General features: G+C 68.7%; 92 protein-coding genes (1 of these 92 running past the window's edge). 30 read left to right on the forward strand and 62 right to left on the reverse strand.

Annotation, left to right across the window (positions count from 1 at the left end; translation table 11 throughout):
• Positions 1-194: 194 nt before the first annotated feature.
• The 5 genes from GGR71_RS16090 to GGR71_RS16110 form a co-directional block, all read right to left on the reverse strand.
• The gene (locus tag GGR71_RS16090) at positions 195-1,622 is read right to left on the reverse strand and encodes an FAD/NAD(P)-binding protein (RefSeq protein WP_160960568.1); all 1,428 of its coding nucleotides are present in this window, start codon (positions 1,620-1,622) and stop codon (positions 195-197) included.
• 111 nt (positions 1,623-1,733) lie between these two features.
• The gene (gene cls / locus GGR71_RS16095; protein WP_160960566.1) at positions 1,734-3,152 is read right to left on the reverse strand and encodes a cardiolipin synthase; all 1,419 of its coding nucleotides are present in this window, start codon (positions 3,150-3,152) and stop codon (positions 1,734-1,736) included.
• A gap of 159 nt (positions 3,153-3,311) precedes the next feature.
• On the reverse strand, positions 3,312-3,479 hold the full coding sequence (rpmG, locus tag GGR71_RS16100) for a 50S ribosomal protein L33 (RefSeq protein ID WP_169411268.1): 168 nt from the start codon (positions 3,477-3,479) through the stop codon (positions 3,312-3,314).
• 10 nt (positions 3,480-3,489) lie between these two features.
• Complete coding sequence (gene rpmB / locus GGR71_RS16105; RefSeq protein ID WP_010342733.1) at positions 3,490-3,726, reverse strand: 50S ribosomal protein L28; 237 nt, start codon at positions 3,724-3,726, stop codon at positions 3,490-3,492.
• A gap of 282 nt (positions 3,727-4,008) precedes the next feature.
• The gene (locus tag GGR71_RS16110; RefSeq protein WP_160960563.1) at positions 4,009-4,914 is read right to left on the reverse strand and encodes a LysR family transcriptional regulator; all 906 of its coding nucleotides are present in this window, start codon (positions 4,912-4,914) and stop codon (positions 4,009-4,011) included.
• Between the two features lie 130 nt (positions 4,915-5,044).
• On the opposite strand from GGR71_RS16110, the gene GGR71_RS16115 reads away from it, so the two are divergent.
• The 5 genes from GGR71_RS16115 (at position 5,045) to GGR71_RS16135 (ending at position 11,563) form a co-directional block, all read left to right on the forward strand.
• Positions 5,045-5,434: a RidA family protein gene (locus GGR71_RS16115; RefSeq protein WP_160960561.1), complete on the forward strand. Its 390-nt coding sequence runs from the start codon at positions 5,045-5,047 to the stop codon at positions 5,432-5,434.
• Between the two features lie 67 nt (positions 5,435-5,501).
• Positions 5,502-5,840: a hypothetical protein gene (locus GGR71_RS16120; protein ID WP_160960559.1), complete on the forward strand. Its 339-nt coding sequence runs from the start codon at positions 5,502-5,504 to the stop codon at positions 5,838-5,840.
• A 56-nt stretch (positions 5,841-5,896) separates the two neighbouring features.
• Positions 5,897-7,150: a TolC family protein gene (locus GGR71_RS16125; RefSeq protein WP_160960557.1), complete on the forward strand. Its 1,254-nt coding sequence runs from the start codon at positions 5,897-5,899 to the stop codon at positions 7,148-7,150.
• Positions 7,147-8,343, forward strand: coding sequence for an efflux RND transporter periplasmic adaptor subunit (locus GGR71_RS16130; RefSeq protein WP_160960555.1), 1,197 nt, complete (start codon positions 7,147-7,149; stop codon positions 8,341-8,343). Before GGR71_RS16125 ends, GGR71_RS16130 begins: the two co-directional genes overlap by 4 nt.
• A 10-nt stretch (positions 8,344-8,353) precedes the next feature.
• The gene (locus GGR71_RS16135) at positions 8,354-11,563 is read left to right on the forward strand and encodes an efflux RND transporter permease subunit (RefSeq protein WP_160960553.1); all 3,210 of its coding nucleotides are present in this window, start codon (positions 8,354-8,356) and stop codon (positions 11,561-11,563) included.
• 57 nt (positions 11,564-11,620) lie between these two features.
• On the opposite strand, the gene GGR71_RS16140 is transcribed toward GGR71_RS16135, so the two are convergent.
• The 11 genes from GGR71_RS16140 to GGR71_RS16190 form a co-directional block, all read right to left on the reverse strand.
• Positions 11,621-13,435: a DUF885 domain-containing protein gene (locus GGR71_RS16140; RefSeq protein WP_184452137.1), complete on the reverse strand. Its 1,815-nt coding sequence runs from the start codon at positions 13,433-13,435 to the stop codon at positions 11,621-11,623.
• Positions 13,436-13,793: 358 nt separating this feature from the next.
• A complete protein-coding gene (locus tag GGR71_RS16145) occupies positions 13,794-14,354 on the reverse strand; it encodes an REP-associated tyrosine transposase (RefSeq protein ID WP_237474388.1) in 561 nt (186 codons plus the stop codon).
• A gap of 211 nt (positions 14,355-14,565) precedes the next feature.
• Positions 14,566-14,907: a lipid-A-disaccharide synthase N-terminal domain-containing protein gene (locus GGR71_RS16150; protein ID WP_048491144.1), complete on the reverse strand. Its 342-nt coding sequence runs from the start codon at positions 14,905-14,907 to the stop codon at positions 14,566-14,568.
• A gap of 1 nt (position 14,908) precedes the next feature.
• Entirely contained in the window at positions 14,909-15,631 is a 723-nt protein-coding gene (locus GGR71_RS16155) for a glycosyltransferase family 2 protein (RefSeq protein ID WP_048491145.1), read from the reverse strand.
• 84 nt (positions 15,632-15,715) lie between these two features.
• Positions 15,716-16,681, reverse strand: a complete 966-nt coding sequence (locus GGR71_RS16160; protein WP_160960551.1) for an NAD-dependent epimerase/dehydratase family protein — start codon at positions 16,679-16,681, stop codon at positions 15,716-15,718.
• 203 nt (positions 16,682-16,884) lie between these two features.
• Positions 16,885-17,193, reverse strand: coding sequence for a helix-hairpin-helix domain-containing protein (locus GGR71_RS16165; protein WP_017908743.1), 309 nt, complete (start codon positions 17,191-17,193; stop codon positions 16,885-16,887).
• A 36-nt stretch (positions 17,194-17,229) separates the two neighbouring features.
• Entirely contained in the window at positions 17,230-18,150 is a 921-nt protein-coding gene (locus tag GGR71_RS16170) for a ParB/RepB/Spo0J family partition protein (RefSeq protein WP_017908742.1), read from the reverse strand.
• Positions 18,150-18,947 (reverse strand): ParA family protein, encoded by a 798-nt coding sequence (locus GGR71_RS16175; protein WP_017908741.1) that lies wholly within the window; start codon positions 18,945-18,947, stop codon positions 18,150-18,152. The genes GGR71_RS16170 and GGR71_RS16175 overlap by 1 nt, the downstream gene beginning before the upstream one ends.
• An 88-nt stretch (positions 18,948-19,035) precedes the next feature.
• A complete protein-coding gene (rsmG, locus tag GGR71_RS16180; protein WP_160960549.1) occupies positions 19,036-19,677 on the reverse strand; it encodes a 16S rRNA (guanine(527)-N(7))-methyltransferase RsmG in 642 nt (213 codons plus the stop codon).
• A gap of 91 nt (positions 19,678-19,768) precedes the next feature.
• On the reverse strand, positions 19,769-21,097 hold the full coding sequence (locus GGR71_RS16185) for a Fic family protein (RefSeq protein ID WP_237474387.1): 1,329 nt from the start codon (positions 21,095-21,097) through the stop codon (positions 19,769-19,771).
• 121 nt (positions 21,098-21,218) lie between these two features.
• Positions 21,219-21,845 (reverse strand): 4'-phosphopantetheinyl transferase superfamily protein, encoded by a 627-nt coding sequence (locus tag GGR71_RS16190; RefSeq protein WP_160960546.1) that lies wholly within the window; start codon positions 21,843-21,845, stop codon positions 21,219-21,221.
• A 129-nt stretch (positions 21,846-21,974) separates the two neighbouring features.
• Between GGR71_RS16190 and GGR71_RS16195 the strand changes: the two genes are divergently transcribed.
• The gene (locus GGR71_RS16195; RefSeq protein WP_017908994.1) at positions 21,975-22,226 is read left to right on the forward strand and encodes a GlsB/YeaQ/YmgE family stress response membrane protein; all 252 of its coding nucleotides are present in this window, start codon (positions 21,975-21,977) and stop codon (positions 22,224-22,226) included.
• Positions 22,227-22,290: 64 nt separating this feature from the next.
• Here the strand turns inward: GGR71_RS16195 and GGR71_RS16200 are convergent, their stop codons facing one another.
• The 10 genes from GGR71_RS16200 to GGR71_RS16245 all read right to left on the reverse strand — a co-directional run bounded on the left by GGR71_RS16200 (position 22,291) and on the right by GGR71_RS16245 (position 33,160).
• A complete protein-coding gene (locus GGR71_RS16200) occupies positions 22,291-22,722 on the reverse strand; it encodes a GFA family protein (RefSeq protein ID WP_160960544.1) in 432 nt (143 codons plus the stop codon).
• Positions 22,719-23,495, reverse strand: a complete 777-nt coding sequence (gene xth, locus GGR71_RS16205; protein ID WP_048491153.1) for an exodeoxyribonuclease III — start codon at positions 23,493-23,495, stop codon at positions 22,719-22,721. Before xth ends, GGR71_RS16200 begins: the two co-directional genes overlap by 4 nt.
• A 78-nt stretch (positions 23,496-23,573) precedes the next feature.
• Positions 23,574-24,407: a hypothetical protein gene (locus tag GGR71_RS16210; protein WP_184452139.1), complete on the reverse strand. Its 834-nt coding sequence runs from the start codon at positions 24,405-24,407 to the stop codon at positions 23,574-23,576.
• 11 nt (positions 24,408-24,418) lie between these two features.
• Complete coding sequence (locus GGR71_RS16215) at positions 24,419-25,303, reverse strand: peptidylprolyl isomerase (RefSeq protein ID WP_160960540.1); 885 nt, start codon at positions 25,301-25,303, stop codon at positions 24,419-24,421.
• 95 nt (positions 25,304-25,398) lie between these two features.
• Complete coding sequence (locus GGR71_RS16220) at positions 25,399-26,502, reverse strand: glycerophosphodiester phosphodiesterase family protein (RefSeq protein WP_160960537.1); 1,104 nt, start codon at positions 26,500-26,502, stop codon at positions 25,399-25,401.
• A gap of 528 nt (positions 26,503-27,030) precedes the next feature.
• The gene (locus tag GGR71_RS16225; protein ID WP_160960534.1) at positions 27,031-28,467 is read right to left on the reverse strand and encodes a coniferyl aldehyde dehydrogenase; all 1,437 of its coding nucleotides are present in this window, start codon (positions 28,465-28,467) and stop codon (positions 27,031-27,033) included.
• Positions 28,468-28,869: 402 nt separating this feature from the next.
• Positions 28,870-29,553: a pyrimidine 5'-nucleotidase gene (gene yjjG, locus GGR71_RS16230; RefSeq protein ID WP_160960531.1), complete on the reverse strand. Its 684-nt coding sequence runs from the start codon at positions 29,551-29,553 to the stop codon at positions 28,870-28,872.
• Positions 29,554-29,670: 117 nt separating this feature from the next.
• On the reverse strand, positions 29,671-31,401 hold the full coding sequence (locus tag GGR71_RS16235; protein WP_160960529.1) for a cation acetate symporter: 1,731 nt from the start codon (positions 31,399-31,401) through the stop codon (positions 29,671-29,673).
• Positions 31,398-31,715, reverse strand: a complete 318-nt coding sequence (locus GGR71_RS16240) for a DUF485 domain-containing protein (RefSeq protein ID WP_017908353.1) — start codon at positions 31,713-31,715, stop codon at positions 31,398-31,400. The genes GGR71_RS16235 and GGR71_RS16240 overlap by 4 nt, the downstream gene beginning before the upstream one ends.
• A 32-nt stretch (positions 31,716-31,747) precedes the next feature.
• A complete protein-coding gene (locus GGR71_RS16245; RefSeq protein WP_160960526.1) occupies positions 31,748-33,160 on the reverse strand; it encodes a DcaP family trimeric outer membrane transporter in 1,413 nt (470 codons plus the stop codon).
• A 214-nt stretch (positions 33,161-33,374) separates the two neighbouring features.
• Here GGR71_RS16245 and acs point away from each other — a divergent pair, with 214 nt between their 5' ends.
• From acs to GGR71_RS16260, 3 genes are all read left to right on the forward strand, one after another.
• Positions 33,375-35,318, forward strand: a complete 1,944-nt coding sequence (gene acs / locus GGR71_RS16250; RefSeq protein ID WP_160960523.1) for an acetate--CoA ligase — start codon at positions 33,375-33,377, stop codon at positions 35,316-35,318.
• Positions 35,319-35,458: 140 nt separating this feature from the next.
• Entirely contained in the window at positions 35,459-36,124 is a 666-nt protein-coding gene (locus tag GGR71_RS16255; RefSeq protein ID WP_010342764.1) for a response regulator transcription factor, read from the forward strand.
• Positions 36,125-36,744: 620 nt separating this feature from the next.
• The gene (locus GGR71_RS16260) at positions 36,745-37,320 is read left to right on the forward strand and encodes a manganese efflux pump MntP (RefSeq protein ID WP_160960520.1); all 576 of its coding nucleotides are present in this window, start codon (positions 36,745-36,747) and stop codon (positions 37,318-37,320) included.
• A 92-nt stretch (positions 37,321-37,412) separates the two neighbouring features.
• Here the strand turns inward: GGR71_RS16260 and GGR71_RS16265 are convergent, their stop codons facing one another.
• The 4 genes from GGR71_RS16265 to GGR71_RS16280 form a co-directional block, all read right to left on the reverse strand.
• Positions 37,413-38,000: a 2OG-Fe(II) oxygenase family protein gene (locus tag GGR71_RS16265; protein ID WP_160960517.1), complete on the reverse strand. Its 588-nt coding sequence runs from the start codon at positions 37,998-38,000 to the stop codon at positions 37,413-37,415.
• Positions 38,001-38,099: 99 nt separating this feature from the next.
• Complete coding sequence (locus GGR71_RS16270) at positions 38,100-40,811, reverse strand: TonB-dependent receptor (RefSeq protein ID WP_160960514.1); 2,712 nt, start codon at positions 40,809-40,811, stop codon at positions 38,100-38,102.
• A gap of 322 nt (positions 40,812-41,133) precedes the next feature.
• Positions 41,134-42,990 carry a sulfotransferase gene (locus GGR71_RS16275; protein WP_160960512.1) on the reverse strand — a complete coding sequence of 619 codons (1,857 nt, stop codon included), beginning with the start codon at positions 42,988-42,990 and terminating at the stop codon, positions 41,134-41,136.
• A gap of 121 nt (positions 42,991-43,111) precedes the next feature.
• On the reverse strand, positions 43,112-46,543 hold the full coding sequence (locus GGR71_RS16280) for a hybrid sensor histidine kinase/response regulator (RefSeq protein WP_160960509.1): 3,432 nt from the start codon (positions 46,541-46,543) through the stop codon (positions 43,112-43,114).
• 454 nt (positions 46,544-46,997) lie between these two features.
• Here GGR71_RS16280 and GGR71_RS16285 point away from each other — a divergent pair, with 454 nt between their 5' ends.
• Both GGR71_RS16285 and GGR71_RS16290 read left to right on the forward strand, forming a co-directional pair.
• On the forward strand, positions 46,998-49,424 hold the full coding sequence (locus tag GGR71_RS16285; RefSeq protein ID WP_160960507.1) for an AAA family ATPase: 2,427 nt from the start codon (positions 46,998-47,000) through the stop codon (positions 49,422-49,424).
• 220 nt (positions 49,425-49,644) lie between these two features.
• Positions 49,645-50,205: a gluconokinase gene (locus GGR71_RS16290; RefSeq protein ID WP_184452141.1), complete on the forward strand. Its 561-nt coding sequence runs from the start codon at positions 49,645-49,647 to the stop codon at positions 50,203-50,205.
• A 158-nt stretch (positions 50,206-50,363) separates the two neighbouring features.
• On the opposite strand, the gene GGR71_RS16295 is transcribed toward GGR71_RS16290, so the two are convergent.
• From GGR71_RS16295 to GGR71_RS16340, 10 genes are all read right to left on the reverse strand, one after another.
• Positions 50,364-50,597: a DUF378 domain-containing protein gene (locus GGR71_RS16295; protein WP_160960504.1), complete on the reverse strand. Its 234-nt coding sequence runs from the start codon at positions 50,595-50,597 to the stop codon at positions 50,364-50,366.
• 658 nt (positions 50,598-51,255) lie between these two features.
• Positions 51,256-51,870, reverse strand: a complete 615-nt coding sequence (locus GGR71_RS16300) for a DNA-3-methyladenine glycosylase (protein ID WP_160960501.1) — start codon at positions 51,868-51,870, stop codon at positions 51,256-51,258.
• A gap of 547 nt (positions 51,871-52,417) precedes the next feature.
• On the reverse strand, positions 52,418-54,565 hold the full coding sequence (locus GGR71_RS16305) for a S46 family peptidase (protein ID WP_160960498.1): 2,148 nt from the start codon (positions 54,563-54,565) through the stop codon (positions 52,418-52,420).
• Positions 54,566-54,732: 167 nt separating this feature from the next.
• Positions 54,733-55,257: a hypothetical protein gene (locus tag GGR71_RS16310; protein WP_160960495.1), complete on the reverse strand. Its 525-nt coding sequence runs from the start codon at positions 55,255-55,257 to the stop codon at positions 54,733-54,735.
• Complete coding sequence (locus GGR71_RS16315; RefSeq protein WP_160960492.1) at positions 55,248-56,240, reverse strand: RHS repeat-associated core domain-containing protein; 993 nt, start codon at positions 56,238-56,240, stop codon at positions 55,248-55,250. The genes GGR71_RS16310 and GGR71_RS16315 overlap by 10 nt, the downstream gene beginning before the upstream one ends.
• Before the next feature lie 88 nt (positions 56,241-56,328).
• On the reverse strand, positions 56,329-56,640 hold the full coding sequence (locus GGR71_RS16320) for a hypothetical protein (protein ID WP_160960489.1): 312 nt from the start codon (positions 56,638-56,640) through the stop codon (positions 56,329-56,331).
• Between the two features lie 64 nt (positions 56,641-56,704).
• Entirely contained in the window at positions 56,705-57,022 is a 318-nt protein-coding gene (locus GGR71_RS16325) for a hypothetical protein (protein WP_160960486.1), read from the reverse strand.
• 64 nt (positions 57,023-57,086) lie between these two features.
• Positions 57,087-61,292, reverse strand: coding sequence for an RHS repeat domain-containing protein (locus GGR71_RS21165; RefSeq protein ID WP_237474384.1), 4,206 nt, complete (start codon positions 61,290-61,292; stop codon positions 57,087-57,089).
• 394 nt (positions 61,293-61,686) lie between these two features.
• The gene (locus GGR71_RS16335) at positions 61,687-65,529 is read right to left on the reverse strand and encodes a translocation/assembly module TamB domain-containing protein (RefSeq protein WP_160960483.1); all 3,843 of its coding nucleotides are present in this window, start codon (positions 65,527-65,529) and stop codon (positions 61,687-61,689) included.
• A complete protein-coding gene (locus GGR71_RS16340; RefSeq protein WP_160960480.1) occupies positions 65,526-67,307 on the reverse strand; it encodes an autotransporter assembly complex protein TamA in 1,782 nt (593 codons plus the stop codon). The genes GGR71_RS16335 and GGR71_RS16340 overlap by 4 nt, the downstream gene beginning before the upstream one ends.
• 215 nt (positions 67,308-67,522) lie before the next feature.
• Here GGR71_RS16340 and GGR71_RS16345 point away from each other — a divergent pair, with 215 nt between their 5' ends.
• Positions 67,523-68,059, forward strand: coding sequence for a GNAT family N-acetyltransferase (locus GGR71_RS16345; RefSeq protein ID WP_160960477.1), 537 nt, complete (start codon positions 67,523-67,525; stop codon positions 68,057-68,059).
• A gap of 2 nt (positions 68,060-68,061) precedes the next feature.
• Positions 68,062-68,604 carry a DinB family protein gene (locus tag GGR71_RS16350; RefSeq protein WP_160960474.1) on the forward strand — a complete coding sequence of 181 codons (543 nt, stop codon included), beginning with the start codon at positions 68,062-68,064 and terminating at the stop codon, positions 68,602-68,604.
• A gap of 225 nt (positions 68,605-68,829) precedes the next feature.
• Here GGR71_RS16350 and GGR71_RS16355 read toward each other — a convergent pair whose 3' ends face one another.
• On the reverse strand, positions 68,830-69,477 hold the full coding sequence (locus tag GGR71_RS16355) for a YceH family protein (protein ID WP_160960471.1): 648 nt from the start codon (positions 69,475-69,477) through the stop codon (positions 68,830-68,832).
• Positions 69,478-69,725: 248 nt separating this feature from the next.
• Here GGR71_RS16355 and GGR71_RS16360 point away from each other — a divergent pair, with 248 nt between their 5' ends.
• Positions 69,726-70,640, forward strand: a complete 915-nt coding sequence (locus tag GGR71_RS16360; RefSeq protein ID WP_160960468.1) for a 5'-nucleotidase, lipoprotein e(P4) family — start codon at positions 69,726-69,728, stop codon at positions 70,638-70,640.
• On the forward strand, positions 70,637-71,368 hold the full coding sequence (gene pyrF, locus GGR71_RS16365; protein WP_160960466.1) for an orotidine-5'-phosphate decarboxylase: 732 nt from the start codon (positions 70,637-70,639) through the stop codon (positions 71,366-71,368). Before GGR71_RS16360 ends, pyrF begins: the two co-directional genes overlap by 4 nt.
• Positions 71,369-71,561: 193 nt before the next feature.
• Here the strand turns inward: pyrF and GGR71_RS16370 are convergent, their stop codons facing one another.
• The 4 genes from GGR71_RS16370 to GGR71_RS16385 form a co-directional block, all read right to left on the reverse strand.
• On the reverse strand, positions 71,562-73,079 hold the full coding sequence (locus GGR71_RS16370) for a tryptophan halogenase family protein (RefSeq protein WP_160960463.1): 1,518 nt from the start codon (positions 73,077-73,079) through the stop codon (positions 71,562-71,564).
• 118 nt (positions 73,080-73,197) lie between these two features.
• On the reverse strand, positions 73,198-76,257 hold the full coding sequence (locus GGR71_RS16375) for a TonB-dependent receptor (protein ID WP_160960460.1): 3,060 nt from the start codon (positions 76,255-76,257) through the stop codon (positions 73,198-73,200).
• Between the two features lie 90 nt (positions 76,258-76,347).
• A complete protein-coding gene (locus tag GGR71_RS16380) occupies positions 76,348-77,424 on the reverse strand; it encodes a substrate-binding domain-containing protein (protein WP_160960458.1) in 1,077 nt (358 codons plus the stop codon).
• Positions 77,421-80,486 (reverse strand): discoidin domain-containing protein, encoded by a 3,066-nt coding sequence (locus tag GGR71_RS16385; RefSeq protein WP_160960456.1) that lies wholly within the window; start codon positions 80,484-80,486, stop codon positions 77,421-77,423. The genes GGR71_RS16380 and GGR71_RS16385 overlap by 4 nt, the downstream gene beginning before the upstream one ends.
• Positions 80,487-80,862: 376 nt before the next feature.
• Between GGR71_RS16385 and GGR71_RS16390 the strand changes: the two genes are divergently transcribed.
• The 3 genes from GGR71_RS16390 to GGR71_RS16400 all read left to right on the forward strand — a co-directional run bounded on the left by GGR71_RS16390 (position 80,863) and on the right by GGR71_RS16400 (position 85,553).
• A complete protein-coding gene (locus GGR71_RS16390) occupies positions 80,863-81,801 on the forward strand; it encodes a hypothetical protein (RefSeq protein WP_160960454.1) in 939 nt (312 codons plus the stop codon).
• On the forward strand, positions 81,801-84,473 hold the full coding sequence (plsB, locus tag GGR71_RS16395) for a glycerol-3-phosphate 1-O-acyltransferase PlsB (protein ID WP_160960451.1): 2,673 nt from the start codon (positions 81,801-81,803) through the stop codon (positions 84,471-84,473). The genes GGR71_RS16390 and plsB overlap by 1 nt, the downstream gene beginning before the upstream one ends.
• Before the next feature lie 231 nt (positions 84,474-84,704).
• A complete protein-coding gene (locus tag GGR71_RS16400; protein ID WP_160960578.1) occupies positions 84,705-85,553 on the forward strand; it encodes a DUF2884 family protein in 849 nt (282 codons plus the stop codon).
• An 87-nt stretch (positions 85,554-85,640) separates the two neighbouring features.
• Here the strand turns inward: GGR71_RS16400 and GGR71_RS16405 are convergent, their stop codons facing one another.
• Together GGR71_RS16405 and GGR71_RS16410 are read right to left on the reverse strand one after the other, a co-directional pair.
• Positions 85,641-86,219: a DUF488 family protein gene (locus GGR71_RS16405; RefSeq protein ID WP_160960448.1), complete on the reverse strand. Its 579-nt coding sequence runs from the start codon at positions 86,217-86,219 to the stop codon at positions 85,641-85,643.
• Positions 86,216-86,419: a YdcH family protein gene (locus GGR71_RS16410; RefSeq protein ID WP_017908896.1), complete on the reverse strand. Its 204-nt coding sequence runs from the start codon at positions 86,417-86,419 to the stop codon at positions 86,216-86,218. Before GGR71_RS16410 ends, GGR71_RS16405 begins: the two co-directional genes overlap by 4 nt.
• Before the next feature lie 164 nt (positions 86,420-86,583).
• Between GGR71_RS16410 and bamE the strand changes: the two genes are divergently transcribed.
• Positions 86,584-87,162 (forward strand): outer membrane protein assembly factor BamE domain-containing protein, encoded by a 579-nt coding sequence (gene bamE, locus GGR71_RS16415; protein ID WP_160960445.1) that lies wholly within the window; start codon positions 86,584-86,586, stop codon positions 87,160-87,162.
• Positions 87,163-87,307: 145 nt separating this feature from the next.
• On the opposite strand, the gene GGR71_RS16420 is transcribed toward bamE, so the two are convergent.
• The 8 genes from GGR71_RS16420 to GGR71_RS16455 form a co-directional block, all read right to left on the reverse strand.
• The gene (locus tag GGR71_RS16420) at positions 87,308-88,690 is read right to left on the reverse strand and encodes an XVIPCD domain-containing protein (RefSeq protein ID WP_160960442.1); all 1,383 of its coding nucleotides are present in this window, start codon (positions 88,688-88,690) and stop codon (positions 87,308-87,310) included.
• A gap of 11 nt (positions 88,691-88,701) precedes the next feature.
• Positions 88,702-89,328: a hypothetical protein gene (locus GGR71_RS16425; RefSeq protein WP_237474383.1), complete on the reverse strand. Its 627-nt coding sequence runs from the start codon at positions 89,326-89,328 to the stop codon at positions 88,702-88,704.
• Positions 89,329-89,452: 124 nt separating this feature from the next.
• The gene (locus GGR71_RS16430; protein ID WP_160960436.1) at positions 89,453-90,016 is read right to left on the reverse strand and encodes a DUF6891 domain-containing protein; all 564 of its coding nucleotides are present in this window, start codon (positions 90,014-90,016) and stop codon (positions 89,453-89,455) included.
• Between the two features lie 409 nt (positions 90,017-90,425).
• Positions 90,426-92,630: a methyl-accepting chemotaxis protein gene (locus GGR71_RS16435; protein WP_160960433.1), complete on the reverse strand. Its 2,205-nt coding sequence runs from the start codon at positions 92,628-92,630 to the stop codon at positions 90,426-90,428.
• Positions 92,631-92,773: 143 nt separating this feature from the next.
• On the reverse strand, positions 92,774-93,079 hold the full coding sequence (locus GGR71_RS16440) for a hypothetical protein (protein ID WP_160960430.1): 306 nt from the start codon (positions 93,077-93,079) through the stop codon (positions 92,774-92,776).
• A gap of 124 nt (positions 93,080-93,203) precedes the next feature.
• Positions 93,204-94,796: a choice-of-anchor Q domain-containing protein gene (locus tag GGR71_RS16445; protein WP_160960427.1), complete on the reverse strand. Its 1,593-nt coding sequence runs from the start codon at positions 94,794-94,796 to the stop codon at positions 93,204-93,206.
• A 287-nt stretch (positions 94,797-95,083) separates the two neighbouring features.
• Positions 95,084-96,634: a cryptochrome/photolyase family protein gene (locus GGR71_RS16450; RefSeq protein WP_160960424.1), complete on the reverse strand. Its 1,551-nt coding sequence runs from the start codon at positions 96,632-96,634 to the stop codon at positions 95,084-95,086.
• A 49-nt stretch (positions 96,635-96,683) separates the two neighbouring features.
• Complete coding sequence (locus tag GGR71_RS16455; protein WP_160960421.1) at positions 96,684-96,842, reverse strand: DUF2256 domain-containing protein; 159 nt, start codon at positions 96,840-96,842, stop codon at positions 96,684-96,686.
• Between the two features lie 204 nt (positions 96,843-97,046).
• Between GGR71_RS16455 and GGR71_RS16460 the strand changes: the two genes are divergently transcribed.
• Entirely contained in the window at positions 97,047-97,955 is a 909-nt protein-coding gene (locus tag GGR71_RS16460; protein ID WP_237474382.1) for a DUF6624 domain-containing protein, read from the forward strand.
• A 15-nt stretch (positions 97,956-97,970) separates the two neighbouring features.
• Here GGR71_RS16460 and GGR71_RS16465 read toward each other — a convergent pair whose 3' ends face one another.
• Complete coding sequence (locus tag GGR71_RS16465; protein ID WP_160960419.1) at positions 97,971-98,333, reverse strand: VOC family protein; 363 nt, start codon at positions 98,331-98,333, stop codon at positions 97,971-97,973.
• A 323-nt stretch (positions 98,334-98,656) separates the two neighbouring features.
• Between GGR71_RS16465 and ttcA the strand changes: the two genes are divergently transcribed.
• The 3 genes from ttcA (at position 98,657) to GGR71_RS16480 (ending at position 101,400) form a co-directional block, all read left to right on the forward strand.
• Positions 98,657-99,526, forward strand: a complete 870-nt coding sequence (gene ttcA, locus GGR71_RS16470; RefSeq protein WP_160960416.1) for a tRNA 2-thiocytidine(32) synthetase TtcA — start codon at positions 98,657-98,659, stop codon at positions 99,524-99,526.
• A 112-nt stretch (positions 99,527-99,638) separates the two neighbouring features.
• Positions 99,639-100,544: a recombination-associated protein RdgC gene (locus GGR71_RS16475; RefSeq protein ID WP_048491703.1), complete on the forward strand. Its 906-nt coding sequence runs from the start codon at positions 99,639-99,641 to the stop codon at positions 100,542-100,544.
• 64 nt (positions 100,545-100,608) lie between these two features.
• Complete coding sequence (locus GGR71_RS16480; RefSeq protein ID WP_160960413.1) at positions 100,609-101,400, forward strand: M48 family metallopeptidase; 792 nt, start codon at positions 100,609-100,611, stop codon at positions 101,398-101,400.
• A gap of 726 nt (positions 101,401-102,126) precedes the next feature.
• On the opposite strand, the gene GGR71_RS16485 is transcribed toward GGR71_RS16480, so the two are convergent.
• The 3 genes from GGR71_RS16485 to hemH all read right to left on the reverse strand — a co-directional run bounded on the left by GGR71_RS16485 (position 102,127) and on the right by hemH (position 106,349).
• Complete coding sequence (locus GGR71_RS16485; protein WP_160960411.1) at positions 102,127-104,322, reverse strand: methyl-accepting chemotaxis protein; 2,196 nt, start codon at positions 104,320-104,322, stop codon at positions 102,127-102,129.
• Positions 104,323-104,550: 228 nt separating this feature from the next.
• Complete coding sequence (locus tag GGR71_RS16490; protein ID WP_160960408.1) at positions 104,551-105,393, reverse strand: alpha/beta fold hydrolase; 843 nt, start codon at positions 105,391-105,393, stop codon at positions 104,551-104,553.
• Positions 105,390-106,349: a ferrochelatase gene (gene hemH, locus GGR71_RS16495; protein WP_160960405.1), complete on the reverse strand. Its 960-nt coding sequence runs from the start codon at positions 106,347-106,349 to the stop codon at positions 105,390-105,392. Before hemH ends, GGR71_RS16490 begins: the two co-directional genes overlap by 4 nt.
• Before the next feature lie 167 nt (positions 106,350-106,516).
• Here hemH and GGR71_RS16500 point away from each other — a divergent pair, with 167 nt between their 5' ends.
• The 4 genes from GGR71_RS16500 to tatC all read left to right on the forward strand — a co-directional run bounded on the left by GGR71_RS16500 (position 106,517) and on the right by tatC (position 109,055).
• On the forward strand, positions 106,517-107,413 hold the full coding sequence (locus tag GGR71_RS16500) for a lipid-binding SYLF domain-containing protein (protein WP_160960403.1): 897 nt from the start codon (positions 106,517-106,519) through the stop codon (positions 107,411-107,413).
• Positions 107,414-107,538: 125 nt separating this feature from the next.
• Positions 107,539-107,769, forward strand: coding sequence for a Sec-independent protein translocase subunit TatA (gene tatA, locus GGR71_RS16505; RefSeq protein WP_019798768.1), 231 nt, complete (start codon positions 107,539-107,541; stop codon positions 107,767-107,769).
• Positions 107,770-107,784: 15 nt separating this feature from the next.
• Positions 107,785-108,318, forward strand: coding sequence for a Sec-independent protein translocase protein TatB (tatB, locus tag GGR71_RS16510; protein WP_160960402.1), 534 nt, complete (start codon positions 107,785-107,787; stop codon positions 108,316-108,318).
• A complete protein-coding gene (gene tatC / locus GGR71_RS16515) occupies positions 108,315-109,055 on the forward strand; it encodes a twin-arginine translocase subunit TatC (RefSeq protein WP_160960401.1) in 741 nt (246 codons plus the stop codon). The genes tatB and tatC overlap by 4 nt, the downstream gene beginning before the upstream one ends.
• Before the next feature lie 153 nt (positions 109,056-109,208).
• On the opposite strand, the gene GGR71_RS16520 is transcribed toward tatC, so the two are convergent.
• Together GGR71_RS16520 and GGR71_RS16525 are read right to left on the reverse strand one after the other, a co-directional pair.
• Positions 109,209-110,108: a BPSS1780 family membrane protein gene (locus tag GGR71_RS16520; protein WP_160960400.1), complete on the reverse strand. Its 900-nt coding sequence runs from the start codon at positions 110,106-110,108 to the stop codon at positions 109,209-109,211.
• A 47-nt stretch (positions 110,109-110,155) separates the two neighbouring features.
• A complete protein-coding gene (locus tag GGR71_RS16525) occupies positions 110,156-110,926 on the reverse strand; it encodes a glutamine amidotransferase (RefSeq protein ID WP_160960399.1) in 771 nt (256 codons plus the stop codon).
• A gap of 190 nt (positions 110,927-111,116) precedes the next feature.
• On the opposite strand from GGR71_RS16525, the gene GGR71_RS16530 reads away from it, so the two are divergent.
• A complete protein-coding gene (locus GGR71_RS16530) occupies positions 111,117-111,998 on the forward strand; it encodes a substrate-binding domain-containing protein (protein ID WP_237474381.1) in 882 nt (293 codons plus the stop codon).
• A 355-nt stretch (positions 111,999-112,353) separates the two neighbouring features.
• Here GGR71_RS16530 and GGR71_RS16535 read toward each other — a convergent pair whose 3' ends face one another.
• Entirely contained in the window at positions 112,354-114,174 is a 1,821-nt protein-coding gene (locus GGR71_RS16535) for a GspE/PulE family protein (RefSeq protein ID WP_160960398.1), read from the reverse strand.
• A 75-nt stretch (positions 114,175-114,249) separates the two neighbouring features.
• Here GGR71_RS16535 and glyQ point away from each other — a divergent pair, with 75 nt between their 5' ends.
• Positions 114,250-115,158 carry a glycine--tRNA ligase subunit alpha gene (glyQ, locus tag GGR71_RS16540; protein WP_048491716.1) on the forward strand — a complete coding sequence of 303 codons (909 nt, stop codon included), beginning with the start codon at positions 114,250-114,252 and terminating at the stop codon, positions 115,156-115,158.
• A 159-nt stretch (positions 115,159-115,317) separates the two neighbouring features.
• A protein-coding gene (gene glyS, locus GGR71_RS16545; RefSeq protein WP_160960396.1) for a glycine--tRNA ligase subunit beta crosses the window boundary here: on the forward strand, positions 115,318-115,343 show its 5' end (the start). The gene runs 2,263 nt beyond the window's last position; 26 of the gene's 2,289 nt are visible here — the first part of the coding sequence; the start codon lies at positions 115,318-115,320; its stop codon lies beyond the right edge, outside the window.

The following is a 115,343-nucleotide window of genomic DNA, read 5'->3' on the forward strand; positions in this document are numbered from 1 at the left end:
AGCTCCTGCACCTCGCCTACGGCGTCCTCAAATCGGGCACCGCGTTCGACCCGAAAAGGGCCCTTGCCTGCTAGGGGGTAAGACGGTATCTACGAGGTCACACGTCGGTCCGCTGTGGCAACGAGAGCGATGCGAGGTGTGCGGATGTCACCGCCGCGCCGACATGAATCGTGACGGTGCCTGCTCCCCGATGTTCAGTGCGTAGCGACGCGGGCCGACAAGTCCAGCGCCAGCAGCGCCTGCGCGGTCTGCTGCGCCTGCGCCCGCAGCTCGGGGATCGCCAGGCTTTCCCACAGGCTGCCGATGCGCAGGCTGCCGAGCACGCGGATGCGCGGCGTAGCGTGGCCATCGGCATCGAGCAGCGCGCCGTCGGCGGCGCTGCCCACGCCGATGCCGTGCGGCCCCGGCTGCGCATGGCCGCAGCCGAGCAACTGGTGCAGCAGCGGATGGCGCATGGTCTGCGCGCGCAGTTCGACGCCGGTGGCGTTGATCACGCAGTGGGCGTCGAGCTGCAGTGGCGCGCCGTCGGCGCCCATGCCGTTGACCTGCACGCAGGCGCCGACCGGAAACACCGTGTCCAGCCGCGCGCGGTGCAGGCGCAACTGGCCGACCCGGCGCATCGCCTGCAATTGCGCGAACACCGGCGCGGCGATGCGATGCCGGTGCACGTCCCAGTAGCGCACCACGTGGCGCAGGAAGCGGCGCTGCTCGGCGACCGACAGCGACTGCCACAGCGCCTGGCTCAGCGGCCGCACCCGGTCCATCACACTCTGCCAGGGCTGGCCCTGCGCCTGCGCCGCGGCGGCGTGGCGGCGCAACGCGCGCATCCGCTGGCGCAGCGGCATCGCCAGCAGCGCCTGCGCATCGAAGTCGGCCGGCGCGCCATGCGCGGCGTGCGGCAACGGCAGCAAGGCATGCCGCGAGACCACGTGCACCGGGCCGCGGTGCGCATTGGCCAGCAGGGTCAGCACGCTGTCGGCCATGCTCAGGCCGGAGCCGACGATGCACACCGTGGCCTCGCGCGGAATCGCCTGCAACTGCGCGTAGTCCCACGCCTCCACCCGCGCCGGCGCATCGAGACCGGGGGCGCCGCGCGCCGGCAACGGGCGCAGGCTGTTGCCCAGCGCCAGCACGGTGGCGCCGGCGTGCAGTTGGCGGCCATCGTGCAACTGCAGGCGTTGCGCGCCGGTCGGCTGCGGATGCAACGCCAGCACCCGCGCCTGGCGCCATTGCAGCCGCGCCGGCCCGGCGGCCTGCGCCTGCTGCAGGCGCGCGCGCAGGTAGGCGGCGTAATGGCGGCGTTGCACGTAGGCCTCGGCCAACGCCGCGCGCGACAGCTGCGGATACAGCGCCTGCTGCTGCAGCCAGTCGAGGAAGTCGTCGGGCGCCTGGGCGAAGGCGCTCATGCGCCCGGCCGTCACGTTCAACAGGTGCTCGGGGCAAGGCGTCGCATAGGCCACGCCCTGTGCCAGCGCCGGCTGCGACTCGATCAGTTGCACGCGCAGCGCCGCGCCGGCCTGGCGCAGCAACTGCAAGGCGACCAGCACGCCGGCCGCGCCACCGCCGACGATGGCGATGTCGCAGTCGTCGTCGACCGGGTCGCTGGGGACAAGCTCACTCATGCGGCGATTGTAAGGGAAGCCCCCACCGACCCGGCCCGTGGCTGAGAACCGTCACGCATGTGCCGGCACCGATCGCGCATGAGCGCGTCATGCGCCTGTCATCGGCATGCGTCACATCAGGGCATCGGCCAGGCGCGCGATGCCTTCGCGGCTGCGCCGCCAGGCCGGCCGTTTGCGCCAGTCCTGCAGCGTCAGCACCCGCGCATCGGCCAGGTAGTCGGCCTCCACCGCGCGCAGCCGCTGCACCACCGCGGCGCTGTAGCACAGCATGCCGACCTCGGCGTTCAACGCGAACGAGCGGATGTCCAGGTTGATCGAGCCGACCAGGGCGATGCCTTCGTCCACGCTCAGGTGCTTGGCGTGCAGGAAGCACGGCCGGTACAGCGCGATCTTGACCCCGCTGCGCAGCAGTTCGTCGTAATAGGCCTCCTGCGCCCAGGCGGTGAGCCGCTGGTTGTTGCTCTCGGACAGGATCAGTTGCACGTCCACCCCGGACAGCGCGGCGATGCGCAGCGCGCTGAGCGTGGCCTCGTCCGGCACGAAATACGGCGTGACCATGACGATGCGCCGCCGCGCCAGATGGATCAACGCGTTGACCGTGTCGCGCGCGTTCTCGAACGGGTACGCCGGCCCGCTGGGCAACAGCTGCGTGGCGACACCGCCGCCGTGGATGGCGGCGGGCGCGACCACGCTCAGGCGCTGCCCGGTCTCGATGAACCAGTCGCTGGCGAATACCGCTTCCAGATGCGCCACCACCGGCCCCTGCACCCGCGCCACCAGTTCACGGTTGGGATGGCCGGGCACGAACTGCGGCTCGGCCAGGTTCTGCGAGCCGATGTAGCCGACACGGTTGTCGATCACCGCGATCTTGCGGTGGTTGCGCAGGTCCATGCGGCCGCTGCGGCGCCAGCGCAGCCCGCCCGGCAACAGCGCCTGCACCTCGACCCCGGCCGCGTGCAGGCGCCTGCGGTAGCGGCGCAGGCCGCGGCGGCCGCCGCGCGCATCCAGCAACAGCCGGCACTGCACGCCGCGCGCAGCGGCGCGCAGCAGCGCGGCGCATACCGCATCGCCGACCGCGTCGTCGAACATCAGGTAGTACAGCAGGTGCACGCGCTCGACCGCCGCGTCGATGTCGTCGATCAGCGCCTGCAACGAAGGCGCGTAGCGGTCGAGCAGCTCGACGCTGTTGCCGTGGGTCGGCATGAAGTCGCCCTGGCGCTCGACCAGCGGCACCACCTCGGCAACCACGGTGTCGGCCGGCGGCGCCCAGCGCAGCGCGGTCAGCGGCACCTGCTGCTCGCGGATCACCTGCGAGGCCAGCGCCTGGCGGCGGATGCGCTCGCGCGACAGCCAGGGGTGGCCGAGCAACAGGTACAGCGGCAGCCCCAGCAGCGGCACGAAGCCCACCAGCAACAGCCAGCTGCGCGCCGCGCCCGGCGTGGTGCGCGTGGGAATCCACAACAGCGCCACCAGCCGGATCAGCCAGTCCAGCGCCAGCAGCCACGTGCCTTCCAACCAGACCGGCAGCATCGCGATCCTCGCAACCCAGGTCGCCCGATTCTGCGGACTGCGCCGGCAAACGCAACCATGGCCGCATCAACAGCGGGTTTTTCCATGCCCCAGACGCACGAAACCCGCCTTGCGGCGGGTTCCGTGTCCAGCGTGGGCGGCGATCCGAGGATCAGCCGATCACTTGATCTTGCCTTCCTTGTACAGGACGTGCTTGCGCACGACCGGATCGTACTTGAGGAATTCCATCTTCCCCGGGGTGTTCTTCTTGTTCTTGTCCGTGGTGTAGAAGTGGCCGGTACCGGCCGAGGAAATCATACGGACCTTATCGCGCTTGCCTGCCATGATGCTCTACTCCTCAGACCTTTTCGCCGCGCGCACGCAGCTCAGCCAGAACGGTGTCGATGCCGTTCTTGTCGATGGTGCGCAGCGCGTGCGCGGAAACCTTCAGCTTGACCCAGCGGTTCTCGCTGGCGACCCAAAAGCGGCGCTCGTGCAGGTTGGGCAGGAAACGACGGCGGGTCTTGTTGTTGGCGTGGGAGACGTTGTTACCCGTCTGCACACGCTTGCCGGACACTTGGCATACGCGGGACATTGCGCACCTCGATAGTAGTTTGGTCGCCCATAGCCTGGGAGACGGCGGCCCCGGCAGCCTTGCGGCCACCACGCGACGTGGGAAATCAAACGGTTACGCTGGAAAGGCCGGCCGGCGATCGCGCATCCGGCCGCCGGCCCCGACCTCGTCGGGCACAGCGAGCCGCGCATTATGCAGGCGATCAAGGGCTTGTGCAAGTTGTCCACAGGCAGCCCACCTTCCTCGACCAGCCGGACAGCGCGCGGCCTTGCGCGCCGCTGGCCCGGCTGGCGCGATCGCCGGCTAGGCGGGGTCGGGCCCCAGCACCTCCACCGCCCAATCGATGAACGCGCGCAGCCGCTGGCTCATGTGCCGGTTGGGCGCGAACATCAGGTGCATCGGCATCGGCGGCAATTGCCAGTCCTGTAGCAGCGGTCGCAGCGCGCCCTCGGCCACGTGCGGTGCGGCCATGTAGGACGGCAACACGACCACGCCCAACCCCGCCAGGCCGGCGGCCAAGTAGGCGTTGCCGTCGTCGAAGCCGACCTTGTAGCGGCCCTGCACCTCGCATTGCTCCTCGCCGCGCCGCGCCTGAAAACTGCGCGCGCGGCCGCTGCGTGGGCTGAGGAAACCCACCGTGTGATGCGTCGGCCCGTCCAGCGCACGCGGATGATCGGGGATGCCGTGCCGGTGCAGGTACGCCGGACTGGCGTGGAAGCCCAGCGGCAGGCTGGTCAGCGGCCGTGCCACCAGCGCCGGATCGGCCGGCACGCCGCCGCGGATCACGCAGTCGACCTGGTCGGCGATCACGTCGACCTCGCGGTCGCTCACGCCCACGTCGAGTTGGATCTGCGGGTAGCGGGCATGGAAGTCGGGCAACGCCGGCACCAGCCGCAATCGCGCATACGGGCCTGGCACGTCGATGCGCAGGCGCCCGCGCGGCGCCACCGCGGCGCGGCCCAGGCCGGCCTCGACCTCTTCCAGCTCGGCCAGCAGGCGGGCGATGCGTGGGTAGTAGGCGGCCCCGTCGGTGGTGACGCTGACCCGGCGGGTGGTGCGGTGGAGCAGGCGCAGTTGCAGGTGCGCCTCCAACTGCTGCACCAGTTGGGTCACGGTCGTGCGGCTGAGCTGCAGGGTGTGCGCGGCGCGGGTGAAGCTGCCGGTCTCGACCACGCACGCGAACGCACGCATCGCCTCGAATCGGTCCATTCGGCGTCTCGCGATTGTTTGGAATCAGCAATCAATCTAGGCAGATCATCGCGGTTTATCCAGACAACGGCGCCGGCCACGATGGCGACTCCGGCATGCGCAGCGCGCTGCCCCTGTGTGGAGTGTCCCCATGTCCCACCGCGACGTCGTCTTTCCCGCCGGCCGCCAGGCGCTGTACGCCCGCAACCGCTACTCACCGGCGATCCGCTGCAATGGCTTGCTGTTCGTCTCCGGCCAGGTCGGCAGCCGCGAGGACGGCTCGCCCGAGCCGGAGTTCGCCGCGCAGGTGCGCCGCGCCTTCGACAACCTCAACGCGGTGCTGGCGGCCGCGGGCTGCACGTTCGACGACGTGATCGACGTGACCGTGTTCCTGGTCGATCCGGAACGGAACTTCGCCACCGCCTGGGCGATCGTGCCCGAGTATTGGGGCGAGGCGCCGCACCCGACGCTGACCGGCGTTGGCGTGACCTGGCTGTACGGCTTCCAGTTCGAGATCAAGGTGATCGCGAAGCTGCCCTGAGCGCACGGCAGTACGTGGCAAGTTGATATTGTGTCCGCGCAGACGCGCTTGTTAGTCTGTCATCGTCATGCGCCGCCTGTTCCGTCCACTGCGTACCTCCCTGCTGATGCTGCTGCTGGCGGCGTTCGTGGCCGTGCCGGTGGCCGATGCACTGGCCTGCGCGCTGGAGCCGGAATCGGCCGATGCGGTGCACGTGCCCGCCGCGGCGCATGCCGATGGCGACGACAGCGACGGCAAGCACGCCGGCAGCTGCAGCCACAACCATTGCCACCACTCGAATCTGAGCCTGCCGGCGAGTGCCCTTGCCTTGCTCGGCGCGCCGCGACCGGCACGCTGGATGCAGGCCGGCGACGCGTCCCCTGCGGGCGTCGTCCAGGACGGATTGAAGCGCCCGCCCAGAGCGTGAGTTGAGCGTGTCCCGCGATCGCGGGTTTCCGTTTCCCTCATCTCTGGAATTTCCTCATGTCGACTCCGACACGTCGGCCGCCGCGCGCGGCCGGGCGGGTCGTCGCCGTGCTGCTGGGCCTGGCCCCGGCCGCGCTGGCGATGGCGCAGACCGCCCCTTCCTATGACAGCTTGCTGCAACGCCTCGACGAACTGCCCGGCACCCGCGCCGGCACGGCCCTGGCCGAGGCCGCAGACGCCCGTGCCGAACAGGCGCGGGCGCTGCCCAACCCCACCCTGTCCTGGTCCACCGAGGATGCCGCCGGCAGCGGCGCCTACGCCGGCATGGGTAAGGCGCAGACCGTCCTGACCCTGTCGCAACCGTTGGAACTGTGGGGCCAACGCGGCGCACGCATCGGTGCGGCTCGCGCCGACGCCGACGCGGCCGCCATGCGCGGCACGCAGAGCCGCAGCGATGCCGCCGGCGTGTTGGCGTCGGCCTACGCGCAGGCCGAAAGCGCGCTGCGCCGTTACGCGCTGGCCGAAGAAGCGCTGGGCCTGATCCGCGACGATGCGGCCGCCGTCGACGCGATGGTCGCGCAGGGCCGCGAGCCGCAACTGCGCGCGGTGCAGGCGCGCAGCGAAGTGGCCGACGCCAGCGCGGCACTGGACGAGGCCCTGGCGTTCCGCGACGCGGCACTGGCGCGCCTTGCAGCCATCGCCCTGCTGGAGACGCCGGTGCAGTCCCTCGACAGTGGCCTGCTCGACCGCCCGCCACCGTCGCCGCGTGCGGCCGACACAGCGGCGCTGCCGGTACGCATCGCCGCTGCGGAGGCCAAGGCCGCCGACCGCCAGGTCGAGGTGGAGCGCAAGCGCGCACTGCCCGCGCTGAGCCTGACCGCTGCGCAGACGCGTTTCCGCGAAGACCGCGCCCACGCCTACACGCTCGGCGTCAGCCTCAGCGTGCCGCTGTTCGACCGCAACCGCGGCGGCATCCGTGCCGCCGGCGCCGAACTGCGCGCAGCCGAGGCGCGCCTGGACCAGCAACGGCGCACCAGCGCCGCCGACCGTCTATCCGCGCTCGCCACGCTGAAGGCCGCCGGCAGCCGCACGCGCGCCGCCGACGCGAGCGTGGCGGCGGCGCAGGAGGCCTACCGCCTGGCCCGCATCGGCGTCGACGCCGGACGCATCACGCAACTGGAACTGCGCAGCACGCGCGCTGCGCTCATCGCCGCTCGTGGCACCGCTGTGGACGCGCGCCTGGCGCGAGTCGCTGCGGAAATCGATTTGGCCCGCCTGGAAGGGCGCGCGCCGTTCATGGAGGCACAATGAACCTGTCCCGTCCGATCTCTCTTGCCGGCAGCGTGCTGCTGGGGCTCCTGCTGGCATTCCTACTGGCCGCGTGCGCCGGCGACAAGCAGGCCGTCCCGACGGCCGACGACGCGCAAGGCAATGGCGCCGAGCGCCAGGACGCGGCGCGCACGCCGGCGGCCAAGACCGAGGCCAACGCCGATGCCGACGACGTGGTGCGGCTGACACCGCAACAGATCGCCGCCTCCGGCCTGGACGTGGTCGCGGTCGGCCGCGGCGGCGGCGCGTCGGTTCGCCTGGCCGGGCGGGTCGAACCGGCGGTGGGCGCGCGCGCCTCGGTGGCCTCCACCGTGACTGGCCGGGTCGAGCGCGTGCTGGTCGCGCCGGGCGCCGCGGTGCAGGCGCAGCAACCGCTGGCCATCGTGGTCAGCGGCGAGGCCGCGGTGTTCCGTGCCAATGCGCTGGCCGCCGCGGCAGAGGCCAAGGCGGCCGGCTTGGCGCATGCCCGCGACCGCGCCCTGGTCGAGCAGGGCGTCGTGGCCCGCCAGGAGCTGGAAACCTCGCATGCGCGGGCGCTGGCGGCGCAGGCCCAGGCCGCCGCCGCGCAGGCCCAGGCCGCCGCCAACGGCACACCCGATGCCAGCGGCCGCGTGCGCATCGTCAGCCCGGTGGCGGGCATCGTCGGCAACGTGCAGGTCACGCCCGGCAGCGTGGTCGCGGCCGGCAGCGTGGTGGCCGAGGTCGCCGATCCGGCGATGAACGAACTGGTGTTCAGCGCACCGCCAGCGCTGGCGGCGCAGGTCGCGCCGGGCATGCCGCTGGAGGTGAGCAGCGCGGGCGGCAGCTTCGCTGCCAAGGTCACGGCGGCGGCGGCCGACCTGCGCCAGCAGGGCGGTGCGGCGGTGATCCGCGCGATGCCGGTCGATGCGCCCTTGCCGCCTGCCGGTTCACCGGTCTCGGCCGTGCTGGTCACCGACGGCCAGGACAGCGCGCTCAGCGTCCCCGCCGATGCGCTGCAGAACGTCGAAGGCCGCAACGCGGTGTTCGTCGCGGTCGATGGCGGCTTCAAGGCGCAGCCGGTGCTGGCGGGACGGCGCGCCGGCGACCGCATCGAGATCCTCGGCGGGCTCCGCGGCGACGAACGCATCGTCGGTGCCAACGCCTTCCTGCTCAAGGCCGAACTGGCCAAGGGCGACGCCGAGCACGGCCACTGAGGAGGCGACCATGTTCAAGCTGATCATCGACACCGCCGTGCGCTACCGCTGGCTGGTGGTGGCCCTGGCCGCACTGCTCGCTGCCGTCGGCCTGTTCCAGTTGGGCAGGCTGCCGATCGACGCGGTACCGGACATCACCAACCGCCAGGTGCAGCTCAATACGGTGGCACCGGCACTGACCCCGGAGCAGATCGAGCGGCAGGTGACCTACCCGCTGGAAACCGCGTTGGCCGGCATCCCCGGCCTGACCGCGACCCGCTCGCTGTCGCGCAACGGCTTTTCGCAGGTCACCGCGATCTTCACCGATGCGACCGACGTCTACTTCGCGCGCCAGCAGGTGGCCGAACGCATCCGCGAGGCCGTGGACGACCTGCCCGAAGGAGCATCGCCGCAACTGTCGCCGGTCACCACCGGCCTGGGCGAGGTGCTGATGTGGACGGTGGACTTCACCCCGTTCGACCCGGCCAGGCTGGCCCGGCCTGGCGCGGCGGGCTGGCAGGCCGGCGCGGTCTACCGCACGCCGGAAGGCGAGCTGCTGCGCACGCCGGAAGAGCGCGCCACCTATCTGCGGACGGTGCAGGACTGGATCATCGCGCCGCAGATGCGCTCCAGCCCGGGACTGGCCGGCGTCGATACGGTCGGCGGCTACGTCAAGGAATACGGCGTGCATCCGGACAGTGCGCGGCTGGCCGCGCATGGCCTGGGCCTGGCCGACCTGGTCACCGCCCTGCAGCGCGCCAACGTGCAGGCCGGCGCCGGGTTCGTGCAGCGTGCCGGCGAAGGGCTGGTGGTGCGTGCCGACGGCCTGGCGCTGACCGCTGACGATCTCGCGCAGGCGCCGGTGGCCATCCGCAACGGCATCGTGGTGCGCGTGGCCGACGTGGCCGACGTCGCACCAAGCCGGGCACCGCGGCTGGGCGCGGCCAGCCGCAACGGCCACGAGGCGGTGCTGGGGACCGCGCTGATGATCGCCGGCGGCAACAGCCGCACCGTGGCGCAGGCCGCGGCCGCGCGGCTGGCGCAGGTGAACACGTCGCTGCCGCCGGACATCGTGGCGTCACCGGTGCTGGATCGCAGCGTGCTGGTCAACGCGACCATCAAGACGGTGGCCAGGAACCTCACCGAAGGGGCGCTGCTGGTGGTGGTGATCCTGTTCCTGTTGCTGGGCAACCTGCGCGCGGCCGCCATCACCGCGCTGGTGATTCCCCTGTCGTTCCTGTTCGCGGTGATCGGCATGCAGCGCTTCGGCATCAGCGGCAACCTGATGAGCCTGGGTGCGCTGGATTTCGGCATCCTGGTGGACGGGGCGGTGATCGTGATCGAAGCGACCCTACTCATGCTCGGCCAGCGCCGCGCCGCGCTGGGCCGCGGGTTGACCGCAGCCGAGCGCCTGGGCGTGGCCGCCGAGGCGGCGCGCAAGATGGCGCGGCCGGCGGCCTTCGGTCAGCTGATCATCCTGCTGGTATTCGCGCCGATCCTCGCCCTGGAAGGCGTGGAGGGCAAGACGTTCCAGCCGATGGCGGCCACCTTCATGCTGGCCCTGGTCGGCGCGTTCCTGTTGTCCTTCACCTTCGTGCCGGCGATGGCCGCGCTGCTGGTGCGCGAGCCGAAACCGCGGGACGATGCTGCGCATGCGGCCGACGGGGCACACGAAACGCGGCTGATCCGCGCACTGCGCACACGCATCGAACCGGTAATCGGCAAGGCCGTCGCGCATCCGCGCACGGTTGCCGCCGGTGCGGTGGCGATGCTGCTGGCGGGCATCGGCGCGTTCACGCTGCTGGGCCGCGAGTTCATGCCGACGCTGGACGAAGGCAACGTGGCGATGCAGGCCCTGCGCGTGCCGTCCACCTCGCTGGAACAGTCGCTGGCGATGCAATTGGCGCTGGAGAAGGCCATCGCCACGCAGCCGGAAGTGGCGACCGTGTTCTCGCGGACCGGCACCGCCGAGGCGGCGATCGACCCGATGCCGACCAACGTCTCCGACAGCGTGATCGTGCTCAAGCCGCGCAAGGACTGGCCCGATCCGGCGCTGGGCAAGGAGCAGCTGGTGGCCCGCCTGGAGAGGCTGACAGGCCAGCAGCTCGGCAACAGCTTCGAGTTCAGCCAACCGATCGAATTGCGCTTCAACGAGCTGATCTCCGGCGTGCGCACCGACCTGGCGGTGATGATCTTCGGCGACGACTTCGGCCAGTTGCAGAAGGTGGCCGAGCAGATCGCGCTGAAGCTGCGTGCGGTGGAGGGCGCGGCCGACGTGCGGGTGGAGCAGATCTCCGGCCTGCCCACGCTCAATGTGACCATCGACCACATGGCCGCGGCGCAGGTCGGGCTGAGCGCGGCGGACGTGAGCGACGCGCTGGCCACCGGCATCGGCGGCCGCGCCGCCGGCAAGCTCTTCGAGGGCGACCGCCGCTTCGACGTGGTGGTGCGGATGGACGATGCCGCGCGCAACGATCCGGACCAGTTGGCCGCGCTGCCGATCGCCACGCCGACGGGGCAGGTGATTCCGCTGTCGTCGGTGGCGCGCATCACCGTCAGCGAAGGGCCGAACCAGATCAGCCGCAACAACGGCAGCCGCCGCGTGGTGGTGCAGGCCAACGTGCGTGGCCGCGACCTGGGTGGCTTCGTCGGCGCGGCGCGGGCCGCGGTGGCCGGCGTGCAGCTGCCGCCGGGTGCCTACCTGACCTGGGGCGGCCAGTTCGAGAATCTGCAGCGTGCGGAGCAGCGGCTGGCGACCGTGGTGCCAGTGGTGTTCCTGCTGATCGGCGGCCTGCTGTTCATGGCATTGCGCAGCGTCAAGGAAGCGGTGCTGGTGTTCAGCTGCGTGCCGCTGGCGCTGGTCGGCGGCCTGCTGGCCCTGTTGCTGCGCGGCATGCCGTTCTCGGTATCGGCCGCCGTGGGCTTCATCGCCGTCTCCGGGGTGGCCACCTTGAACGGCCTGGTGCTGATGCAGGCGATCCGCGAGCGCCTGGAGGCCGGTGACCTGCCGCTGCAGGCGGCGATCGACGGCGCTGGCAGCCGCATCCGCGCGGTACTGACCACCGCGCTGGTGGCGATCGTCGGCTTCATTCCGATGGCCATCGCCAGCGGGTCCGGTGCGGAAGTGCAGAAACCGCTGGCGACGGTGGTGATCGGCGGACTGATCACCGCCACTGCACTGACCTTGCTGGTACTGCCGACCTTCGCCGCGCGCGTGGCCGGGCCGCGCCACGCCGGCTGACCCGCCACAGGCCGGTGCCCTTCCCGACGGAAGCGGCGCCGGCCTGTGCGGCGGCGGTCAGGCTTTCTTCTTGCGCGCGGCGATGTAGGCGCGGATCTGCTGCTGCAACACCGGCAGCGGCACCGAGCCCTGCTGCAGCACCGCGTCGTGGAAGGACTTGATGTCGAAGTCCGGGCCGAGTTCGCGCTCGGCCTCGGCACGCAGGTCGAGGATGGTCAGCTCGCCGAGCTTGTAGCTCAGCGCCTGGCCCGGCCAGGAGATGTAGCGGTCGACCTCGGTGGTGACCTCATGCTCGCTGAGCGCGGTGCGCTCGCGCAGATAGGCCTGCGCCTGCGCCCGGGTCCAGCCCTTGTGGTGCACGCCGGTGTCGATCACCAGGCGGCAGGCGCGCCACATCTCGTAGCTGAGCCGGCCGAAGTCCTCGTAGGGCGTGGCGTAGATGCCCATCTCCTTGCCCAGCTTCTCGGTGTACAGCGCCCAGCCCTCGCCGTAGGCGGAGATGTAGTTCTCGCGGCGGAACGCCGGCTGCGCGCCCTGCTCCTCGGCCAGCGCGCCCTGCAGCGAATGGCCCGGCGAGGATTCGTGCAGGGTCAGCGCCGGCAGGTTGTACAGCGGCCGCGACGGCAGATCGTAGGTGTTGAGCCAGTATGTGCCGACGCCGCCGCGGCCGGCGGTCCAGAACGGCGCGATGTCCGCCGGCACCGGCACGATGGTGAAGCGCCCGCGCGGCAGCGTGCCGATGAACTTGCCGACCTCCCCGTCCACGCGCTTGGCGATCCACGCGGCGCGATCGAGCAGTTCCTGCGGGGTCTTCACGTAGAACTGCGGATCGGTGCGCAGGAACTGCAGGAACGCCGGAAAGGTCTTCTGCCCCGCCGGCGCCTGGAAGCCGACTTGCTGGATGATCGCGTCCATCTCCTTCTGGATCCGCGCCACCTCGCGCAGGCCGAGCTGGTGGATCTGCTCGGGGTCCATGTCCAGCGTGGTGTATTCGCGGATCTGCTGCCGGTAGTAGGCCTTGCCGTCGGGCAGGGCTTCGGCGGCCAGCGTGGTACGCGCCTGCGGCATGTACTCCTGGCGGTAGAAGGTGAGCAGTTGCGCATAGGCCGGGATCACCTTGTCGCGCAGCGCCGCCTGCGCCTGCGCGCGCAGCTGCGCCTGCTCGGCAGCCGGGATCTGCGCCGGCATCTGCTTGAACGGCGTGTACAGCACCGCGGCAGTCGGATCCTTCAGCTCGGCCACATTGGCGATGGCGCCGTCGCGGCCGTCGAGTACCGCGCGCGGCACGCTGAAGCCGCGCTTGAGGCCGGCGCGCATGTTGTCGGTCTGCTGCGCGAAGTAGCGCGGCACGTCCTCCAGCCGCGCGATGTAGGCGCGGTACTCGTCTGCCGTGCGCAGGTTGCGCCGCGCCATGAACGCCAGGTCCGACCAGAACGCGCTGTCGGAGTTGAACGGCATCTCGTAGGCGCGCAGCCGCACCGACGCGGCCAGGTTCTCCACCTGCGGCCGGTACACCGCCAGGTTGACCTGGTTCTCCGGCGAAAGCTGGGCCGCATCGAGCGTGTCCAGCTGCCGCAGCACGTCCTCCCACACCTTCAGGTGTGCCGCCTGCGCCGCCGCGCCGACGTCGGGCAGACGGCGGTTGTCGCCGCTGCTGTCGCTGTCCTCGTCGGCCTGGCCGAGCTGCGCCTGGCGCCAGGCCCACTCCTTCTCGTAGATGGCCTGGAAGCGCGTATCGGCGGCGCTGGCAGCGGCCGTGGCAGGCGCTGCGCTGGACGTCGTTGACGCCGGCGGTGCAGCCAGCGCGGGCGCGGCCACGGCGAAGGCGAGCAGCAGGGAAGCGGCCAGCGGGGTCTTGGCGAACATCGGCATGAGCGGCACACGGCGGGAACGGATCGTCGATGATCGCATCCCCACCCGGCTTGGCGGGTGGGCCGGAAGTCCTGTGTGGGCGATGCAGAGAACGGAAACGCGCCTCGCAGCGGTTGTACCTGGCTGCAACTTAAGAACTGGATCGTTGCTTAGCTATAGCTGTAGCTCTGGCTGGCTGCGGCTGCGGCTGCGACTGCGCAGGATTGCTTCCCATTGTGGAAGGGACTTCAGTCCCGACGCGCGGTCGCTCCGCCTGCGACAGCATCCAGCAGCAACTGCAGCCATTGCACCGGCCGCAGGCCTGCTGGTGCCGACATCGACCATGCGACCGCAATCCTCAACGTCGGTCTGCACGGCATCACGCCGTCGCATTTGCAACTGAGCATGATGCCGCGCACGGCGCGGTAGCGGCCGGACACAGCCAAACCGCATCCCAGTAGGGGTAGTCGCCGATGCGGCGCACCAGACCGGCGCGCAATGGATTGGCGACGATGTAGCGCGCTGCCGGCAGCAATTGCCGCTCGTCGCGCAGTGCGCGATCGTGGAACCCCTCCATCCACACTGCGCCACCGCGGCCGCGCGCGTGATTGGCCGCCCTCGCGGCGCGGCCCTTGGCGTCGCGCATGACGGTCGACAGCACAGCGCCGCTCTCGAGCATGATCAGCCCATGCCAGTGATCGGGCATCAGCACCCAGCACAAAAGCTGCGCACCGGCCCAAGTGTCGACCTGGCCCAGGCAGGACGCGGCCGCCCAGGCGCATCGCCAGTCCTCGAACAGACGCTGGCGCTGCCAGGTCACGGTGGTGACCAGATAGATGCGTCCCGTCTCGCTCCAGCGTCCTGCACGCAGCGCGCGATAGCCTCTGGGAAGTCTGGTGTACATGGCACCAGGGTTGCAGGGTGGCTCAGTCGACACCATCGGGAATCGACCGGTTTAGGCGTGGGGAAACGTGCGGGCGCAGTGTCAGAAATCGGGTACTCGCTACCGGATGCAATGGCCGGCAGGATTGCCGAGACGTGGAGGCGTCATGCGTCGGGACTGAAGTCCCTCCCACAGTTGCAGTGTCGCGAAGGGTCGCGATCGGAAGTGTTGCGCGCCGCCTGCGATCACGCGCAGGCACGCGGCGCGCTCAATGCGAGGCGCGGTCGCGGCGCCAGCCGCGGTGCTTGATGTCCAGGTACAGGCTGTAGAAGGCAGTGAAGGCGGGGAACAGGTTCTGCAGCACGCCCACCGAGTCCTGCTTGGCCGAGAACATGAAGTAGCTCAGCGTCATCAGGCTGCCGACCACGCTCATGTACCAGAACAGGCGCGGGATCACCGGCTTGCCGGCGCGCTTGGAGGCGACGAACTGCACCAGCCAGCGGCCGCCGAACATCAGCGCGCCGACATAGCCGATCAGCTTCCAGCCGGTGACGTGCAGCCCGGTCCAGTACAGCGCCTGGATCGGTTCGTTGAGGAAATGCGCGTCCATCTCAGCGCTCCTGTACCGCGGTGCGGCGGCTGCGCGCGATCAGCCAGGCCACGCCACGCAGGTCGCGGATGCCGACCAGGGCGCGGTTGAGGTTGTTGTACTTGGACACGCCGGAGGTGCGGTGGCGGTGGTTCACCGGCACGCTCAGGGTCTGCCAGCCGGCGCGCTGCATCAAGGCCGGCAGGTAGCGGTGCATGTGGTCGAAGTACGGCAAATCCAGGAACGCCTCGCGTTCGAACAGCTTGATGCCGCAGCCGGTGTCCGGGGTGTCGTCGCGCAGCATGCGCGCGCGGATCGCGTTGGCCCACTTCGAGGCCCAGCGTTTGCTACCCGAATCCTGCCGCGACACCCGCCAGCCGGCGAACAGCTTGACCAGCGGCGCGGCTTTGGCGCGCGCGGCCAGCAGCTTGGGAATGTCGGCTGGATCGTTCTGGCCGTCGCCGTCGAGGGTGGCGATCCACAGCCCGCGCGCGGCCTTGACCCCGTTGCGCACCGCGGTGCTCTGCCCGCTCTGGCTGACATGGTGCAGCACGCGCAGCTCCGGCGTGGAGGCCTTCAGCCCTTCGAGCACGGCCAGGGTGTCGTCGCGCGAATGGTCGTCGACGTAGACGATTTCGAAATCGATCGTGCCGCGCAGCGCGGCGACGATCTCGGCGACCAGCGGCGGGACGTTGTCGCGCTCGTTGAACACCGGGACGACGACGGAAAGGGAAAGCTGGCTCATGGATTCGGCAGGGCTGGGCGCGGGGGCGCGTGGGGGAAAAAAGCGGGGCATTGTGCCGCGGAGCGATGATCCGCGCATGAAGCGTCAGACGGCGGCGCCGAAGTACGCCCGGCACCAGGCCACCACCTGCGGCAGGCCGACCTCGATCGGGGTGCTCGGATCGAAGCCGAACGCAGCGTGGGCCCGCGCAGTATCGGCCATCGTCTCGATCATGTCGCCCGGCTGCATCGGCCGGTACAGCTTTTCGGCGCTGCGCCCGGCGGCGGCCTCGATCACCGCGATGAAGCGCTCCAGCTCCACCGGGGTGTGGTTGCCGAGGTTGAACACACGGTGCGGCACCGCCTCGCTGGAGGGGTGATCGAGCGCGCCGAGCACGCCGGCGACGATGTCGGCGACGAAGGTGAAATCGCGGCGCATGCGCCCGTGGTTGAACACCTCGATCGGGCGCCCAGCCAGCACCGCACGGCTGAACAGCAGCGGCGCCATGTCCGGGCGGCCCCAGGGGCCGTACACGGTGAAGAAGCGCAGCCCGGTGGCGCGCAGGCCGTATAGCTGCGCGTAGGTATGGGCCATCAGTTCGTTGGCAGCCTTGGTCGCCGCGTACAGCGAACGCGGCTGGTCGATGCGCTGGTCCTCGGAGAACGGCGGCGTCGCCGAATCGCCGTACACCGAGCTGCTGGAGGCGTAGACCAGATGCTGCACGCCGCGGTGCCGGCACAGCTCCAGCATGTTGACGAAGCCGACCAGGTTGCTGTCGACGTAGGCGTAGGGGTTCTGCAGCGAATAGCGCACCCCGGCCTGCGCCGCCAGGTGCACCACGCGGGTCGGCTGCACCTCGTCGAACAGCGCGGCCAGGCCGTCGCGGTCGGTCAGGTCCAGAGTGCGGATGTCCGCCTCCGCACACAGCGCGGCGACGCGGTCGCGCTTGAGCTGCGGGTCGTAGTAGTCGTTGTAGTTGTCCAGGCCCACCACTGTCTGCCCGGCGGCGCGCAGCGCGCGGACGGTGTGGGCACCGATGAAGCCGGCGGCGCCGGTGACGAGAATGGGCATGGCGGAATCCTGGAAAGCGAAAGGCGAAGAAACGGCGGGCGTCGCGGCACGGCAACGCTCAGGGCATGCCGGCGTTGACACCGCCCGGACCGACGGCGCCCGCCGCGCGGTGCTGCAGGATCGGGCTGCCGCCCGGGCTGATCTGCGTGTCCTGGTTGCTCATGCAATGCTCCGGTTGCTGGCCCGCGCCGCGGCGCGCGGCCTCAGCGCAGGGTCAGCGGCGCGTCCTTGGCCAGCGCCGCCTTGCGCTCCTTGCTGAATTCCCACCACGGGCGCGGCGTCTCGCCCTGCATGAAACGCACGATCGACAGGAACACGTCGATCACGCAGTGGTCGTGGACCACGCCGGTACGCAGGCACAGCTGCGCGTACATGTCGTAGGGATCGCGGCCCTGCAGGTGCGCGGGCACGCGGATGCCGATCAGGCGCAGGTCCTTCTCGCAGGCCGGGCCGACGTTGGGCAGGTCGGTCAGGCGCAGCAGATGGTGGCGGTCGACCTTGCTGGGATGCATGGCGGAGGCAGTCCTGGCGGACGCGGACGGCGGCGCTCAGGCCTGCCGCGGACGCAGTTTCTCGAGCACGCCGTCCAGCGTGTCCAGGTCGGTGTAGTGGATCACCAGCTTGCCCTTGCCGCCGCGGCCGTGGGCGATGGACACCTTGGTGCCCAGCGACTCGGACAACTCGGTCTCCAGCGAGGCGATGTCGGCCTGCGGCGCGGTGCGCGCCGGCTTGGCCTTGCGGTTGCTGGGCACCTTGCCGGCGGCGAACTGCTGCGCACGGTGCTCGACCTCCCGCACCGACCAGCCCTGGTCGGCGGCGTCGGAGGCCAGGCGGCTGGCCAGTTCCGGCGACAGCGTCAGCAGCGCGCGCGCATGGCCCATCTCCAGGCGCCGCGCTTCCAGCAGCGCGCGGATCGCCGGCGGCAGTTCCAGCAGGCGCAGCAGGTTGGACACCGAGGCGCGCGAGCGGCCCACCGCCTCGGCGGCCTCGGCGTGGGTCAGCGAGAACTCGTCGATCAGCCGCTGCAGCGCCTGCGCCTCTTCCAGCGGATTGAGGTCCTCGCGCTGGATGTTCTCGATCAGCGCCATGGCGATGACGGTGCGGTCGTCCAGCTCGCGCACCACCACCGGCACCTCGCTGAGGCCGGCCAGCTGCGACGCGCGCCAGCGGCGTTCGCCGGCGACGATCTCGAAGCTGCCCGGTGCCAGTTCGCGGGCGACGATCGGCTGGATCACGCCCTGCGCCTTGATCGACTCGGCCAGCTCCTGCAGCTTGGCCTCGTCCATCTCCTGGCGCGGCTGGTACTTGCCCGGCTGCAGCTGCCCGACCGGCAGGCGGCGCAGGCTCTCGCCGGGCTGCAGCTCGGCGGTGGGTGCCGGCGCTGCCGCGCCCTTCGGCCCCAGCAGCGCTTCCAGGCCACGGCCGAGGCCGCGCTTCTTCGCTCCGAGGGCGGGGGGCTTGGCACTCATCAGACGGTCTCCATGGCCGGCATCGGCCGATTGCGTTCGTTGCGGCGGCGCACGATCTCGCCGGCCAGTCCCAGGTAGGCGACGCCACCGCGCGAGGTGCGGTCGTAGCCGACGATGCTCTGGCCATGGCTGGGCGCCTCGGCAAGGCGCACATTGCGCGGCACGATGGTGCGGAACACCTTGTCGCCGAAATGGTTGGTCAGCTCCGCCGACACCGCATTGGCCAGGTTGTTGCGCACGTCGAACATGGTGCGCAGCACGCCTTCGATCTCCAGCGCCGGGTTCAGCTCGGCGCGCAGCGCCTCGATGGTCTCCAGCAGCGCGGTCAGTCCTTCCAGCGCGTAGTACTCGCACTGCATCGGCACGATTACCGAATCGGCGGCGGTCAGCGCGTTCAGGGTCAGCAGCGACAGCGCCGGCGGGCAGTCGATCAGGATGAAATCGTAGGCCTCGCGCAGCGGCGCCAGCGCGGTCTTCAGCCGCTGCTCGCGCGCCGGCTGGTCCATCAGCTGGATCTCGGCGGCGGTGAGATCGATGTTGCCCGGCAGCAGGTCGAAGCCTTCCGGCGCGGTCACCCGGATCTGCTCGGCGCTGCTCTCGCCGAGCAGCACGTCGCAGGTGGAGGCGGCCAGTTCGCGCTTGTCGATGCCGCTGCCCATCGTCGCATTGCCCTGCGAGTCCAGGTCCACCAGCAGCACGCGCTGCGACTGCCGCGCCAGCGACGCGGCCAGGTTGACCGCGGTGGTGGTCTTGCCGACGCCGCCCTTCTGGTTGGCGATGGCGATGATGCGGGCCATGCGGGAGCCTCGTCGGCGATGGGGTGGGACCGGGCATTATGCGGTCACAGCCCCCGTGGCGGAAATCCGGGCCGGCCGCGGCCGCCGCTCAGCCGCGCTCGACCACCACCAGGTGGCGGTCGGCGCCCAGGCCGGGGACCTGCAGCGGATGCACGGTCGGCGCCACCCAGCCCGGCGGCAGCGCGGCGATCTCCTCGTCCGGGCGCACGCCCTTCATCGCCAGCAGGCGCCCGCCCGGGCGCAGCAGGTGGCCGCCGACGGCGACGATGCCGGCCAGCGTGTCCAGCGCGCGCGCGGTCAACAGATCGTAGGTGCCGGCCTCGTCCAGCGCCTCGGCGCGCGACTCGGCCACCCGCGCGTTGTCCAGGCGCAGCTGGCGCACCGCCTCGCGCAGGAACCGCGCCTTCTTGCCGTTGCTCTCGACCAGGGTCACCCGCAGCTGCGGCCGCGCGATCGCCAGCGGGATGCCGGGCAGTCCCGGGCCGGTGCCCAGGTCGGCCAGCGCGCCCTCGCTGGCGAACGGCTGCATCGCCAGCGAATCCAGCAGATGGCGGGTCACCATCTCGTGCGGGTCGCGGATCGCGGTCAGGTTGTAGGTGCGGTTCCAGCGCGTCAGCAGCGCCAGATAGGCCAGCAGCGGCGGCGCCAGCGCGGCGGCGTCCAGGCCTTGCGCGTGCAGGCCCTGCTCGAGCGCGACACGGACGGAATCGGGGAGAGAGGCATCGGTCATCGGCGGATTATCGCAGGTGGCACCGCTGCCGCACTCTGACCCAAAGCATTTCCCGGAACGAATAGGAGGCTCAGCACGCCGCCCGGGGCGGTCAGGCTCCCAACATACGTGCCAGGCCAGGTACCGGGTAGTATTCGAACGCCTTGCCGACCCGTTGCTTGGAGAGCAGGCCCGCAGCGACCAGGGAATTCAGGTCGCCCAGCGCTGTTGGATAGGTGATCGTGTGCGCCGACCGATGCCCGGCCACGGTGTATGGCCGATCAGGATCCTTCAGTGCATTGGCCAGCAAGGCGCGCTGCCTGTGATTCAGCACGGCGTCGCCCACATGCGCCTTGCGCAGCACGTGACGTGCAAGCCGATCTTCCTGTTGCTTCTTCGCGATATACGTGTGCAACGCCTGGATGGACTGCTCGATCGCTTCCAACTGCTGCGAGACGAAATAGCTCAGATCGGCACCATCGCTCTCGGTGTAAAGATAGGCCCGCATGTATTTCCCAGGCGACTTCTTCAACACGCTCGAAATCGACAGATATTCGGTCAACCAGTAGCCGGAGTTCATCATGCTCCAGTAGAAGAGCGCCCTCGCCGTTCGTCCGTTCCCATCAACGAATGGATGGTCGTATCCGATCTGGAAATGAATTGCGATGGCGCGCACGACCGGATGAATGAAGGTTTCGCCCGCCGTGTCGTTCGCGAACGCACAAAGCCGTCTCATCCTGTCCGCCACTTGGATTGCAGGCGGAGGGACATGCAGCAGCGTCGGCGGGGAACCGCGGTCGTGGATGACGACATTGTCTCCCACCGAACGATATCGACCAGAGTATTCCGCGCTTTCCAGTGTCCCGTCCGTCAGGATGCTATGCAGTTCCAGCACTTCCTCGGGCGTGATTGGCCGCTTACCCCTCTCGCGAATCATGTTCATCGCGAGGTAGTTGTTGTAGATCATTCTCTCCGACTGATCGCGCGGCAGTCTGCCAGTCGATAACATCTCTTTTGCAACCGCCCGGGTGGTGGCTGCTCCCTCGAGCTGGGACGAGGTCATGGCCTCTTCGATCAGCGAACGGATCAGAAACCTGTTCTGTCCACCGCTGCTCTCCATTCCTTTGATCGCCCCAGCCGCCTCGCGATCAATGTAGTGAAGTCTGCGCTGCATCGAATCGGTGATGGAAACGACGAAGTTCTCGTCGTCTTTGTCCACCAGATCAAGTTCGCGCGCCAGCGCTTGACGGCTCCACTTTATGCCAGCCCACCATTCTTCTGTGGTAAGGCCGTCTGGCGCGACTCTATGCCTGAGTTTGTCCCAGTGCTCGTAGCGTCCGGCCACCTCGGGGCCGATCTTCGACCTGAACACTCTCATCATTCGTTCAGGTTCTTCAGCAAGAAGACGCCAACTGTCTGGGGGCGGCACAGGGAGCTTCATTGTGCTTTCCTATAAAACATATGTATCTTTTTACATCAAATTGCATCAAAGCACGACCTGTCCAGTCTCCGATGCCGACATCGGGTCACACGGCTGCAACACGAACCAGAGGCCATGGAAACTACGGCAGCTCTGGCCACCAGGCCAACGCGGCCCGATAGCCGGGCGCGGCCTCCCATTCGTGCAGGTGCCAGGCTTCGGCCGCACCCAGTTCCGGATCGCACCAGACCAGGTGCAGCGCACCGCCGGCGTCCTCGGCGAAGCGCAGCCGGTGCAGGCCGAAGGCGATGCCGTGGCCATGCGCCTTGAGCAGCGCTTCCTTGGCGCACCACAGGCGGAAGAACAGCGCCTCGCGTGCCGGCGCCGCCAGCGCGGCCAGCAACGCGACCTCTTCGGGGTGGAAGAAGCGCCGCGCCAGTTCCAGCAGGCGCGGCCGCGGCCGCTGGCGCTCGATGTCCACGCCCAGCCGCGCATGCGCGGCGACCGCCACCAGCAGGTAATCGCCGCTGTGGCTCCAACCGGTGTCCAGGTGCGCCAGCGGTGCATGCAGCCCGGGCCGGCCACGGGCGTCGCGGCGCAGCGGCAGCTGCGCCGCCGGCACCGCCAGTTCGCCGGCCAGCAGGCGCCGCGCCTGGGCCTCGCCGGAGGTCCGCGGCGGATGCGGGCGCAGCCACAGCGCCACCGGGCCGAAACGCCAGTCCGGCGTCTCGGCGGCACCGGCGGCCACGGGCGGCAGCGGCGCGCTCACGCGGCGCCCACAAAGCGCAATGGCCGCTGCGCCACGAGGTCGGCGTTATACGGCCGCTTCACGGCGGCGCTCCTTAAATGGCGCCCACCCCACCGCTCCTGGTGCGGGCCGAACCGAGGAGTCTGACGCATGGGCATCATCATCTGGTTGATCGTCGGCGGCATCGTGGGCTGGCTGGCCAGCATCATCATGCGCCGTGACGCACAGCAGGGCATCATCCTGAACATCGTGGTCGGCATCGTCGGTGCGCTGATCGCCGGCTGGCTGTTCGGCGGCGGCATCAACCAGGCGATCACCCTGTGGACGTTCCTGTATTCGCTGATCGGCGCGATCATCCTGCTGGCGATCGTCAACCTGTTCACCCGCGGCCGCGCACGCTGACGCGTCGCCCTCGCCGCTTGCGCAAACGCCCGGTTCGCCGGGCGTTTTGCGTTTGCGGCCCGGCTCACGACGCAGCGCGGTCGGCCGGATGCCGCACGCCGTCCTCCACCGGCACCGCGATGGCCAGCGCATACGGGTCCACGCCCTCCAGGCAGCCGACGTTGTAGCCGTACAGGCGAGGATCGGAGCGGCGCCGGTGGTGCGTGTAGATCCCGCAGGTACCGCAGAAGTAGTGCTGCGCGGTGTGGGTGTGGAACTGGTACAGGCGCAGCGCCTGCTCGCCCTGGCGGACATGCAGGGCGGCCAGCGGCACCGAGGCGACGATGGCGCCGCGGCGCCGGCACAGCGAGCAGTTGCAGCGGCGCGGGTCGACGATGCCCTGCGGCAGCTCCAGGTCGATCTGCACCGCGCCGCAGTGGCAGCTGAGCCGGTGCAGCGGCGCGATCGCGGTGTCGCCGACCTTGTCGATGCAGCGGCGCACGTGGCGCTCGCTCATGCCGCCGGCTCCAGCTCGACCCAGGCCGGCGCGTGGTCGCTGGGGCGGTCCCAGCTGCGCGGTTCGCGGTCGATGCCGGCGCCGCGGGTGCGCGCCTTCAGCGCCTCGGACACCAGGGTCAGGTCGATGCGCAGGCCCAGGTCGCGGCGGAAGCCGGCCTGGCGGTAATCCCACCAGCTGAAGATGCCGCCGTCGGCATGGTGCAGGCGGAAGCCGTCGTGCAGGCCCAGGGCGAGCAGCTTGTGCAGGGCGCCGCGCTCGGCGGTGGAGGTGAGGATGTGGTTGTCGCTCCACACCAGCGGATCGTGCACGTCGCGCGCGTCCGGGGCGATGTTGAAGTCGCCCAGCACCACCAGCCGCGGATGCCGCTGCAGCTCGTCGGCCAGCCAGGCGTGCACCGCCTCCAGCCAGCGCAGCTTGTAGGCGTACTTGTCGGTGCCCACGTCCTGGCCGTTGACCACGTACAGATTGACGATGCGCAGGTCGCCGACGGTGGCGGCGATGGCGCGCTTCTGCTCGTCCTCCAGGCCCGGCACGCCGATCTGCACGTCGCCGATCGGCAGGCGCGACAGGATCGCCACGCCGTTGTAGGTCTTCTGCCCGGCGAACACGCTGCGGTAGCCGGCCTCGGCCAGCGCCGTGTCGGGAAACTTGTGGTCTTCCAGCTTGGTCTCCTGGATCCCGACCACGTCCGGCGCGAACGCGGCCAGCCACTGTTGCAGGTGCGGCAGGCGCACGTTGAGCGAGTTGACGTTCCAGCTGGCGATCTTCAAGGGAAATCCGGGACGGGGAAGCCGGCCGCTATTCTGACCGCAGCCGCGGCGGCGGCCAAACCGCGGGCACCCGGCCGTTCAGCGCCGCGCGCAGCACTGCGCGAACAGCGCCGGCGCCAGGCTCAAGGCCTGCTGGCGCTGCGCCTCGTTCAAGCCGTCGAGCAGTTCCTCGGCACCGAGTGCCTGGTCCGGCGGCGGGAACGGCCGCTCCGGCGCCTGCCGCGCCGCCAGTTGCCAGGCCGCGGCGTACGGCGGATCGGCCACCGCCAGCCACGGTGCGCGCAGCAGTTGTGCCAGCGTGTCGATCGACGTGCGGTCGCCGTGCAGGGCGCGGTCTTCCAGTTGCGTCACCACGTCCTCGGCATCGCGCTCGTCGGCGGCCGACAGCGGGGTGCGTAGCCCCTCCGCGTCGACGCTACCGGCACGCGCGACCAACTGCGTCACGCGCTGCGCCAGCAGTTGGCGTTGCGCGTCGGCATCGCCGCGCGCGGCCGCGCTACGCAACATCGCCTCGATCTGCGCGGCATCGAGGACGGCCACGCGGCGACAGGCCGCGAGACGTTGCCGCTCGGCCATCCGGCGTGCCGCAGCGGCCGCGGCGTCCTCGGCGTCCGCGCCCGGCAGCACTGCCGGGCGGGACGGCGGCGCTTGCGCGCGTTGCCGGCAATCCAGCGCCAACAGCGCGGTGGCGAACAGGCGCTGCGCCTCGCTGGTGCCGGCCGCCAGCGCCGCATCGGGCGACGTGGTCGCTGACGTCGGCAGCGGCGATGGTGCTGCAAACCGCGGCAGCACCGTTGCCGGCGCCTTGTTCGCGGCAACGGCGGGCGCGGCCGTCGGCGGCATCAGCTTCGCCGCAAGCGCGAACGCGACCAGCACCGCCGTGCCGCCGCACCAAAGCAGCGCCCGCCGCATCGCCGCCATGCTCAGCGGGCCGCGGCGGTGTAGGCGTCGCGGTCGAACGCCATCGGCTGCGCCTGGCGCAGGCGCTGCATGGCGTCGGCCGCGGCCTGCTCGCGCAACTGCAGGTCGATCTGCCCGCGCACCGCGTCGAAGCGCGCCGCGGTCTTCGCATCGAGTCGGATCAGGTGGTAGCCGTCGGGTCCGCGCACCGGCGCGGAGACCTGCTCCACCGCGAGTTGGCGGATCGGCGCGTCGAACGCATCGGCCAGGTAGCGGCCGAAGGTCGGCGACAGTTGCCCGCCCTCGCCGGCGGTGGCTGTGTCGTCGGATTCGCGCATGGCCAGGGTGGCGAAGTCGGCGCCGCCGTCGAGCTGGCGCTTGAGCGCCTCGGCGCGCTGCAGGGCCTGTGCCTCGGTCAGCCGATGCCCGGCGCGCGGCCCACCCTGCGGTTGCAACGCGACGAACAAATGGCGCAGGTGGTATTCGGTGTAGTCGTCCGGATGCGCGGCGAACTGCCGGTGCAGCATCGCCTCGTCGATGTTTGCATCGGCGCCGAGCCGCGCCTGCGCGGCCTCGGCCAGGATCGCATCGGCGGCGCGGCGCAGGCGCGCGGCCACCACCGGGTCGTCCTGCAGGTGCTGCTTGCGGGCCTGATCGAGCAGGATGGCGCGGTCGGCGAAGCGGCGTACCACCGAAGCGTCGTCGATGCCGGCGTCGCCGCGCGTGCCGTCGCTGGCCAGCGCGCGGTATTCGCTGGCAGTGAACTGCTGCGCGCCCACACGCAACACCACCGGATCGGCGGGGGCGGGCGCGGCGGCCGGCGTGGCGGACGCGACGACGGCGCCCATCGTGCAGGCGGCCAATGCGAGGGACAGCGCGAGGGTGGACTTGGCAAGGGAAAGGGACATGCGCTTCTCCAGGAGAGGGCGGCGCGCGGCGCCGAAGCGCCGCGGCCGCAACACGGCGACCGACCGCGGGGCCGGCCGCCAGGACGTGCAAGGACTCAGTCGTGCTTGCCGCGTGCCTTCAGGTACGCGATCGCCGCCTTCGGGTCGTCGGTGGTGATCAGGCTGAACGCCTCCTGGTTGACGATGAAGTTGAGATCGCCACGGTTGTCGGCGGTGTCGCGGCCGCCGGAGTAGGAGAAGTACAGGTCCGACAGGCGATAGCAGCAGGCGCCGCTGTTCTGGTAGAACTGCCCGGCCAGCGGGCTGTCCGGAATCGCCTGGAACACGCCCACGCGCACGCCGCGCTCGCGCACGCGGTCGGCCTCGTCCTGCAACAGGCCGCCCAGTTGCTTGACGTTGATCTCCATCGCCTGCTTGGTGTCGAGCCAGGCCGACACGGCATCGTTGACGTTGATCTTGGTCAGCATGTTGGTGGTGAACACCGGGATGCCGACCATGCTGCTGCCGTCGGCGCGGAACGCCGAACGGGTCGGGTACAGGGTGGCGTTGACCTTGGCCGCGACGAAACTGGCCGAGGCCACCGAGAACGCGGCATCGGCCGCACGCGACACCGCGCGGACCGCGTCGGCGGTCTTGATGTCGAACACCATCGGGGTCTTCAGGCCGTGCTGCTTGAAGTAGGCGAACAGGTCGTCCACGCGCGGCACGTGGTAGCCAGTGGTGGTGCGGCGGTCGGGGGTCAGCAGGAACAGGCCGCTCACCGCCGACCACGGCGTCACCGTGATCGACGGGTTGTAGCCCTGGTTGTTCATCGGGTCGTACTTGGTTTCGCCGGCACGGCTGGTCCACACGTTGGTGGTGCGGCCGAGATTCCAGTCGTGCAGCACCACCGGCACGCCGTCACTGGTCATCTTGATGTCCAGCTCCACGCCATCCATGCACTGGTCGTTGGCGACCTGCAGCGCGCCGCGCGAGTTTTCCGGCATGTCGTTGATGCCGGAGTACTTGCCCCACAGGCCGCGATGGGCCAGCACCACGGCATCGCCGCTGCTGTCGCCGAACAGGATGTTGCTCATCTTGGTGCCGACGGTGTCGTTGCAGTTGGCCATCGCCAGCTGCGGCACGACGGCCAGGACCGTCAGGGCGGCGAGCACGCGACAGGCGCGCGCCAGGGGCGAGGGAACGAATGCGATCTTCATTGGGCTGCGTCCGGTTCTGAGGAAAAGGGGAGACACGGGGGAACGAGCGCCGGTCAGGTCGACGCATGGCGGCATCTCGTGTGCTGCGCTCCGCACGGACGTCTCGCGCAGGAGCCTGAGCCACCGTGATCGGCGGCGGCGTCGGACGAGAACCTAATAACTTACTGTGAATTATTTATTTCCGGCGCGCGACCCGGTGATGGACTGTGGACTGCGCCCCGATTTGGTGCAGCTTGGGTCGCACTGCTTGCCAGTGACAGGGCTCCGGACACGGCCTAGGCGTGGATCGCGCTTGCGGGGCCATTGGGATCGCGGCCGGGCGTGGCGCCGCATCGGAGGCTTCGCCGGTCGCGGCTGAGGCAGGCCTCTCGTGATCGCTTCATTGGCGAGACACGCTGTCCCTGGTAGGAGCGGCTTCAGCCGCGACGCTTTACCGGTAATGCCTCGTCGCGGCTGAAGCCGCTCCTACACGCAGGTGCCCTATCGCCACGCCATGCACGCATGCCCTGGACGTCGGCTACGCCCCGCTCACCGCACCAGGAATGAGAGCATGCGCGCGATCCGCGCGTACGGCGGTCTCAGCAGATCGCTGCCGGCACGGCGCGCCTGCCACAGGATCGGCAAGGCCTTGCTGAAGGCATCGAAGCCGGCGCGGCCGTGGTAGGCGCCCATGCCGCTGGGGCCGATGCCGCCGAACGGCAGCGCGTTGGCGGCGAAATGCAGCAGGCTGTCATTGACGGTGACGCCGCCAGCGATGGTGGCGTGCAGGATGGTCTCGATCCGCGCACGGTCGTGGCTGAAGGGATACAGCGCCAGCGGCCGGTCGCGGCTGTTGATCTCGGCGATGGCCGCGTCCAGGGAGCGGTAGCTGCGCACCGGCAGGATCGGACCGAAGATCTCCTCCTGCATCAGCAGCGCGTCGTCGCCCGGCTGCAGCACCAGCGTCGGCACGATCAACCGCTCGCGCTCGGCGCGTTCGCGCTCCACCGTGGCCAATTCGATGACCTCCAGGCCGCGCGCACGGGCATCGTCCAGGTAGCCGCGCAGGCGTCGGTACTGGCCTTCGTTGACGATGCGGGTGTAGTCCTCTGCGCTGGCGAAATCGCCGTAGCGCGCCAGCACCTGCGCGCGCAGCGCCTGCACCAGCGCCGCCTCGCGGCCGGCGTCGACCAGCACGTAGTCCGGGGCGATGCAGGTCTGCCCGGCGTTGAACCACTTGCCGGTGGCCAGGCGCGCGGCGGCCTGTTCCAGCGGGTAGTCGGCGCAGACGATGGCCGGCGACTTGCCGCCCAGTTCCAGGGTCAGCGGGGTCAGGTTGGGCGCGGCGGCGGCCATCACCTTGCGCCCGACCGCGGTGGAACCGGTGAACACCAGATGGTCCAGCGGCAGCGCGGCGAACGCCGACGCCACCTCGGCACCGCCCAGCGCCACCGCCACCCGCTGCGGCGGGAACACCTCGGCCAGCAGCGACTGCAGGAACTGCGCGCTGCGCGGGGTGTGCTCGGAGGGTTTGAGGTAGACGTGGTTGCCGGCGGCGATGGCGGTGGCAAGCGGGATCAGCGCCAGGTTGACCGGGTAGTTCCAGGGCGCGATCACCCCGACCACGCCGACCGGCACCGGCCGCACCTCCGCGCGCGCCGGCCACAGCCGCCAGCCGGCGCCGACCCGCTGCGGGCGCATCCAGCGCTTGAGGTGGCGCAGCAGGTGATCGATCTCGCCGAGCACGGTCATGCCGTCGGCGAGCAGCGATTCGTGGCGCGAACGGTGGCCGAAATCGGCGGCGATGGCATCGGCCATCTCCGGCAGCCGCCGCTTCAGCGCCGCGCGCAAGCGCAGCAGGTCTTCGCGGCGCTGCGCCCGCTCCGGCTTGGCCGACTGCCAGGCCGCGCGCAGGCGCTGCAGGGTGGCTGGCAAGGCGGCCAGCGGCGTGTCGGCGGAAGCGGCATCGGCGGCGGAGGTCGGCATGGGCGCACTATACGACGGCGGTTGCGGCTGTCGTGCGCGCCAGCCGTGGGTCGGGAGTTCGCGACCGAGAGCCCAGGGCTCACGGTTGGTCGCGTCGGGACTGAAGTCCCTCCCACAGAGGAGCAGGAGCAACTGGGCGACGATGCTGCCGCATGCCGTCTTGGGACCGACAGCCCACCCTTCCCTGGTCGGGATTGAGGTCCTTCCCACAGAGAAGCAGGAGCAACCTGGCGACGATGATGCCGCCTGCCTTCTTGGACCGACAGTCCACCTTCCCCGGGTCGGGACTGAAGTCCCTCCCACAGGTGGAACCTTCAGTCTGCGGCGATGCTGACGCGCCCCTTGTGGGAGGGACTTCAGTCCCGACGCGATGAACCCAGGCGCTCCCGGGCATCCGCACGGCTAAGCCGGTTCTTCCAGCAACCACGTCTGCAACTGCGCCAGCGAGGCGACTTCGTGGTGCGGCACGATGCCCTCCGGCGCGGCGGCGCCGTGCGGATTGAACCAGCAGGTGTGCAGCCCCGCGGCCAGACCGCCGACGATATCCGCCTGCGGGTTGTCGCCGACCATCAGCACCTGCGCCGGCGGCGGATCGCCCAGCTGTGCCAGCGCGTGCGCGAAGATCCCCGGGTGCGGCTTGGCCACGCCCACCACCTCAGAAATGGCGATGACCTCGAAACGATCGTGCAGGCCGGTGCGCTGCAGGCGCGCGCTCTGCAGTGCACCGAAGCCGTTGGTAACCAGGCCCAGGCGCGCGCGTCCGCGCAAGGCGTCGAGCAAGGCCACCGCCCCGTCCAGCGGCGTGCACAGCTCGGCCATCGCCGCCAGGAACGCCGTGTTCAAGGTCTCCGGCGTGGTCTGCAGGCGCTGCGCCCAGTCGGCGAAACGGCGCTGCTGCAATTGCAGCGCGGTGATCGCACCGTTCTGGTACTGCACCCATAGCGGCCGGTTGCAGGCGGTGTAGTCAGCGTACTCCGCTTCGCCGAACTGCACGCCGTAGCCGGCGAACATGCGCTGCAGGCCGGCGAAGGCGTCGAAATGGAACAGGGTGTCGTCGGCGTCGAACAGGATCCAGGGGTAGCGCATGCGCAAGGGCGGTGAAGTGGGGGACGGCCATGGTACGCCTGCCCGCAGACACGACGACGCCGGCCCGAGGGCCGGCGTCGCGTGCGGCGATGGCCGCGGCCTGCTAGGCGAGCGTGCTCAGTGGCCCGACCCGCGCGAGGCGCCCAGCCCGGTCTCGGCGCGGATCTGCTGCGCCTTGAACGCGGCGCGTTCCTTGCCGGCCTGCGCGCTGCGGTCCAGCACCGAGAACAGCCAGATGCCGACGAAGCCGATCGTCACCGAGAACAGCGCCGGCGAGGTGTACGGGAACGGCGCCGAACCGGTCGGGTTGCCCAGCGTGTCCACCCACACCGACGGCGACAGCACCGTCAGCACCAGCGAGGAGATCAGGCCCAGGAAACCGCCGATCACCGCGCCGCGGGTGGTGCAGTCCTTCCACAGCAACGACAGGATCAGCACCGGGAAGTTGGCCGAGGCGGCGATGGCGAAGGCCAGCGACACCATGAAGGCCACGTTCTGCTTCTCGAACACGATGCCGAGCAACACCGCGATCACGCCCAGTGCGATGGTGGTGACGCGCGACACCTTCAGCTCCGAACCCGGGGCCGGATTGCCCTTCTTGATCACCGTGGCGTACAGGTCGTGGGACACCGCCGAGGCACCGGACAGGGTCAGGCCGGCGACCACCGCCAGGATGGTGGCGAAGGCCACCGCGGAGATGAAGCCCATGAACACATTGCCGCCCACCGCGTTGCCGACCAGCACCGCCGCCATGTTGGCCGCGCCCTTGCCGCCGTGGATGGTGCCGGTGGCGACGTCGGCGAACTGCGGGTTGGTCAGCACCAGGGCGATGGCGCCGAAGCCGATGATGAAGATCAGGATGTAGAAGTAGCCGATCCAGGTGGTGGCCCACAGCACCGACTTGCGCGCCTGCTTGGCGTCGGGGACGGTGAAGAAGCGCATCAGGATGTGCGGCAGGCCGGCGGTACCGAACATCAGCGCCATGCCGAAGGAGATCGCCGAGATCGGATCCTTGACGAAGCCGCCCGGGCCCATGATCGACAGGCCGGCACTGGCCGCCTCTTCCGGCGAGGCGCCGCCGCTGGCCGCCACCGCGGTCTTCACCCGCACGCCCTCGGCGAACAGCGCCTCGAAGCTGAAGTTGAAGTGCCACATGATCGCCACGGCCATGAAGGTCACGCCGGTCAGCAGCAGCACCGCCTTGATGATCTGCACCCAGGTGGTGGCGGTCATGCCGCCGAACAGCACGTAGACCATCATCAGCACGCCGACCAGGCTCACCGCCACCCAGTAGTCCAGGCCGAACAGCAGCTTGATCAGCGCGCCGGCGCCGACCATCTGCGCGATCAGGTAGAACAGCACCACCACCAGCGTGCCGGAGGCGGCGAAGCTGCGGATCGCGGTCGGCGCGAAGCGGTAGCCGGCCACGTCGGCGAAGGTGTACTTGCCGAGGTTGCGCAGGCGCTCGGCCATCAGGAAGGTCAGGATCGGCCAGCCGACCAGGAAGCCGATGGCGTAGATCAGGCCGTCGTAGCCGTTGGTCATCACCGCCGCAGTGATGCCCAGGAACGAGGCCGCCGACATGTAGTCGCCGGCGATCGCCAGGCCGTTCTGGAAGCCGGTGATGCCGCCGCCGGCGGTGTAGAAGTCCGACGCCGAGCGGGTCTTCTTCGCCGCCCACTTGGTGATCCACAGCGTGCCGGCGACGAAGAAGGCGAACATCCCGATCGCCACCCAGTTGGTCGGCTGCTTGTCGGTCTGGCCGACATCGCCGCCGGCGGCCAGGGCCACGCCGGCCGGCAGCAGCGCGGCCAGCAGCAGCAGAAGGAAGCGCAGGTGCTTGCTCATTGGCGGGCGTCCTCGAGGATGTCGGCGGTCAGCTGGTCGTACACGGTGTTGGCGCGACGCACGTAGATCGCGGTGATGGCGATGGTGAAGACCATCACCCCGATGGCGATCGGAATGCCGATGGTGGTGACGCCGCTGCCCATCGGCTGGGCCAGGAACGCCTTGTCGAAGGCGATCAGGCCGATGAAGCCGAAATAGGCCAGCAGCATCAGGATGGTCAGCGTCCAGCCCAGCGCGTTGCGCTGGCGCTTGAGCGCGTGGTACTTCGGATTGGCGTCGATCTTGGCGATCAGCGCGTCGTTGGAGAGGCTCATGAGATGGCTCCGGTAAGTGGCCGCGGCGCGGATCAAAAGCTGTACTTGGTGGTGAACTGCAGGCGGGTGATGTCGCCCTTGGCGCCGCTTTCGATCTCGCGCTTGCCGACCATCAGCTCGGCGCCGATATCGACCTTGGGCAATGGCGAGTAGAAGACGTTGCCGCGGAGGCTCTGCACGGATTTGGTCACAGCCAGGCCGGTGCGCGCGGTGTCGTTGTCGTAGTCGCTGCGCGCGTAGATCAGGTTGGTGCGCAGCTTGGGCGAGAACGCGTGGCGCCAGCCGACGTAGCCGGCGACCACCCCGACCGTGTCCAGGTCGCGGTCGGCGGCGTCGTACACCGCGTTCTGGGCGATGCCCAGGCCGATGTAGCGGCCGATGCCTTCGCCGCCGGTGAGCTGGTAGAACAGGCTGTCGCTGTCGCTGGCCACCCACTTGCCGCCCAGGGTCAGGCCGCCGGAGGCCTTGCTGGCGTCGGCGCCGGTGGCGCGGTTGTCGACCTTCTGCTGGCCGACCACGCCGGCGACACCGAAGCTGCCCCAGTCGCCCTTCCACCCATAGCGCACGGTCAGGTCCGGCAGCGCGCCGCGGTCGGAGCTGGCGGTGCTGACCACGCCGGCCACGCTGCGCGTGTACAGGGTGGTCTCCGGATTCTCCAGCGCGATGCTGAAGCCGCCATTGGTGTAGCGCACCTGCGCCTGGCGCACGAACACCACGCCGTCGGTGGGGCCGATGAAGTCGGCCGCTTCCGGCAGCGCCGCCGGGTCCATGAAGTTGGACCAGGTCTGGCCGGCCAGCCAGTGGTTCCAGTACATGTAGGCATGGCGCAGGGTGGCGCCGTAGGTGTTGGTCGCGGTCTGGGTGCCCAGCGCGTTGCCGAAGAAGTCCAGCTCGACCAGCGCGCCGGCCTTGTTGCCGCCTTCGGTGACGCTGTCCACGCCGAAGTTGATCCGCGAGAACTTGGCATGGGCGTTGTAGTCGGTGCCGGACTTGGCGCCGCCCACCGGGGTCTGCCCGGGCAGGTACAGCGCGCGGCCGGTGGCGTCGTCGGCGAGTTGGCCGTCGCCGGTACGGGTGGCCAGGAAATCGGCCTTGATGAAGCCGCCGACCTTGAAAGTGGTGCCGGGCGTGGCCCCCGGGGTGATGGTGGTGACCTGGATCGGCGCCTTGCCGGCCGGCGGCGCCGGGGGTGCCGGCGGCGGCGCGGCCTGGGTCGAGCGGACCGCGGCGACTTCGGTCTGGGTCTGCGCGATCTGCCCCTGCTGCTGTTGCTGCGCGGACAGCAGTTGCTGCACCTGCCGCTCCAGCTCGGCCACGCGGGTCTCCAGCGCCTGTTCGCGGGCAGAGGGTTTGCCTTGGGCGAAGGCTGCGCCAGGCGCGACCAGGGCCACCAACAGCGCAGCCGCCAACGGGCGACGCGCCAAGGATGCGATGCGGTTGCTCATTACTCCCTCCCGAATAATGGATGCCGCACGCACAGGCGCGGCCGAACCGCAGCGTGCGCGACCGCGCTGGCCGCGCCTATTGGCCATTAGTCGAACGTCGGCTGAGTTACGACCATCGTCTAAGGCCCGGCGCGTGTGCGCTTGACGCCGGATGCGGCACACTTCGCATTGACGCGCCGCCGCATGCGGCGCCCCGTTCATTGCAGAGGGAACCATGGCCGATCTCTATCCCGTCGATCCGCAGTTCGCCGCCCGGGCGCGGGTCGACAAGACCCAGTACCAGACCCAGTACAAGGCATCGGTCGAACAGCCGGAGGCATTCTGGGGCAAGGTGGCCGAGCGCCTGGACTGGTTCAAGAAGCCGACCCGGATCAAGGACGTCAGCTTCGCCCTGGACGACTTTCATATCCGCTGGTTCGACGACGGCGAACTCAACGCCAGCGTCAACTGTCTGGACCGGCAACTGGCCACCCGCGGCGACAAGACCGCGCTGCTGTTCGAGCCGGACAGCCCGGACGCGCCGTCCTATCGCGTCACCTATCGCGAGCTGTACGAGCGCGTGTGCCGGCTCGGCAACGCCCTGCGCGCCCTGGGCGTACAGAAGGGCGACCGCGTCACCATCTACCTGCCGATGATCCCGGACGCGGCGGTGGCGATGCTGGCCTGCGCGCGCATCGGCGCGATCCACTCGGTGGTGTTCGGCGGCTTCGCCCCCAACTCGATCGCCGACCGCGTGATCGACTGCGGCAGCAAGCTGATCATCACCGCCGACGAGGGCCTGCGCGGCGGCAAGAAGATCCCGCTCAAGGCCAATGTGGACGCGGCGCTGAAACTGCCCGGCACCACCAGCGTGGAAACCGTGCTGGTGGTGCGCCACACCGGTGGTGCGGTGGACATGCAGGCCCCGCGCGACCGCTGGTTCCACGACGTGGTCGACACCCAGCCCGCCGAGTGCGAGCCGGAACGCATGAACGCCGAGGATCCGCTGTTCATCCTCTACACCTCCGGCTCCACCGGCAAGCCCAAGGGCGTGCTGCACACCACCGCCGGCTACCTGCTGTACGCGGCCTACACCCACGAGACCGTGTTCGACCTGCGCGAGGACGACATCTACTGGTGCACCGCCGATGTCGGCTGGGTCACCGGCCACAGCTACATCGTCTACGGGCCGCTGGCCAACGGCGCCACCGCGCTGATGTTCGAAGGCGTACCCAACTACCCGAGCGTGTCGCGCTTCTGGGAGGTCATCGACAAGCACCAGGTGACGATCTTCTACACCGCCCCGACCGCGATCCGCGCGCTGATGCGCGAGGGCGAGGCGCCGGTGAAGAAGACCTCGCGCAAGAGCCTGCGCCTGCTCGGCAGCGTCGGCGAGCCGATCAATCCGGAGGCCTGGCGCTGGTACTACGACGTCGTGGGCGACGGCCGCTGCCCGATCGTGGACACCTGGTGGCAGACCGAGACCGGCGGCATCCTGATCACTCCGCTGGCCGGCGCCATAGACCTGAAGCCCGGCTCGGCGACGCTGCCGTTCTTCGGCGTGCAGCCGGCCCTGGTCAGCGCCGACGGCGAGATCCTGGAAGGCGCCACCGAGGGCAACCTGGTGCTGCGCGATTCCTGGCCGGGGCAGATGCGCACCGTCTACGGCGACCACCAGCGCTTCATCGACACCTACTTCCGCACCTACCCGGGCAGCTACTTCACCGGCGACGGCTGCCGCCGCGACGCCGACGGCTACTACTGGATCACCGGCCGCGTCGACGACGTCATCAACGTCTCCGGCCACCGCATCGGCACCGCCGAAGTGGAGAGCGCCCTGGTCTCCCACCCCAAGGTCGCCGAAGCGGCCGTGGTCGGCTTCCCGCACGACATCAAGGGCCAGGGCATCTACGCCTACGTGACCCTGGTCGCCGACGAGCAGCCGAGCGAGGCCCTGCACAAGGAACTGGTGGCCTGGGTGCGCAAGGAGATCGGCCCGATCGCCGCCCCCGACCACCTGCAGTGGGCGCCGGGCCTGCCCAAGACCCGCTCGGGCAAGATCATGCGCCGCATCCTGCGCAAGATCGCCGAGAACGCCCCCGACCAGCTCGGCGACACCTCGACCCTGGCCGATCCGTCGGTGGTGGATTCGTTGGTGAACGAACGGTTGACGCGCTGACGCGCGTCGGGATTTGGGAGTCGGGATTGGGGATTCGCCAAGGCGGTCCCCTCCCACTTCCGAGATCGCCGACGCTGCCGCGCTCTGCTCTTGCCGTTGCTCCAACGAATCCCGAATCCCCACTCCCGAATCCCCGCCCCATGCCCACCCTGCTGATCGCCGACGACCACCCCCTGTTCCGCGAGGCGCTGCGCGGGGCGGTGCAGCGGGTGATGCCGGGGGTGCAGTTGTACGAAGCCGACAGCGTCGAGGCGCTGTACGCGCTGGCCGACCGCCACGCCGATGCCGATCTGCTGCTGATGGATCTCAACATGCCCGGCGCGCAGGGCTTCAGCGCGCTGGTGCACATGCGCGCGCTGCATCCGCAGTTGCCGGTGGTGGTGGTGTCCGCGCGCGAGGAGCCGACGGTGATGCGGCGCGCGCTGGACCACGGCGCGTTCGGCTTCATTCCCAAGTCGGCCGATTCGGACACCATCGGCCTGGCCCTGGGCACGGTGCTGGACGGCGAACACTGGGCGCCGCCGGAAGCGCACAACGTCCCGCCCACCGACCGCGCCGAGCGCGAGGTTGGGCAGCGCCTGCGCGAACTGACCCCGCAGCAGTTCCGGGTGCTGCAGATGCTCGGCGCCGGCAGCCTCAACAAGCAGATCGCCTACGACCTGGGCGTGTCCGAGGCCACGATCAAGGCGCACGTCACTGCGATCCTGCGCAAGCTCGGCGTCACCAACCGCACCCAGGCGGTGCTGCTGGCCGGCAAGCTGGCCATCGACAGCGACGCCATCGTGCTGCCGCCGGAAGAAGACTGAGCCGCGGCGACGCCTGCGAAGGCGCGAGCGGTGCGGATGCGGCCCGTGCGCGTCCATTGTCCTTGCGCACGCGGCGCGCTGGGCGCCTCCCTGTGGGAGGGACTTCAGTCCCGACGCGCTGAACGCTGAGCGCCAGTCGCTCCCTTCGGCGCGGCGGAAGCGACTCCATGCGGAGGCGATGCATCGGTTGCCGCATGCGGGAACAGGGGACCAGTCCGTGGCGCTGTCCTGAAGGAGCGCGCACATTCATCCGCTCACGCTCCACGGCTGAGCGCCACCGCAGGCAACGACGTGGGTAGAGAGGCGAGCATCCTCGACGTCTCCAGCGCACTTGCCGTACCGCCGCGGAGGCATCGCCGATATAGCAGCAGCTATCAAGATAAGCTGCAGGTTCGCGTGCGTTCCAGGGATGTTCGCTGCAGTTGGCCGCTGTTAGACTGCGCGTCCCCTTGGGGAGTAGCCTGCTGTCCGCCCTGCGCGGACAGCGCCCGTATCAACAGACTCGGCCGATGCGCCGTGGTACGGGCAGCCAGTTCGGTTGGCGAGACCAGCGGCGAGTGCGCAAGGCGAAGGCCGGGCGCGTGCGCTCGTCGTTGTCGCCTGTCCCGGTACGGTTCCCCATGTCGTTTCTTTCGATTCTGCTGCTCGGCATCGCCATGTCGACCGACGCCTTCGCCGCCGCGGTCGGCAAGGGCGCGGCGATGCAACGCCCGCGCTGGGCCGACGCGCTGCGTGCCGGCCTGATCTTCGGCTGCATCGAGGCACTGACTCCGGCGCTGGGCTGGGTGTTGGGCCAGGCCGCGTCCAAGTACGTGGCCGCCTTCGACCACTGGATCGCCTTCGGCCTGCTCGGCGCGTTGGGCGTGCACATGATCGTCGCCGGCCTCAAGCCGGAGAGCGACACGCCGGAGGATGCCGCGCCCAAGCGCCACGGCTTCTGGAGCCTGGCCGCGACTGGCTTCGCCACCAGCATCGACGCGATGGCGGTCGGCGTCGGCCTGGCCTTCCTCGACGTGAACATCGTCGAGGTCGCGGCGATCATCGGCCTGTGCACGCTGACCATGGTCACCCTGGGCATCATGCTCGGCCGCGCGCTCGGCGCGCTCGCCGGCAAGCGCGCGGAGATCGTCGGCGGCGCGCTGCTGATCGCGATCGGCAGCACCATCCTGTTCGAGCATCTGCATGGTGCAGGTTGATCGTGGTGGCGCGTGTCGTCCGGGATTGGAGATTCGGGATTGGGGATGTGCGGCGGCGGTGCGTGCCCATCCCGCCATGACGGCGCCTTGGATCAGGCCGGCTTGGCGGTGAATTCGAGGTAGGTCGACAGGATGTACTTGTCGCCGCTGCGCGGCGGCAGCCCTGCGTGCAGGAACATCCAGTACGGCGGGAAGACCAGCAGGCGCCCGGCGCGCGGCGCGATCTCAAGGTCCAGGTCGAGGAAGCGGGTGTGTCCGCCCTCGGCCACGTCGTTGAGATACCACAGGAACACCAGGTAGCGGCCGCTCTCCGCATCGCAGGCATCGAAGTGCGGCTGGAAGCGTTCGCCGGCATCGGCGCGGTAGCGCTTGATCCGCAGGTCGGCCAGGCGCGGACGCCACGGCACCTCGGCGGTCAGGCCGAGATCGGCGTTGTAGCGGGCCAGTGCCGCACGTACTTGTTCGATGAAGAAGCCCTGGAACGCAGGATCGGCCAGACGGGTGACGTTGAGTTCGGTCCAGGCGCTGTCGTCCAGCCCGGCGCGCTGGCCGGCGCCATTGCGGCTGTGCTGGGCGGTGGTCTGTTCGAACTGCGCGATCAGTTGCGCGCAGAAGCCCGGCTCCAGCGCCGCATCGTAGATACGGACATAGTGACGCAGGTCGGTGTGGTTCATGCGCATCGGTACGCTGCCCCCAAACAGCAGAACGGCGCGCCCGCATGGACGCGCCGTGTCGCATGCTTCGGCGCCGCCTGCACGGGCAGGCGGCGCCGGTTCCACTCAGAAGCGGTAGGTGGCCCGCATCCAGTAGTAGCGGCCGAGCGTGTCGTAGGTGCTCACGTCGGTGTTCGCGTTCAACACGTTGTTCTGGTACATCATCGGCGGCTGCTTGTTGGTCAGGTTGTCCACGCCCAGATCCAGGCGCAGGTTGGCCCCGGCCATGTCGTAGCCCACCTGCAGGTTGTGGTACATGTAGCTGCCGTAGTCCAGCACCACGCCCTTGATTGCCGCATCGGCGGACATGTTCTGGCTCAGGTCGCCGCTGCCGACCTGCATCTTGCCGATCCAGCGGGTGGTCCAGCTCGCATCCCAGCTGCCCAGCTTCCAGCCGACCAGGGCATGCGCGCGCCAGTGCGCGTAGTTGCCGTAGGACGAGTTGTAGCGCCCGGCCATGTGCACCACCGTGTCCCCGGTGTCGATGTCGTAGCGGTGCAGGTAGGTGCTGTCCACGGCCAGGGTGAACTTGCCGTAGTCGGTGTCGGGCAGCGCGTAGCTCGCGCCCAGGTCGATGCCCTGGGTATTGAGCTTGCCGATGTTGACCACCGGCGTCTGGATGTAGTCGATGTTGCCGGCGCTGACGCTACCCGCCGGATAACGGTGGATGTAGCTGCAGTACGGGCTGTTGTTGTCGTTGTAGCAGAGGTCGGCCACGGTCTGCGCGGAGATCGGCTGGATCAGGTCGTTGAGCTTGACCTTCCACCAGTCGAGGTTGACCGACAGGCCCGGCACGTACTCGGGGCTGTAGACCAGGCCGTAGTCGAACGAGGTGCCCTTCTCCGGCTTGAGCTGGTAGCCGACGTACGTGGCGCCGGACTTGATCGCGTTGGTCTGCGACAGGCCCGAACCGGTCCAGCCGGCCGGCACGCCGGCGCAGGCATTGGCGTTGCCGCTGCCGCTGTAGCCGATGCACGGGTCGACGAAGTTCGGCGAGTCGGCGGTCGGGCCCTGGTAGATGTCGGTGATGGTCGGCGCACGGAACACCTGCGCCGCGGTACCGCGCACCATCAGGTCGTGGATCGGCCGCCACTCCACCTGGAACGAGGCGCTGTTGTTGCCCGAGCGCACGCTGCTGTAGTCGGAGTAGCGGTCGCTCAGGGTCAGGTTGAGCGCGCCGATCGGCGAGGACTGCTCCAGCACCGGCATGAACAGCTGCGCGTAGGCTTCCTTGACGTTGAAGCTGCCGCTCAGCGGCGAGGCGCAGGCTTCGGAGGAGATGGCGCAGGTATTGCCGCTGTTGATCAGCGCGTTGCTGGACACGGTCGAGCCCAGGCTCTCCTTGCGGTACAGCACGCCCACCGCCAGCTGTGCGGCGCCGGCCGGCATGTCCCACAGGCTGCCGTTGGCGCTGGCTTCCCACTGCCGCATGATGGTGGTGGTTTCCTGGCGCGGGATCGACTCGTTGCTCTGCAGCCAGGCGACGGTGTTGGCATTGCCCTGGTCGAAGATGTTGACCTGCCCGCTGTTGATCGCGTTCTGCAGCGCGGCGTAGTCGACGTAGCCGTGGCTCCAGTTGCGCTGGCGGTAGTGGCCGTAGTTGAAGTTGGCGTCCCACACCCAGCTGCTGTCGCCGATGCCGCCCTTCAGGCCGATCACGTCCTGATCGGTGGCGGTGTCGTAGAAGCCTTCGCGCTGGCCGAGCGAGTTGAAGCGCGTACGCAGTTCGTAGCCGTTGGGGCCGAACTCCACGCCGAACGGGTTGTACGGGTTGTTGGCGGCGATGGTGATGCCGTCGTTCTGCGCGTCGAACGGCAACGGCGCGATCGCGAAGTTGGACATGGTGTGGTTGTGGTAGGCGTTGATGTACGCCTGCATCGAGTCGGTGATGTTGAAACTGCCGAGCACGAAGCCGCCGACGCGCTGCTGCGGGGTCAGCAACAGGTTCTGCGCCTGGTAGTTGTAGGCGTCGGCCGAAGCGCTGTAGCACTTGTAGCCGCCGCTGCCGTTGCTGGTCAGTGCGCCGTTGGCGCTGCAGCCGTTGGCCGCCAGGGTCGCCGCCGGCAGCTTGTAGTAGCCGGTCGGCGTGCGGCTGGAACCGCCCTTGTAGACGCTGCCGCTGGACAGGTACATCGCGTACTTGGAGAACGCGCGGTTGGCGGTGGAGACGTCCTTCTGCTTGTTGTAGTCCAGGCCGACCACGACGTTGCCGCGGTCCCAGGTCTTGCCGAAGGTGAAGCTGCCGCCCTGGCGCGCGCCGTCGCCGCGGCTGGTCTGACCGTAGTTGGCGGAGACTTCGCCGCCTTCGAAGTTCTTGCGCAGGATGAAGTTGACCACGCCACCGATGGCGTCGGAGCCGTACATCGCCGAGGCGCCGACCTTCAGCACTTCGACGTGGTCGATCATGTTGGCCGGGATCGAGTTGACGTCGTTGTTCTGGATGCGGTGGCCATCGATCAGGATCAGCGTGCGCTCGTCGCCGAGGCCGCGCAGCGAGATGGTCGAGGCACCGTCGCCGCCGCCGTTGTTGACCTGCGGGTTGGTGGCGGCACCGGCGATGCCGGGCAGCGCCTGCAGCAGGTCGCCCAGGGTCTGCTTGCCGCTCTGCTGGATCTGCTGGCGATCGACCACGGCGACCGGGCTGGCGGTCTCCACATCCACACGGCGCACCAGCGAACCGGTGACGGTGAGCTTGTCCAGGGTCACCGGCGCGTCGCCGGACGCGGACGCCGCCGGCGCGGCGCTCTGCGCATAGAGCGTGGCGGGAAGCGTCGCCATGGCCAGGCAAACGGCGTGAGCGAGTCTGTTCTTTGCTACGGACATCGGGAAGACCTCATGTGATGTGCGACAAGCGCCGGCTGCACGCAGGCGCGAACCGTCCCGGGCGCGGAAACGCGCGGCGGGTGAAATGGATGCCTCGGGCCTGCGGTCCATTACAGGACCGTCAGGCACTTGTTAGTTTTTTATAAGAAGGGTGTTGTTTCGGTGTGCCAACGTGCGCCAGCCCCTGACAAAAACACCGCTTCAAGCGCGGTACAGCGCACGCTGCGTTTTTGCCGTTCAACCAGCAGACGGGAACGGTTCAGACAACACGCAACGCTCAGTCGACGCGGTAGTCCCAGCGTCGCAGGAACGGCTGCAGCATCGGCAGTACCGGCGCGAAGGCGTCGCGGTAGGCGTGCCAGCGGTCCAGGGCCTTGCGGTTGATGCCCTCTACCACCTGCGCGTAGCTGGGCGTGCTGATGAAGCCTTTGGCCCGCGCGTGCCGCTGGAAGTCCAGCAGCCGCTCCGGCTGCTGCAACTGCAGGAACTGCCCCAGGCGCGCCACCTGCGCCTGCGGATCGGCCACCAGGTCCTCGTAGCGCAGCTCCAGCGCGCGCGGCTGCAGCAAGGCGGCGTGGTAGAGCCAGAAGTCCATCGCGTCGGCATAGCCGCGGGCCAGCCGCGGCAGACCGGAACACAGCAGGGCGAAGGCCGGCGAGCGGAACGCCTGCATGTAGCAGCTCAGCAGCACGTCGCAGGGGTGACGCAGCGCCAGGATCACCGGGGCCTCCGGGAACAGGCGCCGGATCAGCGGCAGGCGCAGCAGGTTCAACGGGTTCTTGTCGACCAGGCGCTGGCCCGGCTGCAGCTGCACCACCCCACGCACCGCCTGCCAGTACGCGGCACGCAGTTCGGCACAGGCGACATCGTCGAGCTCGCCCAGCCCGTCCGGCCAGGCCACACCGCGCGCTTCCAGGCGATCGGCCAGCCCCTGCAGGAACGGCCGCTCGTCCATCGCCACCAACTGCGGGTGGGCGTCGAGCATCTGCTCCAGCAAGGTGGTGCCCGAGCGCGGGAAGCCGATCACGAAGATCGGCGAGTCCGCCATGGTCGGCGCGGACACCGGCCGCGCCGCGGCATGGCGCCCCGGATCCCAACGGCATTGCGCCACCGGCAATGGCGGCGCGTCCGCCGCCGCCAGTTCCGGTACCAGCGCGGCCAGGCCCTCGACCTGGCCGGCATGGCCTTGCGCGCAGGCGTCCAGCGCTTCGTCATGCAGGCCCAGGCGGTCGCAGACGCGTGCCAGGGCGAAGAACAGGTTGCTCTGTTTGCGCCGGTCGACCGCACTGCCGTCGGCCAGCAGCCCGCGCAGCAACGCATGCGCCTGCTGCCAGTGGCCCTCGCGCATGGCCAGCACCGCCAGCGCATTGCTGGCGTCCTGGCGCACGTCCGGGTCGTCGATCCGTTCCGGAGACGGCAGCTGCGCGGCGGCCTCGCGTGCCTGCGGCAGGCGATTGGCGCGTTCGAGCACCAGCACCAGCCGCGACCAGGCACGCGCCGGCTGCGCCATCGCGCCCTCGGCGCAGGCGCGCAGCAGGTCGCACGCGACGTCGGTCTCGCCACCCTGCGACAACAGCCAGGCCAGTTCCACGGTGGTGTCCGGATCCAGCGGCGGCCACTGCCGCCAGTCGGCGATCAGCGCCTGCACGCGCTGGAAATCGCCGCATTCGTGGCAGGCCATCGCCGCGTGCACGCACAGCGGCGGCGCCTGCGGCGCCAGCGCGTGGGCATCGAGCAGGTGTTCGCGGGCCGTGGCGTAATCGCCGGCGTCCATCGCCAGCAGGCCCAGGTTGTGGTGCGGCAGCGGATCGTCCGGTGCCAGCGCGCGGGCGCGCAGATAGGCCTCGGCGGCCGGGCCGGGCTCGCCGGCTTCGCGCAGCGCCGTGCCCAGGTTGTTCCAGTGCGCCACCTCGTGCGGCTCGCGCTCGGCCAGCGCGCGGTACACCGCGGCGGCCGGCGCCGGCTGGCCCTGCATCTGCAGGCTCATCGCCAGCAGGCTGCTGGCCAGGACATCGTCGGGGTGCTGCCGCAGGTAGGCGCGGGCGCCGTGTTCGAGGGTCTGCGCCTGGCCGGCCTCCAGCGCCGCCAGCAGGTCCGGGAGCGAGGGCATCGCGGGGGTGTCCAGGGAGGTCATGCGCAGGCGGATCGTGGGTGGTCCTCCACCTTAGCCGCCCGCCCGCGCCGTGCGCCACGCCGGCCGCGCCGCGGCTTGTCACACGGCACATACATTGCCGTTACAAAGACCGGCGGCGTTCCTAGATCGGATCGTGGTAAGCGGTGAGGAAGGCGCGCAGCGAGGCCGGCTTGACCGGCTTGGTCAGCAGCCGGTAGCCGCGCTCGCGGGCCTGCAGCTTCAGTTCGTCGCGGCCGTCGGCGGTGAGCAACGCGCCGGCCACCGGCCCGGGCATCGCCGCGCGCAGCGCGTCCAGGGTCTCCAGGCCGTCGAGCCGGTCGTGCAGGTGGTAATCGACCAGCATCACGTGCGGCGCGCACGCGGCCTGGGCCAGCGCCTCGTCGACGGTACTGGCGCAGATCACCTCCACCTGCCAGCGGCCGAGCAGCGCGCGCATGCCGTCGAGGATTTCCTGATCGTTGTCCACGCACAGCACGCGCAGCCCGGCCAGCGAGTCGGCCGCGGCCGCTGCGCGTGGCGCGCGTTGCAGCGCCTGCGGCGGTGGCGCCGCCCGCGGCACGGTGATGGAGAACATGCTGCCGTGGCCGACGCGGCTGCGCGCATCCAGGTCGTGGCCGAGCAGGCGCGAGATGCGTTGGCAGATCGACAGGCCCAGGCCCAGCCCCTGCTCGCCCCAGTCGAACGGCTGCTGGTAGCGCTGGAACTCGTCGAAGATCTGCTGCATGTGGTGCGGCGGGATGCCGGGGCCGGTGTCCCAGACCTGCAGTTCCAGCGCCGCGACGCGGCGGCGCATGCCCAGCACGATGTGGCCCTGGCGGGTGTAGCGCAGCGCGTTGGCGAGGAAGTTCTGCAACACCCGGCGCAGCAGCCGGCGATCGCTGCGCACCCACAGCGGCCGCGCGTACACGTGCAGGCGCAGGCCGCGGCCGGCGGCGATCGGGCTGTACTGCGCGGCCAGTTCGCGCAGCAGCAGGCCGGCATCCACATCCTCGATGGTCGGGCGCAGCCCGCCGGCGTCCAGCCGCGACACGTCGAGCAGGCCGTCGAGCAGTTCCTCGGCCGCGCGCAACGAGGCATCCACGCGCTCGGCCAGATGCCGCTGCTCCTCGTTCTGGTGGGCATCGCGCAAGGCCGAGGCGAACAGCCGCGCGGCGTTGAGCGGCTGCAGCACGTCGTGGCTGATCGCGGCCAGGAAGCGGGTCTTGGACTGCTGCGCCAGCTCGGCCTCGCGCGAGCGCTCGGCCACGCGCTGCTCCAGGGTCTCGTTGGCCTCGAGCAGCGCCTGCTCGGCGCGCTTGTAGTCGGTGATGTCGTTGTAGCTAGTGACATAGCCGCCGCCGGGCAGCGGCTGGCCGCGCATCTCGATCACCTTGCCGTCGCTGCGGGTGCGTTCGAACACGTGCGGGGTGCCGGCGCGCATGTGCGCGATGCGGCGGGCGATCTGGTCCTCCACCTCGCCGCCGCCGAGTTCGCCGCGCTCGGCGTTGTAGCGGATCAGGTCGGCGACCGGCCGGCCGACGTAGAGCATGCCGTCGGGATAGCCGAACATCTGCTGGTAGCGGCGGTTCCATGCGGTCAGGCGCATCGCCGGATCGACCACGCTGACCCCGGCACTGATGTTCTCCAATGTGGTCGACAGGATCTCGCGGTTGAAGCGCAGCTCCTGCCCGGCTTCGTCGAGCACCGCCACCACCTCGCCCAGGTCCATGCCCGAGCCACGCAGCAGGCTGGTCAGCACCAGACGCGCGGAGGCCGCACCGATCGAGGCGGCGAGCAGACGCTCGGTGAACTGCACCCAGACCCGGTCGGCCACGGCATTGGGTTGCGGCTCGCGGCCGAGCAGTTGCGCCTGCTCGGCGAACGCGCGGCGGGCATGACGCTCCCCGACCATGCGCTCGGCCAGTGCCTGCAGATCGACCACGCGCACCTGCCCGAGCCAGTCGCCGGCCACCGCCGGGCGCTGCGAGTACGGCTCCAGGAACGGCGCCGCGCGCAGGCGCTCGTCCAGGCCCGGGCGCCAGCGTGCCGACACCAGCATCATGGTGCCGACGTTGACCAGCAGCGACCAGAACGTGCCGTGCGCCAGCGGGTCCCAGCCGCTCATGCCGAACAGCTGCTGCGGGCGCAGCCAGGAGATGCCGAACGGCCCGTCCAGCAGCCACGCCGGCGCCAGCCAGCCGGCCTGGGTCAGCGCCGGCAGCAGCAGCGTGTAGATCCAGGTGGCGAAGCCCAGCACCATGCCGGTCTCCACGCCCTTGCGGCTGGCGCCGCGCCAGTACAGGCCGCCGATCACCCCCGGCGCGAACTGCGCCACCGCGGCGAAGGCCATCAGCCCGTACGAGGCCAGCGTCGTGTCGTTGCTGCTGCTGCGGTAATAGCCGTAGGCGATCAGGGCCAGCAGCAGGATCGCCAGGCGGCGGATCCACAGCACCTTCGAGGCCACGTCGGCGCCGGCAGCCTGGTGCCCGCGGCGGCGCAGCAGCACCGGCATCACCAGGTCGTTGCTGATCATCGTCGCCAGCGCGATGCTGGAGACGATGACCATGCCGGTGGCGGCGGAGAACCCGCCCACGTAGGCGACCAGCGCCAGCGCGGTGCGGCTTTCGGCCAGCGGCAGCGCCAGCACGATGCTGTCGTCGGCCACGTCGCCGCCGCCGAACAGGGCGATGCCCGCCGCGGCGATCGGCACCACCATCGCCGAGATCAGCACCAGGTACAGGCCGAACAGCCAGCGCGCCTTGCGGATGTCGCCGACGTCGCTGCACTCCACCACCGCCACGTGGAACTGCCGCGGCAGGCACACCAGCGCCAGGAAGCTGAGCAGGGTCTGCGAGATGAAGCCCACCGGCGGGGTGTTCTGGAACAGCGTGCGCGTGGACTGCAGTACTTGTCCGCCGTCGCGCGCGGACAGCCACACATAGGCGAACACGCCCACCGCCACCATCGCCAGCAGCTTCACCACCGACTCCAGCGCGATCGCCAGCATCATGCCGTGGTGGTGTTCGGTGGCATCGACCTGGCGGGTGCCGAACAGGGTGGCGAACAGCGCCATCCCCAAGGCCACGTACAGCGCCGGATCGGCATAGAACGGCGCACCGGCGCTGGACTGGCCGCTGAGCACCTGCAGGCTCATCGCCACCGCCTTGTACTGCAGCGCCAGGTACGGCACCACGCCGACCAGGGCGATCACCGCCACCAGCGCCGCCAGGCGCCGCGAACGGCCGTAGCGCGAGGAGATGAAGTCGGCGATGGACACGGTGTTCTCGCTGCGTGCGATCAGCGCCAGGCGCTCGACGATGCGCCAGCCGAACAACAGCATCAGCAGCGGGCCCAGGTAGATCGGCAGGTAGCCGGCGCCATTGCGCACCGCGCTGCCGACCGCGCCGTAGAACGTCCACGACGAGCAGTACACGGCTAGCGCCAGGCTGTACACCGCCGGCCGCAGCCACGGCCGCTCCGGATACAGCGGTCGGCGGTCGCCCCACCACGCCACCGCGAACAGCAGCGCCGCATAGCCGACCGACACCAGCAGCAGGATCCAACTGGAAACCAAAGGCGAGCCCCCACGACGATGCGTGCAGTCTAGAGCGTGCGTGTTGCTTAGGCGTAGTTGCGTGGCCCCTTTCTCTGGAAACACCGGCCGGCGATCCAATGCGCGACAGCCTGCTTCAACCACACCCAACGCGTGCCCGTGTTAAAGCCGGTGCAACCGCGTCAAGCGAAGCACCCCTGCCCTGTAGCCACCTCGTGTCGGGGCTGAAGCCCCTCCCACAACGAGCGTGCGCACCTGGTGGGAGGGGCTTCAGCCCCGACGCGCGACGCCATCACGGCCCACTTCCACCAGCCCCATCGCAACTTGCGCGATGCCAGCCTGTCCACCGACGCACCGCCCGCGTCGTTAGGCACTCCGGTCGCATCGGGCCGCCCACTTCGCCATCCACCCACCGCAGCGCGCCCGACGCTCAGGATAAGATGCGCGCGGTGACCACCTGTGCCCGCCCCTGCTGATGTCCGGCGTCCCGGCCGCCTTGCCGGCGCCCCCGCTGTCGCTGCAACAGCAGACGCAGCGCCTGCAAGCGCAGGTGCAACAGGCGCAGGCGCGCCAGGCGCAGGCCGAGGCGGAGGTGGAACGGCATCTGCCGGCGGTGGAGCAGGCGGTGGCGGCAATCCGGCACCGCTTCACCGTGCACGCCAGAGGTGCGGCACGGGCGGCGGTGCGGCGCGAGCGTCGCCGCGCCTGGGGGCCGGCATTGCTGCTGCGGCCGCTGCTGCCGGACTGGCGCTGGCGCGCGGCATTGATCGGCATGCTGGTGCTGATCCTGCCATGGGCGAGCGCGCACTGGCTGGGCGAGACGCGCGGCTTCCTCGACTGGTGGCGCCAGCTCGGCCTGCACGGCGATGGCGGTCTGCTGCTGCAAAGCCTGCTGCCCTCGCTGCTGGCGTACGGGCTGCTGGTCGTCGCCGGCGCGCAGTTGCTGGCCTGGCACCACAGCCAGGCCGAGCGGCGCGCGCTGCAGACGTTCGCACGCATGCCGCTGGCGCTGGTGCAGGTGGCCGACGCCGCGCAGCGCGATGCAGGGTCGACGTATCCAGTGACCCGCGCGCCGTGGCCGCAGCGCACACTGCACGGCCGTTGGACGGTGCCGGTCACGCATGGCGATCTGTCCGGTGCGCGACTGCTGGCCTTGCACGACGGGACCGAGGACCCACGCCTGCAGGCACTGATCGTGCTGCCCGACGCCCGCCATGCAACGGCCCTGATCCTCCTCGACGCCGACCTGGCTGCCAACGCTCCGCCGTCGCTGCAACCGCTGGCGCTGGCACTGGCCGAGGACGCTGCCGCCGATGCCGCGCCGATCGCCGCGCTGCACGACCACGTGCAGGCCTGGGAGGCCGCGCGCAGCCAGCAACGCGCGCTGCAGCAGCGGCTGCAGAGCCTGGATGCGGTGCAGCGGCACTGGGCCGACATCGCCCTGCCCGACGCCACACTCGACCAGATCCTGAAACTGGTGGACCTGTTCGTGTCCGGACGCCAGCCGGCGCCGAAAGGCATGCTCCTGCACGGGCCACCGGGCACCGGCAAGACCCTGATCGCGCGCAAGCTGGCGCGCCATGCCGGCTGCCATTTCGAGGCGCTGGGCGTGGCCGATCTGAAGGCAGCGCACGTCGGCCACACCGGCCCCAAGGTCCAGGCGATCTGGCAGCGCTGCCGCGAGCACGCACCGGCGATCCTGTTCATCGACGAATGCGAAAGCGTGTTCACGCGCCGCGGCAGCGCCGACAGCGACAGCTTCGGTGCCGAACTGGTGCAGACCTTTCTCACCGAATGGGACGGCTTCCATGCCGCGCATGGCCAGGTACTGGTGATCGGCGCGACCAACCGCCCGGCGCTGCTGGACGACGCGATCCTGTCGCGCTTCACCGCCAGCATCGCTATCGGCCTGCCCGACGCCGCGGCGCGCGCGCGCATCCTCGGCGCCGAACTGCGGCGGGCCGGTTTCGCACTGGAGCCGGGCACGCAGGTGATCGCCGACAGCAGCGGCCTCTCGGGCCGCGACCTGCACACGCTAGTGGCGCGGGTGGCTGCCGAGTGCGTCGACGGCACGCTGGACAACGCCACCCTGCACGCGCAACTGCGCGCGCTGCGCGGCAAAGGCTCCACCGCCGTCGCCACGCTCGGCTGGGACGACATTGTGCTGCCGGCCGCCACCATCGAGGAGTTCGTCGGCCTGGGCAAGGAACTGCGCAATGCCGAGACCCTGGCCACGCTCGGCGTGCCGGTGCCGCGCGGCATCCTGATGGTCGGCCCGCCGGGCACCGGCAAGACCCAGGTCGCGCGGATCCTCGCCAGCCAGTCCGGCCTGGCCTTCATCGCCCTGAGCAGCGCCGACCTCAAGGCCGGCTACCTCGGCCAATCCGGCCAGCGCGTGCAGGCGGCGTTCGAGCGCGCGCGGGCGCAGGCGCCATGCATCGTGTTCGTCGACGAACTGGACATCGTCGCGCCGGCGCGCGGTGCCGACGGCGACGACGCCTTCACCCGCGAGATCGTCGGCCAGCTGCTGCAGGAACTGGACGGCGTCGCCAGCCATGCGGGCCAGGTGTTCCTGCTGGCGGCCAGCAACCATGCCACCGCGATCGATCCGGCATTGCTGTCGCGGCTGGACCGGCAAATCGTCATCGCCCTGCCCGACCACGACGCCCGTATCGCCATCGTCGCGCGCCTGCTGCGCGGCAAACCGCTGGACCTCGACGCGGACGCCGCGGCGGCCTGGGTCGCCGACCGCAGCGAAGGCCACTCCGGTCGCGACCTGCACAACTGGATCAGCCGCGCCATGCGCCGCGCCGTCCGCCGCACCTTGCAGCACAGCGACGATGCGTCCGGCACGCGGCTGCAGTGGGACGATCTGGTCGAGACGGCGAACGCGACGACGTAGACGCCGAGCCGGAAGATGCAGGCATGCGGTGCGTCACCAAAAACGCTGGCCGGAGGCCCTGTGGGAGGGGCTTCAGCCCCGACGCCGGGATCCAGACACAGGCCTCAGGCGCCACGGCGCGCACACCAACAGCAGATGCCAGGGTTATTAGCACAGGACCTGGTTAGAGAAGTGCTGCACGTCCACACAACGCCCACGCTGGCATCATGTCTGGGACCCCATGGGAACGCAGCACGTGACCCACGCCACCTCATCCCCGCCGCCACACGCCGAAGCCATCGTCGTGATGGGTGTGTCCGGCAGCGGCAAGACCAGCGTCGCCCAGGCGCTGGCGGCGCACTACAGACTGACCTTCCTGGACGCCGACGACTTCCACAGCGCTGCCGCCAAGGCGCAGATGGCGCACGGCATTCCGCTCAGCGACGCGCAACGCGCGCCCTGGGTGGCGACCCTGGCGCAGCGCCTGCGCGCGTCGGTCGATGCCGGGCAGAGTGTCGTGCTGGCCTTCTCCGGCCTGCGCAAGGCACACCGGCAACAATTGCGCGAGACAGGCGTGCCGATGCGTTTCGTGTTCCTGCATGCGGCCGCGCATGTGATCGCTGAACGCTTGGCTGCGCGCCATGGCCACTTCATGCCATCGGCGCTGCTGCAGAGCCAGATCGACACGCTGGAACTACCGCTGGACGAAGCAGACGTGATTTCGGTAGACGTCGACGCGCCATTCGCCACGGTGGTGGCCGATACCATCGCGCGCCTGGATGCTACCGTCGCGATCGCATAGCCTGCAGCTCGCAGGTGCCGCTTCAGCGAATCTTCCGGCAACTGTCGCGATGGTGACGCAGGATCGGACGTACCAGACGGCGCCACCATGCCACCGCGCGTGACCAGGGTGATCCCGACACCGCAGCGTCGGGATCACCCACATGGCCCGGATCCAATTCAGCGATGCGGCGCATGTTCCGCGTGCCGCACCGGTTCGTGGCGATTGGTGAACAACGGCACCAGTTGCCACAACGCCGAGAGGCCGACCAGCGCATAGACCACACGCGCCAACGGTGCGTCCTGGCCGCCGAACAACGCCGCGACCAAGTCGAACTGGAACAGGCCGACCAGGCCCCAGTTGAGTCCACCGACGATCAGCAGGACAAGTGTGACGATGTTGAGCACTTTCATGGCGGCATCTCGACGTGGGGAAGAGATTGCAGCCTGCGCTGCGCGGCATTCCCGTGATGCGAGTGCGATGTATGCGGGGCATGAACGTGTGCGATGTGCAGATATTTGTGTTGTCAGGACTCTCTTGCGAAACCCGTTGTCGCCGCCGGCCACACTGCTTTGTCTCGTCTTGAGCTGACATTGAGCAGAGTTGATACACCTGGATGCGGCTCTTGTCCTCCTACGTGCAAAGTTTTGCCTAAGGCAAAATCACCGCCTCCTGACGCAACCTCGCGTCGGGACTGAAGTCCCTCCTACAATGATCATGCTCGCTGCCGGTGATGCTGTGCTTCGGACGCCAAGCCGCTTTACTGTGCACTCCAGTGCTGACAGGATCGGCCACCCCACAGTTTCCGCGCTTTAAGGCAGTGTGGAGAGAGACTCGTTTTTTTCGTGAGTGCTCCCTCCCGCCTACGAACCCCAACTGCCTCTTTCGTAGGAGCGGCTTCAGCCGCGATGAACGAAGAGTAGGCGGCTGAGAGACGCTCCCGTGTCCGAGCCGAAGTGCCCCCTGATATCGCCTGCTCTGGCACTGCTCTGCAATGCCTCTGGTGATGACGGCGGGCAAAGCACTGGTCGTTTCGCAGCTCGCGGAGCGACGATGCATGCAAGCACCTGCTTAGCCGCGCCGCCTCACCCGCCCCACCACGAAACGCGATACGTTCGGTTCCTCCGGCACATGCCAGCGCCACGGCGCATCCATCGCCTTGCTGATGCCGATTCGCGTGGTGACGACAGGCGCAACGGGCGGTGGCATCCCGTCCTGCCCCAGCCACAAGCGCGACTGTCGCGTGGTCAGATCCAGCCCATTGTCCGCGCCCGACACTCCCAGCGCCTTGGCCAGGCGCCCCGGCCCACGGGTGAGATCGGCGGCGCGCACCGCGCCGCGTGCCAGCTGCATCGCCTCGATCCCGGCCACCGGCGCCAGGGCGCGGATCAGCACCGCATGCCCTGGCGCACCGCCGCACACCGCATTGAGCGCCCAGTGCATGCCGTAGATGAAGTACACATACAGATGCCCGGGCGGGCCGAACATCACCCGCGTACGCGGGGTCATGCCGCGGAACGAGTGCGCCGCCGGATCCTCCGCACCGCAGTAGGCCTCCACCTCGACGATACGCCCGCAACGACCATCGGCGGCGATGAGCAGCTTGTTCAACAATTCCGGCGCAACCACACGGGCATCGCGCGCATAGAACGCACGCGGCAACGGCTTGGCGACAAGCAGATCCATCGGGTCAGTGTAAGCCCTGCAGCGAGGTCGCGTAGTGAGCCGCGACAGGTGCGCTTCCGGACGCATGGATGCATCAAATGCGTCAGCCTTCCAACGGCACAATGCATGCTGCCAGTTGTGGGAGGGACTTCATTCCCGACGCATGGAATGTCAGCGGTCGGAATCGTCTTCTTGGTCCCCAACAGTGTCGCGCCTCGCGGTGAGCGGCGACGGCTTCCCTTTCGGAAGCGTCTTCACGGCAGGTACGCTTGGCCGATACCGCCCGCATCGCGTGCTGTTTGTGGGAGGGACTTCAGTCCCGACGCATGGAGGTGTCCAGGGTCGCGATCGTCTTCCTGCTCGCCGATGGCCCAGTAGGTCGCGGTGAGCTGCGAAGGTCTTAGGAGGCTAGCAGCAGGCCGCAGGGATCCGTTCGGCCGCTGCGACGGCGCCGGACGCACACCAGCACCATGCCGCCGCCGCACAAGCGCACAGGGCACATCACATGCCCTACCCCATTCTGCTCGAAGCAACGCCAAACGACGCCCGCATGTCCAACCTGCCCCACTTACTCCTGCGGAACGTTCAACTCCTTCAGCAATTGCGGTGCCGGATACACCTTGGCCATCAACCAACGCAAATAGCGCATGTCCACATGGATCGCGCGCTTGTAGCGCGGGTCGTACCACCAACTGGCACTGACCGCTTCCCAGTTGCTGTCGAAGTTCAACCCGATCAACTCGCCGCGCGCATCGAGCACCGGCGAGCCGGAGTTGCCACCGGTGGTGTCCAGGTTGGTCAGGAAGTTCACCGGCTGCGTCTTCGACTGCGGATCGACCGTGCTGCCGAAGTCGCCCTTGGCGATCGCCGTCAGCAGCGGCTTGGGCGCATCGAACGGTTCCTTGCCGGTGTTCTTCTCGACGATGCCGGCGACCGTGGTCAGCGGCGCGAAGCTGACCGCATCGCGCGGCGCCAGCGGCTCGACGCGGCCATAGCTGATCCGCAGCGTGCTGTTGGCGTCCGGATACACCGCACGGCCCTGCTGCTTACGCCAGGCGAACAGCGCACGCATGTAGGCCGGGCGCAGCCGCAACTGCTCACCCTCGCGCGCCTTGCGCTCGTCGTCCAGCCGCAACTGCGCCGGCACCAGCGTGGCAGCCAGCGCCAGCAACGGATCGGCCGCAGGCACTCTGCCCTCGCGCGCGGCGGCGAAGCGCGACAGGCGCTCGGCCTCGGTGCCCAGCGCGGTGCCGGCGTAGGCCTTGTCCAGCGCCACCTGCAATTGCGCCGGGGTCCGCCCGAACGCCGCATCGAACTCCGGCACCCGCTGGGCATCCGGCAGTTGCTGGTAGCGGATCAGCAGCGTCGTCAGCAGCGCCTTCTCCACGGCCGGCGAATAGCGACGCTGCACCTGCTTGAGCATGCCTTCGATCAGCGCAAGATCGCGCTGCTGGTAGCCGCTCTCGCGGCGATCGTCCGGCTTGCCTGCCTCCAGCCGCAGCCGCTCCAGGGTCAGCGCCGAACGCAGCGCCTGGGTCTGCGTGGCGATCAACCCCAGCAGCAGGTCACGCTCGCGCAGCGCCGAGGCCTGGCCGAGCAGCTTCTGCAGCGCCGCGATGTCGCGCGCGTCGCTGCCATGCGTAGCCGCGAGCATGCCGCGCTCATCCTCCGCGCGCAGTCGCACCGCATCGCTGCGCTGCAGCCCTTCCAGTTCGCCGGCCGCCCGCTTGCGGTTGTTCTTCAGCGACTGCAGTTGCGAGGCATAGCGCGTGCGCGCCTCCGCATCGGCCTTGCCCGATGCTTCGATTACCTCGATCAACTGGTCCAGCACCTCTACCCGCTGTGGCAACGTCGCCTCCACCTGCTCGGCGAATTCGGCCGCCGTGCGATGCCTGTAGGTGATGCCGGGGTAGCCGGCCAGCATCGCGAAGTCGCCGGCCTTCGGCCCATCGGTGGCGATCTGCAGATGCGCCGGCGGCTGGTAGGGCACGTTGTCGGCGCTGTAGTCCGCCGGCTTGCCGTCCTTTCCCACGTAGGCGCGCAGCAAGGTGAAATCGCCGCTGTGCCGCGGCCACATGAAGTTGTCGATCTCGTCGCCATAGTTGCCGATCGCCCGCGGCGGCGCATACACCAGGCGCACGTCGCGCAGTTCCAGCTGGCGGATCCGATAGAAGTCCGTACCGTAGTACATGTTGGCAACGCTGCAGCGTACCCCAGCCTCGCGCTCGCAGTCGGCGACGATGCGCTTGCTCGCCGCATCCACCGCATCGTAGTAGGCCCGCCCGATCTTACCCTTGGCGGAGCCCAGCACCTGATCGGTGACCTTGTCGAAGCCCACCGTCACCAGCACCCGGAAATCCGGATTGGCCGCGCGCTCGTCGGCGCGATCCCGCGCAATGAACCCGTTCTCGATCAGGTTCTCCTTCGCCGAGGTGTTGTACTGGATCACCCCGTAGGCGACGTGGTGATTGGTCAACAGCAACCCGTTTCCGGACACGAACGCCCCGGTCCCGCCTCCAACCTTCACCACCGCACTCAACGGCGGCTGCGTCACCTCGGCCAGCGTTTGTGGATCGCCCTGGAAGCCCGCCTCATGCAGCGGCTTGGCCAGCTCCGGCATCTGTGAGGGCATCCACATGCCTTCGTCGGCGTGGGCAATGGCGGTGAGGGCGAGACTTAGGGTGAGGGAGACGGTGAGGTTAGTGGGCAGAGTCATAGAACAGTTCTGGAGCAAGTCAGGTCCTGACCTTAGCCTGCTCATACTGGAGCGGCAACCTGATCAAGCCATCGGAATCTTCAGCGAGTAGAAAGTTTGATTCCACACCACAGACGCTCTCGCATTCTTGCACTGCTTCGCCACTTACGTCCCAACCACTGTAAATTCTAATTCCTTATTTTTAAAAGCGAATTTTTGCAAGAATATTTGTCGCAAAAGTACAAGCGATCTTCAGCTAATTGCAGCGCTTCTCTCGCTAGAGTTGTGTCCCCTGCAAGATACTTAACTATTAAATGACATTCGTTATTACGATCAATAGAAAAATCCAAAACGTGAAAGATATCGTTTGATTCGGATTTTTCCATCGATTTACGTGATATTAGTGGATGCACGTCAGTCAGCGTTTCACAATTTTTGCTTTCCTGAATAATTACAACATTTTTCACATGACCTGGCACAGCCATTTTCCAAAATCTATAACCATTTGAATCCACCATGCTAAGCCTAGCGTCTGCCTGGATAATACATAGATAATTCAATTTGATCGAACAAGCAACCTTCGGAGCAGTGGATTTTATTTCGCCATCAATTGAAGCGGCCTTATTGGTCCCCGGCACAGTTTTCTGCGTACAGCCCCCCATTAAAAAAAGGCTTAAAATTAATAATTTATACACCCTCCCTCTTAGCGACACGAACTTTTCTCCATGGACGCGCAGTTAAACGTTCGATTCCCAGCGTTATTAGCGTTATTCATGATTTCGTCTCGAGTTTTCTGTGTTGCATTACCTCCGCCGTAGTCTCTCATGATCGCACGTGAAGTTCCCGGAACATCCGCAGTGAGAGTACGTCCATTTGCATCCACCCCCCCTTGATATTGATCACCGGCGCCCATGACATGCCCAAGTTCATGCCCTACAGTAATTTTTCCCACCGCGTCAGGAGCAACATTCACCTCTCTTCCATTGACACGATCCGTATTAGATCGATTATTTGAACCCGGCGCGTCACTTAGGGAATTATTAGTTTTAATTTTTGCTGCATCACGACCAGCTCCCGGAATGAACTTAACCATCATTCTTTTTCCATCTGATGTCGGACCATTAAACTTTGAAGCCTCACTTTCTATTTGCTCATTTGTGAATTGGCTTCGATTTTCATAAGTCTGCACGACTACCACGATGTTTCCTGGAAAATTGTAATATTCCGCTCTTCCATCCGGATCTTTAAATGTATACGGATTATTTGCTGCATACTTATATCGATTGAAAAATTTTATTGGATTGCTGTATGCAGCCATCGGATCAGTGCTGAGAAATAATCCGAGTTGAGGGTCATAATAACGCTGCTGCATATAGCTCATTGCAGTTGTAGCATCCATGATATGCCCACCATAACCTGGCCCATCTGTCGCTGGTCGATTTAGCAAACTACCATACGGCTCATACTCGCTACGCTCAACAACGTTGCGATCCTTGTCCGTCACCAACACAGGAGATCCCAACCCATCCGTATGGATATAGCGAATCGTCTGCGCCGAGGCGCCGAAGGCCACGAGCAATGAAAGGCCGGCTGCAGCCATCAGGCGCATTGCCGCACGAATCCCCTGGAAATTTGACATCACTCGTCCTTGCGAGTTGGAACCATCGATACGCGATGTAGAGTCGACTTTTCTCATGTAAGTCGGATCGACAACGCTTCCCCTAGCAACATTTTGGTGCAACGTACCCAACGAAACATACAGTGCAGACTCCGCCAGAGCAGGTTTACTTCAAGTAAACCTCGACGATAGCGCAATCCTTAGTCTGCACATCGATCTTTCGCTTATTAACCAACGCCGTCATGAATGTGGCAAGTAATGCCTTGCCGCCCGGCTGATCCTCCTGAAATTGCAGGACGGGATTTCCTGGTGCAGCGGCCTTGCACTCCGCAGGGATGGAGGATAGCCAGATGAAGTGGCTCGCATTGGCTTGATAGTTGCCCAGTTGTATGACCTCGACGTTCTGCATCCATTCGTTTGCCGATGCTTGCCAGCTCAAAAGAGCAAAAATTGCGAATACACTCCATTTAGCGCTCATAATTCGACTTCTCTCTTTTTACTGGATGGTTCTTTCCGAATATTGGGCTTACGTGTATACAAACTCACTCAACCATGTAGATAAACTTTCCCGTACACGACGTATCGTTGTCGTCCATGATCAAGGTCACGCGTTTCCCACTGACGAATGCCGACATCAACATCGCGTAGATCGCCTTGTTGTTCTCCTGATCCTTTGCCCAATAAACCGGCTTTCCGGCGGGGCACGTGGCGTTTCCCTCGCTCAAGAGAAAAGGGATCTGGTTAGGCATGTAGGTCGCTTCGATCTGCGTTACCTTGCCCGTGATGATCTGTAAGGCACTCGCCGAGTCGCTGTAAGACATCCAGAACAGCGCACATCCCAACATCAAGATCCAACGCATAAAAAATCCACCCTAGGAAATTAAAGATTTATGTTGCGGATGCCATCTGCCGGCATCGCGATCTTCAACCGTTCAAAAGCAGTTGATACAGCAGTGGCACGATGTCCACCGCAGGCCGCTGGTCGTGCGTCACGTTCGAGGCCGCGGTGCAGTTACCGTCCGCCGTGCACGCAGTCACCCGGTACGAATAGGTCCCTGCCGGCCTGGCCAACGAGGTCCAGTTGCCCTGGCTGCCGTCGTACACCGCCGTCCAGGTCACGCCGTCCACGCTCTCTTCCACTACGTAACGGGTCGCACCAGAGACCGGGTTCCAGTTCACGTAGTCCTTGACCGCGACGAGTTGACCCAGCGGCCAGTCGGCTTCAGCGACCAGGCTACCGCTCAACAGGATGTAATCGGTGGACTTGGACTGACGCTGGTTCTTCTGGAACCGCAGTGCCCCGGACTGGTCGTACAGCGAGCCGATGTTGCCGGCGCTCTGCAGCGCCAACGTGCGGCGGCCGTTGCCGTCGTAGCGATAGGTCTCCTTGCCAGTTGCCTGGCGCAGGCGATTGCCGTAGTCGAAGACGAAGGCCTGACCATTCTTGTTGCTGAGGTTGCCTTGCGGGTCGTAGCTCATGCCGATGACCGTGCTGCCGCCGCAGCTGCCGGTCTTGACGTTGGTGAGCTGCCAATTGGCGTCGTAGCAGTAATAGTGATCGCGACCCGGTGCGACGACGTGGGTCAGGTTGTCGAGCACGTCATAGCTGTAGTTCGCGGTGCCGAACATCGGCGACACCGCCGAAGTCAGGCGGTCCAGGCCGTCGTAGGCCATGGTGCGGTTACCGCGCTGATTGCGCCCGGTGGCGCCGTCGCTGATGGCCGCCACATTGCCATTGGCATCGTAGTCATACCCATCGCTGAGGAACGCCGTGCCGCCGTAGGCATCCTGGCTGGTGTCCGGCAACTGCCGCGCGTTCTGCGTCAGGGTGTGGACGATGCCGTTGCCGTAGGTGAATTGCTTGATCGCCCCATTCGGGTAGTAGCTCACGCCGGTGGCATAGCTGCCCGCCTGGGTCGGTTGGCCCAGGGCATTGGGCGCGTAGCCGACCGTCTGTCCCGACGGATAACGATGCGCGGCAAGGGCACCATTCGCATCGTAGGCATAGCCCAGCGCCCAAGTCTCGCCATCGGCCTGGCCCTGGCTCTCCGCGATCAGCAGGCGGCGCTTGTTGTAGGCGTAGCTGTTGTAGGTGGCGACACCGTTGTTGGTGGTGGTGATCTGCTTGACCGCGCCATCCGGCCAATAGCTCCAGGCCTGGTTGCCGTTGCCATCCGGGAAGCTCAGCGACTTGATCCGGTTGCGCACGTCGTAGCTGCGATCGACCCGGCGGCCGGAGGCGAAGGCTGAATCCGCATCGCACGACGTAGTGCTGGGCAACGCCAGGCCCGACGCACTCCAGACCAGATTGCCGGCAGCGTCATAGCCGTTGGCGGTGGCACCGGTCTCCGGTTCCACCGTCTTGCACAGCTGCTGGTAGGTGTCGTAGACGTAGCTGCGGGTCACCGATACGGTGCCGTTGGCGTCGTGGCGGCGGATGGACAGCGGCTTGCCGAAGATGTCGCGGTTGATCTCGGTGGTGGCGCCTTCCGGATGCTGGAACCAGACCGGCGCGTCGTAGCCCGGGCGGTCGAAGACCTGATAGCCGGACAAGGTCTGGTTGCCCCGCGGATTGGTCACGCGCATCTGGCTGGCCGACAGGTACTCGGTCTTCGTCGTCAACAAACCCAGCTCGGAATCCTGGGAGACCGCCGTGGTCCGGCCGAGCGCGTCGTACTGCGTCCAGGTACCGGTCGACAGTTGATCGGACGTGCCGGGGTACGAGGCAAACAGCGTGTGCCCCTGATGGTCATAGGTGAACCGGCTGAACCGCTGGGTGGCGCCCACGTTCGCGGCGTCGTATTCCTGGGTCAACACCGGCCGCCACAGGCCATCGAGGTAGGTGACCTTCCTGGCGTTGCCAGTCGACACGGTGTGCCGCCAGTGCCCGGCAGGCAGACCGAATTCGGTGGCGTTCACCTGCTCGAAGGCCAGCCCCGTCGATGCCCAGGCGACGGTGTCGCCGCTGGGATAGGCGATGCTGGTCAATCGCCCCATGGCATCGTAGCCGTAGCTGGTGGCATAGCCGTTTTCGTCGGTCGCCGAGCTGATCAGGCCGCGGTCGTCGATGACGGCCGTGTCGCTGGTACCGTCCGCATAGGTGATGCCCTGCGGCATGCCACGCTTCCAGCTGCTGAGGCTGGTGGCATTGCCGTTGCCATCGGTGACCTTGGACACTGTGCCGTCGGCGTTGTAGGCGACCGTTTGAATGGTCTTGCCGAATCGCGAGAAGCGTATCGGCAGTGCGGTGGCAGCGTCGTAGGCGTTGGCCGACATCTCCTGGCTGCCGCCAGGCGCCGTCTTGGTCACGGACGCGACTTGACCGATCACCCACCGGGTGTCGTCGTCGTAATACGCTGTGGCCTCGGTGCGGGTATTGAACGCGCTGGAGCGGGTCACGCTGGTCGGGCGCGCGAACACATCGAAGCTGTTCACCGCCATCTGGAAGGTGCCGCCATCCTGGCTGATGGTGGTGCGCTTCAGGGGCCTAAGTCCCGCGATGGACACGTCGTCCTCGTTCGATCCATGGCCAGAACCGACGAAGTTCGGAAACGGCTGATTGGCAACTTCATCGCTGGTGATGTAGTCGTTCACGCTCGTGCTGAGGATATTCACGGTATCCCCGGACGAACTGCTCGTGTACGAACCGGCCTCTACACCCAGGTCCAGCCCTTCGTTCAAGTTGTACCACGCACCGAAGGTGTACCGCTTGAAGTCGTTCTCAGGACCGCGCACCTCGGTCTGCACCGACTTTCTGCACGCGGTCGGTGGCAGGTTCGGCCGCTGGCATGTTTCCGCAAAGGCGAGCGCGCCTGCGCCAATGTCGTAGGTGTACGACCACTGCATCGACGGCAGAGCAGGACCACTGATCGTCTTGCTGACCAGGGTGAAGTTGTCCGAGAAGTTGGGGATGGTCAGATACTGATAGCTGGTACTGGGACCCGCCGCATCCATGAAGCTGTTGCATTGCTTGGGGATGTTGTGGCGGAAATGCCGCTGCACCGAGAACGCATAGGTTGCCGTGGCATTGCTGGGCAGCGTGACGGCATAGGTGAAATTACCGGTCGACATCTCCGGCGCTGGGCAGCGCGGAGGATTTTCGTAGAGCGGCAAGGCAGGCGTCGGTGTAATGATCATGTCGCCACTCTGCACGTAGCGCGACTGCGCATTATCCGGTTGCGTCACCGTCAACGACTTGTCGCCGTACGAATAGCTCCAGTTGCCGATGCTGGACTCGACCGCGGTGATGTTGGCACCGGAGGTTCCGGTGACCCGAATGTAGCGGCCATCGCTGGCGTCGATACGCGACAACTGATCGCCGTTGTAGGTGTAGGTGACCCAATTACCGAAGCGATCCTCGACCCGTGTCGCCAGGAAAAACACCGCCAGGCGCGACATCGACGCGCTTGCGGAGTAGTTACCCATCCGCTTGGAGATGGACGGGTGTGTCTTGCTGACCACCCAGTCGAAGTAGTACTTGTCGCCTTCCGGCGACAGCGCCACGAATCCTTCGCCCGGATATCCGTTCTTGGTGCTCGCCAAGCAGGAGAAACGCCAGAAATCCTTGGTGATCCAGGGATAGCTGGTGCCGTTGTTCGGTGCAGGCAACTGCGTCGACGGGTCCCTGAGCATCTGGCGATCGCCCGAACCCGGAATGTGCAGATTGTTGCCAGACCAATAATCCCGCGCAGGAATGGTGTAGCTCGGTGGCTCTGCGGGCTGACTGCAGCGGCTATTCGGACTGTTGCCGGACACCTGCCAACCGTTCGCGCCGAACACGCCCATCAGGTACGGCACATCGAACGAACCGCCGACACCGAAGCCGTCAAGCTTTCCGCTGCGTCCCGCGCCATCGTCTTCCACGACATGCGTGCGCTGCAGGCGGACCGGCAGCTTGCTGTTGCCGGGGATGTCGATGTCGGTCCAGTTGAACACAACACTGCCGTTCTTGAGACTGACTTGCTCACCGAAGGAGTCGACGCTCAGGCGCCCGATTTCCTGCGATTGCTTGATGCGCTCGACGTACTTCTGGTCGTACCGCAATTCGTCCGCACCGGCGGTCGCCGCATACCCGAGGGCCAACAGCGCCAGGCCTGCACGCAGCCGGAAGAACGTCTGGAACCTATCCATAGAGAAGTCTCAAGAAAGCAGTCGGCAACCAGTGCGAAGGCTGCCGCGCGCGACTGGCGTGCGCGACAGGGACACGGTCGAAATCTGGGTGTGGTGCAGGCCGGCAGTCTCCTGAAACCAGGCGCCGGTATGGGTCGATCGACCGCTAGGGTGGCAATCGCGACGGATTGCGCAACTGTGTGACAGGCAAGCCGGTGCCGACGCGACAATCCATGTTTCCCCCTGGTTTCAACATCGTGCCTGGGGATCACCGCACGCATTCGGCCGGCGCATGGCGCGGCCGAGTGCTGCACATCTGCCGCAGTCTGGATCCCCGGCGGAACTGTGATAGAACGCACCGGAGGCTGTCAAGGAGATTTTGCGGTTGCAGCATGCGACGTGCGCAAACGGCGCACTACTTCTCCTTCCGCCAATTCACCGACCCACGGTTCTCCACCGTGCTCGATTCCACTTCGGCATCAAAGCCGCGGCCCAACAGATATTTCAGCGTCAAGACCGAGCCGCTGCCGATCAGCGACACGCCGTAGCTGACGTAGAGTTTCGGCGAGAGGTATTTGCCGAAGCCCACCACCGAACCGCCGAGGGTGCGCGACTGGCTGACGCCGGCGTCGTCGAAGCCGAGCCTGGCGCCGAGTTGCGAGGCGAGCAGGCCGCTGCCGGCCGATAGCGCGCTGGCCGCGGCGGTGACCTGGTCGGCTTCGGCGCTGCTGGTGTTGCTGAGGCTGCGGCCCAGCACCAGGTAGGACATCGCCTCGGATTGCGACATCGACGGGTCCGACCACACATCCGCATGCGGGGCGGTGGCGCGGCCGGTGACGTCGATGCCGGCGGTGACGTCGCCGACCTGGCGCTGCGCGCGGATGTTGATGCGCGGGTCGGAGACGATGTTGTTGCTCCAGGTGAGCTGGCCGCGGGTGATGGTCAGGTCTTGCCCGTACGCCTTGTACTTGCCGCTGACGTCCAGCCCGCCGGTGGCGGTGGTTTCGCGGCCCGGCCGCGAGCGCACCTGCATGGCGCCGGTCAGCGCGCCCTTGAGGCCGAAGCCGGCCATCTTGACCTGGTCGCCCAGGGTCACCCGCAGGTCCATCTCCAGCGGCGAGGTCGGCGTGGCCTCGGGGTCGGCCGGGTCCAGCACCACCACGTCCTCGGACAACGAGGTGCCGCGGTCCAGCCGCTCCAGGTCGATGTCGGCCGACGGTACGGTGACCTGGCCGCTCAACATCATGGTCTTGTTGGCGATGCCGAACTGCAGGTCTGGATTGGCCACCGCGCGCAGTTCGGCGGTGTTGGACACCAGCACGTTGGTGCCGCGGATGTTCAACTGCAACGGCGTGCTGTCGCCGTACCAGGACAGGCCACCATCGACGTTGAGCGTGCCTTCGCCGGACTTCACCGAGGCGACGATGCGCGCCGAGCCGTCCGGCTGCGCGTCGAAGCGGCCCTTGCCTTCGCTCAGGGTCAGGCCCAGCGCCGGCAGTTCGCCCGTGAAGTTGCTCAGCGTGGCGTCGCCGCCCATCGCCGGCTGCGAGCGGGTGCCGCGCAGGCTGACGTGGCCTTCGACCAGGCCCTTGGGCCGCACCAGATCGGGCGAGAACAGCTCCAGCCAGTACAGCCGCGCCATGTTCATGTAGATCTCGCCGGTCAGCGGCGCATACGCATCCCAGCCGGTGTCGACGGTGGCGTCGACGAAGCCGTCGCCCTGGAAGCCGATGCCGAGCTTGGAGTGGATGTGCTGGGCGCTGAAGTCGGTGACGAAACTGAACTGGTCGTAGCGCAGCAGTTCGCCGCGCGCGTTGTCGCCCAGGCGCAGGCCGCCTTCGCGCGAAGCCAGCCGCAGCGAGCCCTGCCAGGCGTTACCGGCCGGCTTGAAGCTGCCGTCGATGGCCAAGTCGCCGCGCAGATACATCTTGCGACCGTTGCTGGGCGGTAGCCAGGGCTGCACCAGCGCCAGCGGCAAGGCGTCGCCACGCAGGGTCAGGCCCTGCTTCGGCCAGTCGGCGGACACGCACAACGCACCTCCGCTGCCCGGGGCCAGGCAACTTTCGGACAGGCTGAAGGCGCTGCCGGCCACGCTGAAATTGGCCGCCTGCCGCAACTGCCACGGCTCGCCCTTGGCCGGGGCGATGCGCAGCGTGTTCAAGGCGCCCTGCCAGCGCGCGCCGTCGCGACGCACCTGCCCAGCCAGAGCCAATGCGCCCATGTCGTTCTGGGTCTTGGCGTCGAGTTGCAGGTTTTCGACCGCACCGCGCGCATCCACGCTCAGCGTCTGCAGCAGCACGCCGGCATTGATGGCGCTGCCGCGCAGGGCGAGTTCACCGCCGTTGCCGCGCCACGGCAGGCGCCCGCGCAGGCTGACGCTGTCGGCGCTGTAGCTGTCCCACTTCAGGCCGCTGCCGGTGAGGTCGGCGGTGAGGTCGGGGGCGTCGCGGCGGCCCTTGATCTGCACGCTGCCGCGCAGGCTGCCGGCGCCGCCGGGCAGCAGGTCGGCCAGTTGCAGCGGTTGCAGCTGCGCGTCCACGTCGAGCTGGTCGCCGACCTTGCCCTGCGCCTGCAGGCGGCTGTCGCCCAGGCTCAGTTGCAGCTTGCCCTCGCCCTGGCTGCCCTGCAGCGCGAGCTTGGCGTTGGCGTCGAGCGGGCGACTGCGCAGGCGTCCGTTCAAGCGCGGGATGTCGAGCGTGGCCTGGTAGCCGGCGGCGCTGCCGTCCGGCCGCGCCGGCAACTGCTTGCCCTGCGAGGCGAAATTGCCCGACAGCTTGCCGTCCCAGCCCGGCGCGAAGTAGCCCGGGTCGAACCCGGCCAGCGTGCCTTGCACGTCCCAGTTCAATTCCGGTACCCAGGCCACGTTGCCGCCCAGGTCGAGGGTGCCGCTGGGCATGGTCGCGCGCACCTGCTTCAGCTGCGCCTGGCGATCGTCGCCGCGCACGTCCAGTTGCAACTTGGCGCTGTCCTTGCCGCGGGCGACGGTGGCCTCGCCGTAGGTGGCCCATTGCTTCAGCGTGCCGGCCACGCCCAGATTGGCCTCGACCAGCTTGATCGGCACCGCCGGCGCGTCCGGGGTGGACGGATCGGGCGCGGTAGCGAAGCTCATGCCGCTGGCGTTGACCGCGAAGCGCAGCTGCGTGTTATTCGGGTCGCGCAGATCGGCGGTGCCGCGCAGGCGCAGTTGCCCGTCGAATGCGCGCAGCTGCAGCGGGGCGACGGTGAGCACCTGGTTGTCCAGGCTCAGGTGCGAGGGATCGAGCACGAGCTTCTGCCCGTCGCGCGACAGCTCGCCCTGCAGATCGGCGTTGCCGCCCTTGCCGTTCGCACGCAGGTCGAAGGCCAGCGGCACGGACGCCGGCGCGTCGTCGGCCGGCGGTACCAGCAGCGACGGATCCAGCGCCTTGCTGCTGGCGGCGAACTCCCACACCGGATCGGTGCGGCCGGTGAGCACCAGGGTGGCGCGCAGCGGCGCCGGTGCGTTGCCGGCGATGGCCACTTCCATCTTGTCCAGATCGCCGCGTGCGACCAGGCCCAGGCGCGCCGGGGTGCGCCCGCGCGCGGCCGGCAGCACCGCGCTGGCGGTGAGGTCGGCTTTGTAGTCCTGGCCCGGGAGGTAATCGCCATTGACGCGGAAATCGCCGCGGTCGCTGTTCACCACCACCTGGGTGGCGCGGAACTCGCCGTTGGCCACTTCCACGCCGCCGCGCAGCGTGCGGATGTCGATCATCGGCTGCTGCGCCTGGGTGATGCGCAGGCCATCGATGGCGATGCGGTCTGCCTGCAGCGCAAGCGGCACTTCGATCTGCGGCAACGATTGCGGCCAGCGCGGCAGTTCGAACGGTTCGTCGCTCTTGGCCAGGTTGAGCGTGGCGTTGGTCAGCTCCAGCGCATCCAGTTGCAGCTTGCGCCCGAGCAATGGGCGGATGTCCGGATCCAGGTAGGCGCGCTCGGCGGTGAAGTGGATCTCGTTGTAGCGGAAATCCAGGTTGTGCAGGATCAACGGGCCGGCCAGTGGCCCTTCGGCGCGCTCCCAGGTCAGGGTCGAACCGGCCGGCAGCCGTGCGACCACCTGCGCCAGCAGCACGTCGCGCCCGGCCACGGTCTGCAGCAGCCAGTACAGCGCGATCGCCGCCAGCAACACCAGGCCGGCAATGGTCAGCGCCGAGCCCCACCAGAAGCGCTTGCGCCGGTAGAAACGCGGGCGCCGCGGTGGCGGCGGCGCGGCGGGCGACGTCGGCTCCAGCGGCGCGCTCACAGATTGGCTCCGATGTTGAGATAGAGCTGGAACTGCGAGTCCGGATCGTTCAAGCCATGGGCGATGTCCACCCGCACCGGGCCGACCGGCGAGCGCCAGCGCAGGCCGAAGCCGACGCCGGTGTGCCAGTCCGGGGTGTCGTCGAAGGCACTGCCGCTGTCGACGAACACCGCGCCGCCCCATGGCCCGCCCTTGAAGTAGTGCTCGTACTCGGCGCTGCCGGTGAGCACGTGCTTGGCGCCGAGCGCGAAGCGATCCGGCCGCGGCGTGCGCGGGCCGACCTCGCGGAACGCATAGCCACGGATGCTGTTGTCGCCGCCGGCGAAGAAACGCAGGCTCGGCGGCATCGCCACCAATGCGTCGGTCCAGGTGCTGCCGGCTTCGCCGCGCAGGATCAGGCGGTCGTTGTCGCCGATGCCGTGGAACCAGTTCACCCGCATGTGCGCCTGCACGAAGCTGGCATCCGAGCCCGCGCCCTCGGCGCCGCCGCGCAGGCTGATGTTGCCGCTGAAGCCCTTGCGCGGGAACACCTTGTCGTCGACGCCGACGTAGTCGGCTTCGATCTGCGGATAGAACAGCGTCGAGGTCTGGTACAGCGCGCCGTCGAAGACCTCGTCGGTGGCGTAGCGCCAGCGCTCGCGCAGCGCGTTGATCGAGGCGATGGCGGTCCAGTGCTCGTTGATCTGCCCGCTGCGGCTGCCGGTGAGCTTGACGTTGCGCAGGTCGATGTAATCGGTCTGCTCGTCGTAGACGCGCAGCGAGGTGGTGTACCAGCCGTCGAGCCAGCGGAACGCCGGGATCCGGTAGCTGGTGATGAAGCTCTTGCGCTTCTGCGCGTAGTCCAGCTGCGTGCTGAGCTTGTGCCCGCGCGCGTTGACATAGCGGCGGTCCACGCCCAGGCGCACGCCGGCGCCGCTCTCGCTGCCGTAGCTGAGGCCGGCGGTGTAGATGCTGCGCTTGGCGCGGGTGAGGTTGACGTCCACCGGCACGTCGCCGTCGGCGTCGGCCTCTTCCGGCTTGGGCTGGATGTCGATCACGCTGAAATAGTCGAGCTTGACCAGCGACTCGCGCAGGCGGTCGAGCTTGCCCTCGTGGTAGTAGCTGCCTTCCTTCCAGTACACCAGCGGATCGAACAGCTTCTGGTTGAAGTAGTCCTGGTGAAAGCGGATCGGGCCCATGTTGTAGCGGCGGCCGCTGTCCCAGCTCAGGTCGATGTCGGCGGCGTGGTCGGCGCGGGTCACCTCCACCTTGCGCTGGGTGAAGTCGGCATCGAAGTAGCCGCGCTCGGCCAGGCGCCGGGTGATGGTGACCTTGCTGGTCTCGTAGACGCTGCTGACGAAGATATCGCCCTTGCGCGGGCGGAAGTTCTTCAGGTCGTCGCCCAGGTAGCGGTCGTCCTCGGCCGGGCCGGTGATGCCCACATGGAAATTGCGCACCCGGATCGGCTCGCCCTTGTCCACGTGCACCACCACGGTCACTTTGTCGTCCTGGCGCGGCGCCTCGACGGTGATGGTGGGGGTGAAGTAGCCGAACGGCTCCAGCGCTTCCCGGGTCTGCCGCTGGGCTTGGCTCAACAGGTATTCCAGACGCGACTCGCCCTGGTCCTTGCCGATGGCGTCGTACAGCGACAGCGAGACCTGGATGTTCTCGATCATCGCCGCGTCGTCGTCCTTGTTCAGGCCCTGGATCTGTACCTTTTCGATGACGCCGCGGGCCTCGGCGAGGCCGGCCAGGGAGAGCAGGGACAGGACGGTGGCGAGACGGGGGATGGGTCGCATGGGCGTCAGAATACCGACACCCCATGTGAAGCTGTTAACTAGACGTTTTTTACATGTGACCGGGATGTCGGGTGCGGCGGCCTCTGCGCGGGGTATCTCGTGCTTCCCGGACTCACGACATTGGAGCGTCTACGCCAGGAACCGCGCTGCGCCTGCGCCCTTGCCAAGCCGGGGCGGCGGCGCCACGCTGTCGCACCAACTCGCCGGAGCGCCGCATGTCCATCGTGATCGAGACCGCGCGCCTCGTGCTACGCCGGCTGGCCCCCGAGCGCGACGCCGCGCCGATGCTGGCCCTGCTCAACGACCCCGGCTTCCTGGCGCACATCGGCGACCGCGGCGTGCGCGACGAAGCGCAGGCCAGCCGCTACCTCACCGACGGCTCGGTGCACAGCTACGCCAAGCACGGCTTCGGCCTGTATGCGGTGGAGCGGCGCGACGACGGCACCTGGCTCGGCGTGGCCGGACTGGTGCTGCGGCCCACCTTGCCTGCCCCCGATCTGGGTTACGCCCTGCTGCAGCCCTATGCGGGCCAGGGCTACGCCAGCGAGGCGGCGCGCGCGGTGCTGGAGTATGCGCGCACCGTGCTGGCGCTGCCGCGCGTCTACGCCATTGTGGCACCGGGCAATGCGCGCTCGCTGCGGCTGCTCGCCGCACTGGGCTTTGTCGCCCAGGGGCGGGTGCGCCTGAATCCTGAGGCGGCCGAGGTCGAACTGTATCGTTGCGAGCTGGATGCGCCCGAGGAGCACGCCTGAGCATGGACACCCTGCACACATTGCGGCTGTTCGCCAACTACAGCCAATGGATGAACCAGCGTCTCTACGCCGCGGCCGCGACCCTGCCGGACACCGCGATCGCCGAGCCCCGCGGCGCCTTCTTCGGGTCGCTATTGGGCACGCTCAACCACCTGGTGGTGGCCGACACGATCTGGCTGCAGCGCTTCGCCCAGCATCCGGCGCGGCACCCGGCGCTGCAGGCCATCGCCGCCACGCCAGTCCCCGCCGCCCTGGATGCGCCGCAGGCCGATTGCCTGGCGGACCTGCGGATGCAGCGCGAATCCCTGGATGCGACGATCGCCGAGTGGATCTCGCAACTGCATGCCGACGATCTGGACGTGGCGCTGCGCTATCGCAACACCCGCGGTGAATCACATGGGCGGCGCTTCGGCGACCTGCTGCTGCATTTCTTCAACCACCAGACCCACCACCGCGGCCAGGCCACCACCCTGCTCAGCCAGGCGGGTGCCGATGTCGGCGTGACCGATATGCTGGCGGTGATTCCGCAGGTGGAGATCGGGTGATCCGGTGATCGCGGTGCCCTGCGCTTGGTGAGCGCCTTGATGTTTAGGGCACCTGTAGTAACGCGCCTTTGCCGCGGTTTTGCAGGGGGTCTGTCATCGCGCTTGTAGGAGCGGCTTCAGCCGCGACAGACGATCCAGGTGATGCGCGTCGCGGCTGAAGCCGCTCCTACAAGTGAGCGTTCGTAGTTAAGGGGAGGCTCTCTTTAGAGCCACGTCAGCGCTGCATCACTCGGACGCAAGCTGCGCCTGCAACTGCGCAACGCTCTCGCGCAGCTCCGCCACTTCGGCCTCCAGCGCCTGCACCCGGCTTTCCAATTCGTCATGCCCCGACGCCGTCGGCCGTGTCTTGAACGTGGCCGCCAACGCCTCCGCATCCACCGGACCGGCGAGCAAGTGCATGTAACGGTCCTCGCGCTGCCCACTGGCACGCGGCAACTGCAGCGCCAACTGGCGCTGCGCCAGCCGTTCCAACTGATGACGCACGTCGTCCGCATCGGCGAAGCGCGCCATGCGCTCGGCACGCGTCAGCAACTCATTGGCCGTCTGCGGGCCGCGCAACAGCAGCAGGCCGAGCAAGGCCACCTGTTGCTGGGTCAGATCCAATGCCGCGGCCAACCGATGCTCGTAGCGCTCGGCGCGCGAAGAGAACTGCTGCCGTACCAACCCGCGCCCCTCCAGTTGCCGCAGCGCATGCTGGACATCGCCCGGACTCAACGCCATCACCGGCTCGCGCGAGGTCTTCTGATTGGCGGCCACCACCGTCGCATTGACCGTGAGCGGATACGCATCCGGCGTGGTCGCCTCCTTCTCGATCAGGCAGCCGAGGGCGCGGGCTTCGATGGCGGAGAGGACGGGGACGGCAGTGTCGGTCATCGTGCGGGCTTCTGGCGTACGTGAGGCAAAGCATACTGCTGGAGCGTTGCGGTTCGGTATCGGTGATGAATGGACATCGCAATCGCACAATGCTGTTTGTGGCGCCATACGGATGTCACGAATTCCCGAAGGAAAGCGACGGGAGTCTGTGCATGGTGAGCGAGAACGCCTGCCGCCGGCGCGTCGTGCGCCACTGTCATCGCAACCGGCTAAAATCCGCGGTTCATTTGCCTAGGTTGCCACGCCCGATGACGCCGATCGCCCGCACCGCACTGGCCTGCGCCGTGCTCGCCCTGTCCGCCTGCAAGCCGCAGGCGCAGGTCGCCGACCCTGCCGCCAAGCCGGCCGCCACCGCAGCCGCCACCACGCCAGCAGTTGCCACGCCGGGTGCGGCCGACGACAACCTCAACGCGGTGCTGTGGATGCAGCGCTCGGCCGAGTACCAGGCCCTGGCCGAGCAGACCTATCGCGCCGCCGCCGACCGCCTGGATGCGGCGCTGAAGGAACCGAACTGGGACGCGCTGGTGCCGGAGGAGCGTGGCAACGCCGCCACCGGGTTGAAGCCGGCGGTGGTGATGGACGTGGACGAAACCGTGCTGGACAACTCGCCGTACCAGGCGCGGCTGATCCGCAACGGCAAGGAATACGACGAGGTCACCTGGGACCAGTGGGTGGCCGAGAAGAAGGCCAAACCGGTCCCCGGCGTGGTCGATTTCGCCAAGGTCGCCACCGCCAAGGGCATCACCGTGCTGTACGTGACCAATCGCGCCGTGCACCTGACCGACGCGACCCTGGCCAACCTGCGCAGCGCCGGCCTGCCAGTGGCCGACAACAGCGTGCTGCTGGGCCTGGGCACGGTGGTCAAGGATTGCGAGCAGAACGGCTCGGAGAAGAACTGCCGGCGCAAGCTGGTCGGCCAGCAGTACCGCGTGCTGATGCAGTTCGGCGACCAGCTCGGCGACTTCGCGCAGGTGGTGGCCAACACCCCGGAAGGCCGCGCGCAGTTGCTGCAGCAGTACCACGACTGGTTCGGCGAGCGCTGGTGGATGTTGCCCAACCCCAGCTACGGGTCCTGGGAGCCGGCGCTGTTCAACAACGACTTCACCCAGTCGCGCGCCGCGCGCCACCAGGCCAAGGTGCAGGCGTTGGAGCTGGCGCAGTGAGCCGCGCGCCGCTGGCGCTGGCGCCGCACGAGCGCCTGATCTTCGCCCTCGACGTGCCCGGACGCAGCGAGGCGCTGGAGTGGATCGAGCGGCTCGGCGATGCGGTGGCGTTCTACAAGATCGGCATGGAACTGCTGGCTTCCGGCGAGTACTTCGACGTGCTGGACACGCTGGCCGGGCGCGGCAAGCGCGTGTTCGTGGACCTGAAGTTCTTCGACATCCCGGCCACGGTGGGCGGGGTGATCCGGCGACTGTCGCAGTGGCCGGTGGACTACTGCACCATCCACGGCTGGCACCCGGCGATGATGCAGGCCGCGGCCGAGGCCAACGGCAGCGACATGCGCCTGCTGGCGGTGACCGTGCTGACCTCGATGGGCCGCGCCGACCTGGCGTCGATGGGCATCGACCGCGCGCCTGAGGACGTCGTGGTGGAGCGCGCGCTGGCCGCGCAGGCGGCCGGCATCGACGGGGTGATCGCCTCCGGCCAGGAAGCGGCGCCGATCCGCCGCGCCACCGGCGCCGGCTTCTCCATCGTCTGCCCCGGCATTCGCCCGGGCGGCCCGGTCGGCGACGACCAGCAGCGCACGGTGGGCGTGGCCCAGGCCTTTACCGACGGCGCCGATGCGATCGTGGTCGGCCGGCCGATCCGCCAGGCTGCCGACCCGCGTGCAGCGGCCGAGGCGATCCAGCGGGAGATCGCGGCGACGCTGGCTGGCGGCGCTCGCTGATTTCAAATCAATGACTTAACCAATAAATCCTAAAGCATTGCTTTAGCTTCGGCATGCCGGTAGCATGCCCAGCGTCCGGCTCTGCCGGAGATGTGCCATACCGTTCTCCGGCTTCGGTCGGATTTGAAGAGGCCCGCGCCTGGTGCGCGTGGCCTCTTTTTTTGTGCCCACGTTTGGTGGCCGCGTGGCGCGCTCAGGCGGGCCGCGCCGCGCAGTAGCGGTCGATGAAGGCCTGGTGCGGCGGCATCGCATCGGCACAGTGGCCGATGGTCTGCTCGACGCTGGCCATGAAGCGCTCCAGATCGGCCTGCGGCACCTGATCCACCAGCGGGTGGTAGGCGCGCGGCAGGATGCCCTGCCCGACCATCACCTGCACCCAGCTGATCTCGGCGAACATCTCATCGCCGTTGCGGTAGAAGCGGCCGCTGTCGCGGAACAGGTCCAGCGTCTCCTGCAGTTCCGGCGTGATCGGCATGTTGCGGCAGTGCCGCCAGAACGCGCTGTCGTCGCGCTCGGTGGCGTGGTAGTGCAGCAGCAGGAAATCGCGGATGCGGTCGAACTCGAAGGCGATGCGCTCGTTGTAGCGCCGCACCAGCACCGGGCTGATGCCCTCGCGCGGGAACAGTTCCAGCAGCTTGGAGATGCCGGACTGCACCAAGTGGATGCTGGTCGATTCCAGCGGCTCCATGAAGCCGCTGGCCAGGCCCAGCGCGATCACGTTGCGGTTCCACACCTGCTTGCGGCGGCCGGTGACGAAGCGCAGCGGCCGCGGATCGGCCAGGGCCGGGCCGTCGAGGTTGGCCAGCAGCGTCGCGGCGGCCTCGTCGTCGCTGATGTGCGAACTGCAGTACACGTAGCCGTTGCCGGTGCGGTGCTGCAGCGGGATGCGCCACTGCCAGCCGGCCGCACGCGCGGTGGCGCGGGTGTACGGCGTGGGCGGGCCGACCTTGGCGCAGGGCACCGCCAGCGCGCGGTCGCAGGGCAGCCAGTGGCTGAAATCGTGGTAGCCGGTGTGCAGCGCCTGCTCGATCAGCAGGCCGCGGAAGCCGGAGCAATCGATGAACAGGTCGCCGGCGATCGCCTCGCCCGAGGCCAGACGCACTGCGCGCACGTCGCCCGATTCCGGATGCAGCTGCACCTCCTCGACGATGCCCTCGCGCCGGGTCACCCCGCGCTGTTCGGCGTAGCCGCGCAGGAATCCCGCGTACAGCGCCGCATCGAAATGGTAGGCGTAGGCGATGTTGGCCAGCGGCGAATTCGGCGGCACGTCGGTGGCCGAGGTCATGAACCGGTCGCGCTTGGCGGCGACGGTGTTGAGCGTATAGGCGCCCAGCGGCCTGGCCTTGCCGGCCAGCGCCTGCTTGAACCAGTACTGCTGGAACGGCAGCAGCCCGAGCGGATGTCCGATCTCGGTACCGAAGCCGTGCACGTAGGACGTGCCCGGGCGCTGCCAGTCGGCGAACTCGATGCCGAGCTTGAAGCTGCCCTGGGTGTGGCGTACGAATTCGGCCTCGTTGATGCCGAGCAGGTTGTTGAAGGCCTTGATGTGCGGCACGGTGGCCTCGCCGACGCCGACGATGCCGATCTGCTCGGACTCGATCAAGGTGATGCGGTACTCGGAGCCCAGCACACGTGCCAGCGCGGCAGCGGCCATCCAGCCGGCAGTACCGCCGCCGACGATGACCAGATTGCGAAGAGGGGCGGCGATCATGCGTGCATGGTCCTGTACCGAAGAAAGGGGCGACCGCAAACGCGGACGGGGCCACGCGGCCCCGTCCGTTGAAACCCCACGCGCGCCGGTCGGGCACGCGCGTGGGTCATGCAGTGGATCAGAACTTGGCGCCGATCTCGAAGGTCACGGTGCGCGGGACGTAGTTGATGTCGCCAGTGGTGTTCAAGCCGACATAACTCGTATCCAGGCGTCCGCCGGTACCGAAGTAATTGCCGGTGCCGTCGGGACCGCCGTAGATGTAGCTCGAGTAGTTCTTGAAGTTGAACGCGTTGAGCAGGTTCACGCGTGCCGTCAACTTGAAGTCGTTGTACACGGTGAAGTCCTTCGTCGCCTGGAAGTCGACCGTGCGGTAGCCCCAGATCTTGCCGCCGACCAGGAACTTGCCGCTGCCAGGAGGAACGAAGCCGATCTGCTGGCACGTCGCCCCATCGGGATCGGTCTTGCCGTAGCACGCGATGGTGTTGACCGGCTCGGGCGTGGCCAGTACCAGCTTGGCGCCGAAGGTCAGGCCCCACGGACCGTCGATCGAGCCGGAGGCGACGAAACGGTGCGCCGACACCGCATCGGACTTCACGAACGGATAGTCGTGGATGGTCGCCTTGTCGAACGAGTACGGCTCGTCGATGTTGCGGTTCTGACGCGCACTGGTGTGGGTGTACGACAGGGTCAGGCCCCAGCCCGATTCCTTGGTGTACGGCTTGTCGGCCGACAGCAGCACCTGGCTGCTGCGCTGCTCGAGGCCGTTCATGCCCAGGATCGTGTTCTGGTAGCCCGGCACCGGCTGACCCCACGGCGCGTTGCCGTCCTGGAAGTACGCGCCATTCGGATAGCGGTTGATCAGCGACATGGCGAAACCGTCATAGCTGAGGATGCGCTGGAAGGTCACGTCGGTCTGCCAGTCGCCGACCTGATTGGTGATGCCGAGGCTGTACTGGTCGCTGTACGGCGTCTTCAGGTGGTTGTTGAACATGAACAGCTCGGCGCTGCCGCTGACGCCGGGGATCGTGTTCAACTGATCCACGCCATTGAGGTAGCGCGGATCCCACGCGGTGCAGACGCGGTCGGCGCGATAGCACTGACCGGTGGCCGGATTCTGGAAGTACACCGCGACCGGCGACAGCGCGGCCTTGCTGGTTTCCAGCGCCAGCTGTTCGAACAGGTTGCGATCGTAGGAGCGGCCGGCACCACCGTGCAGCACCGAGCTCTCGTCGCCGAAGAAGTCGTAGGAGAAGCCCAGGCGCGGTGCCCAGCCATCCTTGAAGTTCTTGCGGTTGCGGCCGGTGCTGATGTAGTCGGCGACATTGATGCCGCTGGGCAGCAGGCGGTTGGCCCAGGGCTGGCCCGGGTTGGCCGGATCGTTGGCGTACAGCGCGTTGACAAAGGCCTGCGAGGTGACGAAGTCGGTGTAGGCCGGGCTGTCCTCGTAGTCCCAGCGCACGCCGACGTTGATCATCAGCTTGTCGGTCGCCGCCCAGTCGTCCTGGATGTAGATGCCGTATTGCTTGGAGGGCGACTCCACCGTGGCCTTCTGGCCCGGCGTGCTGTACGGCGCGACGTAGTCCACGCGGTACGGTGTCGCCGCCACGCCGTTGTTGTTGACCGCATAGCTGAACTGCGGGTTGAGCGCAGCGGCATCCTGCGAGGTCAGCTTGATGTCCTTGTAGCTGACGCCCATCTTGATGGTGTGCTCGCCGTGCCACTGGAAGCTGGTGAAGGTCAGGTCGTTCTGCAGGAACCAGCCCTTCTGACTCTTGCGCTGCACGTTCAGGCCGCCGGCGGAGCCGGTTTCCAGGAAGGTGTACTCATCCACGTCCGTGGTGGAGCCAGGGCGCGGTGCCAAGTACTTGTAGACGATGCCATTGCCGATGCTCTTCGGATTCGGATTGTTCTCCGAATCTTCGGTGCCGACGATCAACTCGTTGAACCAATTGTCGGCGCTGTGCTGCCAACGGATATTGGCACGCTTGTCCTTGTTGATCTTGTCGGTGCCGTGATCCGGCGCACTGGTACCGCCGACATTGCCGGTCTGGGTCTCGTCGCGGTACTGGCCGCTCAGTTCGATGCGGTCGCGATCGGTCGGCTCGAAATCGATCTTGCCGAAGTACAGATCCTCGCTGAACGGCATGTTGGCTGCGCCGAACTGATTGGAGATGTTCGACGGCAGCAGGCCGATGTAAGGCTGCGCGTTGGCGTCGGCCTGCACGCTCTTGGGCACCACGTTCTCCTTGCCCTCGTAGGCGACGAAGAAGTGCATGCGATCCTGGATGATCGGGCCGCCCAGGGCGAAGCCGTACTCCTTGGTCTGCGAATCAATCTTGCCGTTCTTTTCCTCGTCAGGACGCTTGTCGCGCAAATCCTGGTCGGTGTAGCGATAGAACGCCTCACCGTGGAACTCGTTGGTGCCGGACTTGGTGGCCGCGGTGATCGCCGCGCCGCTGATCTGGCCGTACTCCGCCTTGTAGTTGGAGGTGATGACCTTGTACTCGCCGATCGCCAGCTGCGGGAACGGGTTGCCCTGGGTGTCGCTCTGGCCGGCGATACCGCCGCCCTTGACGTAGCTCTTCTGGCCGACGCCGTCGATGTACAGGTTGCCGGCGCTGGCATTGGACGCACCGCCGCGCAGCTTGGTGTTTCCGTTGCCATCGACCTGGAACACCATGCCCGGCACGGTGTCGGCGAATTCCAGGAAGTTGCGCGTCGCCTGCGGCAGCTGCTGGATCTGGTGCAGCGACACCACGTTGCCCACTTCCGAGGTCTTGACGTCCTTCAGCAGCGGCGCGCTGACGGTGACGGTATCCAGCGTGGTCGCGTTGCCGCCGGCGGCGGTGGTCCCGGCGTCGAGATCGACGGTGGACGAGGACGCCACCTGCAGGGTCACGGTCTTGGTGACGCCGTTGGCCTCGACCTTGTAAGTGCCCGGCTGCAGGCCGACCACGGTATAGCTGCCGTTGGCGGCGACCGGCGCGCGGCGCACCGAGCCGGTGGCGATGTTGGTGACGGTGACCTCGGTGCCGGCCTGGGCGGCGGCGACCTGACCACGCAGCGTGGCGTTGCTGGACTGGGCCATCGCCGGCATCGTGGCGAACAGGCAGGTGGCCAGCGCGCAGCACAGCAGGCTGCGTGCGGGCAGGTTGGAGGCGGAACGCGGTTTCTTCATGACAAAAGCCCTCCCAGGGCGGTAAACGGGATCATTGTTGTGTTCTTCTAGGTGGTGCAAAAAACGACATCGGTGCGGCATGCGTCGGTGTCAGTCCATGGCGGTCCCTCGCTGGGCACTGGAAGCACGAACGATCAGTTGCGGGGCGATCGCGCTGGCCGACGCTGCCGATGCCGCCGCCGCCGCCGCCGCCGGAGCGGCATGCGGCTCCAGCGCGGCGAGCAGCAGCTGCATGGCGCGGGCGCCGAAGCCGGCGATGTCCACGCGCATGGTCGTCAGGGCCGGATGCACGTAGCGTGCCATCGGCACGTCGTCGAAGCCGGCCAGGGCGATGTCCTCGGGTACGCGCAGCCCGGCGTGAGTGAAGGCGAACAGGCAGCCCAGCGCCATCATGTCGTTGGCCGCGAACACCACGTCCGGCCGCTGGCCTTGCAATAGCGCCTCGCCGGCGCGGTAGCCGGAGGCCTCGTCGAAGGCGCCAGGCAGCACCAGCGGCGCCACCTGCGGACAGCGCTCGCGCAGTTCGTCGCGGTAGCCGCGCAGGCGCTCGCGCGCGTCGAAGTTGTCGTCCGGCCCGGCGATGAAGGCGAGGCGGCGATGGCCTACGTCCAGCAGGTGGCGGGTCATGGCGCGCGCGCCGCCGTAGTTGTCGACGTTGAGCACCTGCGCCTCGCCAATGCGCTCGGCGCAGTTCATCAGCACCGCCGGCAGCGTGCCGGGCAGCATGTCGGCCGGGTCCTCGGCATCGCTGGCCAGGGACGGCGACATGATCAGCAAGCCGTCGACGCGCCCGGGCATGCGCCGTACCGCCAGCCGCTGCTGTTCCGGTTCGCCGTGGTAGCTGGACACCAGCAGGTGCAGGCCGCGCTCGCGCGCCACCGTATCGATGCCGCGGATCAGTTCGGAGAAGAACTCGCCGTGCAGGTCCGGCAGCACCACGCCGATGGTGTGGGTGCGGCGGCTGCTCAGGCTGCGCGCGGCGTGGTGCGGCACGTAGTGCAGGGTGCGCGCGGCTTCCAGCACCCGCGCACGCACCGTTTCGGCCACGTGCTGGTGGCCGTTCATGGTGCGCGAGACGGTGGCCACCGACACGTTGGCCAGGCGCGCCACGTCCTTGATGGTGATGTTGGCGCGCGGATCGGGCGCCGGGACGGGGGGCGGGCTCACCAGCGTGCCTCCAGGGTCCGGAACGGCGTGGACAGAGTGACGCCGCCGGCGTCGTACTGCTCGATCCGGCGGCCGTCCACGCGCACCTGGGTCGGCCGCGTACGCGAGGGCCAGACCACGCGCACGGCGCTGCCGGCGCGCAGGCCGCTGTCGAGTTCCACCCGCAGCCGCCCGTCGCGCTGGCGCGCGCGCAGGCCGAGCGTGCCGTAGGCGGTGGGCAGGCGCTGCACGGCCAGGCCGTCGTCGGCCAGCCAGGCCGGCGGCACGCCGGGCAGCAGCACCAGCGCGTCGTCGCCCTCGTGCATGAGCATGCCGAACAGGGTGCGGGCGTACTCGGCGCCGATCCAGGTATGCGGCATGTCGCCGAGGTAGCGCGGGAAGCGCAGCCGTGACTGCACCACCTCGGCCAGCACCTGCCATTCGAACGGGCGGCGGTCGCGCAGCAGGTCCTGCAGCAGCTCGTCGGCCACCTGCGGCTGGTCCAGATGCACGTAGGTCAGTACGTTGCGCATCTCGTACGGGGTGTAGGCCCACAGCGCGTTGGGCTGCTTGCGCTGGCGCACGTCCTCCAGGTAGCGCGCGAAGGTGGTGCGCAGCGCCGCCTCCGGCAGCAGGTCCTGCTGGCCGGTGGGATCCAGCGCGATCGAGACGCTGGTCGGGTCGCCGTCGCCCAGGTCGGCCGCAGCGGGAATGTAGTCCGCGCCCTTCCAGGCCATAGTGGCGCGGATGGACGCGGCCAGCGAGGTGCGCAGCGCTGCGTACTGTTCGCGCGCCCAGGCGGCGGTGGCGGCATCGCCCAGCGCGTCGGCCAGCCAGGCGCCGTCGTGCCAGCCCTTCAGCGCCCAGTAGTCGTCCCAGTAGCTGTGGGTGGGGCTGGAATAGCCTTCGTGGCTGATCGACGGGGCGAGGATGCCGCGGAAGCGCTCCGGCGCCGGCTGCTCGGCCATGTAGCCGGGCACCAGGGTGCGCTCACGCAGTTCCTGCAGGAACTGCATCGCCAGCTTCACCTTCGGCAGGTAGGCGCGCACGCTCTCCGGGCCGCCGTCCAGCCGCGCCACGTCGGCGACCAGGGTGATGTACTCGCCCTGGCTGTCGTACTCCAGGTCCGAGCCGAAGCCGTCGTTGACGCTGCCGTCGTCGTTGAGGATCGGCGAGACCAGCCCGTTCGGGTGCACCGCGTGGTCGCTGTACCACTGCAGGTAGTCGCGCGCGACCTGCGCCTGGCCCATGCGCAGCAGGATCGCCGAGGTGGCCATGCCGTCGCGGATGAAGGAGCGGTTGTAGTTGCGCGGCCCCGGCTGCATCGCCGGGCCGGTCTGGTTGATCAGCATGTACGCGGCCTGCGCGCGCAGCATGTCCACCAGGCTGGCGTCGGGCAGGCGCAGGCCGACATTGCCCAGGCGCTGCTGCCAGTCCGCGGAGACCTGCTCGGCCAGCACGTCGAAGCTGCGGCCCGCGTCGCCGCGGCCGGCGGCGAGCAGCGCGTCGCGGTCCAGCGGCGGCGCTGGTGGCAGGCGGCCCTGGGCGTCGGCGCTGGCGGTGCCCAGCGGGAACGCCAGCACCACGTCCTGTTGCGCACCCGGCGCCAGGCGCACCGTGTAGTTCAGCATCGCCGCGGCCAGGCCGTCGGCATCGCTGGCCTGGCGCTGCGCCGGCAGCGTGCCGGCGGCGACGTGGCGGGTGATCTCAGTGGCGCCGTTCGCGCCGAACGCCTCGGCGCCGCCGCCGCTGGGCGCGCTCAGCGAGGTCAGCAGCGCGCGGCCGTTGACCTGCACGGTGCCGCCGTCGACGGCGATGGCGTGGATCGGCGACAGGCCGCCGTTCTGCCACGGCGGATTCATCTGCATCGGCCGCACCAGCAGCGACAGGGTGCCGCTGACCGGGGCGGTGCCGGTGTTGCGCAGGCGATGGCGCAGCAGCGTCACCGGCTGGCCGTCGCGTTCGATCGCGAAGGTCTCGCTGCGCAGTTCCAGCCCCGGCTGCGGCGACCAGCGCACCGACGGCATCGGCTTCCAGCCGTCGCGCAGCGCGTGGGTCAGGGCATGGCCGTCGGCGCCGGCGGTGGTGCCGGAGGCGTCGCGCCACAACGGCTGCACCAGCGGCGCGCCCTTCCACGCCTCCAGGTTGCCGTACTCGTCGAAGATCGATTTCTGCCGGCCGGCGTGGATGCCGACCGCGGTCCAGTAGGTCTGCTGCATGTGCAGCGAAGCCGGGAACAGCGCGCGCGTGGCACCGCGCTGCGCGGCGACCTGGTAGCGCTTCATCGGCGTCATCACCGCCTTCGGCCCGAGCAGGCGCAGGCGCGCCAGGGTCGGTGCGACGCCACCGGGCGCGGCGTCGACGCGCAGGCGCAGCGCGCGCAGCGGCAGCGGCGCGGTGCCGGCCAGGTAGGCGCTGTCGCTGTCGCCGGCCTGCGGGTCGTCGGCCAGCGTGCGCCAGCGGCCCGCGGCATCCTGCGCCTGCAACTGCGCCGCGCCGTGCGCGCCGGCGAACTCGACGATCAAGCCGGCGCTGTCGAACGCGCGCGGGAAGGCGATGTCCAATTGCCGCGCCTGCGCGCCCTTGCCCGGCATCGCCACCGTGGCGCCGCCCTGCCACAGTGCGGCAGCGTCGGCCGTCGACACGCCGCGCAGCTGCGCAGCAGCCGCGCCCAGCGGTTCCATTTCGTAGATCGACACGCCCCAGTCGGCGCTGCGCGCGGGCGCGGCCAGGCGCAGGTAGCGGGCCAGGTGCGGCGCGAAGAACACGGTCTCGGTGCCGCCCAGCGAATCGGCCATCGTGTAGACCGTGTCCCAGCGCTGGCCATCGCGCGAGGTCTGCAGCAGGAAGCCTTCCGGATTGGAGGTGTCCCACTGCAGGCGCACGCCGCCGAGCTGCGCGGCACGGCCCAGATCGATCTGGAACCAATGCCCGGGGCTGAAGGCGCCGGCGGTACGGGTGCTGGCGTCGCCGTCGATCAGATAGCCGATCGCCTGCGCCTTGACCTGCTTGGAGGAGCTGGACGCCTGCCATTGCGCACGCGGCGGCAGGCGGCCGTCCTGCGCCTGTGCCGGGGCCGTCATCGCAAGTCCGTACAGGACTGCAGACAACAGCCAGGCGCAGCGGCGTGCGCCACCGTGACCGAGCACTCGGATGATGTCAGACGAATATCGCACTGGTTCCCCCGCCAGCACCGCCTCAATCGAGGTGGGCGGACGTTAGCAGCAACTGCAAGCGGTTACATGATGCGTTGCAACATCCGCAATCCACTGGCACATCTGGCCATCCGCCGACATGCCTGTCCCGAGGGTCCCATGCCGGGTCATGAAATGTCCTGCCGCGACAAACCCAGCCCCTCGATGCCGGCCGGTCGCCCCCGCGCCGACGCCCCGCCCGGCTTGCCGGAATCGCCCGCGCCCAGCAAGATGCGGGACGTTTTGGGGAACGAGCCCGCACCGTATGTCGTCCTGCCCGACCCGGGTCATCTCCTCGCGCGCGCTATGCGTCCTGCTGTTGGCGATGCTCGCCCTGGCCGCGGGCGGATGCAAACGCACGCCCGCCGAACTGCCCGGCGCCAGCGCCGAACCGGCTGCAGCGGTGCGCACGCTGGCGCACGCGCTGCAGCGCAACGACCTGCTCGGCTATGCCCACGCTGCGGTGCCGCCGGCCCAGTACCAGCGCCTGCAGCAGGCCTGGAGCGAGGACCGCAGCCGCTGGCCGCTGACCGAACTGCCGCTGGCCGAACGCCTGCCCGAGGTGCTCGACACCCTCGCCGCGCCGGATGCCGAGCGCCAGCTACAACGCGCGTTCGATGCGCAGTTCGGCGGCCAGGCCGCCAGCCTGAAGCAGGCGGCGCACTCGCTGGGCCTGTTCGGCGTGCAGTTCCTGCGCAACCAGGGCCACTACGCGCCCGAGCAGCGCGGCCACTACGTGCAGCTGGTGCAGGCGCTGAGCGCCTGGGCCGCGCGCGCACCGTTGTCCGAGCGCAAGCGCGCCCAGGCCGCGATCGCGCGGCTGTGCGCGGGCGCGCGCCGCACCGGCGTGCGCAGCGATGCCGACCTGCGCACCCTGGGCATGGACGAGAGCCTGCGCCGGCTGGGTCCGTTCCTGGCCGACTTCAAGGCGGTGCTGGCCGACTACGGCCTGGACCTGGACGCCAGCGCCGGCGCGCTGCGTACCGGCCTGGTGAACCAGCAGGGCGACCAGGCGGTGGTGCGCATCCAGTACCCGCTGGACGGCGAACAGATCGACACCACCGCGGTGCTGGTGCGCCGCGGCGGGCACTGGTATCTGCGCGACACCCTCAGCGAGGTGGATGCAGTGCTGGCGGCCAGCGCCGGCCCCGCCGCCCCGGCCGCGGCACCCGCCGCCGACCCTGCCCCGCCGGCTAAGCGATAATGGCCCCGATGCCCGAACAGAATCCCCTCCCGTTTCCCGACGACGCCGCGGCCGCACGCGCGGCCGACGCGGCACGTGCGCCCGCCGACGCTTCCCCGGCCGACCCCGGCGCTTCCCCCTCCTCGACCTCTGCTCCCTCCAACCTGCCGGTGGCGGCGACCGCCGCACGCCAGGCCAAGGGGCCGCTGTGGGCGCGCCTGCTCGGCCGCCTGGCCGACCCCTGGCTGGGCCTGAAGATCGAGCCAGCCGAGCCCGGCCAGTACAACGACGGCCGCCCGGTGGTGTACGTGCTGGAGGACTATGGCCTGTCCAACGCGCTGATCCTGGACAAGGCCTGCCGCGAATCCGGCCTGCCCTCGCCGCTGGTACCGCTGCCCGGCGACCCGCTGGGGCGCAAGCGCGCCTACCTGGCGCTGTCCCGGCGCAGCAGCAACCACGCCCTGCTGCCGGAGCAGCGCGGCGCCAAGACCCACTCCGATTCGCTGGCCAAGCTGCTGCAGGCGCACCGCGAGCGCCCGGACCTGGACATCCACCTGGTGCCGGTGTCGATCTTCGTCGGCCGCGCCCCGGACAAGCAGAGCGGCTGGTTCGCCGTGCTGTTCTCGGAAAACTGGGCGCTGGTGGGCAGCTTCCGGCGCCTGCTCGGCGTGCTGCTCAACGGCCGCAGCACCATCGTGCGCTTCGCCCCGCCGGTGTCGATGCGGCAGACGGTGGAGGAAGGGCTGCCGCCCGAGCGCACCGTGCGCAAGCTGCAGCGCGTGCTGCGCACCCATTTCCGGCGCATCCGCGAGGCGGTGATCGGCCCGGACCTGTCGACCCGGCGCCTGCTGGTGGACCAGGTGCTGGCCGCCGAGCCGGTGCGCGAGGCGATCGCCGCGCAGGCCAAGCGCGACAACAGCAAGCCGGTGGACGCCTGGCGCAAGGCGCATGCCTATGCCTGGGAGATCGCCGCCGACTACTCCAGCCCGGTGGTGCGCTCGGCCAGCTTCCTGCTGACCCACGTCTGGAACCGCATCTACGCCGGCGTGCTGGTCCACCACCTGGACAAGCTCAAGGACGCCGCGCCCGGGCACGAAGTGATCTACGTGCCCAGCCACCGCAGCCACATGGACTACCTGCTGCTGTCCTACCTGCTGTACGAGCGCGGCATCGTGCCGCCGCACATCGTGGCCGGCATCAACCTCAACCTGCCGGTGGTCGGCACCCTGCTGCGCAAGGGCGGCGCGTTCTTCATCCGCCGCTCGATCAAGGGCAACGCGCTGTACTCGGCGGTGCTCAGCGAGTACGTGGCGCAGCTGGTGGCCGGCGGCTACTCGATCGAATACTTCATCGAAGGCGGCCGCTCGCGCACCGGCCGGCTGCTGCAGCCCAAGGGCGGCATGATCGCGATGACCTTGCGCGCGTTCCTGCGCCAGCCGCGCAAGCCGGTGCTGTTCCAGCCGATCTACGTCGGCTACGAAAAGCTGATGGAGGGCAACAGCTACCTCGACGAACTCAGCGGCCGGCCCAAGGAGAAGGAATCGATCTGGGCGCTGCTGTGGGGCATCCCCAAGGTGCTCAAGCAGAACTACGGCCAGGTGGTGGTGAACTTCGGCGAGCCGATCCCGCTGAGCCAGGTGCTGGCGCAGCGCGCGCCGGAATGGGACGGCCGGCCGCTGGGCGAGGACGAGAAGCCGGCCTGGTTGAACGGCACCGTCGATGCGCTGGCGCAGCAGATCCAGGTGCACATCAACGCCGCCGCCGACGTCAATCCGGTCAACCTGCTGGCGCTGGCGCTGCTGTCCACGCCCAAGCACGCCATGGGCGAGGCCGACCTGATCGCGCAGATCGAACTGTGCAAGAAGCTGCTGGCGGAACTGCCGTACTCGGACCGCGTCACGGTGACCCCGCACTCGCCCGAGCGCATCATCGCCCACGCCGAAGAGATCAACGTGCTCACCCGCACGCCGCACCCGCTGGGCGACGTGCTCAGCGTCAACGGCGACAACGCGGTGCTGCTGAGCTACTTCCGCAACAACGTGCTGCACCTGTTCACCGCCTCCTCGTGGGTGGCCTGCTGCTTCCAGAACAACCGCCGTATGAGCCGCGCCGGCCTGCTGCGGCTGGGCCGCACCGTGTACCCGTTCCTGCAGTCGGAGCTGTTCCTGCCGTGGAGCGAGGACCAGTTCGCCGAGCGCATCGAACGCACCATCGACGTGTTCGTGCGCGAAGGCCTGCTGCTGCAGCTGAACGAGGACGACGGCAGCGTGCTGGCGCGGAACACCGGCCAGACCGACGAAGTGTTCCGCCTGCGCGCCATCGGCCACTCGCTGCAACAGGCGTTCGAGCGCTATTACATCGCCATCTCGGTGCTGGTGAAGAACGGCCCGGGCAAGCTCGGCGCCGGCGAACTGGAGAGCCTGTGCCAGCAGGCCGCGCAACGCCTGAGCCTGCTGTACGCGCCGGCCGCGCCGGAATTCTTCGACAAGACCCTGTTCCGCGGCTTCATCCAGAAACTGCGCGAACTGAAGCTGGTGTGGCCGGACGAGAACAGCAAACTCGTGTTCGACGAGCGGCTGGATGCGTGGGCGAAGGACGCCAAGTTCATTCTTGGCCGTGAGCTGCGCCACACCATCGAGCGGGTCAGCCCGGAAGCGGCGAAGGTCGAGGAGCCGCCGGTGCCGCAGGACTGAGGCGGCGGTGCTGCACCTGCAGTCGTGACGCGGTGGGATCCTGGCGCGTGGCGACGCGCTGAACACGACGGCGCGGCGCGTGGCGACGCGCCAAACACGAAGGCGCCCGCTATCACTGCGGCGCGGCACAATGACTTCCGACACGCGACCGCGGGCCGGTGCCGCCGCGAGCATGCTCGGAATTCCCCGATATGGGTTCCGGCGATGCGCACAGCTCCTTTCTTCGCTCTGTTGCTGCTCGCCGCCGCCAGCGGAACCGCGTCGGCCGACCAGGGCGACGACAGCGACGGCCGCAAGCGCGACCATCGGCCGCAGGTGTCCTCGCGCCAGTGCGGCCTGAGCACGCCGTTCAACGTACTCGCCGACAGCGGCGGCATCTGGCTGACCCGCAGCGATGGCGAGGGGCCGCGCGAGATCTTCTTCCATGCCGGCGAACTGAGCGTGGATCATCGGGTGCAGCAGATCGGCGATGCCGATGCGCAGCGGCTGCTGGAGATGGAACGCGAAACCCGCGCGCTGATGCCGCAGGTGACCGACCTCTCGCACGAGGTGGTCGATCTCAGCTACGACGTGCTCGGCTCGGTCGTGGAGATGCTGACCGGCAGTGCCGGCAACGCGCGCAAGATCGAACGACTGCGCACGCACGCCAACACCTATGTCGACGGCACGCTCGGCCAGGGGCGCTGGGACCAGGAGGCGTTCGACGACCGGTTCGAGGATTATGTCGAGACGCAGGCGGAGAGCTTCGTGAGCAGCATCACCCGTCACGTGCTCTGGCAGGTCGTGACCGGCCGCGCGGACGCCATCGGCGAACGCGCCGACCGCATGGATGCCGCCCTGGAGGCGCGACTGGAGGCGCGCAGCAAGGGCATCGAGCGCAAGGCCGAGGCGCTGTGCGCGCGAGTGACCCGGCTGGACCAGCTGCAGCAGGCGCTGGAGTACCGCTACCGCGGCCAGCCCCTGCGCCTGCTCGCCGCCACCCAGGACGGAGCGAACGGGCAGAACACCACCACGCTCGTCAGCACCGACGATACGCCGCGCAGCAACGCGGTCGCGGTGCCGTCGGTCCCGCAGGATTGAGCCTGACGCCGCCGCGCGTGTTGCGCTCCGCGGGGAATCGAAGAAGGCGCAGGACACCCTGACGCCCTGCGACCACGGCGACGCGACTCAGGCGTCGAACAGATCCCCGGTGCGCGGGCCGGCGTCGGCGGCCTCGGGCGGATAGACCAACTGCCCCTGCGCATCGCTGCGTGCGGCCGGATTCAACGTGGCCGGCTCCCTACGGGCGACATCGATCAGATGCACCACCGGATGACCATGGTGCAGCAGGTGGTCGCAGATGATCTGGCGGTGGCACTGGCGCCAGTAGGCCTCGGCGCACATGACCGCGCACGCGCCGTCGTCGCCGAAGGCCTGCAACTCGGTCAGCGCCTCGGCAAATTCGGCGCCAAGCGCGTAGTCGGCGTAGTTGTGGAAGCTGACGCTGCGCCAGTAGCCATTGCGCTGCGGATCGACGCCCGGCTGCTTGCCGCGGCGCCCGCCCAGGGTGCGGAAATGCCGATAGGCGATGCCCGCGGCGGCCAGCGCCGGCGCCAGCGCGCTGCCGTCGAACTGCGGGAACCGCCGCGAATACGGAAACGCGCGCACGTCGGCCAGGTGGGTGACGCCCGCGTCCTGCAGGATCTGCAGGAAGGTCTCCAGGCTGCGCGTGGAATGGCCGACGCTGAAGAAGGTCGCCGCGCTCACGCCGGTTCGTCGGGGATCAGCAGATGCTCCAGGCGCAGGATGCAGTCCTTCAGTTGCAGCTTGCGCTTCTTCAGCCGCTTGGCTTCCAGCTCGTCGTCCAGATTGGCCGGGATGCGCTGCAGCTGTTCGTCGAGCGCGCGGTGCTCGCGACGCAGGGCGTCGATGCGCAGGGAGATCTCGGCGGGCGTCAGGGTGTCCACGAGGTTCGAGCATACACAGGCCACCGGTCCGCCGTCACCGTGCAGCGCGCCGCTATGCCCGGCGCAGGCCAGGCGGCACAATGCGCGCGGGGGCCGCGGCGGAGGCGGCTTCCTCCCACCCTCGTGCCACCCGCGGCAGGATCGCCGCGCCGAAAGGAGTCAGCATGCGTTCGTTCCGTTCCCCGTTCGTTCTCGCCCTCGCCCTGGCGGCGGCCCTGCCGCACCTGGCCGCGGCGGCCGATCCCAAGTTCTCCGGCTTCCTGTGCTGCAACATGCGCAGCGACGGCAGCTGGATCAGCGACAGCAACTACGCCGAAGACGGCAAGCGGGTGATCCCGGCCGGCACGCCGGTGCAGGTGACCGGCTACGGTCGCTATCGGGTCAATGTGCTGATCGACGGCAAGAAGCAGTCGATCGGCAACGACTACAGCCGCGACCTGGGCAACGAGGCTTTCGCCCAGCGCTACGTGGTCGCGCAGGATCCCACGCTGAAGCTGGCGGCCTACCCGCCGAAGATCCGCGAGGCGATCGCCGCCAACCGCGTGACCAAGGGCATGACCCGCGAACAGGTGCTGATGGCGCTGGGCTATCCGATCAGCAGCGAGAACCCGAGCCTGGACGCGCCGCTGTGGCGCTACTGGCTCGACAGCTTCAACGAGTTCCAGGTGTCCTTCGACGGTACCGGCAAGGTCGAGAAGGTCACCGCCGATCCGAAGACCCAGAACCTGGTCTGGCAGCCGTAAACCGGGCGCGCTGCGGCGCGCTTTGGCGCCGCGCTGCCGACCAGACGGGAGGCGGCGCGAATCGCGTGCCATGGCCGCGGCCTGTCGCGACCATGGCGGACCGGCGCCGCGGCGGGCGCAGGGTGCGTCCCGCCGCGCGCTGCGCTCAGCGGCTCAGCACCTGCGGCGGATCGGTCCGCGTCGGGCCTTGCTGCAATGCCTGCTCTTGCTCCTGCGCCTGGCGCTGCGCCAGGCCCTGCTGCGCGCTCAGTTGCTGCAGCTGCTGGTAGGTTTCCTGGGCCGGCCGCGCGATCGCCTCGCTGGTCGGCATGTGCGCGCGGTTGGCGTAGGGATCGGGCGAGACATCGCCGCCGTTGCGGTACACGAACGCCAGTTCGCCGCCTTGGTGAGCGGCGGTGGGCCGGTTGAAGCCCACCGACAGCTGGTCGCGCTCGCTGAAGCCGTTCTGCCTGGCCAACAGGGTCAGGCTGGCGGTCATGCGCTCGCTGTTGTCGTCCCAGCCCTTGCCGATCGCCTGTTCCGCTTGCGCCACGCCAGCGCGCACCCGGTCGTGCAGGGCGCAGTCGGCGGCACCCGGCGCGGCGGCGGGCTCGCCGGCACGCGGCGCAGGCGGCTGCGCCTGCGGCTCGGGCTTCGGTGCCGGCGCGGGCGCCGGTGCGGGACCGTCGCGGAATCCTGCCGGCAGCAGGTCGCGCGGCACCTGCGCGGCATCGATGCCGACCGCCTTCAGGTCGGCATGCACCGCCGGCGGCGTGCGCTCGGGGTGCTGCGCCTGCGCACGGTCCTCGGCATTGGCGATCTGCGCCAGCGCGCGCTCGCCGTAGTTCTGCGGATAGCCGCGCGCGTCGTAGAACAGCTTGCCCATCGCCTCCACGTTGCGGGGGTTGTCGGCGTCGATCTTCAGATCCTTGCCGAAGCTCAGCCCGTCCCTGGCGGTGTAGGTGGCCTTGCTGCCCACGCCCTGCTTGTCGATGTAGCTCGCCATCTCGCTGCTGGCGTTGTATAGGTCCTTCAGCGTGGCCTTGGGGTTGTTGCGGGTGACGTAATCGGACAGCGTGTTGACCCCGGCGATCTCGTCCTTGGCCTCGCGAGTGCGCTGCTCCTGCCCGTAGGCCTGGAGCGTGGCGGTGTAGTCGTGCGGCGAGGGCGACGCGGCGATGCCGTCCACCTTGGCGGCGAACGCGGCGTCGCTGCGGTCGATGGCGGCCTTGTTGATCGCATGGCCGATTTCGTGGCCGAGCACGATGCGGGCGGTGTTGGCCGAATCGTCGCGCGGCGCGTTCATCTTGGCCGTACCGAGCACGTCCATGGGCAACTCGATCTGCCCGGTGCGCGGGCTGTACGAGCCGGTGCCCGCCTCGGGGCTGGGCGCGAAGCCGGACACCTGGCCCTGCGCGACCGCCTGTTCCACGCGCGAGCGCAATTCCGGCGTGTTGTCCAGCATCCGCCGCAGCGCCTGGCCTTCCTTGGGATGCGCCTGCGCGAAGGTGTCGACCATGCCCTTCAGGCGTTCGTCGTCGTGTGCCATCTCCGCGCTCCTTATGCGTCGACCAGAATCTGCAGCATCTCCACGCACGCCTGTGCGTCGTGTTCGCCGGCGTCCTTGCCGACGAAGGCGTACACGGCGACCGCGCCGCGCTCGAAATGCCAGCGGCCCGCACTGCCCTGACGCGGCGGCGCGATCCAGCGCGGCACGAAGCCGGCCGCGACCAGCGCCTGCCGATACCCTGCCAGCGACTGCGTGCATTGGGTGGGCGCCGCGCCCGGGGCGGGCGTGAAGCGCAGGTCCAGCCGCGACGGCGGTACAGCGTCGGCATCGGCGACCGATTCCAACGTGTAGCCGCCACCGCCGGCCAGCGTGCCGGAGGCGCTGAACGCATGCCCGCCCTCGTCCTCGACCTGCACGCCGGTCTGCGCGGCGACCTGCGCGCCGGCCAGATCCTGCTTGCCGCCGATCGCCAGGATCAGCCGTACTACGCCTTGTGTCAGTTGCTCTGGCGTCATCTCCGCCATGGCCCGCTCCTTGTCTGCAGGGGTGATCGAGGGGGAAGAGGAATGCGCGCCGGCACAGGCGGCCAGCAACGCGGTGACCAGTACCAGGGCCGCACGCGGCACCAGGCACGGACCGGTCCAGCGCGGCGCGGCGCGGCGACTGCGGGGAAACATCTGCTCCATCAAGCGCATCTCCATCGAACGCCTGCCGCACACCGCGGCGCGGCGGGCAGGACCCGGATTGTAGCCAGCGGGCCCGCGACGCGCAGCCTACCGCAGCGCCTCGCGTCAGCGTGCATCAATCCCAGTCGAAACGGCGTTGCCAGACGAAGGCCGGCAGATCGATACGCTTGCGCGGCGTGCCGTCCCAGTCCACGGTGAAGCCGGCCTCACGCAACGCCGCCGCGACCTGCTGGCCGACCGCCAGATCCGCCTCCTCGCGTCCGTCGAGATCGCCGAACGCCAGCATCAGCCCACCGCCATCGATGGCGCGCTCCATGTCCTGGCCGTGATAGAAGCAGTAGCCGTGATAGCGCCGGTCCGGCGCGTCGGCCACCGCTTGGTTCACTTCGACGTGACCGTCGGACATGGTGTAGCCGGCGTTGGCCAGGGCGCAGATGCCGGCGGCGTGCAACCGCTCGAACAGGGCATCCAGCCGGTCGCAATCGGTCTGCGCCGACCAGGTCTGTTCCGCCTGCTGCTTGGCCTGCCACTGGCTGGCGACCGAGGCCCGCAGCATTGCCTCGTCGCAGTCGTCTTCGAGGATGTCCTCGACCATCTCCTGGATCTCGTCCTGGGAGTAGAACCCGGACCAGACCCATTTGCGGATTACGTCGTACACGTAGGCGTCGGAGTCGTTCATGGCAGAGCCTGCGGGCTTCGGGACCATCCATGATTCCACACGTCAGCAGTCGCTGCAGCGCCTCGGGATGGGTCACAGGAATCTCTGCGCCGTGGTGGATCCGCGCATCACCCGCGCGCTTTGCAAGCACCGGCAGGAGCGGAAACCGACGCACTGGCTGACTGTTGACGCAGGCGCGTCCCTGCTGCGAGTCGCCTGCCTAGCCTCGTCTTGCATGGGTGCCTGACGCTGCACCACGACGGAACAGCAGGCGGCCGAGGCCCGACGGACACTGGCGTTTGCCAGCAAACATCACCCGCGACCATGGACCCGCGCTTCTGCGAACGCTCCCCGTGCACCATTCCCTCCCCGGGAATCTGGGAAGGCATGGCGCGCGCTGCGGTCAGCAGCGCGCGCCATCTCGTCGTCCCTAGCAGGCTTGCTCGACCAGCAACGGTGCCACCCGCCGCAGACCACGCCTGGAGGTCGAGGTACCGGCCGTGCCCAAGGGCTTGGCCTGGCTCCGCGCCGCCAGGTCCCCGTTGCCGCCGGACAGGATGAACACCTTCACCGCTTCGCTGAGCTGGATCGCCTGCTCCTCCATCGCCTGGGCCGCCGCCGCCGCTTCTTCCACCAATGCAGCGTTCTGCTGGGTGGCCTGATCCATGTGGGTGATGGTCTGGGTGACCTGTTCGATGCCGCTCGACTGCTCCTGCGAAGCGGCCGAGATCTCGGTCATGAAGTCGGTCACGCGCTGCACGCTGACGACGATCTCGTGCATGGTGCTGCCGGCGCTGTTGACCAGCAGCGAGCCGGCGTCCACCTTGCTCACCGAGTCGTCGATCAGCTGCTTGATCTCCTTGGCGGCCTCGGCCGAGCGCTGCGCCAGCACCCGCACTTCGCTGGCGACCACGGCAAACCCGCGGCCCTGCTCACCGGCGCGCGCTGCCTCCACCGCGGCGTTGAGCGCGAGGATGTTGGTCTGGAAGGCGATGCCGTCGATCACGCTGATGATGTCGGCGATCCGCCTGGACGAGGTCTGGATGCCGTTCATCGTGTCGATGACCTGGGCCACCACCGCGCCGCCCTGCGAGGCCACCGCGGTCGCGCCGATGGCCAGCTGATTGGCCTGACTGGCGCGTTCGGCGTTCTGGCGCACGGTGGAAGTGAGCTCCTCCATCGAGGCAGCGGTTTCCTCCAGGCTGGCGGCCTGCTGTTCGGTGCGGCGCGACAGATCGGCGTTGCCGGCGGCGATCTCGCCGGCGGCGCCGGTGATCTGCCCGGACGCATGCTGGATGCGGTCGACGATCCCGGTCAGCTGGGCCACGGTGGCATCGGCATCCTCGCGCATCTGCGCGAACACGCCCTGGAACTGCCCCTCCATGCGCGTGGTCAGGTCGCCGCTCGCGATGTCCTGCAGCAGTTTGGACAGCGCCTGCAGATTGCCGTCGGTGGTCGCCATCAACCGGTTCAACCCCTCGACCATGTCGCGGAAGCCGTACTGGAAGCACGCGGTGTCGCCGCGCACGGCGAAGTCGCCGGCGGCCGCGGCGTCGACCAAGTGCCCGATCTCGGCATTCATCGCCGACAGATTGCGCTTGACCTGGTCCATGGTCTCGGTGAGCGCGGCCTGCTCGCCGGGCAGGCGATCCATGTCCTGCGACAAGTCGCCGATCGCATAGCGCCCCATGATCTCCAGCAGGCGCTGCTGGAGGCTCACGTGCATGTCCAGCAACGCATTGCTCTCCCGCACCATGCGTGCGTACTCGCCGGGAAACGCGTGCTCGTCCATGCGCTGGCTGACGTCGCCGCGCTCGTGGTGCCTGGCCACCTGCGACTGCGCCGCCATCACCGCCTGCAGCTGCGCCTGCATGCGGTCCATGCTGGTCAACAGGCGGCCGGTCTCGTCCTTGGGCTGCGGCGGGATCCGATGGTCCAGCCGGCCCTGGGCGATGGATTCGGCGATTTCGGTCGCGCGCCCGAGCGGCCCGGCCAGGCTGCGGGTGATCAGCACGCTCAAGGTCGCGCCGAGCACCGCCGCCAGCAGGCCGAACCCGATCAAGGCACGATTGCTGAAGACCAGGGCCGCCTGGATCTGCTCGGAGCTGAGCGCGTTCTGCCGGATCTGCAGATCGACCGCGTTCTGGATCACCTCCACGCGCCGCGCCAGCAACGGCGCGGCATCGCCGTACAGCAGTTGCCTGGCCGCCTCGATCTCGCCGGAACTGGCCAACGCCAATACCCTGCTGTTGACCGAGCGTGCGGCCGCCTGCGCGGCATGGATCTCCTTGCGCATGGCCAGGCCTTCCGGCGTGCCCGGCAGGGCGTCCAGGGCCTTGCGGCGGCGGTCGTTGTCGGCGCGGATCTCCTGGATCTTGGCGGCGATCGCCGGGCGCTTGTCGGCCGGCGAAAGCATCATGTCGCGCAGGTAGCGCTCCGCGCTCATATTGTTGCGCAGCATGGTGTACAGCAGGCCGGTCTTCTGATTGTTTTCGTGGACGATCTTGTCGACCGCCTGGCGCACAGTGTGGAACTGGTAGAGCGCCAAGGTAGAGGACGCGCCAAGCAGCACGATCAGCAGGCCGAACGACAGCGCAAGGCGCTGACTCACCTTGAAGGAGTGGAAGAAGTGCATCGGGGGGGACTCGCGAGGGGGGGTACCTCTATCGGTATCGGCGTCGCGAACTTGACCCCCGGCGAGCGACCCAGGTCCCAAATCCGGAAAGTCGCATGCACAGACGTGGCCGGCGCCGCGCCATCGCGCGGCACCGCCGATGCTCACGAAAGAAGATACGCCACCGTATTGCCCGCGGCGCGCGCGGCAGGCTCGAACGGCGTTGTCGGCGCACGCTGCAACGCGCGTCCTGCCTGCAACGGTGAGGTCTGCGCGGCGTCGGCCGCCGCCTGACGGACGTCGGCAGGCGCAGCGGACAGGGTGCGGCGGCATGCCGAGCGCACTGTCGCGGCGCGATCGCTCGGCGTCGTGCCGCATGCGGCACGGACTGGTCTGCGACCCGACACCAGCGCGGTGTGGTGCGACGGCACGGTCGCGCCGCCCGGAGCCGCATTGCCGGATCTACGCATCGGCGCATCAGCGCGGGAAGCGACGTTGCCGCACGCTTTCCTCATCCCGGCGACGGACGCGCGGTCGCACCGGGCAGGCCGGCGCGACCACGCACTGGCGTGCAGCTAACGACGGCCAGCCGAATTACTTGACCTCCACCGCGCCGAGATCGCACACGGTGGTAGTGCGGGGATTGCCGCGCTGGTCGATGGCCGTGCAGTTGCTGCCGGCGTTCAGCGCGGGACTATTGGCCGCCGGCAGTTGGGTGAGGGTCGGTCCGCCGTTGTTCGCGGGGGCCGACAGCAGCGGATCGGCCGCTTTCACGTTGCCCGCGGCCAGACAAGCGTTCGGCCAGACCGCGCCCTTGGCCGAGTACTCGATCAGGTTGTTGCCGGTGTTGTTCTGGTTGTTGCAGAACACGCGCTCGGTCTTGGAATACAGGATGCTGTTGCGGATGTCGAACCTGTCGCCGAACAGCGTCACCCACGGTGTGTTCTCGGCGAAGGTGACGTTGTTGAAGCGCACACTGGGGCTACCCTGGTCGCCGTTGGCCGGCTGCCAGCCGACATGCTGGATGGCCGCGCCCACGCCTTTCGCAGAGTTGCCGTAGAAGGTGCTGTTGCTGACGTCGCAGGCGCCGTAGCAATCCAGGTACAGCGCGCCGGCGTTGCCATGTTGGGCGGTGTTGGACAGAAAGCTGGTCTCGGCGACGGTGATCGTGCCCGGCGTGGTGATGGTGGTGCCGGCATGCGAGGTGTCGGTGAAGCCCATGCTGATGCGCGCGCCGCCGCCCGGGCCGCCGGTGGCGACGTTGTTGGCGAAGGTCGAGTACTTCACGTCGATGGTGTCCGGCGCGTACGCCCACAGCGTGGCGCCGCCGGAGCCGTTGGCGGCGACATTGTTGCGGACCACGGTGCCGCACATCGCCAGCGTGCCGCCACTGCCGACGCCACCTTTGAGATAGCCGGCCAGCGACGCGCCATCGGTGTCGATCGCGCCGCCACCACCGAAGTTGCCGGCATCGGGGAAGCCCTGCGGGGCGTTGATCGCCTGGTTGTTGGCGAATTCCGAGCCGACGATGGTCAGCCGGCTGAGCTGGGTATACAGCGCGCCGCCGAGCCAGGAGCTGTTCTTGTAGAAGCCGCTGCGGACGATGGTCACCTCGGCGTCGCTGCCGGCGAAGATGGCGCCGCCGCCGATGCTGCTGCGGTTGGCCAGGAACTGGCTGTTGATGACTTCCAGCTTGCCGCGGTAGCCGACCTTGATCGCGCCGCCGCCCCAGGTGCCCGGATCGTAGGATTGGTTCGATGCCGGCTGCACCGAGCTGCCGTTCTGCAGTTTCAGGTTGCGCACCGACAGTGCGCTGCCGGCGTTGACCAGCAGGATCCGGGCGGACTGGCGGCCATCCAGGGTGATCTTGCCCTGGCCGTCGATCACGGTGGGTGTCGCCGCCGCGATGGTGATCGAACGGGCGACCGCGATGCTCGTCGGCTTGGCGCCGCAATTGAAGGTGATGTAGCCGCCTTGCGCGGCGGCGCTGGCCAGCGCGCTGGCGGTGCAACTGGCCTGCGTGCCGTTGCCGACCACGGTGGCCGCGGTCGGAAGCGCCCAGGCATGCGGCACGCTGCATTGTGGCGCCGCGGGGACGGCGGCGATCGCCGTGGCGGCGGTCATCAGGGCGATAACACCAGCAGCATGCGCGCTGGCTTTCAAGGAACGCGTCGTGGTCATGATCATGCTCGATAGGGTTGCGGGGGAAACAACACGACGCGCGACCGTCATGCGACTGTCATCCACGTCGTCGACACCTCGAGTGCAACCGGCAGCCTGCGCCGACCGGCGGCATAGGGTGCTTGAGCGCGTGCCGATCGACCAGAACGCAGGTAACAGATCGCGCGATTGTGTGCACACTGCGTGCGACAGCGCGCCGATGCGCGGCGCGCGGCACGGTTGGGGTGCGTCGTAGGGCACGTTCCTGCATCGCATCTGACCGCTGTAGAGGCACCTGAGGCACCGCGACCGGGCTAGAGCGTGTCCAGGCGTCCGCGTAGGTCTTGCGCATGCGCGCGCAAGGCTTGCAACTGCGCCGCCGGCAGCTTGCCGAGTTGGCGGTAGACCATGTCCAGACGGCGATTGCGGCCCAGCGTGTCCTGATGCCGCGCGAAGAAGTCCCAGTACAGCGCGTTGTACGGACACGCACGCGCGCCGGTCTTCTGCTTGCGGTCGTAGCGGCAGCCTTGGCAATAGTCGCTCATGCGGTCGATGTAGGCCGCGCTGCTGACGTAGGGCTTGGTCGCGAGCAGGCCGCCATCGGCGAACTGGCTCATGCCCACCGTGTTGGGCAGCTCGACCCATTCGAACGCATCGATGTAGACGCCCAGGTACCAGCGGTGCACCACCGCCGGGTCCAGGCCGGCGAGCAGGGCGAAGTTGCCGATCACCATGAGGCGCTGGATATGGTGCGCGTACGCGTCCTGCAGGGACTGGCCGATGGCGTGCTGCAGGCAGCGCATGTGCGTGTTGCCGGTCCAGAACCAGGCCGGCAGCGGCACATCGTGGCCGAGCGCATTGCGTGCTTCATAACCCGGCATGTGCGCCCAGTAGATGCCGCGCACGTACTCGCGCCAGCCCAGGATCTGCCGCACGAAGCCCTCCACCGCCGCCAGGGGCGCGGTACCCGCGCCGTAGGCAGCCAGCGCGCGCTGCACCACTTCCTGCGGCCGCAGCATCTTGGTGTTGAGGGCGAAGGAGAGCTGCGAATGGAACAGGCGCGGACTGCGCGTGCTCATTGCGTCTTCGTAGCGGCCGAAGTGCGGCAGGCCTTCGGCGATGAAACGATCGAGGCAGGCCAACGCCTCGGCCCGGTTCAGTGGCCAGCGCAGCGCATCTGCCTGCGGCTCGCCGAAACTGGCGACGCCAGCGGCCTGGATGCTGGCCCACAGCGCGCGGTGATCGTGGCTCGGACGCGCATCTGGCGGCGGCGGTGGATCGCCCGGCCATGGCTGGCGATTGTCATGGTCGTAGTTCCACTGCCCGCCCTCGGGCGTGCCGTCATCCGCCAGCAGGATGCGATGGCGCTTGCGCATGTGCCGGTAGAAATGCTCCATCAACCACTGCCCACGCCCGCGGAAGAAATCCGCCAGCTCGCTGCGACGGGTGTAGAAGTGCGCGCTGTCCACCGCCTCGCTGGCGAAGGCCTGCGTTGCGCCCCACTGCCGCAACTGCTGGTCCAGGCGCCATTCGTCCGGGTCCTGATACTGCAGGCGCTGCGCACCGTAGAGCGCCATCAGCGCAGCGAGATTGGCGGGGATGGACTGGCGGTTGCTGGCGTCGTCGACCGCCACGTAGCGCACGCGGTGGCCCGCCGTCCGCAGCTGGCGGGCGAAATCGCGCATGGCAGCGAAGACGGCGAGGATCTTCTGCGCATGGTGCAGGACGTAGTCGGTCTCCTGCCGCACTTCCATCAGCACATAGACCACGCCGGGATCGCGCATGTCGAACCAATCGTGTTCGGGATCGAGCTGGTCGCCGAGCACCAGGCGCAGGGTGTGGGCAGTGGGCTGCATCGAGCTCATGCAGCGCGGCAGACGTGCAACCACGCGAGGTGACGCAACGCGCTCCGGCTCATGGCGACCCCGGCGCGCGCACGCGCATGCGCTCGCCACGGCAGCGGTCGGAACAATACTTCACCTCGTCCCAGACCTTCTCCCACTTCTTGCGCCAGCGGAACGGCCGGCCGCAGTGCAGGCAGGGCTTTTCCGGCAACTCGTGTTTCTTGCGCATCCTCGGTCCCCGGGTGGTGTGGGATGGACCGGCGTGGCCGGAGCCGACAACCGGCGTCTGCATAGTGTGCCCCGCTGCCCCCTGACGGGACACTCTGCTGCGGGCAGAGCGCAACGGCGACCAGATGCTGCTGCCATTGAGACCGGACTGCGCTACTGTCCGCCCACGCTGCGCGCCGCGCGGTCACGACAGAGTGGGTCGGGTATGCACCAGGGATACGTGCTGTTTGTTGCAGTGCTGGCCGCGAGCGCGGCGCCGGTCTCGGCTGCGGAACCTGCGCGCATCACGGACGCGGTTGCGGCGTACGACGCGAAGGACTACGGCACCTGCGCCGACACCTTGGCGCGAATCGACGCGGCGCCGGCCGGCCTGCCGAGCGGGGCGGATCTGTTCTATGTCGAATGCCTGGCCGCCGCCGGCAGGACCGAGACGGCCCTGAAGGTGCTCGACACGCGGTTGGCGCAAGGCCGCATCGATGTAGAGGAGCTCATGCACAAGGATCGGCCCGGTCTCAACCGGTTGCGCAGCTCGCCGACGCGGCCGTCGCTGCTCGCACGTGCCAAGACGCTCGATGCGGCGCACCAGGCACGCGTCGACCAGCCAATGCGGCAGGAGTTGCTGGCACGTGTGCAGAAGGACCAGGCCGTCCGGCAGAAGGCCATCGACGAGGGAAACACCCACGCGTCATGGCAACGGACGGTGGCGGTTGACCAGGCCAACACCGCCTGGCTGAAGACGGTGGTGACGAAGAACGGATGGCCGACGCGCACATCGGTGGGCGAAGACGGATCCAAGGCCGCGTTCCTGCTCGCCCAGCACGCCACGCTGGACCCGGACTTCCAGGAGCAGGTGCTCGCGCTGGTGCAGGCCGCCCTGGGGCAGATGGAAGCGGATCCTTCCGACGTTGCGATGCTGCAGGATCGCGTGCTGCTGCACCAGGGCAAGCCGCAACTTTACGGGACGCAGTTCAGAACCGAGCCGGACGGCACGATGGTCCTGGACCGGACGCAGGACGTCGATGACCTGGATGCGCGCCGCGCGACGATGGGCCTGCCGCCGATCGCCGAGTACAAGATCTTCCTCTCCGAGGTCTATCACGCGCCCGTGCGATGAGCGGACCTTGCGCCGTCACTGCTGCGCCGGCCACTCACGGAACACGACACAGACCGCGGTGGGGTCCAGCATCGCGAATTCGCGCGCCCCCCAGGGCTTGAGCGCGACGGTGCGGGCGTTGGGATGCAGCCACTGCGGTGCGCGCGCGGACAATTCCGCATGGATCGTGTCGATGCGGTCGGTTTCGATGCCCAGTTCCGGCCGGTCCTTCGCCGCCCATTCCGCGTTTTCCACCAGGTAGGCCTTGGCGCCGTCGCGCGCGATCACCGCCATCGTCTCGTCCTGGTACAGCACCTGGAAGCCCAGGCCATCGACGAAGAACGCCAGTCCATCCTGCAGGCGCTCGTAGAAGATCTTGGGAATGAGGTTCTTGAACATGCGAAGACCCTGCTTGCGTGGCCAGCGGCGAGTGTAGCCGGCCGGTCCCGATGCGGCATGACTACGGAGGACGGACGGCGCCGGATGCGCGTCCTTCGCGGAGGACGGCACTGCCTCGGCGCCAACGCGGCCGATGCCGTCCGCGGTGATGCAGTGCACTGCGGAGAGCCTGTCCTTCTGCGCGAACAGCAGCGGGGGCTGCGCTGCTTCGGCACCGTCATTACCGGCCTGACCGGCACGTTCGGGACGGTCGCGGTGGCGGAACTGAAGTGTCCCGCAACGCAACGCGGCCCGCGCCAGCCACGCCGACTACACTACCGTCGATGACCTCGCCCCTGCCCCTGCCGCAACCGCTCGCCGACCCCGCACTGCCTGCCTCCCGCAACCCCGCAGCGCTGGGCAAGCGCCTGTGCCGGCAGGTCGGCCAGGCGATCGCCGACTTCGGCATGATCGGCGCCGGCGACAAGGTCATGGTCTGCCTGTCCGGCGGCAAGGACAGCTACACCCTGCTGGACATCCTGCTGCAGCTGCAACGCAAAGCGCCGGTGCCGTTCGAACTGGTGGCGGTGAACCTGGACCAGAAGCAGCCCGGCTTCCCGGCCGACGTGCTGCCAACCTACCTGCGCCAGCGCGGCGTGCCCTGGCATGTGATCGAGCAGGACACCTATTCGGTGGTCACCCGCGTGGTGCCGGAGGGCGAGACCCTGTGTTCGCTGTGCTCGCGGCTGCGCCGCGGCGCGCTGTACCGTTACGCTGCCGAGCACGGCATCACCAAGATCGCGCTGGGCCACCACCGCGACGACATCGTCGCCACCTTCTTCATGAACCTGTTCTTCCACGCCAAGCTGGCGGCGATGGCGCCGGTACTGCGCAGCGACGATGGCCGCCACGTGGTGATCCGGCCGCTGGCCTATGTGCGCGAGGACGACATCGCCGCCTACGCGCAGGCACAGGCCTTCCCGCTGATCCCGTGCACGCTCTGCGGCAGCCAGGAGACCCTGCAGCGCCGCCAGGTCGGGCAACTGCTGCGGCAATGGGACCGGGAGCACCCGGGACGGGTGGAGCAGATCGCCCGGGCGCTGGGCAACGTGCATCCGGCGCAGCTGGCCGACCGCACGCTGTTCGATTTCGCCGCGCTCGGCGGCGCCGCCACGGCCGCGACTGCCGCCTGGGCGGACGACGCACCGGGCTGATCCACCTCGCTGAACCGCCCGATGCGGTACCCAGGCGGGCACGATGCGACAATGGCCGCCGCTCCCCGGCGCACGCCGCCGGACCGTCCCGTTTCCTTCAGCTGGATGCTCGATGTTCTTTCGCAATCTGACCCTGTTCCGCTTTCCCACCACGCTCGATTTCTCCGAGGTCGAAAAGCTCCTGCCGGAGGCCCAGCTCAAATCGGTCGGCCCGCTGGAAATGAGCTCGCGCGGCTTCATCTCCCCGTTCGGCCGCGACGAGCAGGAAGCGCTGTCGCACCGCATCGCCGAGTTCCTGTGGCTGACCGTCGGCGGCGAGGACAAGATCCTGCCCGGCTCGGTAGTCAACGACCTGCTCGCGCGCAAGGTCGCCGAGATCGAGGAGAAGGAAGGCCGGCGCCCCGGCGGCCGCGCGCGCAAGCGGCTGAAGGACGACCTGATCCACGAGCTGCTGCCGCGCGCCTTCGTCAAGTCCTCGCGCACCGACGCCATGCTCGACCTGCAGCACGGCTACGTCGCGGTGGACACCTCCAGCCGTAAGACCGGCGAGAACGTGATGTCGGAGATCCGCGGCCTGCTCGGCAGCTTCCCGGCGCTGCCGCTGAACGCGGAAGTGGCGCCGCGCTCGATCCTCACCGGCTGGATCGCCGGCGAACCTTTGCCCGAAGGCCTGAGCCTGGGCGAAGAGTGCGAGATGAAGGATCCGATCGAAGGCGGCGCGGTGGTCAAGTGCCAGCACCAGGAACTGCGCTGCGACGAGATCGACAAGCACCTGGAGGCCGGCAAGCAGGTCACCAAGCTGGCGCTGGTGCTCGACGACCACGTGTCCTTCGTGCTCGGCGACGACTTGGTGATCCGCAAGCTGAAGTTCCTCGACGGCGCGCTGGACCAGCTCGAGCATGCCGACCAGGACGGCGTGCGCGCCGAACTGGACGCGCGCTTCGCGCTGATGAGCGCCGAGGTGCGGCGGCTGTTCCTGCTGCTGGAAGAGGCGCTGAAGCTGAGCAAGGCCGACTGATGCGGCGGAGGCAGCCGCACGCGGCTGTCACCGTGCGCACCCGCACCGGCGGTATGCTGTGCCCATGCCCGATCTGCTCCGTCGCCTGATCGCGCCGCCCCCGGCGGCCGTCGAACGCGACCTCGTCCGCTTCCGCCTGGACGAGCGCGAAGTCGAGGTGCTGCGCGTGCGCGACCCGCGCGCGCGGCGCATCAAGCTCAGCGTGGACGAACGCGGCGCGCGGCTGACCCTGCCGCTGCGCGCCAGCCTGATCGCGGGCGAACGTTTCCTGCTGGAGAACCGGCAGTGGCTGGCGCAGCAGCTCTCGCGCTATGTCGCTGCCGAAACGCTGACGCCGCTGCGGCCGGGCGAAGCGGGCGAACTGCCGCTGCGCGGGCAGTCGCTGCCGGTGACCTGGCACGACGCGCGCTACGCGCGCATCGAGGTCGCCGACGGCGTGGCCCATCTGCACCTGCCGCCGCGCGGCGGCGACGCGGCGCTGCGCCGGGCGCTGCGCGATTTCTACGAAGCCCAGGCCCGCGCCGACGTCGGCCGCTGGTTGCCGCACTACCTGCCATCGCTGCCGCGCGCCCCGCGCGCGGTGCGCTACAAGGTGATGTCCTCGCAGTGGGGCTCGCTGGCGCCCGACGGCAGCATGGCGCTGGACCTGGCACTGGTGCTGGGGCGGCCCTCGGCGTTCGAGTACGTGCTGGTGCACGAGCTCTGTCACCTGATCCAGGCCAACCACTCGCCGGCGTTCTGGCACGAAGTGGAAGCGCGCTTCCCCGACTGGCGCGCCGAGCGCACCTGGTTCCACCAGCACGGCCGCCAGCTCAAGGCGCATCTGCGCTGGCTGCTGCGTCCGGATCGCGACTGAAGCGCGCATCCACGAACGGTGGGAAACGCGCCGTAGGAGCGGCTTCAGCCGCGACGGGCTTTACCGATAACGCGCATCGCGGCTGAAGCCGCTCCTACAGGACAAGCTGCACCCGATCGATAGGCTTGTTCTTCGAAGCACCCGGAAAGACCCTGCAGCCGTTGTACGCCCGGACCGCAGCTGAACACCGAACATCGCAAGGCGATCGGCGCCGGCGGCAAGGGTGCGGTTGGGTAGCGAATCGGGCAAGCATGCTGCGCTGCGGCACGAGATGGCGCGCGCGGGGATGCGAACAAGGGGGATAAAGACGGCGGGTGGGCGCGCCGCTACGGGCGCATCGCAATGTGTTGGCCCAGCGCTGCGGAAGCAGAACTCCATGCAGCGCCCGGTAGGCCCCCTCTCCTCCCGCCTACCGCAAATCAGGCGCGTCCTCCGGCGCCAGCGAGGCGGTACGGTCCGAGCGGCGCTACGCCGGCATGTCAGGACGCCGGGATCGAGCCGCGAACACAGGACGTATCGCGTCTACGCCTGTTGACGGCAGGCGTGGGCGCAACTTAAGCGAAAATTTTTCTACACACAAGCTTCACGTTGGGTGTGTAGGGGACACACCTACACGGCTGTCCGCAGGCCCCTGACGCCTGCATATCTGGCTGGGCGACGGAAGACCCCGCGCGGTGCCGCCTGTGCGGCGCATGGGGCATCCCATCCTTCCAGAACGCCTTTGCGTCAGGCACTGCGTGCGTAGTCGAAGCCGGCTGGCGCAGGCTGGATCGCCAGCACCGGCAATTGGTTCTCCGCGGGCAGAACCGACGATGCCGCGCCGGCCAGGCGGAACACCGCCACCGCCTCGCTCAGGCTGCCGGCCTGCTGCTCCAACGCACGCGACGCGGCGGTGGCCTGCTCCACCAGCGCCAGGTTCTGCTGGGTGCTGCGGTCCATCTGCGCCATCGCCTGGCCGACTTCGTCGATGCCGGCGGCCTGCTCCTGCGACGCCGCCGCGATCCCCGCCATCAACGCATTGACCTCGCTCACCGAAGTCATTACGCGGCCCATGGTGCGGCCGGCGTCGTGCACCTGCGCCGAGGCCACGGCCACTTGGTCCACCGACGCCTCGATCAGGCGCTTGATTTCCTTGGCCGCATCGGCCGAGCGCTGCGCCAACGCCCGCACCTCGCTGGCGACCACGGCGAAGCCGCGGCCCTGTTCGCCGGCACGCGCGGCCTCCACCGCGGCATTGAGCGCCAGGATGTTGGTCTGGAAGGCGATGCCGTCGATCACCCCGATGATCTCGCCGATCTTGCGCGACGCCGCTTCCACGCCCTGCATCGCACCGACCGCCGCATCGATCGAGACGCCGCCGTGGCCGGCCACCGTCGCCGCGGCGTCGGCCAGCTGGTTGGCATGGTGTGCATGCGTGGCGTTCTGGCGCACGGTCTCGGTCAGGCGCGCCGCCGCCCGGGCGGTGCGCTCCAGCGTGCCGGCCTGTTCGGCGCTGCGTTGCGACAGGTCCTGGTGGCCGCCGGCGATGGCGCCGGCCTCGGCATCGATCGCCGCAGCCGCGTGCTGGATGCCGGCCACGATCGCCGCCAGTTGGTCGGCGCTGGTGTTGGCGTCGTCGCGCATGTCGGCGAACACGCCACGGAAATCGCCATGCATGCGCACGCCGAGGTCGCCGCTGGCGATGGCGCGCAGCAACCCGGACAACTCGCCCAGGTTGCCGTCGACCGTCGCCATCAGCTGGTTGAGGCTCTCGAGCATGATGCGGAAATCGTGCTGGTGCGCGCCCAGGTCGGCGCGTGCGCTGAAGTCGCCGGCCGCGGCGGCCTCGGCGAGATGCCAGATGTCGCGGCTGAGCGTGCCGAGGTTGGCCTTGATCGCATCCATCGCCTCGGAGATCGCGGCCTGCTCGCCGGGCAGGCGCGGCATGTCCTCGCGGAGGTCGCCGATGGCATAGCGCCGCATCAGCGCCACCATCGACTGTGCGGTGCCCACATGCAGGTCGACCAGCGCATTGGCGTCGCGCAGCAGCTGGCCGTAGTCGCCCGGGAACGCCACCGCATCGCCGCGACAGGCGATGGCGCCGTCGGCATGCTGTTGCGCCATTTTCCGCTGCTCGGCCAGCACCGCGCGCAGTTGGCTCTGCATGGTCTGCATGCTGCGCAGCAGGTCGGCGGCCTCGTCGTTGCCCTGTGCAGGCACCACGGCATCGAGCTGGCCGGCGGCGATCGCCGCAGCGACGCGGGTACCGTCGCGTAGCGGCCGTACCAGGCTCTGAGTGATGCACCAGCCCAACCAGGCGCTGACCGCCAGCAACAGGCCGCCGCCGAGCAGCAGCAGCCAGCGCGCGCGGGCCATGGTGGTCACCGCCTGCGCATAGGATCCGTCGCTGAGCGTGCGCAGGTGCGCGGCATTGCGCTGGATCGCTTGTTGCCACTGCACCAGCAGCGGCTGCAGGGTGTACAGATGCAGGGTCTGCGCATCCAGGTTCTGGTTGTCTGCGGCCAAGGCCAGCACCTGCGACTGGAACGGCTGCACCTGCGTGTAGGCCGTGTCGATCGCCGCACGCAACTGCGCGCCGGTACGGTCGGCCGGGTCCAGACGCAGCGCGAACAGTTTGCCCCGCGCCTGCGCGTAGTCGCGCTGGGCGTCGCCGATGGCGCGCACCACTGCCTGCTTCTCGTCGGGATTGGTCAGGATGACGTCGTTGAGTAGGCCGATCTCCAGCCGCGCCTGCGCCGCGACCATGGCGTTGGACAGGCGGATCTTCTCCATCTTGTCCAGGGCGATGTCGTCGAGCTGCTGCCGCGCCAGCGCCATCGACGCCAGGCTGGCCACGATCAGGGCGCCGCAGATCAACAGCAGGGCAGCGAAGGCGAAGGTCAGGCGCGGGCCGACCCGGTAGCGGCGAAGGAGGCGGATCATCGGAAGCGCAGCATCAGGGCGAGAGGTGCGCGCTACGCTGTGCGCCGAAGTTTTCCGAAACGCGACGGCACCGCGACAACATGTCGAACTGTGACGCTGCGTAAGAAACAACTGCGGCGGCCTGCGCAGCGTCGGCGCTCACTGCGTCACAGTGCGCGTGCGCGATGCCCGGATTCGATGGTCGCGGCGGCGCAGACGCACGGCGGCGCGGTCAGCGCCGCGTCTGCGTCAGAGGAAGCCGTGCAGCAACGCGGCCACCGCCGCCGGTTGTTCCATGTGCAGGTGGTGGGTGCCGGGCAGCGTGTGCACGCGGCCGTCGCGCAGGCACGCGGCGCGCTGCAGGCGCAGCGGCTCGGGCAGCATGTCCTGGGCCGGATCGGCGAACACCACCACGGTCGGGCATTCGATGCCGCGCAGCAACGCCTGCATCTGCGACTCGGTCGCGCGGATCGCCGTCGGCAGGGTCAGGCGGCGGTCGCTGCGCCACACGTAGCCACCGTCCACCGCGCGCACGCCGCGTTCCACCAGCAGTCGTGCCGCCGGCTCGCTGAGCTGGTTGGCCAGCATCCGCGCCCGTACCGGCGCGGCCAGGTCGGGGAACACGCGCAACGGCGTGGCGGTGGCGCGGCGCGTGCTGGCGACGCTGTTGCGCAGCCGTTCCACCGCACCCGCCTCGCTCTCGGCCAGGCCGCCCAGCATCTCGATCGCCACGAACTTGTCGATGCGCTGCGGCGCTGCGGCCGCGAGCAGGCTGGCGATGGCCGCGCCCATCGAGTGACCGATCAGCACGAAGCGCTCCCACCCCAGCGCATCGGCCGCGTCCAGCACCGGGTGCAGGGCGCTGGCCAGCAGATACTCGGCGCCATCGGGCAGGTCGCTGCTGTGGCCATGGCCGGGCAGGTCCAGCATCACCAGATCCAGCTGCGGCAGGTGCCGGCTCAGCGGCACGAAGCTGGCGGCGTTGTCCAGCCAGCCGTGCAAGGCCAGCGCCTTCGGCCCGGCCGGATCACCGCTGCGCAATCCGGCCAGCGCGCCTACCCGCGACGGGCAGGCGAAGGGACGCACGCTCATGCGGCGCGGGCCGCCAGCTGCGCCAGCGCGCGCGCGTGTGCCGGGGCGTCGTTGAGGCAGGGGATGTAGCGCACCTGCATGCCGCGCTCGGCGCAGGTCTCGACGAAGCCCATCGCCACTTCTTCCAGGGTTTCCAGGCAATCGGTGGCGAAGCCGGGACAGATCACGTCCACCTGCTTGACCCCCTGCGCCGCCAGTTCCCATAGTCGCGGCTCGGCATACGGGCGCAGCCAGCGCTCGGCGCCGAAGCGCGACTGGTAGCCGAGCTCCCATTGCCCGGGCTCCAGGCCCAGCGCAGTGGCGATCGCCCGCGCGCTGGCTTCGCAGCGCTGCGGGTAGGGGTCGCCGTTGTTGGCCACGCGCTGCGGCAGGCCGTGGAAGGAGAAGAACAGCCGCTCGCCGCGGCCGTGCTGCGCCCAGTGCGCGCGCACGCTGTCGGCCACCGCCGCGACCCAGGCCGGGTCGGTCGGGTAGTCCTCGATCAGGTGCACCGGCAGCTGCGGATGGCGCGCCTGCCAGGCCTGCACCACGTCCTCGATCGAGGCGGTGGTGGTGGTCGAATACTGCGGGTACAGCGGCAGCACCACGATCCGGCGCACGCCGGCCTCGCGCAGCGCGTCCAGGGCCGGCGCCAGCGCCGGCGTGCCGTAGCGCATCGCCCAGGCCACGCGGTGCCCGGGCAGTTCGCGCTGCATGCCCGCGGCCAGGCGCCGGGTGTACACCGCCAGCGGCGAGCCGTCCGCCAGCCACACCTGCGCGTATTTTTCCGCCGACTTCGGCGAGCGCCGCGGCAGGATCACCCAGTGCAGCAGCGGCCACCAGAACAGCCGCGGGATCGCGACCACGCGCTTGTCGCCAAGGAACTCGGCCAGATAACGGGCGACCGCAGGCGCGGTCGGCGCCTCGGGCGTGCCTAGATTCACCACCAGGATGGCGGTCTCGGGTGCGTCGGACATGCGCGCATTGTGGCAGAGCGCGCGCGTTGCGGCGTGTGGATACGCTCGATCGCGGCGATCGACGGCGCCTGTGCGCAGCGCCGGCACCACTCATTGCCGATTCATTGCCCTGTGACTAAGTTCAAGGACTTGCAGTATCTTGCTGCGGACCTACTTCGGAGCCCGCCATGCCCCTCCTGCCGCGCCTCGCCCTGTTGTTGAGCACCGTGTTGTTCGCTGGCCACGCCGTGGCCGGTCCGGAAGAGGACGAGCGCGCGCGCAACGCGCTGCGCGTGCTGACCGACATCCAGAAGATCCCCGAACAGTCCATCCCCGACAAGCTGCTCGACGAGGGCCGCGCCATCGTGGTGATCCCGGACACGCTCAAGGCCGGCCTGGTGATCGGCGGGCGCCGTGGCCACGGCCTGATGTCGGTCAAACGCCCCGACGGCACCTGGTCCAACCCGGTGTTCGTCAAGCTCACCGGCGGCAGCATCGGCTTCCAGGTTGGCGTGCAGTCCTCCGACGTGGTGCTGGTGTTCCGCAACGACCGCAGCCTGGACAACATCGTCAACGGCAAGTTCACCCTCGGCGCCGATGCCGGCGTCGCCGCCGGCCCGGTCGGGCGCAACGCCGCCGCCGCCACCGACGGCCAGCTCAAGGCCGAGATCTGGTCGTGGTCGCGCGCCCGCGGCCTGTTCGCTGGCGTCGCCCTGGATGGCGCGGCGCTGCAGATCGACGATGCCGCCGACCTCAATGCCTATGGCAGCAACACCACGCCGCGGATGATCTTCGAGGGCCGCACCACCAACCGGCCGTCCAACGACATCGTGGCCTTCCGCGACAAGCTCGAGGAAGCCACCTACGCCGCGCGGCAGAGCCGCGGCACCGACAGCAGCGGCACTCCGACGGCCGCCCCGGCACCGGCCATGCCGGCACCGCAGGCCGCGCCGGAACCGACCGCCGCACCCGACGCCGCCGCCAGCACCGCGCCCCTGCAGGGCCAGACGCAGCCGGCGCAGCAGGGCTTCCAGCCGGTGTCCGACGGCGAGATCCGCACCGAGAAGCTCGACGGCGATCGCTGAGCGCCGTTCCCAACGCCACCTGTCCATCGCGCCGTGCAGGCTTGCCTGCACGGCCGGGAAAGGTAACGCGGCGCGACGCGGTGCGTTATCCTGCGGGTTCCTTACGACTTTTCTGCGAGCGGATCATGGGCAGTCTTAGCATCTGGCACTGGCTGGTGGTGCTGGTGATCGTGCTGCTGGTGTTCGGCACCAAGCGGCTGACGAGCGGCGCCAAGGATCTGGGCAACGCGGTCAAGGAATTCAAGAAAGGCATGCGCGACGAGGACAAGCCCGCCGGCCAGCTCGGCGACGAGACGCGCAGCAGCAGCGAGCCGTCCCGCCAGACCCAGGCCGAGCGCGACCGCGACGCGCACTGACGGGACCCCGCCGGCGTGTTCGATATCGGATTCAGCGAACTGCTGGTGATCGCGGTGGTGGCCCTGGTGGTGCTCGGCCCCGAGCGCCTGCCCAAGGCGGCGCGCTTCGCCGGGTTGTGGGTGCGCCGCGCGCGCGCGCAGTGGGACTCGGTGAAGCAGGAACTGGAACGCGAACTGGAGGCCGAGGAACTCAAGCGCAGCCTGCACGACGTGCAGAGTTCGCTGCGCCAGGCCGAGACCCAGTTCCGCGACGGCAGCGAGGAACTGCAGCGGCAGACCGAGGCGCTGCGCCGCGAGATCGATCCGAACCCGCCGGTGCCGCCGCCCGACAGCGCGACGGCGACCATGCCGCCAGCGACAGTTGCCACAATAGACGCCTCGACTGCACACGCTCCCGACACGGCCACGCCACTGCCGCCGTCGACGGCGCCCGCCGCTTCCGTGCTGCCAGCCGCCGCGCGCGGTGCGGCCGCGCCACATCCGGCGCCCGCTGCTGCGACCGCGCCCACTGGCCAACCGCCCTCCATTGATCCGGAGGCGCCACGATGAACGTCGAAGCCGAGAGCAGCCTGATCGAACACCTGATCGAACTGCGCGCGCGGCTGATGCGCGCGCTGATCGGTTTGGGCGTGGTGGTGGTGGCGCTGCTGCCCTTCTCCAAGCGCCTGTACTCCTGGCTGGCCGAACCGATGCTGGCGCAGTTGCCGGTGGGCCAGAGCGTGATCGCCACGCACCCGGCGGGCGCCGTCATCGCTCCGCTCAAGCTGGCGTTCTTCCTGGCCCTATTCGTGTCCGCGCCGTGGCTGCTGTACCAGGCCTGGGCCTTCGTCGCGCCCGGCCTGTACCAGCGCGAGAAGCGCCTGGCCCTGCCGCTGCTGGCCTCGGCGGTGCTGCTGTTCTACCTGGGCTGTGGCTTCGCCTACTTCCTGGTGTTGCCGGCGGTGTTCCACTTCCTGACCACGTTCAAGCCGGACGTGATCCAGCTCACCCCCGATGCCGGTGCTTATCTGGACTTCGTCCTGGCGATCTTCTTCGCCTTCGGCGCCAGCTTCGAACTGCCGGTGGCCTTGGTGATCCTGGCCTTGCTCGGCTGGGTGACCCCGCAGCAACTGCGCGAGGGCCGCGGCTACGCGGTGGTCGGCATCTTCGTCCTGGCGGCGATCCTGACCCCGCCGGACGTTGTCTCGCAGTTGATGCTGGCGATCCCGATGTGCCTGCTGTACGAACTGGGCATCATCGCCGCGGCAGCGGTAACCAAGAAGCCGGGAGTGGAGATTCGGGAGTAGGGAGTCGCAAGAGCGGTTCGCTGCCTCTTACGCATCCTCGAACCAGATCGCCACCGCACGGCGCACCTGCACACAGCAAAACGGCCCCGAGGGGCCGTTTTGCTGTGGCTGTGGCTCTTGCGAATCCCGAATCCCGACTCCCCAATCCCGGCTCTACGCCACAAAGACGTTGGACGGCGGCGGCGGCACCGCCGGCGCGGCCTCGCCGGCGTGCACGAACATCTGCTTCCAGGCCGCGTACACGGTCCCGGCCAGGACCGGCATCAGCAGCGCCATCAGCAGTAATTGCGCGACCAGCGCGGCCACGGCGGTGCCGACGAGCAGCTGCAGCACCAGCATCACCACGGTCAGCGCGAAATAGAACGCGAACATGGCCAGGAAGGCGAGGACGAAGAACACCAGCATCGCCGGCAGGTTGTGCAGGCAGGCCCGCAGGCCGTGCCCGATGGCGGCGATGCCGTTGCGGCCGTCGAACATCACCTGCGGCGCGAACAGGAACAGGGTCAGCGCCACCGCCACGAACCCGACCGCCACCAGCATCAGCCACAGCAGGATGCGCAGCGCCGGCAGGGTCGCGACCAGTTGCTCGACCTGCAGCGGATCCGGCTGCGCGCCGGACTGGCCCAGCTCGTTGAGCTTGTTCATCACGGTGGTCAGCTGCTCGAGCCCGCCCGGGCCGATCACCACCACGGCCAGCAGGGCCAGCGTCAGCCCGACCACCACCTGCGGCAGCAGCGCCATCAGCAGGTTCGGCGTGCGGCCGCCCTGCAGCCCCTGCAGCAGCTGCGCCGGCTCGGCGCTGCGGCCCTGGTCGACCTCGCGCACGGCCCACACCAGTCCGCCGAACAGCAGCGGACCAGCCAGCCCCATCAGCAGTTGCGCCAGCATGCCCAGGGTCGGGTTGAGCACGCCCAGGAACAGGGCGATCAGCGCCGCCAGGCCCCAGATCAGCCCGAGCCGGCCCAACGCCCAGGGCGCGCGCCGCAGCAGGGACATGCCGGCCAACAGCCATTCCGCGCCGGCCGAGGCCGGCAGCTTGCGAATCTCGATCATTGCCAATCCGAAGTGGGGGACGCCGTACAGCGCGGCGACTGCACAGATTATCGCGGTTTTGCCTGGCCGCTGCTGTGCTGCCCGCGTGCGTGCTGAACGAAGCGCCGCAACAGTTTGCGCGCCAGCGGCGCGGCGCTGACCTCGCGGGCGATGGTACGGGCGCAGCGTCCGGCGCTGCGTAGACAGTCGGCACGCGCCTGCACGTAGCCGCGCATGTGGTGGGTGGCGAACTCCGGATGGAACTGCAGGCCCCAGGCCGCCTCGCCCCAGCGGAACGCGTGGCACTGGTCCTGCGCCGAGCGCGCCAGCACCGTGGCACCGGCCGGGGCACGCAGCACCGTCTGCAGATGCGTGGCATGCGCGGGGAAGCGCTCAGGCAGGCCAGCGAACAGCGGATCCTCGGCCGCGGGCGGGTGCAGTTCGATGTGCACCGTGCCCGATTCGCGCCCGGCCGGGTTGTAGGCCACCTCTCCGCCCAGCGCATGCGCCAGCAGCTGGTGGCCGTAGCAGATGCCCAGCAGCGGCGTGCCGTCCTCGGCTGCCTCGCGCAGCCAATCGGCCGAGCGCTCGCTCCAGTCGGCCCGATCGGTGACGAACGCCGCCGAGCCGGTGACGATCACCCCGGCAAAGTCGCCCCGCGTCGGCAAGGCCTCGCCGGCGGCGACATTGGCCACCACCGTGTCGCGCTCGGCCAGACCGGCGGCGACGCGGATCCAGTGCGGGAAGCGTCCGTAGCGCCGCATCGTCGCCACCGGTTCGCCGGTTTCGAGGATCAGGAAGGGCGCAGCACGGCGACGGACGGGAGAAGCGAACGGCATGCTGGGATTCTAGACGGCAGCGCGCGGCTTTTTTCAAGCACCGATGCTGCGGATGGCATAAGCATATAACTACGAGCAAGGGGATGCGGTGGGACGCCCAGGCCTGACTCACGGCACGGTGGCGCCGCGGTGGGACGGCGGCACGGTGGTCGCGCAAGCGATCCTGCGTGGCGTCCTGTCGGGTCGGTGCATGGCCACGGCTTCCCATCCGCTTCAGCGCGGGGCGCGCAGGCTGTCGCCCTTCCCTCCTGGCAGGTTCGGTATGCGCAGTCCCCTGATTTCCTTGGTCCTGGCCACTCTACTGAGCGCATCCGCATCGGTAGCGGCGGCGCCGGAGTCCAGCCGTCCCGCCCCGCCCACGACGCTGACGGTGCTCAGCTCCGGCGGCATCATGGGCGCGATCCGCGCCGTCGCGCCCGATTACGAACGCGCCACGGGCGTCACGCTGCACATCGAGGCGGCACCGTCGATGGGCGACACGCCGCAGGCCATTCCCAACCGCCTCGCCCGGCACGAGCCGGCGGACGTGCTGCTGATGGTCGGCGCGGCGCTCGACAAGCTCATTGCCAGCGGCCAGGCGCGCCCGGCCAGCCGCGTGGACCTGGGCGAGTCCTATATCGCCATGGCGGTCAAACAGGGCGCGCCCAAGCCGGACATCTCCACGATGGCCGCCTTCCGCAAGACCCTGCTGGACAGCCAATCGGTGGCCTATTCCGACAGCGCCAGCGGCGTCTATCTGTCGCGCACGCTGTTCCCGCGGATGCGGCTCGGCAACGGCTTCGCCGCCAAGGCGCGGATGATTCCCGCCGAGCCGGTCGGCGCGGTGGTCGCACGCGGCGAGGCGCAACTCGGCTTCCAGCAACTGAGCGAACTCAAGCCGGTGCCGGGCATCGCCATCGTCGGCCTGATCCCCAAGCAGGCGCAGCAGATGACGCTGTACTCCGGCGCCGTCGTCAGCGCCAGCACGCAGCCACAGGCGGCGCAGGCGTTGCTGGAGTACCTGGCGTCCCCCGCTGCAGCCAGGGCCATCGCGGATAGCGGGCTCTCGCCGCTCGCCGGGAAGAAGAAATAGCCGCGGTACGGATCGCAACACGGGCATCCGGCATTCCCACCGACGCGACAGCACCTCATCGCCCTTGCGGCGACCTGACGAGATGCCCGGTTGCCGCGATCGCGGCTTCGGCCGCGACCTGCGTAACCGAAGCGCCTGTCGCGGCTGAAGCCGCTGCTACAGGGACAACGACATGTGGTGCTGAGTCGCGGCAAAGCGCGTCATGAGGATGCCTGGACCGCTGCACGCACGGCCCTCTGTAGCTCTTCCCCTGAGAAGTTCGCGCAGACGTAATGAGATTGCAGCCCATCGTCCACGCCGCGCCCGGCAAGTCGGCGCCCGGGGAGGCGCAGGCCGACGCGCCGCCCCGCCCCGCTCACTCCCGCGGCGGCAACACCGACAGCACTTCCTCGATGGTGGTCAGGCCGGCGGCCACCTTTTCCAGGCCGGCGCGGCGCAGCGTGCGCACGCCCTCGGCCTGGGCGGCGCGGCTGAAGCCGGCCAGGTCCATGTCGGCACGGATCAAGGTGCGCAGGCGCGGGGTCACCGGCAGCAGTTCGTACAGGCCGACCCGGCCCAGGTAGCCGGTGCGGCGGCACTCCAGGCAGCCGACCGGGGCGTAGGCCTGGATCGGCTCGGGCAAGGTCTCGCCCGGCTCACGCAGGACGTCCCACTCGTGCGCCTCCAGGGTGTGCGGGCGCTTGCAGTGGCCGCACAGGGTGCGCACCAGGCGCTGCGCCAGCACACCGTTGAGGGTGGAGGCGACCAGGTAGTGCGGCACGCCCAGGTCGAGCAGGCGGGTGATCGCCGAGGGCGCGTCGTTGGTGTGCAGGGTCGACAGCACCAGGTGTCCGGTCAGCGAGGCCTGCACCGCCATCTGCGCGGTTTCCAGGTCGCGGATCTCGCCGATCATGATGATGTCCGGGTCCTGCCGCAGCAGGGTGCGCACGCCGCTGGCGAAGTCCAGGTCGATGTTGGTCTGCACCTGCATCTGGTTGAACTCGGTGGCGATCATCTCGATCGGGTCCTCCACGCTGCACACGTTCACGTCCGGCGTGGCCAGGCGCTTGAGCGTGGAGTACAGCGTGGTGGTCTTGCCCGAGCCGGTGGGACCGGTGACCAGCACGATGCCGTGCGGGCGTTCCACCAGCGCGTTCCAGCCGGCCGCTTCCTGCGCGCTGAAGCCGAGCTGATCCACGCTCTTGAACGCGGCGTCCGGGTCGAAGATGCGCATCACGCACTTCTCGCCGAAGGCGGTGGGCATGGTCGACAGGCGCATCTCGGTCTCGCGCCCACCCGGCGAGCGGGTCTTGATGCGCCCGTCCTGCGGCCGCCGCCGCTCGGCCAGGTCCATGCGCCCGAGCACCTTGATGCGGCTGACGATGGCGGTCATCACCGCCGGCGGCACTTCCAGCACCTTGTGCAGCACCCCGTCGATGCGGAAGCGCATGCGCCCGGCTTCGCGCCGCGGCTCCAGGTGGATGTCGCTGGCCCGCTGTTCGTAGGCGTACTGCAGCAGCCAGTCGACGATGTGCACGATGTGGTGGTCGTCAGCGTTGACGTCGCCGCCGCGGCCCAGCTCCACCAATTGCTCGAAGCTGGGCAGGCCGCTGCTCTGCTCGGTGCGCCCGTCCTTGGCGCCGCGCACCGAGCGGGTCACGCCGAAGAACTCCATCGTGTAGCGATGCAGGTCCAGCGGGTTGACCACCACCACCTCGATGCGGCGCCGCGCCAGGTGCTGCACGTCGCCCAGCCAGTCCAGCGCCAGCGGTTCGCTGGTCGCCACCAGCAGGCGTTCGGGCTGCAGGGCCAGCGGCAGGATGCGGTGGCGCCGCGCGTAGGCGTGCGAGACCACGCCGGTGACCGCGGCCACGTCGACCCGGGTCGGATCGATGCGCAGGTAGCGCAGGCCGCAGCGCTGCGCCAGCCATTCGGTCAGCCGTTCCAGGCTCAGCTCGCTGCCCGGCGGGCGGGTCGCGGCGAGTTTCAGGTTCGACAACAGCACCAGCGGATGCACGTCGCTGGCGGTGCGCGCGGTCTGCGCCGAGAACTGCACGCGGCCGCGTTCGGCCGGCGCGACCAGGCCGTCGGCGAGCAGCGCCGCGGCCACCCGCTCGAAGCTCAGGCGGCCCGGCGGCAACGCCACGGCCGGCTCGGCGGGCAACGACGCGGGCGGCGCGGCAGGGCGCGAATCCATGGTCCAGGTCCGGTGCGCGGAAGTCCCCGCGAGTCGGTCGCTATACTAGCGCACCCCTCAACCGGCCCCTGCGAGATGTCCGTTTCCCGGTCCGTACCGATCACGTTCCAGGGTCTGATCCAGACCCTCAACCAGTTCTGGGCGCAGCACGGCTGCGTGCTGATCCAATCGCTGGACCTGGAAGTGGGCGCCGGCACCTTCCATCCGTCCACGTTCCTGCGTGCGCTCGGACCGGAGCCGTGGAACGCGGCCTACGTGCAGCCCAGCCGCCGCCCCACCGACGGCCGCTACGGCGAGAACCCGAACCGCCTGCAGCGCTACTACCAGTACCAGGTGGCGATGAAGCCGAACCCGGACAACATCCAGCAGCTGTACCTGGATTCGCTCAAGGCGCTGGGCATCGACCCGCTGGTGCACGATCTGCGCTTCGTCGAGGACAACTGGGAATCGCCCACGCTCGGCGCCTGGGGCCTGGGCTGGGAAGTGTGGCTCAACGGCATGGAAGTCACCCAGTTCACCTACTTCCAGCAGGCCGGCGGCCTGGAGTGCAAGCCGGTGCTGGGCGAGATCACCTACGGTCTCGAGCGCCTGTGCATGTACCTGCAGAACTGCGACAACGTCTACGACCTGGTGTGGACCTACGGCCCCGACGGCACGCCGGTCACCTACGGCGACGTCTACCACCAGAACGAGGTGGAGCAGAGCGCGTACAACTTCGAACACGCCAACGTGGCCGAGCTGTTCCATCGCTTCGACGCGTGCGAGCAGGAAGCGCAGGCGCTGGTCGAGGTCGGGCTGCCGCTGCCGGCCTACGAACAGGTGACCAAGGCCAGCCACGCTTTCAACCTGCTCGACGCACGCCGCGCGATCTCGGTGACCGAGCGCCAGCGCTACATCCTGCGCGTGCGCGCGCTGGCGCAGGCGGTGGCCAAGGCCTACTACGCGCAGCGCGAGAAGCTGGGCTTCCCCGGCGTCAAGAAGTGATCAAAGCCCCTCTCCCCCCGGGAGAGGGGTTGGGGTGAGGGTGCGCCGGCACGCACGGCCGGATGCTCCCGACTCCCCAGGCGCCCGCACCCTCATCCGCCCCTTCGGGGCACCTTCTCCCGCAGGGAGAAGGGAAAAACCGCTAGCAAGGTCTGACACATGAGCCAACACCTTCCCCTGCTGAT

This window comes from Xanthomonas sp. F1, assembly GCF_014199855.1.

Excerpts from the sequence above, each read along its gene's own strand:
- GGR71_RS16255 (WP_010342764.1), top strand. The coding sequence starts at position 35,459 with ATGCCCACCCTGCTGATCGCCGACGACCACCCCCTGTTCCGCGAGGCG.
- GGR71_RS16325 (WP_160960486.1), bottom strand. The coding sequence starts at position 57,022 with ATGCGTTGGATCTTGATGTTGGGATGTGCGCTGTTCTGGATGTCTTAC.
- GGR71_RS16320 (WP_160960489.1), bottom strand. The coding sequence starts at position 56,640 with ATGAGCGCTAAATGGAGTGTATTCGCAATTTTTGCTCTTTTGAGCTGG.
- GGR71_RS16235 (WP_160960529.1), bottom strand. The coding sequence starts at position 31,401 with ATGAGCAAGCACCTGCGCTTCCTTCTGCTGCTGCTGGCCGCGCTGCTG.
- GGR71_RS16135 (WP_160960553.1), top strand. The coding sequence starts at position 8,354 with ATGTTCAAGCTGATCATCGACACCGCCGTGCGCTACCGCTGGCTGGTG.
- GGR71_RS16165 (WP_017908743.1), bottom strand. The coding sequence starts at position 17,193 with ATGCATCCCAGCAAGGTCGACCGCCACCATCTGCTGCGCCTGACCGAC.
- GGR71_RS16475 (WP_048491703.1), top strand. The coding sequence starts at position 99,639 with ATGTTCTTTCGCAATCTGACCCTGTTCCGCTTTCCCACCACGCTCGAT.
- GGR71_RS16240 (WP_017908353.1), bottom strand. The coding sequence starts at position 31,715 with ATGAGCCTCTCCAACGACGCGCTGATCGCCAAGATCGACGCCAATCCG.
- glyQ (WP_048491716.1), top strand. The coding sequence starts at position 114,250 with ATGTCCGTTTCCCGGTCCGTACCGATCACGTTCCAGGGTCTGATCCAG.
- GGR71_RS16120 (WP_160960559.1), top strand. The coding sequence starts at position 5,502 with ATGCGCCGCCTGTTCCGTCCACTGCGTACCTCCCTGCTGATGCTGCTG.
- tatA (WP_019798768.1), top strand. The coding sequence starts at position 107,539 with ATGGGCAGTCTTAGCATCTGGCACTGGCTGGTGGTGCTGGTGATCGTG.
- GGR71_RS16525 (WP_160960399.1), bottom strand. The coding sequence starts at position 110,926 with ATGCCGTTCGCTTCTCCCGTCCGTCGCCGTGCTGCGCCCTTCCTGATC.
- hemH (WP_160960405.1), bottom strand. The coding sequence starts at position 106,349 with ATGTCCGACGCACCCGAGACCGCCATCCTGGTGGTGAATCTAGGCACG.
- GGR71_RS16150 (WP_048491144.1), bottom strand. The coding sequence starts at position 14,907 with ATGGACGCGCATTTCCTCAACGAACCGATCCAGGCGCTGTACTGGACC.
- GGR71_RS16110 (WP_160960563.1), bottom strand. The coding sequence starts at position 4,914 with ATGGACCGATTCGAGGCGATGCGTGCGTTCGCGTGCGTGGTCGAGACC.
- GGR71_RS16260 (WP_160960520.1), top strand. The coding sequence starts at position 36,745 with ATGTCGTTTCTTTCGATTCTGCTGCTCGGCATCGCCATGTCGACCGAC.
- GGR71_RS16090 (WP_160960568.1), bottom strand. The coding sequence starts at position 1,622 with ATGAGTGAGCTTGTCCCCAGCGACCCGGTCGACGACGACTGCGACATC.
- rpmB (WP_010342733.1), bottom strand. The coding sequence starts at position 3,726 with ATGTCCCGCGTATGCCAAGTGTCCGGCAAGCGTGTGCAGACGGGTAAC.
- GGR71_RS16225 (WP_160960534.1), bottom strand. The coding sequence starts at position 28,467 with ATGCCGACCTCCGCCGCCGATGCCGCTTCCGCCGACACGCCGCTGGCC.
- GGR71_RS16220 (WP_160960537.1), bottom strand. The coding sequence starts at position 26,502 with ATGAAGATCGCATTCGTTCCCTCGCCCCTGGCGCGCGCCTGTCGCGTG.
- GGR71_RS16295 (WP_160960504.1), bottom strand. The coding sequence starts at position 50,597 with ATGAAAGTGCTCAACATCGTCACACTTGTCCTGCTGATCGTCGGTGGA.
- GGR71_RS16430 (WP_160960436.1), bottom strand. The coding sequence starts at position 90,016 with ATGAACGACTCCGACGCCTACGTGTACGACGTAATCCGCAAATGGGTC.
- GGR71_RS16530 (WP_237474381.1), top strand. The coding sequence starts at position 111,117 with ATGGCCACGGCTTCCCATCCGCTTCAGCGCGGGGCGCGCAGGCTGTCG.
- GGR71_RS16345 (WP_160960477.1), top strand. The coding sequence starts at position 67,523 with ATGTCCATCGTGATCGAGACCGCGCGCCTCGTGCTACGCCGGCTGGCC.
- GGR71_RS16305 (WP_160960498.1), bottom strand. The coding sequence starts at position 54,565 with ATGACTCTGCCCACTAACCTCACCGTCTCCCTCACCCTAAGTCTCGCC.
- GGR71_RS16360 (WP_160960468.1), top strand. The coding sequence starts at position 69,726 with ATGACGCCGATCGCCCGCACCGCACTGGCCTGCGCCGTGCTCGCCCTG.
- GGR71_RS16245 (WP_160960526.1), bottom strand. The coding sequence starts at position 33,160 with ATGAGCAACCGCATCGCATCCTTGGCGCGTCGCCCGTTGGCGGCTGCG.
- GGR71_RS16140 (WP_184452137.1), bottom strand. The coding sequence starts at position 13,435 with ATGCCGATGTTCGCCAAGACCCCGCTGGCCGCTTCCCTGCTGCTCGCC.
- plsB (WP_160960451.1), top strand. The coding sequence starts at position 81,801 with ATGGCCCCGATGCCCGAACAGAATCCCCTCCCGTTTCCCGACGACGCC.
- yjjG (WP_160960531.1), bottom strand. The coding sequence starts at position 29,553 with ATGCGCTACCCCTGGATCCTGTTCGACGCCGACGACACCCTGTTCCAT.
- GGR71_RS16145 (WP_237474388.1), bottom strand. The coding sequence starts at position 14,354 with ATGGTGTCGACTGAGCCACCCTGCAACCCTGGTGCCATGTACACCAGA.
- GGR71_RS16440 (WP_160960430.1), bottom strand. The coding sequence starts at position 93,079 with ATGCGTAGATCCGGCAATGCGGCTCCGGGCGGCGCGACCGTGCCGTCG.
- GGR71_RS16195 (WP_017908994.1), top strand. The coding sequence starts at position 21,975 with ATGGGCATCATCATCTGGTTGATCGTCGGCGGCATCGTGGGCTGGCTG.
- GGR71_RS16355 (WP_160960471.1), bottom strand. The coding sequence starts at position 69,477 with ATGACCGACACTGCCGTCCCCGTCCTCTCCGCCATCGAAGCCCGCGCC.
- GGR71_RS16185 (WP_237474387.1), bottom strand. The coding sequence starts at position 21,097 with ATGAAGCTCCCTGTGCCGCCCCCAGACAGTTGGCGTCTTCTTGCTGAA.
- GGR71_RS16350 (WP_160960474.1), top strand. The coding sequence starts at position 68,062 with ATGGACACCCTGCACACATTGCGGCTGTTCGCCAACTACAGCCAATGG.
- GGR71_RS16500 (WP_160960403.1), top strand. The coding sequence starts at position 106,517 with ATGCCCCTCCTGCCGCGCCTCGCCCTGTTGTTGAGCACCGTGTTGTTC.
- GGR71_RS16465 (WP_160960419.1), bottom strand. The coding sequence starts at position 98,333 with ATGTTCAAGAACCTCATTCCCAAGATCTTCTACGAGCGCCTGCAGGAT.
- GGR71_RS16115 (WP_160960561.1), top strand. The coding sequence starts at position 5,045 with ATGTCCCACCGCGACGTCGTCTTTCCCGCCGGCCGCCAGGCGCTGTAC.
- GGR71_RS16370 (WP_160960463.1), bottom strand. The coding sequence starts at position 73,079 with ATGATCGCCGCCCCTCTTCGCAATCTGGTCATCGTCGGCGGCGGTACT.
- GGR71_RS16435 (WP_160960433.1), bottom strand. The coding sequence starts at position 92,630 with ATGCACTTCTTCCACTCCTTCAAGGTGAGTCAGCGCCTTGCGCTGTCG.
- GGR71_RS16445 (WP_160960427.1), bottom strand. The coding sequence starts at position 94,796 with ATGATCATGACCACGACGCGTTCCTTGAAAGCCAGCGCGCATGCTGCT.
- ttcA (WP_160960416.1), top strand. The coding sequence starts at position 98,657 with ATGACCTCGCCCCTGCCCCTGCCGCAACCGCTCGCCGACCCCGCACTG.
- GGR71_RS16340 (WP_160960480.1), bottom strand. The coding sequence starts at position 67,307 with ATGCGACCCATCCCCCGTCTCGCCACCGTCCTGTCCCTGCTCTCCCTG.
- bamE (WP_160960445.1), top strand. The coding sequence starts at position 86,584 with ATGCGTTCGTTCCGTTCCCCGTTCGTTCTCGCCCTCGCCCTGGCGGCG.
- GGR71_RS16200 (WP_160960544.1), bottom strand. The coding sequence starts at position 22,722 with ATGAGCGAGCGCCACGTGCGCCGCTGCATCGACAAGGTCGGCGACACC.
- GGR71_RS16300 (WP_160960501.1), bottom strand. The coding sequence starts at position 51,870 with ATGGATCTGCTTGTCGCCAAGCCGTTGCCGCGTGCGTTCTATGCGCGC.
- GGR71_RS16375 (WP_160960460.1), bottom strand. The coding sequence starts at position 76,257 with ATGAAGAAACCGCGTTCCGCCTCCAACCTGCCCGCACGCAGCCTGCTG.
- GGR71_RS16170 (WP_017908742.1), bottom strand. The coding sequence starts at position 18,150 with ATGAGTGCCAAGCCCCCCGCCCTCGGAGCGAAGAAGCGCGGCCTCGGC.
- GGR71_RS16315 (WP_160960492.1), bottom strand. The coding sequence starts at position 56,240 with ATGAGAAAAGTCGACTCTACATCGCGTATCGATGGTTCCAACTCGCAA.
- GGR71_RS16265 (WP_160960517.1), bottom strand. The coding sequence starts at position 38,000 with ATGCGCATGAACCACACCGACCTGCGTCACTATGTCCGTATCTACGAT.
- GGR71_RS16130 (WP_160960555.1), top strand. The coding sequence starts at position 7,147 with ATGAACCTGTCCCGTCCGATCTCTCTTGCCGGCAGCGTGCTGCTGGGG.
- rsmG (WP_160960549.1), bottom strand. The coding sequence starts at position 19,677 with ATGACCGATGCCTCTCTCCCCGATTCCGTCCGTGTCGCGCTCGAGCAG.
- GGR71_RS16520 (WP_160960400.1), bottom strand. The coding sequence starts at position 110,108 with ATGATCGAGATTCGCAAGCTGCCGGCCTCGGCCGGCGCGGAATGGCTG.
- GGR71_RS16455 (WP_160960421.1), bottom strand. The coding sequence starts at position 96,842 with ATGCGCAAGAAACACGAGTTGCCGGAAAAGCCCTGCCTGCACTGCGGC.
- GGR71_RS16385 (WP_160960456.1), bottom strand. The coding sequence starts at position 80,486 with ATGACGGCCCCGGCACAGGCGCAGGACGGCCGCCTGCCGCCGCGTGCG.
- GGR71_RS16125 (WP_160960557.1), top strand. The coding sequence starts at position 5,897 with ATGTCGACTCCGACACGTCGGCCGCCGCGCGCGGCCGGGCGGGTCGTC.
- GGR71_RS16485 (WP_160960411.1), bottom strand. The coding sequence starts at position 104,322 with ATGATCCGCCTCCTTCGCCGCTACCGGGTCGGCCCGCGCCTGACCTTC.
- GGR71_RS16390 (WP_160960454.1), top strand. The coding sequence starts at position 80,863 with ATGTCGTCCTGCCCGACCCGGGTCATCTCCTCGCGCGCGCTATGCGTC.
- GGR71_RS16215 (WP_160960540.1), bottom strand. The coding sequence starts at position 25,303 with ATGTCCCTTTCCCTTGCCAAGTCCACCCTCGCGCTGTCCCTCGCATTG.
- GGR71_RS16160 (WP_160960551.1), bottom strand. The coding sequence starts at position 16,681 with ATGCCCATTCTCGTCACCGGCGCCGCCGGCTTCATCGGTGCCCACACC.
- GGR71_RS16175 (WP_017908741.1), bottom strand. The coding sequence starts at position 18,947 with ATGGCCCGCATCATCGCCATCGCCAACCAGAAGGGCGGCGTCGGCAAG.
- tatC (WP_160960401.1), top strand. The coding sequence starts at position 108,315 with ATGAACGTCGAAGCCGAGAGCAGCCTGATCGAACACCTGATCGAACTG.
- acs (WP_160960523.1), top strand. The coding sequence starts at position 33,375 with ATGGCCGATCTCTATCCCGTCGATCCGCAGTTCGCCGCCCGGGCGCGG.
- GGR71_RS16535 (WP_160960398.1), bottom strand. The coding sequence starts at position 114,174 with ATGGATTCGCGCCCTGCCGCGCCGCCCGCGTCGTTGCCCGCCGAGCCG.
- cls (WP_160960566.1), bottom strand. The coding sequence starts at position 3,152 with ATGCTGCCGGTCTGGTTGGAAGGCACGTGGCTGCTGGCGCTGGACTGG.
- GGR71_RS16425 (WP_237474383.1), bottom strand. The coding sequence starts at position 89,328 with ATGTTTCCCCGCAGTCGCCGCGCCGCGCCGCGCTGGACCGGTCCGTGC.
- GGR71_RS16450 (WP_160960424.1), bottom strand. The coding sequence starts at position 96,634 with ATGAGCTCGATGCAGCCCACTGCCCACACCCTGCGCCTGGTGCTCGGC.
- GGR71_RS16275 (WP_160960512.1), bottom strand. The coding sequence starts at position 42,990 with ATGACCTCCCTGGACACCCCCGCGATGCCCTCGCTCCCGGACCTGCTG.
- GGR71_RS16420 (WP_160960442.1), bottom strand. The coding sequence starts at position 88,690 with ATGGCACACGACGACGAACGCCTGAAGGGCATGGTCGACACCTTCGCG.
- GGR71_RS16290 (WP_184452141.1), top strand. The coding sequence starts at position 49,645 with ATGGGAACGCAGCACGTGACCCACGCCACCTCATCCCCGCCGCCACAC.
- GGR71_RS21165 (WP_237474384.1), bottom strand. The coding sequence starts at position 61,292 with ATGGATAGGTTCCAGACGTTCTTCCGGCTGCGTGCAGGCCTGGCGCTG.
- GGR71_RS16285 (WP_160960507.1), top strand. The coding sequence starts at position 46,998 with ATGTCCGGCGTCCCGGCCGCCTTGCCGGCGCCCCCGCTGTCGCTGCAA.
- GGR71_RS16155 (WP_048491145.1), bottom strand. The coding sequence starts at position 15,631 with ATGAGCCAGCTTTCCCTTTCCGTCGTCGTCCCGGTGTTCAACGAGCGC.
- GGR71_RS16210 (WP_184452139.1), bottom strand. The coding sequence starts at position 24,407 with ATGCGGCGGGCGCTGCTTTGGTGCGGCGGCACGGCGGTGCTGGTCGCG.
- GGR71_RS16270 (WP_160960514.1), bottom strand. The coding sequence starts at position 40,811 with ATGGCGACGCTTCCCGCCACGCTCTATGCGCAGAGCGCCGCGCCGGCG.
- GGR71_RS16490 (WP_160960408.1), bottom strand. The coding sequence starts at position 105,393 with ATGAGCGTGCGTCCCTTCGCCTGCCCGTCGCGGGTAGGCGCGCTGGCC.
- GGR71_RS16460 (WP_237474382.1), top strand. The coding sequence starts at position 97,047 with ATGCACCAGGGATACGTGCTGTTTGTTGCAGTGCTGGCCGCGAGCGCG.
- GGR71_RS16480 (WP_160960413.1), top strand. The coding sequence starts at position 100,609 with ATGCCCGATCTGCTCCGTCGCCTGATCGCGCCGCCCCCGGCGGCCGTC.